The sequence below is a fragment of the Arthrobacter sp. Y3223065 genome (assembly GCF_059090885.1).
The window spans coordinates 1-112870 of record NZ_JBNHGC010000006.1 but is presented as its reverse complement, the minus strand read 5'-3'; the positions used below and the strand labels follow the sequence as shown (position 1 = coordinate 112870).

At 67.3% G+C, this 112870-nt stretch carries 108 protein-coding genes and 1 tRNA gene (1 of these 109 cut by a window edge); 59 read left to right on the top strand and 50 right to left on the bottom strand.

The annotated features are described in order from the left end of the window. Together purN and AC5RUK_RS15525 are read left to right on the top strand one after the other, a co-directional pair. A protein-coding gene (gene purN / locus AC5RUK_RS15530; RefSeq protein WP_494152707.1) for a phosphoribosylglycinamide formyltransferase crosses the window boundary here: on the top strand, positions 1-523 show its 3' portion. The gene continues 35 nt to the left of window position 1, outside the view; 523 of the gene's 558 nt are visible here — the last part of the coding sequence; its start codon lies off the left edge, out of view; it ends in the stop codon at positions 521-523. A gap of 208 nt (positions 524-731) precedes the next feature. Continuing rightward, entirely contained in the window at positions 732-1403 is a 672-nt protein-coding gene (locus AC5RUK_RS15525; protein WP_494152706.1) for a DUF6318 family protein, read from the top strand. Positions 1404-1497: 94 nt separating this feature from the next. Here AC5RUK_RS15525 and AC5RUK_RS15520 read toward each other — a convergent pair whose 3' ends face one another. Next, positions 1498-1986 carry a hypothetical protein gene (locus tag AC5RUK_RS15520; protein ID WP_494152705.1) on the bottom strand — a complete coding sequence of 163 codons (489 nt, stop codon included), beginning with the start codon at positions 1984-1986 and terminating at the stop codon, positions 1498-1500. Between the two features lie 467 nt (positions 1987-2453). On the opposite strand from AC5RUK_RS15520, the gene AC5RUK_RS15515 reads away from it, so the two are divergent. Then, the gene (locus AC5RUK_RS15515) at positions 2454-3047 is read left to right on the top strand and encodes a DUF6318 family protein (protein ID WP_494152704.1); all 594 of its coding nucleotides are present in this window, start codon (positions 2454-2456) and stop codon (positions 3045-3047) included. Positions 3048-3138: 91 nt separating this feature from the next. Here the strand turns inward: AC5RUK_RS15515 and AC5RUK_RS15510 are convergent, their stop codons facing one another. Beyond that, entirely contained in the window at positions 3139-4491 is a 1353-nt protein-coding gene (locus AC5RUK_RS15510; RefSeq protein ID WP_494152703.1) for an MFS transporter, read from the bottom strand. Between the two features lie 142 nt (positions 4492-4633). On the opposite strand from AC5RUK_RS15510, the gene AC5RUK_RS15505 reads away from it, so the two are divergent. Next, on the top strand, positions 4634-5011 hold the full coding sequence (locus tag AC5RUK_RS15505) for a hypothetical protein (protein ID WP_493987849.1): 378 nt from the start codon (positions 4634-4636) through the stop codon (positions 5009-5011). A 99-nt stretch (positions 5012-5110) separates the two neighbouring features. Here AC5RUK_RS15505 and AC5RUK_RS15500 read toward each other — a convergent pair whose 3' ends face one another. From AC5RUK_RS15500 to AC5RUK_RS15470, 7 genes are all read right to left on the bottom strand, one after another. Continuing rightward, positions 5111-5944, bottom strand: coding sequence for a ComEA family DNA-binding protein (locus AC5RUK_RS15500; protein ID WP_494152702.1), 834 nt, complete (start codon positions 5942-5944; stop codon positions 5111-5113). Next, on the bottom strand, positions 5944-6768 hold the full coding sequence (locus AC5RUK_RS15495) for a ComEA family DNA-binding protein (RefSeq protein ID WP_494152701.1): 825 nt from the start codon (positions 6766-6768) through the stop codon (positions 5944-5946). Before AC5RUK_RS15495 ends, AC5RUK_RS15500 begins: the two co-directional genes overlap by 1 nt. After that, positions 6755-7237 carry a hypothetical protein gene (locus tag AC5RUK_RS15490; protein ID WP_494108133.1) on the bottom strand — a complete coding sequence of 161 codons (483 nt, stop codon included), beginning with the start codon at positions 7235-7237 and terminating at the stop codon, positions 6755-6757. Before AC5RUK_RS15490 ends, AC5RUK_RS15495 begins: the two co-directional genes overlap by 14 nt. Next, positions 7234-8043: a 4Fe-4S single cluster domain-containing protein gene (locus AC5RUK_RS15485; protein WP_494152700.1), complete on the bottom strand. Its 810-nt coding sequence runs from the start codon at positions 8041-8043 to the stop codon at positions 7234-7236. The genes AC5RUK_RS15490 and AC5RUK_RS15485 overlap by 4 nt, the downstream gene beginning before the upstream one ends. Next, positions 8024-8236, bottom strand: a complete 213-nt coding sequence (locus AC5RUK_RS15480) for a DUF2997 domain-containing protein (RefSeq protein WP_493987854.1) — start codon at positions 8234-8236, stop codon at positions 8024-8026. The genes AC5RUK_RS15485 and AC5RUK_RS15480 overlap by 20 nt, the downstream gene beginning before the upstream one ends. A gap of 29 nt (positions 8237-8265) precedes the next feature. Further along, positions 8266-9912, bottom strand: coding sequence for an AAA family ATPase (locus AC5RUK_RS15475; RefSeq protein WP_493987855.1), 1647 nt, complete (start codon positions 9910-9912; stop codon positions 8266-8268). A 96-nt stretch (positions 9913-10008) separates the two neighbouring features. Further along, positions 10009-10815 (bottom strand): hypothetical protein, encoded by an 807-nt coding sequence (locus AC5RUK_RS15470; protein WP_494108131.1) that lies wholly within the window; start codon positions 10813-10815, stop codon positions 10009-10011. A gap of 131 nt (positions 10816-10946) precedes the next feature. Here AC5RUK_RS15470 and purH point away from each other — a divergent pair, with 131 nt between their 5' ends. The 3 genes from purH (at position 10947) to AC5RUK_RS15455 (ending at position 15351) form a co-directional block, all read left to right on the top strand. After that, positions 10947-12623, top strand: coding sequence for a bifunctional phosphoribosylaminoimidazolecarboxamide formyltransferase/IMP cyclohydrolase (purH, locus tag AC5RUK_RS15465; protein WP_494108130.1), 1677 nt, complete (start codon positions 10947-10949; stop codon positions 12621-12623). 118 nt (positions 12624-12741) lie between these two features. Beyond that, a complete protein-coding gene (locus AC5RUK_RS15460; RefSeq protein ID WP_494108129.1) occupies positions 12742-13005 on the top strand; it encodes a hypothetical protein in 264 nt (87 codons plus the stop codon). Between the two features lie 117 nt (positions 13006-13122). Further along, a complete protein-coding gene (locus AC5RUK_RS15455; RefSeq protein WP_494108128.1) occupies positions 13123-15351 on the top strand; it encodes an NADP-dependent isocitrate dehydrogenase in 2229 nt (742 codons plus the stop codon). A 107-nt stretch (positions 15352-15458) separates the two neighbouring features. Here the strand turns inward: AC5RUK_RS15455 and AC5RUK_RS15450 are convergent, their stop codons facing one another. Further along, entirely contained in the window at positions 15459-16550 is a 1092-nt protein-coding gene (locus AC5RUK_RS15450) for a Gfo/Idh/MocA family protein (protein WP_494108127.1), read from the bottom strand. Between the two features lie 161 nt (positions 16551-16711). On the opposite strand from AC5RUK_RS15450, the gene AC5RUK_RS15445 reads away from it, so the two are divergent. Continuing rightward, positions 16712-17281, top strand: a complete 570-nt coding sequence (locus tag AC5RUK_RS15445) for a hypothetical protein (RefSeq protein WP_494152699.1) — start codon at positions 16712-16714, stop codon at positions 17279-17281. A 70-nt stretch (positions 17282-17351) separates the two neighbouring features. Here the strand turns inward: AC5RUK_RS15445 and AC5RUK_RS15440 are convergent, their stop codons facing one another. From AC5RUK_RS15440 to AC5RUK_RS15405, 8 genes are all read right to left on the bottom strand, one after another. Next, positions 17352-18236, bottom strand: coding sequence for a carbohydrate ABC transporter permease (locus AC5RUK_RS15440; protein ID WP_494108125.1), 885 nt, complete (start codon positions 18234-18236; stop codon positions 17352-17354). Then, positions 18236-19141: a carbohydrate ABC transporter permease gene (locus tag AC5RUK_RS15435; RefSeq protein WP_493987862.1), complete on the bottom strand. Its 906-nt coding sequence runs from the start codon at positions 19139-19141 to the stop codon at positions 18236-18238. The genes AC5RUK_RS15440 and AC5RUK_RS15435 overlap by 1 nt, the downstream gene beginning before the upstream one ends. Positions 19142-19229: 88 nt before the next feature. Next, positions 19230-20510, bottom strand: coding sequence for an ABC transporter substrate-binding protein (locus tag AC5RUK_RS15430; RefSeq protein ID WP_494152698.1), 1281 nt, complete (start codon positions 20508-20510; stop codon positions 19230-19232). 147 nt (positions 20511-20657) lie between these two features. Further along, positions 20658-21878 (bottom strand): ROK family transcriptional regulator, encoded by a 1221-nt coding sequence (locus AC5RUK_RS15425; protein ID WP_494152697.1) that lies wholly within the window; start codon positions 21876-21878, stop codon positions 20658-20660. Between the two features lie 189 nt (positions 21879-22067). Continuing rightward, on the bottom strand, positions 22068-22601 hold the full coding sequence (locus AC5RUK_RS15420; protein ID WP_494108123.1) for a gamma carbonic anhydrase family protein: 534 nt from the start codon (positions 22599-22601) through the stop codon (positions 22068-22070). Positions 22602-22672: 71 nt separating this feature from the next. Further along, positions 22673-23284, bottom strand: coding sequence for a class I SAM-dependent methyltransferase (locus AC5RUK_RS15415; protein WP_494108122.1), 612 nt, complete (start codon positions 23282-23284; stop codon positions 22673-22675). Positions 23285-23487: 203 nt separating this feature from the next. Beyond that, on the bottom strand, positions 23488-24348 hold the full coding sequence (gene purU / locus AC5RUK_RS15410; RefSeq protein ID WP_493987867.1) for a formyltetrahydrofolate deformylase: 861 nt from the start codon (positions 24346-24348) through the stop codon (positions 23488-23490). A 5-nt stretch (positions 24349-24353) separates the two neighbouring features. Continuing rightward, positions 24354-25463 carry an FAD-dependent oxidoreductase gene (locus tag AC5RUK_RS15405; RefSeq protein ID WP_494152696.1) on the bottom strand — a complete coding sequence of 370 codons (1110 nt, stop codon included), beginning with the start codon at positions 25461-25463 and terminating at the stop codon, positions 24354-24356. Between the two features lie 184 nt (positions 25464-25647). Here AC5RUK_RS15405 and AC5RUK_RS15400 point away from each other — a divergent pair, with 184 nt between their 5' ends. The 4 genes from AC5RUK_RS15400 to AC5RUK_RS15385 all read left to right on the top strand — a co-directional run bounded on the left by AC5RUK_RS15400 (position 25648) and on the right by AC5RUK_RS15385 (position 30520). Further along, the gene (locus tag AC5RUK_RS15400; protein WP_494152695.1) at positions 25648-26748 is read left to right on the top strand and encodes a S1C family serine protease; all 1101 of its coding nucleotides are present in this window, start codon (positions 25648-25650) and stop codon (positions 26746-26748) included. Positions 26749-26995: 247 nt separating this feature from the next. After that, positions 26996-28276 carry a serine hydroxymethyltransferase gene (glyA, locus tag AC5RUK_RS15395; protein ID WP_494108119.1) on the top strand — a complete coding sequence of 427 codons (1281 nt, stop codon included), beginning with the start codon at positions 26996-26998 and terminating at the stop codon, positions 28274-28276. A gap of 1 nt (position 28277) precedes the next feature. Beyond that, the gene (locus AC5RUK_RS15390; RefSeq protein WP_493987871.1) at positions 28278-29177 is read left to right on the top strand and encodes a bifunctional methylenetetrahydrofolate dehydrogenase/methenyltetrahydrofolate cyclohydrolase; all 900 of its coding nucleotides are present in this window, start codon (positions 28278-28280) and stop codon (positions 29175-29177) included. 362 nt (positions 29178-29539) lie between these two features. Beyond that, on the top strand, positions 29540-30520 hold the full coding sequence (locus tag AC5RUK_RS15385) for a putative endonuclease domain-containing protein (protein WP_494152694.1): 981 nt from the start codon (positions 29540-29542) through the stop codon (positions 30518-30520). 275 nt (positions 30521-30795) lie between these two features. On the opposite strand, the gene AC5RUK_RS15380 is transcribed toward AC5RUK_RS15385, so the two are convergent. Then, positions 30796-32190 (bottom strand): MFS transporter, encoded by a 1395-nt coding sequence (locus AC5RUK_RS15380; RefSeq protein ID WP_493987873.1) that lies wholly within the window; start codon positions 32188-32190, stop codon positions 30796-30798. A gap of 267 nt (positions 32191-32457) precedes the next feature. Between AC5RUK_RS15380 and AC5RUK_RS15375 the strand changes: the two genes are divergently transcribed. Continuing rightward, the gene (locus AC5RUK_RS15375) at positions 32458-33411 is read left to right on the top strand and encodes a LysR substrate-binding domain-containing protein (RefSeq protein ID WP_494108117.1); all 954 of its coding nucleotides are present in this window, start codon (positions 32458-32460) and stop codon (positions 33409-33411) included. Here AC5RUK_RS15375 and AC5RUK_RS15370 read toward each other — a convergent pair. From AC5RUK_RS15370 to AC5RUK_RS15355, 4 genes are all read right to left on the bottom strand, one after another. Further along, complete coding sequence (locus AC5RUK_RS15370) at positions 33406-34653, bottom strand: NAD(P)/FAD-dependent oxidoreductase (RefSeq protein ID WP_494152693.1); 1248 nt, start codon at positions 34651-34653, stop codon at positions 33406-33408. The genes AC5RUK_RS15375 and AC5RUK_RS15370 overlap by 6 nt on opposite strands. Before the next feature lie 47 nt (positions 34654-34700). Then, a complete protein-coding gene (locus tag AC5RUK_RS15365; RefSeq protein WP_493987876.1) occupies positions 34701-35027 on the bottom strand; it encodes a 2Fe-2S iron-sulfur cluster-binding protein in 327 nt (108 codons plus the stop codon). 168 nt (positions 35028-35195) lie between these two features. Beyond that, positions 35196-35522 (bottom strand): 2Fe-2S iron-sulfur cluster-binding protein, encoded by a 327-nt coding sequence (locus tag AC5RUK_RS15360; protein WP_494152692.1) that lies wholly within the window; start codon positions 35520-35522, stop codon positions 35196-35198. 69 nt (positions 35523-35591) lie between these two features. After that, entirely contained in the window at positions 35592-36782 is a 1191-nt protein-coding gene (locus AC5RUK_RS15355) for a cytochrome P450 (RefSeq protein ID WP_494152691.1), read from the bottom strand. Between the two features lie 190 nt (positions 36783-36972). On the opposite strand from AC5RUK_RS15355, the gene AC5RUK_RS15350 reads away from it, so the two are divergent. The 10 genes from AC5RUK_RS15350 (at position 36973) to AC5RUK_RS15305 (ending at position 45540) form a co-directional block, all read left to right on the top strand. Next, positions 36973-37950, top strand: a complete 978-nt coding sequence (locus AC5RUK_RS15350; protein ID WP_494152690.1) for a LysR substrate-binding domain-containing protein — start codon at positions 36973-36975, stop codon at positions 37948-37950. A gap of 14 nt (positions 37951-37964) precedes the next feature. After that, a complete protein-coding gene (locus AC5RUK_RS15345) occupies positions 37965-38930 on the top strand; it encodes an ABC transporter ATP-binding protein (RefSeq protein ID WP_493987880.1) in 966 nt (321 codons plus the stop codon). Beyond that, positions 38923-39981, top strand: a complete 1059-nt coding sequence (locus AC5RUK_RS15340) for an ABC transporter permease (RefSeq protein ID WP_494152689.1) — start codon at positions 38923-38925, stop codon at positions 39979-39981. Before AC5RUK_RS15345 ends, AC5RUK_RS15340 begins: the two co-directional genes overlap by 8 nt. Further along, positions 39978-40811 carry an ABC transporter permease gene (locus tag AC5RUK_RS15335; RefSeq protein WP_494152688.1) on the top strand — a complete coding sequence of 278 codons (834 nt, stop codon included), beginning with the start codon at positions 39978-39980 and terminating at the stop codon, positions 40809-40811. The genes AC5RUK_RS15340 and AC5RUK_RS15335 overlap by 4 nt, the downstream gene beginning before the upstream one ends. Positions 40812-40931: 120 nt before the next feature. Further along, positions 40932-41291 (top strand): VOC family protein, encoded by a 360-nt coding sequence (locus AC5RUK_RS15330; protein WP_493987883.1) that lies wholly within the window; start codon positions 40932-40934, stop codon positions 41289-41291. Positions 41292-41351: 60 nt separating this feature from the next. Next, entirely contained in the window at positions 41352-41882 is a 531-nt protein-coding gene (locus tag AC5RUK_RS15325; protein WP_494152687.1) for a hypothetical protein, read from the top strand. Between the two features lie 83 nt (positions 41883-41965). After that, positions 41966-42790, top strand: coding sequence for an exodeoxyribonuclease III (locus tag AC5RUK_RS15320; protein WP_494152799.1), 825 nt, complete (start codon positions 41966-41968; stop codon positions 42788-42790). 47 nt (positions 42791-42837) lie between these two features. Further along, entirely contained in the window at positions 42838-43884 is a 1047-nt protein-coding gene (gene trpS, locus AC5RUK_RS15315; protein ID WP_494152798.1) for a tryptophan--tRNA ligase, read from the top strand. Between the two features lie 2 nt (positions 43885-43886). Further along, positions 43887-44486 (top strand): 2'-5' RNA ligase family protein, encoded by a 600-nt coding sequence (locus AC5RUK_RS15310; protein ID WP_494152686.1) that lies wholly within the window; start codon positions 43887-43889, stop codon positions 44484-44486. Next, a complete protein-coding gene (locus AC5RUK_RS15305; RefSeq protein WP_494152685.1) occupies positions 44458-45540 on the top strand; it encodes a YihY/virulence factor BrkB family protein in 1083 nt (360 codons plus the stop codon). Before AC5RUK_RS15310 ends, AC5RUK_RS15305 begins: the two co-directional genes overlap by 29 nt. Positions 45541-45615: 75 nt before the next feature. Here the strand turns inward: AC5RUK_RS15305 and AC5RUK_RS15300 are convergent, their stop codons facing one another. The 4 genes from AC5RUK_RS15300 to sdhC form a co-directional block, all read right to left on the bottom strand. After that, entirely contained in the window at positions 45616-46404 is a 789-nt protein-coding gene (locus AC5RUK_RS15300; protein ID WP_494113120.1) for a succinate dehydrogenase iron-sulfur subunit, read from the bottom strand. Beyond that, entirely contained in the window at positions 46404-48191 is a 1788-nt protein-coding gene (sdhA, locus tag AC5RUK_RS15295) for a succinate dehydrogenase flavoprotein subunit (protein WP_493978599.1), read from the bottom strand. Before sdhA ends, AC5RUK_RS15300 begins: the two co-directional genes overlap by 1 nt. Positions 48192-48280: 89 nt before the next feature. Continuing rightward, positions 48281-48751 (bottom strand): succinate dehydrogenase hydrophobic membrane anchor subunit, encoded by a 471-nt coding sequence (locus AC5RUK_RS15290; protein ID WP_493987888.1) that lies wholly within the window; start codon positions 48749-48751, stop codon positions 48281-48283. 3 nt (positions 48752-48754) lie between these two features. Next, a complete protein-coding gene (gene sdhC / locus AC5RUK_RS15285) occupies positions 48755-49138 on the bottom strand; it encodes a succinate dehydrogenase, cytochrome b556 subunit (RefSeq protein ID WP_493987889.1) in 384 nt (127 codons plus the stop codon). 325 nt (positions 49139-49463) lie between these two features. On the opposite strand from sdhC, the gene AC5RUK_RS15280 reads away from it, so the two are divergent. The 20 genes from AC5RUK_RS15280 to AC5RUK_RS15185 all read left to right on the top strand — a co-directional run bounded on the left by AC5RUK_RS15280 (position 49464) and on the right by AC5RUK_RS15185 (position 71651). Further along, positions 49464-50609 carry a mannose-1-phosphate guanylyltransferase gene (locus tag AC5RUK_RS15280; protein WP_493987890.1) on the top strand — a complete coding sequence of 382 codons (1146 nt, stop codon included), beginning with the start codon at positions 49464-49466 and terminating at the stop codon, positions 50607-50609. Between the two features lie 101 nt (positions 50610-50710). After that, complete coding sequence (locus AC5RUK_RS15275; RefSeq protein ID WP_493987891.1) at positions 50711-51940, top strand: amidohydrolase; 1230 nt, start codon at positions 50711-50713, stop codon at positions 51938-51940. Between the two features lie 191 nt (positions 51941-52131). Further along, positions 52132-53250, top strand: coding sequence for a BMP family lipoprotein (locus tag AC5RUK_RS15270; protein ID WP_493987892.1), 1119 nt, complete (start codon positions 52132-52134; stop codon positions 53248-53250). A 177-nt stretch (positions 53251-53427) separates the two neighbouring features. Beyond that, entirely contained in the window at positions 53428-54993 is a 1566-nt protein-coding gene (locus tag AC5RUK_RS15265) for an ABC transporter ATP-binding protein (RefSeq protein ID WP_493988240.1), read from the top strand. Next, positions 54990-56351: an ABC transporter permease gene (locus AC5RUK_RS15260; protein ID WP_493987893.1), complete on the top strand. Its 1362-nt coding sequence runs from the start codon at positions 54990-54992 to the stop codon at positions 56349-56351. Before AC5RUK_RS15265 ends, AC5RUK_RS15260 begins: the two co-directional genes overlap by 4 nt. After that, positions 56348-57637 carry an ABC transporter permease gene (locus AC5RUK_RS15255; RefSeq protein ID WP_493987894.1) on the top strand — a complete coding sequence of 430 codons (1290 nt, stop codon included), beginning with the start codon at positions 56348-56350 and terminating at the stop codon, positions 57635-57637. Before AC5RUK_RS15260 ends, AC5RUK_RS15255 begins: the two co-directional genes overlap by 4 nt. 2 nt (positions 57638-57639) lie before the next feature. Next, positions 57640-58044 (top strand): cytidine deaminase, encoded by a 405-nt coding sequence (locus AC5RUK_RS15250; protein ID WP_494152684.1) that lies wholly within the window; start codon positions 57640-57642, stop codon positions 58042-58044. Positions 58045-58075: 31 nt separating this feature from the next. After that, positions 58076-59362: a thymidine phosphorylase gene (locus AC5RUK_RS15245; RefSeq protein WP_494152683.1), complete on the top strand. Its 1287-nt coding sequence runs from the start codon at positions 58076-58078 to the stop codon at positions 59360-59362. 244 nt (positions 59363-59606) lie between these two features. Further along, positions 59607-60458 carry a DedA family protein gene (locus AC5RUK_RS15240; protein WP_494152682.1) on the top strand — a complete coding sequence of 284 codons (852 nt, stop codon included), beginning with the start codon at positions 59607-59609 and terminating at the stop codon, positions 60456-60458. Between the two features lie 54 nt (positions 60459-60512). After that, the gene (locus AC5RUK_RS15235; RefSeq protein WP_493987898.1) at positions 60513-61658 is read left to right on the top strand and encodes an adenosine deaminase; all 1146 of its coding nucleotides are present in this window, start codon (positions 60513-60515) and stop codon (positions 61656-61658) included. 8 nt (positions 61659-61666) lie between these two features. Further along, positions 61667-62428 carry a MazG nucleotide pyrophosphohydrolase domain-containing protein gene (locus AC5RUK_RS15230; protein WP_494152681.1) on the top strand — a complete coding sequence of 254 codons (762 nt, stop codon included), beginning with the start codon at positions 61667-61669 and terminating at the stop codon, positions 62426-62428. Positions 62429-62519: 91 nt separating this feature from the next. Beyond that, on the top strand, positions 62520-63800 hold the full coding sequence (gene eno, locus AC5RUK_RS15225) for a phosphopyruvate hydratase (protein WP_493987900.1): 1281 nt from the start codon (positions 62520-62522) through the stop codon (positions 63798-63800). Between the two features lie 89 nt (positions 63801-63889). Beyond that, positions 63890-64645, top strand: a complete 756-nt coding sequence (locus tag AC5RUK_RS15220) for an FtsB family cell division protein (RefSeq protein ID WP_494108104.1) — start codon at positions 63890-63892, stop codon at positions 64643-64645. 68 nt (positions 64646-64713) lie between these two features. Next, positions 64714-65421, top strand: coding sequence for a DUF501 domain-containing protein (locus AC5RUK_RS15215; protein WP_493987902.1), 708 nt, complete (start codon positions 64714-64716; stop codon positions 65419-65421). Next, positions 65421-66371 (top strand): Ppx/GppA phosphatase family protein, encoded by a 951-nt coding sequence (locus AC5RUK_RS15210; RefSeq protein WP_493987903.1) that lies wholly within the window; start codon positions 65421-65423, stop codon positions 66369-66371. Before AC5RUK_RS15215 ends, AC5RUK_RS15210 begins: the two co-directional genes overlap by 1 nt. 49 nt (positions 66372-66420) lie before the next feature. Next, entirely contained in the window at positions 66421-67857 is a 1437-nt protein-coding gene (locus AC5RUK_RS15205; RefSeq protein ID WP_494152680.1) for a S8 family serine peptidase, read from the top strand. A 77-nt stretch (positions 67858-67934) separates the two neighbouring features. Next, positions 67935-69383 carry an NAD(P)/FAD-dependent oxidoreductase gene (locus AC5RUK_RS15200; protein WP_493987905.1) on the top strand — a complete coding sequence of 483 codons (1449 nt, stop codon included), beginning with the start codon at positions 67935-67937 and terminating at the stop codon, positions 69381-69383. A gap of 99 nt (positions 69384-69482) precedes the next feature. Then, positions 69483-69992, top strand: coding sequence for a GNAT family N-acetyltransferase (locus tag AC5RUK_RS15195; RefSeq protein WP_494152679.1), 510 nt, complete (start codon positions 69483-69485; stop codon positions 69990-69992). Positions 69993-70039: 47 nt separating this feature from the next. Next, positions 70040-70112: transfer RNA gene (locus AC5RUK_RS15190), tRNA-Leu, on the top strand. 144 nt (positions 70113-70256) lie between these two features. Next, entirely contained in the window at positions 70257-71651 is a 1395-nt protein-coding gene (locus AC5RUK_RS15185) for an ABC transporter substrate-binding protein (RefSeq protein WP_494152678.1), read from the top strand. A gap of 318 nt (positions 71652-71969) precedes the next feature. On the opposite strand, the gene AC5RUK_RS15180 is transcribed toward AC5RUK_RS15185, so the two are convergent. The 5 genes from AC5RUK_RS15180 to AC5RUK_RS15160 all read right to left on the bottom strand — a co-directional run bounded on the left by AC5RUK_RS15180 (position 71970) and on the right by AC5RUK_RS15160 (position 76699). Next, entirely contained in the window at positions 71970-72740 is a 771-nt protein-coding gene (locus AC5RUK_RS15180) for an ABC transporter ATP-binding protein (RefSeq protein WP_493987908.1), read from the bottom strand. Then, complete coding sequence (locus AC5RUK_RS15175; RefSeq protein ID WP_493988241.1) at positions 72737-73732, bottom strand: ABC transporter ATP-binding protein; 996 nt, start codon at positions 73730-73732, stop codon at positions 72737-72739. Before AC5RUK_RS15175 ends, AC5RUK_RS15180 begins: the two co-directional genes overlap by 4 nt. A gap of 74 nt (positions 73733-73806) precedes the next feature. Next, positions 73807-74787, bottom strand: a complete 981-nt coding sequence (locus tag AC5RUK_RS15170; RefSeq protein ID WP_493987909.1) for a branched-chain amino acid ABC transporter permease — start codon at positions 74785-74787, stop codon at positions 73807-73809. A gap of 11 nt (positions 74788-74798) precedes the next feature. Continuing rightward, positions 74799-76121, bottom strand: a complete 1323-nt coding sequence (locus AC5RUK_RS15165) for a branched-chain amino acid ABC transporter permease (RefSeq protein WP_493987910.1) — start codon at positions 76119-76121, stop codon at positions 74799-74801. A 281-nt stretch (positions 76122-76402) separates the two neighbouring features. After that, positions 76403-76699: a GroES family chaperonin gene (locus AC5RUK_RS15160; protein WP_493978707.1), complete on the bottom strand. Its 297-nt coding sequence runs from the start codon at positions 76697-76699 to the stop codon at positions 76403-76405. A gap of 222 nt (positions 76700-76921) precedes the next feature. Here AC5RUK_RS15160 and AC5RUK_RS15155 point away from each other — a divergent pair, with 222 nt between their 5' ends. The 5 genes from AC5RUK_RS15155 to AC5RUK_RS15135 all read left to right on the top strand — a co-directional run bounded on the left by AC5RUK_RS15155 (position 76922) and on the right by AC5RUK_RS15135 (position 81900). Next, a complete protein-coding gene (locus AC5RUK_RS15155) occupies positions 76922-77764 on the top strand; it encodes a Bax inhibitor-1/YccA family protein (RefSeq protein ID WP_493987911.1) in 843 nt (280 codons plus the stop codon). 78 nt (positions 77765-77842) lie between these two features. Next, entirely contained in the window at positions 77843-78769 is a 927-nt protein-coding gene (locus AC5RUK_RS15150) for an aldose 1-epimerase family protein (protein ID WP_494108098.1), read from the top strand. A gap of 37 nt (positions 78770-78806) precedes the next feature. After that, a complete protein-coding gene (locus AC5RUK_RS15145; protein WP_493987913.1) occupies positions 78807-80084 on the top strand; it encodes an AI-2E family transporter in 1278 nt (425 codons plus the stop codon). After that, positions 80081-81319 carry a threonine ammonia-lyase gene (gene ilvA, locus AC5RUK_RS15140; RefSeq protein WP_493987914.1) on the top strand — a complete coding sequence of 413 codons (1239 nt, stop codon included), beginning with the start codon at positions 80081-80083 and terminating at the stop codon, positions 81317-81319. Before AC5RUK_RS15145 ends, ilvA begins: the two co-directional genes overlap by 4 nt. Positions 81320-81321: 2 nt before the next feature. After that, a complete protein-coding gene (locus AC5RUK_RS15135) occupies positions 81322-81900 on the top strand; it encodes a rhomboid family intramembrane serine protease (protein WP_493987915.1) in 579 nt (192 codons plus the stop codon). 98 nt (positions 81901-81998) lie between these two features. On the opposite strand, the gene greA is transcribed toward AC5RUK_RS15135, so the two are convergent. Then, positions 81999-82490 (bottom strand): transcription elongation factor GreA, encoded by a 492-nt coding sequence (gene greA, locus AC5RUK_RS15130; protein ID WP_493987916.1) that lies wholly within the window; start codon positions 82488-82490, stop codon positions 81999-82001. 270 nt (positions 82491-82760) lie between these two features. After that, on the bottom strand, positions 82761-83210 hold the full coding sequence (locus AC5RUK_RS15125) for a DUF4307 domain-containing protein (protein WP_493987917.1): 450 nt from the start codon (positions 83208-83210) through the stop codon (positions 82761-82763). A gap of 54 nt (positions 83211-83264) precedes the next feature. Between AC5RUK_RS15125 and mca the strand changes: the two genes are divergently transcribed. From mca to AC5RUK_RS15110, 3 genes are all read left to right on the top strand, one after another. Beyond that, positions 83265-84179: a mycothiol conjugate amidase Mca gene (gene mca / locus AC5RUK_RS15120; protein WP_493987918.1), complete on the top strand. Its 915-nt coding sequence runs from the start codon at positions 83265-83267 to the stop codon at positions 84177-84179. A 64-nt stretch (positions 84180-84243) separates the two neighbouring features. Then, a complete protein-coding gene (locus AC5RUK_RS15115; RefSeq protein WP_494126488.1) occupies positions 84244-84594 on the top strand; it encodes a hypothetical protein in 351 nt (116 codons plus the stop codon). Positions 84595-84596: 2 nt separating this feature from the next. Next, positions 84597-86756 (top strand): thioredoxin domain-containing protein, encoded by a 2160-nt coding sequence (locus AC5RUK_RS15110; protein WP_493987920.1) that lies wholly within the window; start codon positions 84597-84599, stop codon positions 86754-86756. A 33-nt stretch (positions 86757-86789) separates the two neighbouring features. Here AC5RUK_RS15110 and trhA read toward each other — a convergent pair whose 3' ends face one another. Continuing rightward, the gene (gene trhA, locus AC5RUK_RS15105) at positions 86790-87551 is read right to left on the bottom strand and encodes a PAQR family membrane homeostasis protein TrhA (RefSeq protein WP_493987921.1); all 762 of its coding nucleotides are present in this window, start codon (positions 87549-87551) and stop codon (positions 86790-86792) included. A gap of 124 nt (positions 87552-87675) precedes the next feature. On the opposite strand from trhA, the gene AC5RUK_RS15100 reads away from it, so the two are divergent. Continuing rightward, positions 87676-88437, top strand: coding sequence for an isoprenyl transferase (locus AC5RUK_RS15100; RefSeq protein WP_493987922.1), 762 nt, complete (start codon positions 87676-87678; stop codon positions 88435-88437). A gap of 268 nt (positions 88438-88705) precedes the next feature. Then, positions 88706-90103, top strand: a complete 1398-nt coding sequence (gene phoH2 / locus AC5RUK_RS15095) for an RNA 5'-3' helicase PhoH2 (protein ID WP_494108094.1) — start codon at positions 88706-88708, stop codon at positions 90101-90103. A gap of 139 nt (positions 90104-90242) precedes the next feature. On the opposite strand, the gene AC5RUK_RS15090 is transcribed toward phoH2, so the two are convergent. The 4 genes from AC5RUK_RS15090 to AC5RUK_RS15075 form a co-directional block, all read right to left on the bottom strand. Then, complete coding sequence (locus AC5RUK_RS15090; RefSeq protein ID WP_494152677.1) at positions 90243-91592, bottom strand: sensor histidine kinase; 1350 nt, start codon at positions 91590-91592, stop codon at positions 90243-90245. Next, complete coding sequence (locus AC5RUK_RS15085; protein ID WP_494108092.1) at positions 91582-92244, bottom strand: response regulator transcription factor; 663 nt, start codon at positions 92242-92244, stop codon at positions 91582-91584. Before AC5RUK_RS15085 ends, AC5RUK_RS15090 begins: the two co-directional genes overlap by 11 nt. A 101-nt stretch (positions 92245-92345) precedes the next feature. Next, positions 92346-93257 (bottom strand): AfsR/SARP family transcriptional regulator, encoded by a 912-nt coding sequence (locus AC5RUK_RS15080; protein WP_494152676.1) that lies wholly within the window; start codon positions 93255-93257, stop codon positions 92346-92348. 353 nt (positions 93258-93610) lie between these two features. Beyond that, positions 93611-94399 carry a hypothetical protein gene (locus AC5RUK_RS15075; protein ID WP_494108091.1) on the bottom strand — a complete coding sequence of 263 codons (789 nt, stop codon included), beginning with the start codon at positions 94397-94399 and terminating at the stop codon, positions 93611-93613. A 56-nt stretch (positions 94400-94455) separates the two neighbouring features. Between AC5RUK_RS15075 and AC5RUK_RS15070 the strand changes: the two genes are divergently transcribed. Continuing rightward, complete coding sequence (locus AC5RUK_RS15070; protein WP_494108090.1) at positions 94456-94962, top strand: prepilin peptidase; 507 nt, start codon at positions 94456-94458, stop codon at positions 94960-94962. A 120-nt stretch (positions 94963-95082) separates the two neighbouring features. Here the strand turns inward: AC5RUK_RS15070 and AC5RUK_RS15065 are convergent, their stop codons facing one another. The 5 genes from AC5RUK_RS15065 to AC5RUK_RS15045 form a co-directional block, all read right to left on the bottom strand. Continuing rightward, positions 95083-95313, bottom strand: a complete 231-nt coding sequence (locus tag AC5RUK_RS15065; protein ID WP_494108089.1) for a hypothetical protein — start codon at positions 95311-95313, stop codon at positions 95083-95085. A gap of 43 nt (positions 95314-95356) precedes the next feature. Continuing rightward, the gene (locus tag AC5RUK_RS15060) at positions 95357-96667 is read right to left on the bottom strand and encodes a S8 family serine peptidase (protein WP_493987930.1); all 1311 of its coding nucleotides are present in this window, start codon (positions 96665-96667) and stop codon (positions 95357-95359) included. 292 nt (positions 96668-96959) lie between these two features. After that, positions 96960-98387: a class II fumarate hydratase gene (locus tag AC5RUK_RS15055; protein WP_493987931.1), complete on the bottom strand. Its 1428-nt coding sequence runs from the start codon at positions 98385-98387 to the stop codon at positions 96960-96962. 125 nt (positions 98388-98512) lie between these two features. Beyond that, entirely contained in the window at positions 98513-99127 is a 615-nt protein-coding gene (locus tag AC5RUK_RS15050; protein ID WP_493987932.1) for a carbonic anhydrase, read from the bottom strand. Between the two features lie 61 nt (positions 99128-99188). Next, positions 99189-99782 carry a DUF4245 domain-containing protein gene (locus AC5RUK_RS15045; RefSeq protein ID WP_494108087.1) on the bottom strand — a complete coding sequence of 198 codons (594 nt, stop codon included), beginning with the start codon at positions 99780-99782 and terminating at the stop codon, positions 99189-99191. A gap of 243 nt (positions 99783-100025) precedes the next feature. On the opposite strand from AC5RUK_RS15045, the gene glpX reads away from it, so the two are divergent. Further along, the gene (gene glpX, locus AC5RUK_RS15040; RefSeq protein WP_493988242.1) at positions 100026-101015 is read left to right on the top strand and encodes a class II fructose-bisphosphatase; all 990 of its coding nucleotides are present in this window, start codon (positions 100026-100028) and stop codon (positions 101013-101015) included. An 85-nt stretch (positions 101016-101100) separates the two neighbouring features. Here glpX and AC5RUK_RS15035 read toward each other — a convergent pair whose 3' ends face one another. From AC5RUK_RS15035 to AC5RUK_RS15015, 5 genes are all read right to left on the bottom strand, one after another. Next, complete coding sequence (locus tag AC5RUK_RS15035) at positions 101101-102138, bottom strand: lipid II:glycine glycyltransferase FemX (RefSeq protein WP_494152675.1); 1038 nt, start codon at positions 102136-102138, stop codon at positions 101101-101103. Then, positions 102135-103412 (bottom strand): mannose-6-phosphate isomerase, class I, encoded by a 1278-nt coding sequence (gene manA, locus AC5RUK_RS15030; protein ID WP_494152674.1) that lies wholly within the window; start codon positions 103410-103412, stop codon positions 102135-102137. Before manA ends, AC5RUK_RS15035 begins: the two co-directional genes overlap by 4 nt. A 234-nt stretch (positions 103413-103646) precedes the next feature. After that, positions 103647-105236, bottom strand: a complete 1590-nt coding sequence (locus AC5RUK_RS15025) for an LCP family protein (RefSeq protein WP_494152673.1) — start codon at positions 105234-105236, stop codon at positions 103647-103649. A 52-nt stretch (positions 105237-105288) separates the two neighbouring features. Continuing rightward, positions 105289-105816 carry a 5-(carboxyamino)imidazole ribonucleotide mutase gene (gene purE, locus AC5RUK_RS15020; protein WP_493987937.1) on the bottom strand — a complete coding sequence of 176 codons (528 nt, stop codon included), beginning with the start codon at positions 105814-105816 and terminating at the stop codon, positions 105289-105291. Next, positions 105813-106985 carry a 5-(carboxyamino)imidazole ribonucleotide synthase gene (locus AC5RUK_RS15015; protein WP_494152672.1) on the bottom strand — a complete coding sequence of 391 codons (1173 nt, stop codon included), beginning with the start codon at positions 106983-106985 and terminating at the stop codon, positions 105813-105815. Before AC5RUK_RS15015 ends, purE begins: the two co-directional genes overlap by 4 nt. 148 nt (positions 106986-107133) lie before the next feature. Here AC5RUK_RS15015 and AC5RUK_RS15010 point away from each other — a divergent pair, with 148 nt between their 5' ends. Then, entirely contained in the window at positions 107134-107709 is a 576-nt protein-coding gene (locus AC5RUK_RS15010) for a GtrA family protein (RefSeq protein ID WP_493987939.1), read from the top strand. Positions 107710-107734: 25 nt separating this feature from the next. Here AC5RUK_RS15010 and AC5RUK_RS15005 read toward each other — a convergent pair whose 3' ends face one another. Further along, positions 107735-108430, bottom strand: coding sequence for a TIGR03089 family protein (locus tag AC5RUK_RS15005; protein ID WP_494152671.1), 696 nt, complete (start codon positions 108428-108430; stop codon positions 107735-107737). 272 nt (positions 108431-108702) lie between these two features. Between AC5RUK_RS15005 and AC5RUK_RS15000 the strand changes: the two genes are divergently transcribed. The 3 genes from AC5RUK_RS15000 to AC5RUK_RS14990 form a co-directional block, all read left to right on the top strand. Next, positions 108703-109251: a WhiB family transcriptional regulator gene (locus AC5RUK_RS15000; RefSeq protein WP_494152670.1), complete on the top strand. Its 549-nt coding sequence runs from the start codon at positions 108703-108705 to the stop codon at positions 109249-109251. Beyond that, on the top strand, positions 109137-112664 hold the full coding sequence (locus AC5RUK_RS14995; RefSeq protein WP_494152669.1) for a glycosyltransferase: 3528 nt from the start codon (positions 109137-109139) through the stop codon (positions 112662-112664). The genes AC5RUK_RS15000 and AC5RUK_RS14995 overlap by 115 nt, the downstream gene beginning before the upstream one ends. Further along, positions 112661-112870, top strand: a 210-nt coding sequence (locus tag AC5RUK_RS14990) for a hypothetical protein (RefSeq protein ID WP_494152668.1), incomplete at its 3' end; no start/stop codon positions are given. The genes AC5RUK_RS14995 and AC5RUK_RS14990, both read left to right, overlap by 4 nt.

Here is a 112870-nt window from a genome sequence, read left to right as displayed (position 1 = left end):
CAATCTTCAGGCCGTTATCGACGCTATCGGCGACGGCCGCCTGGATGCCGAAATCATTGCAGTGGGCAGCGACGTGCCCGGCTGCCGTGGCCTGGAACGTGCCGCCGCGGCGGGCATTGAGACGTTCACCGTGGCTCCCGCAGACTTCGCCACCCGGCCGGAATGGAACCGCGCCTTGGAAAAAGTCGCAGCGGCCTTTAATCCGGACGTGGTGCTGCTGGCAGGGTTTATGCGGATCCTCGACGCCGGATTCGTCGCCCGCTTCGAGGGCCGGCTGGTCAATACCCACCCGGCGCTGTTGCCCTCGTTCCCCGGCGCCCACGGCGTGCGCGATGCACTGGCCCACGGCGTCAAGATCACCGGCGTGACGGTGCATTTGGTCGATTCCGGTGTCGACACCGGACCCATCCTCGCCCAGGCGGCAGTGCCGGTGCTCGACGACGACACCGAAGAATCCCTCCACGAGCGGATCAAGGTGGAGGAACGCCAACTTCTGGTGCAGACCCTCGCCAAGCTGGCCTAGCCTCAGCTGAACAACGACGCCGCTGCCCCGCCGCGGCGCGCGGGCTCGCTTTTCCCTTGCACACCGCCGCATGGGCGTGGCGCTGTCAAGGAAGCCGGAAGTTTTGACCTGCTGCAGACCAAACCTGTGGAAAACCTCCGCATCCGCTGAGGCGTCTGGTTAGACTGGCTCGCACCTAGCGTCTAGCCCGACCAGCACGGGGGTCTGAGTGAGCCAGCAGCTACCACTCTCAGTAACAACGCGCGCCGCCAGAATCATCGCCCCGCTCATCGCAGCGGCGGCCCTAGCCCTATCAGGCTGCACCGGCTCTGCCGGAGCCGAGCCCTCCGGCTCGCCTCAACCCGATACTTCTACGGCATCCAGCGAGACCCCGACGCCGGCTCCAACGCCGTCAGCCGCGCTGACATACAAACCGGCAACTGAGGAAGGCCCCGCGGAAAATGTGCCCGTTCCTGAGCTCCCGAAAGCCGCTCGCGAGGGGACTGAGGAGGGCGTGAAGGCGTTCGCCGCCTATTGGTACGACTTGCTGAGTTATGCCTACGAGTCCGGTGATACCGAAGAAATCCGACGAATCACATCGAACAAATGTTCGCGGTGTGAGAAAGCCATGAGAGTGATCGACGACTGGCACGAGGATGGTAGGTGGCTTGTTGGAGGTGCAGTGCAAGCGACTGGCTTCGGAGATGAGATAGCGATCGATCCGAACGCGGTCTATCAATTGCCGGTTCAAGTCGATTACGACCGATTATCCTATTACTCTTCGGGTCAGCTCCACACAAGTGATCCAGCGTCGAGCGGCTCGATTGATTTGTTCATGGCCACCTTCGAAGATGGTGCATGGACTGTCGTTGATGTCGGCGTCATCGAGCCAGCTGCATAGATAGATTCGGATCTGTCTCATGAAGCTTCACGGTTGGCTCCTCGTGCCACTGTCGATAGTGCTATTTCTTCTCAGTGCTCCGCCTGCAACGGCTTCAGACGTTCCAGGCACCGGCAGGTTCGACGACAAAGGAATTGCCGTAGGCGTCTATCAGAAGTTGCCGGGAACGGACTTGTGGGGCATTTACCCGGCGGTTGGTGAACCATCGAAGGAGTTTCGGTTCGAGCTTGCTTGCCATGAAGGCGATGACATCGATAGAGGCTGCTTGCCGGGTGTTCCCTCTTGCGAGAACGGCGAGGACGGCACAGCCGTCGTATGGTCGTGGCGGAGCCTTGTTGCTCCTTCGCTCGGATGGACGAACTTGCCAGAGTTTGGATGCATCTATTCCTCTAACCCGGATGACGTTCTCGAACAAATCGCCAGCAGGATAGTTGAGCGGTTTCGCAACCTCCCGGTGGATGCTGGACAAATAATCATTCAACCGAGTCCTCATACATTGGTTGGTGCACACACTAACGTTTACGCGACTGCGAACGAGCAGCATCATCGCATCGTCTTGTTGGGACAAGAAGTAGCTATTCATGCAGTTCCAATTGAGTTCACCTGGGACTATGGTGACGGCGTTCGTCTTGGTCCAACTTCAAGTCCAGGAGGCCCCTTGCCGAAGGAGCAGTGGGGCGGAGAGACGTCTACTAGCCACACTTACCGTGAGACGGGCGATTTCCTGGTTTCTTTGACCACAACTTTCCGGGGCACGTACAGCGTGAACAGCGGGCCAGCCATCCCAATTCCCGAAACTGGCTCCTTTACGGCTCCTGCTGAAGTAATCAGCGTCTGGCGCTCAGTGGTCAATAACTACGCAGATAATTGCCTCGAGAATCCAGCGGGTGCGGGCTGCTAGCCAGGAGCCGTTTAAATGCTGTGAGCTGCAACACCTGAAGCACTTTTTTCAGATTTTCGGGCCGACCCGGCGATAGGGTATGTGACGGTGCTGACGCCGCCGAGACGCGCAGCAGTCGGCACCATCACACCGTAATCCCAGGGGAGACCATGAAGAAGTTGATGATGTCGGGTGCTGTCTTGGCCGCGGCAGCAATTGCACTTGTCGGCTGCGGCAGCGAAGCCGGCGCTGACAAGCCAGCCGATAGCAACAAGCCGGTGGCGGCTACCGCCGAAGCGCCGGCGCAGAACGTGCGGACTCCGGAAAAGAACGATCGGATGGCCGAGGACACCGCCGAAGGCCTGGCGTCCTTCACGTACTACTACTTTGACGCCAAGAATTACGCGGTCCAGACCGGTGAAGCAGACCTGATGCGTGAAGTTGCCGCGGATTGCGCAAGCTGCATGGCCGAGGCTGACGCCCTCGAGGCCGTTTACGCGGGCGGTGGCTGGATTGCCGGCGGGCAGCCGAAGGCGCTGAACGTCGTGGCGTTGGATGAGGCCAAGGACGAGGCGGGCAACCTGAGCGCCGTGGTTCCGTTTATGGAAGATGCCCGCACCACCTTGGACAAGGACGGCCAGACCGTCGAGACCAAGAAATGGGACTCGGACGGAACCACTCTGACGGTGACTGCCAACTACGCCGACGGCGCGTGGTCGATGGTGTCGGTCGAAGAGACGCCGGACGCCGAGATCCCCGAGTAAACACCCGGACACGTCCAATGCGCGTGCGCCCTTCCGCCTGCTGACGGGAGGGCGCTTTGCGTCTGCGGCACTGGGTCGGCAAACGTCGGCACTAAAGAAGCTCGGCGCCCTTGGTCTCGGGGGAGAAGCGCGCCATCCACAACACGGCGAGCAGCACCAGGACTCCGGCGATGGCGAACGACCAGGCCAGCCCCAGATAGGGCCACATGACCGAGGCGAAGATGAGCGGGCCGAAGCCCGCGCCAACGCGGGAGAACGTCGACGCCCAGCCGAAGCCTGACCCGCGCAGCTCGGTGGGGTAGAGCTCGGAGACGTAGGTATACAGCACGGGGATAGCAACCTGCACGATCATGCCGTAGGCCAGCAGCAGCGTAACGACCGCCGGGGGGACATCGATCATGAGTGCGACGACGACCAGCGTCAGTGCGGACAACGGCCCGGTGATGGCGAGGATCCACTTCCGCCCGGTCTTCTCGACGAAGTAGGCGGCGATGACGACGCCCACCAGACCGACCGCGGCCATGCCGGCCGTAGTTAGGAACGCCCGCGCCGCTGCGAATCCGGCGTCGATCAGGATGACCGGCATCCAGGTCAGGGCAAGGTAGTAGACGAGCAGGATGCTGAAGAACAAGGCCCAAGCCGCCGTCGTAATTTTCCAGTTGAATTTCCAGACTGCGCGGAACTGCGCCAAGACGTTGACGGCAGACAACCGCGGCGCTTCGCTCGGTTCGGGCAGCCGCCATTCACGAACTGTCGCGCCGGTTCGCTGGATCATGCTGTTGATGACCTGCTCGGCCTCCGCCGTTCGGCCCCGGCTTACCAGATAGAGCGGGGATTCAGGCACCGACCGGCGGACCCAGAAGACGAGCAGCGCAGGCAAAACCATGATCAGCATGGTGAAGCGCCAATCGGCCACGGTGGCCATGATGAGGGCCGAGACGACACCGCAGAGTGCAGCCCCGACCGGCCACCAGCCGTCCATAGCTGTGAGGACGCGCCCGCGAAGGCGCCGCGGTGTGAATTCGCCGACCAGCGCATAGTCCACGGGAACGCAACCCCCAAGTCCGAACCCCGCAATGAACCGGAAAACGCAGAACCAGATAATGTCCGGGGCGAAGGCTCCGAGGACCGTGAAGATTGAGAAGACCAGCAACGTGGCAGCAAACGCCGTTTTCCGGCCGATGATGTCCGCAATCGATCCCCAGATGAAGGCGCCCAGGGCCATGCCGATCAGGTTGGCGGTGCCGATCCAGGCGGCCTGGGCGGGAACGAGGTCCCAATGGTCGGACAGCAGCGGGATCAGGACGCCGTTAAGCGTGACGTCCCACGCGTCGAACATGAAGCCGAGGCCGCCAAGCAGGAAGATCTTGCCCTGCACCCGCCAGCGCCAGGGGAGTTCCTGCACGATCTGGTCGCCGGTGGGCAGGTGAGCGGTCTGCGTCATTCGTGGCCTTCCTGGGGAGTTGCTATGGATACTTTAGTCGCGCGGCAGATGAGAACGTTCTCATTGAGTTCTCCTGAACCTCTCACGTTGGACGTGCATTGTTGAGTCATCAGCACCCCACCGCACGATGGAAGGCAGCAACATGAACAAGCGCACTCTGTGGATCGCAACCGGAACTCTGGGCGTCATGGCAATCGGTGCCGGCGCCGCCGTCGCGGACTCCGGCTTCGGGAGCCAGGATCTGGGACCGGGCATCGTCCAGGCCGCGCAAGCACCGGCTGTTGCCCCCGTCGTGAATACCAGTGTGTCCCCGGCGGCGGTGAATCTGGACCAGCAGGATGTGAAGACCGCGGCGTCGGCCGTTACGGCCCAGAGCCCGGCCAGTCCGGTGTCGGCCCAGAGCGCGCCGTCACCGGTATCCGCCCAGTCAGCCGCCAGCCCGGTCTCGGCCCATAGCGCTCCCTCACCCGTGTCGGCGCAGTCCGCAGCTTCGGCCCCGAGCGCTCAAAGTGCCGACTGACCGGCCAGCCGGCAGCCCGCCGGGTCCTCGTGTTTCCCAAGCATCGGGTCCTGGCGCAGCAAGCCGCACGTACCAGGGCCGTGAGGTGGCTCGCCGGCCTCAGTAATCCACCACCCGCCCGAACGACGGCGGTGCCTGCGGCAGGCGTCCGCAGGCGATGCGGCTGCGCAGCCGCTGGAACACATGCGGTGGCAGATCCAGGGCGGCGGCGAAATCCTGTTCCGAGGTGAACCCGCCGCGCTCCTCCCTGACCTGGACGGCGTGTCTAGCAAGCGCACGCGAGAACCCGGGCAGCGTTTCGAACTCGCGGGCGGTGGCCGCGTTAACGTCAACCGGTTCGAGCGCGGCATCGGCCTTCGGCTGTGATGCAACCGCCGGAGCCGCAGCCTGTGGGGCTGGTGCTCCGGCAGGGGCTGTCGGGCCCCGGCGGGCCGCACGGGATTCCCCGGAAGTTCCAGCTCCGGGGGCCGGGGCGCCGTTGCGGGAACCGGCACCGGTACGGGGCACCGACCTCTGGCTGCCCGGGCCGGACCGGCTGCGCGACCGTCCGCGGGAGTTAAGTTGGCTACCGGAGCGCGACCGTGTGGTTGCCCCCGTGGTGCGGGCAGGACGGGCCGCGCCGCGGTCGCGGTCCCACTTGAACCGCAGGTACTCGGGATTGATGGCCACGGCGAAGCTGCTGCCGGCCAGCCAGCATGTCAGGAGCAGCCACGTTGCGATTTCTTCCTGCACTCCGGTGCCGTCGACCAGGGCCATGGCCACCCCCGTGAGGGTCAGGTGGACCAGGCCGAGGATCCACCACAGCGGCCGCCCCGCCCGTGAACCGACCACCAGCAGGGCAGCCCCGCCCAGGAAGCCGAAGGTTCCCAAGGGGACCAGCAGCCAGAGGCTCTGGCGCAGATTCCACTTCAGACTCGGTTCGGGCGATGACATCAGTAATCCACCGACCTTCCGAAAGGAACCGGTTTGGCCGGCGGAAGTTTGCAGACCACCAGCCGGCTCAGCCTTGCCTGCTCTGGTCTGGGCACGTCCAGCGCGGCGGCGAAGTCCGCCACGGTTCGGAAGGGGCCGCGCTCCTGGCGCAACCGCACGGCCTTGCGCGCCTTGTGCCTGCTGATCCCGGGCAGCTTCTGCAGGGCTGCCGCCGGCGCAGTGTTTACGTCCACGGGCTCGGCCGACGGCGCGGAAAACGTACCGGCTCCCGAATTGCTGGTGTCCGCGTAATAACTGGCGGCGTCGAGCCGGGGATCGTTGAGGAGTTCGGCGGCGGCACCCACAGGGGCGGGGGTTGTTCCTGCAGGGAGCGGCGCGGCGGTGCGGGGTCGACGGCGGAACAGTGCCCGGGCGGTGGGCATCGCCGTCGTGCTGTCCATGGCGCTGTCGGCTGGGGTCCGGCGGATGAGGGCAGTCCACGCGCTGCCGGAAGAGCGGGACGCCTGGGCCCAGCGGTTGCGCAGCCAGGCCGGATTGATGCCCAGCGCATGCAGCGAGCTGATGGCCCAGAGCAGGAGGCGGGCCGTGGGGCCGGCTTCTTCGTTCATGAACAGCGAAACCAGCAGCGCGACCAGATAGAGGCCGCCGGCGGACATCCAGGCAGCGCGGCGCGCCAGCAGGCCGATGATCAAGAACCCGGCCCAACCCATGACCCCGACGCCGAACAGCGGCAGCAGCAGCCACAGGCTGGCGACGCCCAGCCAGAGGACCGGTGGCGTTCCGGTCCGGCCCCTGAGCGCGGCGGGACGCTCAGCGGCGGACATTCAGGACCATGGTGACGCTCTGGTCTTCCTCGACCGTCTCCGACGCGAGTTGCAAACCGGCGGTGTGCGCGCGCTCCCTCAGCTTCTCCACGACCGCCTGCTGGACCCGCCGGGCGTAGGCCGCGTCGATGGCCTGGACAATCTCGGCCGCGCGGCGCCGGTCGATGTCCTCGCCGCTGAAGTGGACCTGCCAGATGCCGTCGGCGTCGCGTTCGAAGACCGCCGCCACGTCTGCCCAGGCGGCGTCGATGGAAACCTCGGTGACACGCGCGACCTTGGCCTGCGTATCTTCCAGGGCGGCCTGCAGCAGGTTTAGGTCCCGCATCCGGGTGCCCACCTGGACCTGGGGCACGGCTTCGACCTCCGGCATTGTGTCCGAGGCGCGGCTCTTGGCCCTGCCCTCGAAGGCGGCATTGACCGTGGCGACGGCGGCGATGGCCGCGGGGATGAGCAGAACGGAAACACTCATGGGGTTTCTCCTGGTTGAGCGCCGGCCGGAACCGGACGGGGCATGGTGGCGGGGGCGAGCGGGCGGCGGTCGGCACCCGGGCGGTCGGCCCGGGCGCCGAGGTCCGCCAGCAGGGCGTCCAGTTGGTCGTCGGTGGCCCAGCCGTTCAGTCCGACGGTGCCGTCGGCCGCGACCCGGATCTCGATCCGGTCCGGTTGGGCCGCGATGTCCTCCAGCAGGTCGCGGTAGCGTTCGGTCAGCGCGGTCAGGCCCTGGTTGGTGGAACCGATCCAGGGCCGGTGCAGTTCCGGCCGGTCCCGCAGGTACGGTCCGTCGGCCAGCAGGTCGGTGGCAGCCAGCAGGCCGGCGATGTCTTCGCGGTCCGTGGCCCAGCGCCGCAGGTCACGGTGCAGGTAGCCCGTGAACGTCATCACGGACAGGCCGGCCGCTTGGAAGGCGCGCGCGACGACGGCGCTGGCCGCCGCCTGTTCGAAGGGTTCGCCTCCCAGCAGGGTCAGGCCTTCGGCGCCCGCGGCCACCGCCTGCTCGACGAGGTCGGCGGCGAATTGCCGGGTCGGGACGAGCTCGGCGCCGCGGGCGGCCCAGAGGTGGGGATTGAAGCACCCGGGGCACCGGATGGAACAGCCTTGCAGCCAGAGCGCGGCGCGCCGGCCCGGTCCCTCGGCCTCGGTGGCCGGGAGGAACCGCGCGTGACGGATGAGTCCGGCATCGGCCGGCGCCGGAGCGGAGCCGTTGTTAAGGCGGGGCTCCAGGACCGGGCCGCCCGGCTGCCCGGGCGCTCCGGGGCTACCGCTCGGCTGACTCATTGTGGACGTAGTCGCTGGTGGTGGCGGCGGTGCGGTTAAAGTCCTCGGTGTAGGAACTGGAGACGCTCTCGGCCTCCAGGAGATCCTCCAAAACCGTGATGTAGTCCAGGCACTCGGCGCCGAAGATGTTGCGCGTCTCGGCCGATACCGCGCCATCGGGCCTGACCGTGACAATCAGTTGTTGCTGGTCCATAGCTTTTCCTTCGAGGAGTCGGGTGTTGTCTAGAAGTCCACGGTGCGGCCGCCGCGTGCCGGGTGCCCGGAGGCCGCGGCGGGCACGGCTCCGGCGGTTTGCGCCGGACCGACCGGCTGTCCGGAGCCGGCGTCCAGATCCTCGCTGCCGGTGGCACCGACGGCCCGCAAGGCAGCCCACTGCCGGATGGCACCGACTTCCTCTGCCTGCGTGATGGCCAACGGAATCATGTTGGAGACGGCCCGCTGCAGGTCGTCCAGGCGGATTGGGCGGTCTTCGGCGTAGGCGTCGAAGAGTGCGGCGACGACAGCCTGTTCGATCTCTGCGCCGGAATAGTTTTCCGAGGCAGCGGTGAGGAGCTCGACGGCGGCCGGATCGTTGGCGACGGCGCCCAGCTGGTTGGCGGCGGTGCTCTTACCGGCCATCTGGATCTGCCAAATCACCCGGCGTTCGGCGTCGCTGGGCAGATCGACGAAAAAGATTTCGTCGAAACGGCCCTTGCGCATGAACTCCGGGGGCAGCCGGTCGATGTTGTTGGCGGTGGCGACCACAAAGACCGGATGGCGCTTCTCCTGCATCCAGGTCAGGAACGAGGCGAAGACGCGTGCGGAGGTTCCCGAATCACCCTCGCCGCTGGTGCCGGAGAAACCCTTTTCGATTTCGTCGATCCACAGGATCGCCGGCGAGATGGCTTCGGCGGTGGCGATGGCGTTGCGCATGTTCTGTTCGCTGGATCCGACCAGGCCGGAGAAGACCCGGCCGATATCCATCCGCAGCAACGGCAGCCCCCAGGCCGACGCCATCGCCTTGGCCGTCAGGGACTTGCCGCAGCCGGGCACGCCGGTGATCAGCACGCCCTTGGGCGCGGGGAGGCCAAAGTCGGCAGCGGCATCCAGCCACGACCCCTGGCGCTTGGCCAGCCACCGCTTAAGGTTGTTCAGCCCGCCGACCTCGTCCAGGCTGATGTTCACGTCCACATAGTCCAGCAGTCCGGACTTGCGGATGGTCTGGCGCTTCTCGTCCAGCACCACGTGGACGTCGTGCGCGGTCAGTTCGCCGTCGTCGACCATGGCGCGCGCGAAGGCGTTCTCGGCTTCGGCCATGGTCAGGCCAAGTGCCGCCTGGACCATGTTCTCCTGGTCGGCTTCGCTCAGCGTGACCTTGATCCGTCCGCCGTCGGAATTCTGGCTGATCATGTGCGCCAGCATGGCCTTGATCTCGTCATGGCTGGGCAGCGGAAAGTCGACCAGCGTGACGGCCTTGTCCAGCTCGGGCGGAATACGCAGCACCGGGGCGACGATGATCAGCACCCGTCCGGTGCTGCCTTGCCGGAAGGCGGCAGAGACCTCGCGGACTTTCCGGACCACCTCGGGGTCGGCCGGGCGCTGGTCGGTGCCGAAGTAGGCGTGCAGGTCGAAGAAGATGAAGACGCCGGGATCGTGCGCGCCGAGCACCCGGTCCAGGGCGCGTGCCGGGGCCGTGGTGTTGGACTGCTGGCCGTCGCTGGGGGAGAGGAGCCCGCTGCTGGCGTTCCACGTCCAGACGGGGCGCGGCGTGCGCAGCGCGGCGGCGCACTTGAGCACCTCGGCGTGCACGCGTGCTTCTTCATGGCTTTCGACGTACAGCACGGGGATGCGGGCCTTGAACGCTTGGTCAAGCGTTTCAGCAAAAGACATGGGTCTCGCCCCCTAAGGAACAGAATCGGGATCTGGCTCTACTTTAGGCATAGTAGGAGGCACCTGAGCGCTTTGGCCGCAGGTTCGTTGCAGTCCTCAGCGGCCGACGTCCAAACTCCAGCGGCCCTCGCTGGTGTCCACCAGGAAATACGTCACCGGGTACGGCTGCCAGGAGAACCTCGTGGTGCTGCTGCCGATCTTGTTGACCACCAGGTTCCGACGTGACTCCTGCCAGGTGTAGACGGCGACGTTGGCCTCACCGGTGTAGGTGAATTCGGCCAGTACCTCGTCGCCTGCATAGCGCACCAGGGCAGGGCCGGAGCCGGCGACCGTACCGTCTTCCGGTTCGGCGTAGGCGACCGGGCGGACCTCAAGCTGCCAGTCGCCGTCCGCCTCGACATGCAGCCTGAATTCTTCCCGCGCGGTGGCCAGGAGCCCGGCTGAGGGTTCGTTCCGGTCGCCGGAGTTGAAGAGGAAGTGAACCGGCCAGTCGGGGTTCTCCGGGTCGTCCACCGCTACGCTGGCGTCGGCGCCGCTGTCGATGACGATTTCGAACGGACCGGCGTAGCCGGCCGGGCGCTGGTAGCCGATGACCGCGTTGCGGGATCCTGCGTAACTGCCGGGGCCGCCGGATTCCGCCACGGTTCCCTCCCCGGCCGCCGTCGAGCCCGTGCCGGTCGCTTCCCCGGCGCCGGGTGCCGGATCCGCACCGGTCCCTGCTGCGGGTTCGGCCGCCGGACCGGGGTCGGCACCCGTGGCCGCCGCGGCGGTGAAAAGGTGCGGCAGCAGCCGGGGGACGGCGAAGCCGAGGGCGCCGCCCAGAACCAGGAGACCCAGCAACCAGACCGCGAGCGAAAAACGGCCGATCCGCAGGGCCGCGTCCTCAGTCATCGGTGCCGACATGTCGTGCTGTTCTCCTTTGCCTGTCCCCATGAGGTTACCCACACCGCGGATCCGCTTCACACTCGGTGGCCGGCATAAGCCCGACGCTAGACTTGGACCATCCCCGAATCCATTCTTCCTTGGAGATTTGTGTGAGCCTGAAGCAGCTTGACCGTGTTCCCATCCGCCGTGCGTTGATCTCGGTGTACGACAAGACCGGGCTGGAGGAGCTGGCGCAGGGCCTGCACGCCGCCGGGGTCGGCATCGTTTCCACCGGCTCGACGGCGAAGAAGATTGCCGCAGCGGGCGTTCCGGTCACCGAGGTCTCCGAGGTCACCGGTTTCCCCGAATGCCTGGACGGCCGGGTCAAGACCCTGCATCCGCGCGTTCACGCCGGCATCCTGGCCGACCGCCGGCTGGACGACCACGTTCGGCAGCTCCAGGAACTCGACGTCGAGCCGTTCGACCTGGTAGTGGTCAACCTCTACCCGTTCGTGAAGACCGTGAAGTCCGGCGCCAGCCAGGACGACGTCGTCGAACAAATCGACATCGGCGGACCCTCGATGGTGCGGGCCGCCGCGAAGAACCACCCGTCCGTGGCGGTCGTGGTGGATCCCGCCAAGTACGGGGACGTGGTGGAGGCGGCTAACTCCGGCGGATTCGACCTGAAGACCCGCCGCCGGCTGGCGTCCTTGGCCTTCGCCCACACGGCAGCCTATGACACCGCCGTGGCCAAATGGACCGCCGAGCAGTTCGGCGATGACGCCGAAGCCGTCGAGGCGGCGCCGAAGTTCCCGCCGTACGCCGGCCTGGCACTGGAGCGCTCCGAGCCGCTGCGCTACGGCGAGAACCCGCACCAGGCCGCTGCGCTGTATGTGGAAACCGGCGCCGAGCCGGGCATCGCGCAGGCCGAGCAGTTGCACGGCAAGGCCATGAGCTTCAACAACTACGTCGACGCCGACGCAGCCGTGCGCGCGGCCTTCGACTTCGCCGAGCCCGCCGTCGCGGTGGTCAAGCACGCGAATCCCTGCGGCATCGCCGTCGCCTCCCCGGGCGCCGCGGATCCGATCGCGGATGCGCATGCCAAGGCCCATGCGACCGACCCCGTGTCCGCGTTCGGCGGTGTCATCGCCGCGAACCGAACGGTAACTGCAGGGATGGCCGACACCGTCAAGGACATCTTCACCGAGGTAGTTGTCGCCCCGGGCTTCGAACCGGAGGCCGTCGAGATTCTGTCGAAGAAGAAGAACATCCGGCTGCTGGTCCTGCCTGACGGCTTTGCCCGGGACACGGTCGAGTACAAGCAGGTCTCCGGCGGCATGCTGCTGCAGGCCTCGGACCGGGTTGACGCCGACGGCGACGACCCGGCCAACTGGACGCTGGCCGCCGGCGAGGCCGCCGACGAGGCGACACTGGCGGATCTGGCCTTCGCTTGGCGTGCTGTGCGGGCGGCGAAGTCCAACGCCATCCTGGTCGCGGCCAATCGCGCTGCGGTGGGCATCGGCATGGGCCAGGTCAACCGGCTGGATTCCTGCCGCCTGGCCGTAGAGCGGGCTAATACGCTCGGCGTGGCGGTCGACGGCGGGGCCGACGCGGCCGGGGGAGCGGCCAATGTGCAGGGCTCCGGGGCGCCCGAGCGCGCCCGCGGGGCCGTGGCGGCATCGGACGCGTTCTTTCCGTTCGCCGACGGCCTGCAGATCCTTATCGACGCCGGCGTGCGCGCGGTGGTACAGCCCGGCGGTTCGGTCCGGGATGAAGAAGTAGTGGCAGCGGCCGACGCCGCCGGCATCACCATGTACGTCACGGGAGCGCGCCACTTCTTCCACTGACAGCTCCTCACGCTGGGCAGCGGAGACCGTTATCGGGCGAATCCTTGCCAGCAGGGTGCCGGGCACATAGGTTCAAGGGAACCGGTGCGCCCGGCACCGTCGATTAAAGGAAGCAGCCATGCTGGCGATGCAGGTTACCCCGGCGTCGGGAACGGCCGACATCTGGCTGGGCGTGCTGATCGTTGCGGTGATCGTGGCCGGTGCAGTGGCGTACTTTGTAGCCTCCCGGCTACGCAAGACCCGGTCCTATGAAGCCGCCGAACGGCATGCTGCGGCCCGCGAAGCCGAGGCCGCCCGGCCCGGCGGCCTGAAGGACACGCACCTGGAACAGGGCAACGCGGCCCATCGCTCGCAGGTTTTCGGCCCCGGCACCGGCCTCTAGGGCGCGCCAGCCAGTGCAGCGTGGGCGTCTTCAACCGGCGCCCTGCGGCCCTCCTCGGGTAAATTGGAGGAGTTGAGTAACCAAAGAGACCCACTTTTGCAGGGAGACGCCTCACCCATGGCCAAGATTATCTATACCCACACCGACGAAGCGCCGATGCTGGCCACCTATTCGTTCTTGCCGATCGTTGAGGCCTACGCCTCCACGGCTGGTGTGGAAGTGGAAACCCGCGACATCTCGCTCGCCGGCCGTATCATCGCCGTCTTCGGCGACTACCTCACCCCTGAGCAGCGCATCGGCGACGCCTTGGCCGAGCTGGGCGAGCTGGCCAAGCAGCCGGAAGCCAACATCATCAAACTGCCGAACATCAGCGCCTCAGTACCGCAGCTGAAGGCTGCCATCAAGGAGCTGCAGGGCCACGGCTACGCACTGCCGGACTACCCGGACGATCCGTCCTCCGACGAGGAGAAGGACATCCGCGCCCGCTATGACAAGATCAAGGGCTCCGCGGTCAACCCGGTGCTGCGCGAGGGCAACTCGGACCGCCGCGCGCCCCTGTCGGTGAAGAACTACGCGCGCCAGAACCCGCACAGCATGGGCGCCTGGACGGCCGACTCCAAGACGAACGTGGCCACCATGGGCGCCGACGACTTCCGCTCCAACGAGAAGTCGGTGGTCATGCCGGCCGACGACAAGATCAAGATCCAGCTGGTGGCCGAGGACGGTACCGTCACAATCCTGAAGGACGCCTTCCCGGTGCTGGCCGGCGAGGTCATCGACGGCACCGTCATGCGCGCCGCTGCCCTGGACGAATTCCTGGCCGCCCAGGTGGCACGGGCCAAGGAAGAAGGCGTGCTCTTCTCCGCGCACCTGAAGGCCACCATGATGAAGGTCTCCGACCCGATCATCTTCGGCCACGTGGTCAAGGCCTACTTCTCCGAGCTGTTCGCTGCCTACGGCGACAAGCTGGCCGCTGCCGGCCTCAGCCCGAACAACGGCCTGGCCGCCATCCTGAACGGACTGGCGGCGCTGGACGCCGAAGACCGCAAGGGCGTCCAGGAGCTGATCGACAAGGGCCTGGACGAGGGCCCGGCCATCGCCATGGTGGACTCCGACAAGGGCATCACCAACCTCCACGTCCCCTCCGACGTGATCGTGGACGCCTCGATGCCGGCCATGATCCGCAGCTCCGGCCACATGTGGGGGCCGGACGGCCAGGAAGCGGACACGCTGGCCGTGCTGCCGGACAGCTCCTACGCCGGGATCTACCAGGTGGTCATCGACGACTGCCGCGCCAACGGCGCCTACGACCCGACCACCATGGGCACCGTCCCCAACGTCGGCCTGATGGCCCAGGCGGCGGAAGAATACGGCAGCCACGACAAGACGTTCGAGATCCAGACCGCCGGCACCGTGCAGGTGGTGGACGGGGCCGGCAGCGTGCTGATCGAGCACCAGGTGTTCCCGAACGATATCTGGCGCGCCTGCCAGACCAAGGACCTGCCGATCCGCGACTGGGTGAAACTGGCCGTGACCCGCGCCCGCGCCAGCCAGACCCCGGCCGTGTTCTGGCTGGACGAAACCCGCGCCCACGACGCCAACCTGATCGCCAAGGTGAACGAGTACCTCAAGGACCACGACACCGAAGGCCTGCAGATTGAGATCATGGCCCCGGAGAAGGCCACCGCCTTCACCCTGGAGCGCCTCCGCAAGGGCGAGGACACCATCTCGGTGACCGGCAACGTGCTCCGCGACTACCTGACGGACCTGTTCCCGATCCTGGAGCTCGGCACCAGCGCCAAGATGCTCTCGATCGTCCCGCTGATCAACGGCGGCGGCCTGTTCGAGACCGGTGCCGGCGGCTCCGCTCCGAAGCACGTCCAGCAGCTGCTGGCCGAGAACCACCTGCGCTGGGATTCGCTCGGCGAGTTCCTGGCCCTGGCCGTGTCCTTCGAGCACCTGGCCACCAGCACGGGCAACGCCCGCGCCCAGATCCTGGCCGACACGCTGGACGCCGCCACGGGCACGTTCCTGCTGGAAAACAAGTCGCCCAAGCGCAAGGCCGGCGAGCTGGACAACCGCGGCAGCCACTTCTACCTGTCCCTGTACTGGGCGCAGGAACTGGCCAACCAGCGCGAGGACGCCCAGCTTGCTGCGGCCTTCTCCGGTGTCGCCTCCGAGCTGGCCAAGAACGAAGACGCCATCGTGGGCGAGCTCAACGCCGTGCAGGGGTCCCCGGTCGACCTGGGCGGCTACTACCGGCCGGACGCCGCCAAGGCAGCCGAGGTCATGCGCCCCTCGGCCACGCTGAACCGCGTCGTGGCCACCCTGACCGAAGAGAAGTAGGCGGCGGCGGGCACCCGTCCGGCAGCAGCCACGCCCGGTTGCGACGGCGACGGCGGCCGGCGCACCTCCTGCGGGAAGGTGCGCCGGCCGCCGTCGTGCTGTCCGGGTCAGTCCGTCACCGGCACTGCACGGTCATTGGCGTAGCTGACGCCCAGCTGGGCGCGGACCCCGTCGAACAACCGCATGGTGTCCACAGTGTCCGCCCAGGGCATGGTGGGACTCTGCTGCAGGCCGGACTGGACGCAGCGGGTGACTTCGCGCAGCTCGAAGACGTAGCCGTGGCCGACCTTCGGGAAGGTTTCCACCCGCGGCTGTCCCAAATGCGGCTCGACCGCCAGTTCGGTGGGGTGGTGCAGCGGCGCGTTGCTCCTGAGCCAGCCGCCGGTGCAGGCCACCGTGGCAGTGCGGGGCGAGGCGGCCTGCAGGGAACACGCCAGCTGCGCCTGGGCGCCCGAGCCATAGCTGAGCGTCATGGCGTTCTGGGCGTCCACGCCATCGTCGTTGACGAAGCCAGTGGCCGAGACCGTCTGCGGGAAGCCCAGCGCCCCGAGCGCCCAGGTCAGGGGATAGACCGCCAGATCCAACAGGGCACCACCGCCGGCCGCCGGATTCCAAAGCCGGGCGGCCGGATCGTAGAGGGCCGGGAACCCCACGTCGGCCTGCACCCACCGCACCTCGCCGAGTTCGCCGGACGCGAGGATCTCCCACGCACGGTTGATGATCGGCAAAAAGCGCGTCCACACCGCCTCCATCAGGAACAGCCCCCGCGCGGCCGCCAGTTCCGTCAGCTCCAGGGCTTCCCGGGCGTTGATGGTCAGGGACTTTTCGCACAGCACATGCTTGCCGGCCCGCAGCGCGCGTCCCGCGATCTCGTAGTGCTGGCCGTGCGGGGTGGCCACGTAGACCACATCGACATCCGGGTCGGCGAAAAGCTGGTCGTAGCCCTTGCCTGCACCGCCGTCGAAATAGGCAGTGCCGAAGCCGAAACGCCGCTGGAAGGCGACCGCATTGGCCTGGTTGCGGGAACTGACCGCCTGCAGCACGGCATCCTCCAGCCGGGCGATGTCCTCGGTCACGCGGGTGGCGACGGCCCCGGTGGAAACCACGCCCCAGCGCAGCGTCCGCCCGGTGGCTTCGAGCGGATCCGGCGCGCCGGGCCGGGCGCAGGGTGGGGTCACGATCCACGGCAGTTGGGCCATGGCTCCATCTTGGCCGCCGGCGGCTGGAACGTCCATGGGAACCGATTGCCCTTTGTCTCATCCCTCCCGCATGGGTCCGGCGGCCCTACCGGTGCGGACCTATCAATGGTACAAAGTAAGCAGGCTCAGTAATTTCGCAACAACGAGGAGGAGCCCGCACCATGGATACAGGCACGATCGTCGGAATCGTCATCGCGATAGTTGTACTCCTGATCATCATCGGAGTCATTGTCTTCTTTGCGCAGAAGCGGAACACCAAGCGGAAGTTCGAGAAGCAGGAAGAGAACCGCAGGGAGGCAGCGGAGTTGCGGCAAGGAGCGCAGGTGTCCTCGGTGGAGGCGCGGGAGCGCCAGGCGGACGCCACCCAGGCGCAGGCCGAAGCCCAGCGGGCGGACATCGAAGCCGAGCGGGCCAAGATTGAAGCCGACCGCCTTCGCCAGGCTGCCGACCGGCGGCAGGCCGACGCGCAGGGAATCCAGCAGGAGAGCGAAGAGCAGCTGCGCCGCGCCGATGACTTGGACCCGGACGTCAACACCAAGGACCGGGACTCCCGGAAGGACCGCAAGCACGACGGCGGTGCCCACGGCGGCGACTCCGTCCCCGACCGCGGTTCGGACACCGCTGCGTCGTACGGAGACGAGGGCGGCCGGCATGCCGATGACGCCCGGAATGACGGCGCACGGACTGCCGACGACCCCCGCCGCGGCGAGGGCGGCAGCCACAACATCTAAACGGACCACAACAGCGGCGGCGCCTGCTTCCCCACTGGGAAGCGGGCGCCGCTGTTGTGTGGGAGCCGGGTCAGCCCTTAACCGAACCGCTCATGAGGCCGCCGACGAAGTACTTGCCCAGGATGATGTAGACCAGCAGCGTGGGCAGCGAGGCGATCAGTGCGCCGGCCATCGACGCGGCGTAATCGGTCAGCTGCCCGCCGGCGAGGAAGCTCAGCGCGATGGTGACCGGGCCGTTGGAGCCGGAGGAGAAGAACGCCGCGAAGAGGTAGTCGTTCCAGGCCGAGGTGAACTGCCAGATGAGCACCACCACGAAGCCCGGGGCGGAGACCGGCAGGATCACCGAGGCGTAGGTCCGCAGCAGGCCGGCTCCGTCCATGCGTGCCGCTTCGATCAGCTCGGACGGCACGGATTCGTAGTAGTTGCGGAAGATCAGCGTGCAGATGGGCAGGCCGTAGACGATGTGCAGGACCAGCAGCGAGGGGATTCCGTTGGGCACCTCGAGACCCTGCATCAGCTGGGTCAGCGGGATCATCACGGCCTGGTACGGGATGAACATGCCGAACAGGATGAGGGTGAAGACCACGTTGGCGTAGGGGAAGCGCCAGCGCGAGAGCACGAACCCGTTCATCGATCCGAGCAGGGCGGAGATGATCGACGCCGGGATCACCATGGCGAAGGTGCGGCCCAGCGCGGGGCCCAGGCTGTCCCACGCCTTGGCCCAGCCCGCGGTTTCCCACGTTGTCGGGAAGAGCCACGCGTTGGAGGGATCGGCGTCGGTGGGGCCCTTGAAGCTGGTAATGAACAGGACGTAGGCCGGAATCAGCACCACGATCATGAACACCAACAGCATGGCGTACTTGAGCGTGCGGTTCATCTTCTGCCGGCCGGTGCGGGGAGCCGCGGGCCGGGGTCGGGCAACCTCGACGGGCGGCGGCACGGTTGCAGTGGCCATCAGCGCTTCTCCTGCCGCGAGGTGTAGACGAGGTACGGGACGACCACCAGCGCGACCAGCACCAGCATGATGGTGCCGATGGCGGCCGAGTCGGCGTAGTCGCTGCCGATGTACTTGACCCACATCATGGTCGCCGGGACCTGGATGTCGTAGGTATTGGCGTCGGGAACGATCGCCCGGATCAGGTCGAACAGCTTCAAGGACATGTGGCCGATGATGATGACCGCCGAGAGCATCACCGGGCTCAGCTGCGGAAAGATCACGTGACGATAGAGCTTCCATTCGCTGCAGCCGTCGATCCGCGCGGCTTCACGCAGTTCTTCCGGGATGCCGCGGAATCCGGCCAGGAACAGGGCCATCACGTAGCCGGAGAGCTGCCAGATGGCCGGCACGGCGATGGCGGCAATGCCCCAGTTGGGATCGGACCACCAGCTGTTCTGCAGGAAGCCGAGCCCCACGCTGTCCAGTAGCCGGTTCAGGCCGGTGGCACGATCACCGCCGGGCTCGTTGGTCTGCAGGCTCGAGAGCAGCCAGCGCCAGACCACGCCCGAGGCGATGAAGGACACCGCCATCGGGAAGAGGTAGACCGAGCGGAACAGCCCCTCGCCGGCGCCGGGCCGCTCCAGTATCCAGGCCCAGAGGAAGCCGAAGATCAGCGTGCCGGCCAGGAACACCACCGTCAGCAGGAGCAGGTTGCGCAGTGCGTGCTGGAAATCCGCGTCCCCGAACAACCGGAGGTAGTTCTCCACGCCGACGAATTCGGACGACGGTCGGGCCGTGTGCTGGTTGGTCATCGAGATGCGGACGTTTTCCGCGATCAACGCATAGACGAAGACTGCCAGCAGGATGAGGGTAGGGGCGATAAGGGCCAGCCCCGGTCCCCAGGTCTTCACTTTCTTGAACATGGACTTCTCCTAGTGCAGCCGTGCACGCCGGTGTGACATGGAAGGGCGGGCGCGGTGGTGCCGCGCCCGCCCTTCCGGGCCTCCTGGCTTACTGCATGAACTTCTCGGCGATGGACGCCAAGGATTCCTGCAGGGCAGCCACGTCCTGCGGGCCGCCGAACTTGCTGACGGCGGTGCTCAGTTCGTTCAGCCAGGCCACCGGGACGGCGGCACCGTGGGCCAGCGAGGACACGATGGTGTCGGACGAGAAGTCCTCGATGGCGCTCTGCTGGTATTCGCCGAACTCGTCGGACGGCACGTCCGTGCGGGCCGGGATGGAGCCCTTCGCCGCGTTGAATGCCTGCTGGCCCTCAACGCTGGAGATGGTGGTCAGCCAGGCCTCGGAACCGGCCGGATTGGGAGCACCCTTGGGCAGCGTGAACGAATCGGCCAGGAAGTCGAAGATGCCGTCGGTGCCCGGGGTGGGGAAGTAGACGTAGTCCTCACCGGGCTTCTTGCCGTCCTGCGCGAACTTGGCTTCGGCCCAGTCGCCCATCACGTTGTAGGCGGCGGCGCCGTCCTCCACCAACTGGGTGGCCGGACCCCAGTCGCTGAGGGTGTCGCGGTCGGAGTTGGTGTAGCTGAGGGTCTTCTTGTAGTTCTCGATGGCTTCGATCACGTCGGGGCCGGACCAATCGGTGGTGCCGTCCCAGAGCCCGTTGTAGCCCTCGGCGCCGAGGGTGGCGAGCAGGATGTTCTCGAACAGCTGTACCTGGGTCCAGGTGCCGGCCACGGCCAGCGGGGTCTTCCCCGTCTCCTTGATCTTGTCCATGTCCGCAAACCAGGCGTCGAGATCGGCTGGCGGACTGTTCGGATCCAGGCCGGCTTCCTCCAGCACGTCCACGTTGGCCCACACCACGTTTGCCCGATGGATATTCGACGGGACGGAGTAGATCTTGCCGTCAACGGTCAGCCGGTCCAGCAGGTCCTGGGGAAACGCCTCGTTGAGCTGCGCGTCCTCGTAGAAGGAGGTGAGGTCCTCGAGCTGGTCGGCGGCGATGTAGTCCTGCAGCTCGGCTCCGGCATGCGCTTGGAACGAGTCCGGCGGATTGCCCGACTTCAGGTTGGCCGCCAGCACGCTCTTGGCCTGGCTGCCGGCACCGCCGGCGACGGCAAGGTTGTCGAACTTTAGTTCCGGATACTGTTCGGTGAAGATCTCCACCAGCGCATCCAGCCCGACCTTCTCGGAACCGTCCGCCCACCAGGTGAAGACTCCTACCGAACCCGACGCTTCCTCAGGGTTTGCTTCTTCCACCGCGCTTCCGCCGCCGCACGCGGACAGGAGCAAACCTGCGGCCGCAACGCCGGCGAGCAAAGATTTGCGTCGCATAAAGCCTCCATCAATCAGCAGTCTGTGGCCACGGGGTCAGCAAGACCCGCACACGGATGTGTGGCTTAGTACGGAAGTTAACTCCGTCACACCGCTTGTCGTCAAGAGTTGAACGCAAAGACGCTCCCCGGGCAGCCCTGGCGGTGCTCAGGCGACGGGGAGTTCGGCTTGCTGAAGCACCAGCGTCGCGGCGCCCAACGCCTCCGCGCGGCTGCCCAAGGTGGACATCGCCAGGTCCGTGGATTCGCCCACGACCGGCACCGCATGGCGCAGCAGCCCGCGACGTACCGGGTCCAGCAGGATGCTGCCGAGGCCCGTCAGCGGGCCGCCCACCACGATGACTTCGGGATTGAGCAGGTTGCAGACGTTGGCGAGGGCACGTCCCACCGCAAGGCCGGCATCATCTATCACGCGCAAGACGGCCGGGTCACCCTCCAGGGCGATCCGGACGATGTCCTCGGTTCCGATCGGCTCGCCCCGGCCGCGGCTGAGCAGGTCGATCATGGTGGAGGTGGAGGCGACCGTCTCCAGGCACCCCCGGTTGCCGCAGCGGCAGATGATGCCGTGCTCGGCGACCGTGGCATGGCCGACCTCGCCCGTGACGCCGACATGGCCGTAATAGAGCTTGCCGTTGAGGACCAGGCCGGCCCCGATGCCGGATCCGATCTTCAGGAAGACCAGGTTCTGCGCGTGCTGGTAAGGGCCCCAGCTCACTTGCGCCAGCGCGCCCAAATTTGCGTCGTTGTCCACGAAGACGTCGGTGCCGAACCTTTCCTGCAGCCTGGCCAGCAGATTGATGCCCACCCATTCGGGCAGGATGGCACCGTGGATCACGGTGCCGGTCCGCCGGTCGATCGGGCCGGGTATGCCGGCGCCCACGCCGATCACGGCCCGGGGAAGGACCGAGTTTTCATCCAACAACCGCTGCGCCAGCCGGGCGGCGGTGTCGATGCCCTGCTCGGCCCCGTGGCCTAGCGGCAATTCGACGGCACCTTCGGCAAGCACCTGGTGGTCGAGGCTGACCAGTACAACGTGCACGTGCCGGCGGCCGAAATCCACTCCGACGGCAACGGCGCCTCGGCCGTCGATCATGACCGACAGGGCGCGGCGGCCGGAACTCGTGGTCGGCGCGGTGCTGACCAGTCCGTCGTCGGCCATGGCCTTGACGATGTTGGAGACCGTGGCGGTGGACAGCCCCGTTTGCCGGGACAGCTCGGCCTGCGTGAGCGGGCCGCGGGACATCAGCGCCTGCAGGACCCGTTGGCTGTTCCGCCGCCGCAAGGCGCTCTGGGACCCCGGCCGGTTCTGGGCACCGCGCGGCGCGGGCCGCTGCGGGGCCTCGAGGGTGGACGGCGGATCGGCTGGCATACACAAAAGCGTGCGGCAGCGCCGAGTTGTAGTCAAGAAGTTAACGCAAACTCCCGCAATGCGTCGGCCGGTGGGCGGGGTGGCATGGATCCGTGCGGGCGTCGCGAGCGTAGGCTGGGCACCCGCCCCGGCCGGAACCGGCTGCGCCGCGGCCACGGCACCCACCCCGGACGGCACCACCCCGGCCGGCTACGCCTCGGCGGCGTCGTCGATCGCGTCGCGGTGCACGGCGGCGAATTCCACGTAGCGGGCGGCATTGTCCAGCACCGACTGGTACTCGTCCTCGCTCAGCTCGCGGCGGACCTTGGCGGGGACGCCGGCGACGAGCGAACGAGGGGGAATGCGCGTGCCCTCCAGGACGACGGCGCCGGCTGCGACCAGCGAACCTTCACCGACCACTGCACCGTTCATGATCGTGGCGCTCATGCCGATCAGGCAGTTGTCCTCGACCGTGCACCCGTGAATCACGGCGGCGTGGCCGACGCTGACGCCGGCACCGACGGTGCAGGGGAAGCCTGGGTCTGCGTGCAGGACCACGTTGTCCTGCAGGTTGCTGCGCTCGCCGACGCGGATGGGAGCGGTGTCGCCGCGGACGCTGACGCCGTAGAAGGCGCTGGAATCGGCTGCCAGCGCCACGTCCCCGCTGAGCGTCGCCGTGGGGGCGACGAAGGCGGACGGATCGACGGCGGGCAGCATGCCGGAGATGGTGATGATGTGGGCCATCCCATCAGCCTAGCCATACCGGACGTGCTGCAGGAGCTTCGTGGCGGACGTGCCGCCCTGGATCCGGCCGGTCACGGTTTGGTCAGGATGAAGAACTGGTAGTGCCGGCCGAACTCGGGCCGCTCCCACGTGGTGAAACCCGAGATCAGGCCGTGCTCGGCGAAGAGCCGGCGGACGGTTGCGTCGCTGCGGCGGCTGTAGAAGCGGTGCGGTTCAAAGTCGTCGTCGGCAACGATGCCCTCCTCGTCATCGCCGGACCAGAGCCCGACCGCCAGCGGAGCGCCTGAGACGAGCACCCGCATGGTCTCGGCGAGAACATCCGGCAGGTCCTGGTCGGGTACGTGCAGCAGCGTGCTCATGGTCCAGCCGGCCGAAAACGTCCCCCCGGCAAACGGCAACTCCCGGGCCGAGCCGACCACCGCCTCCAGGTGCTTCGCCCGGGCCAGCCGGACGTTTTCCTCGGAGAGATCGACGCCGGTGTAATGGATGCCCGCGGCCTTGAACGCGAGCCCGTCCGTACCGGTGCCACAGCCGATCTCCAACACGCTGTGCCGCCGGGCGGCGACCAGGGAGGCAATGAATTCCTGCCGGGCTGCGTCCCTCTGGGGATCCGTCCCGCGCCGGTCGCGGTCGGGCGCCTGCCGGTCGTAGAACGCCTTTATCTCAGGCTCATGGTTGCCCATCCGACGAGAGTACGCCTTGAGTCCGGCGGGGCACAGGGGCGGACACTCCGCCGTCGCGATGGACGACGGACCGGGCGTGCGGCGCAGCCGAACCGCGCCGGCGAGGGGAGGTGGGGCCGGCGCTGGTTGAAGGCGACCGACGGGTCGACGACGGGCGTCCGACTAGTGAAGGCGACGTCCGGCGAGCCGACGACGGCCTCCGATTAGTTAAAGACGACGGTGCGGGCGCCGTCGAGCAGCACGCGGTGTTCGGCGTGCCACTGCACGGCGCGGGCCAGGGTGCGCGCCTCCCCGTCGCGGCCCAGCGCCACGAACTGCTCGGCCGTGTGGGCATGACGGACCGGAATGACTTCCTGGTCGATGATCGGGCCCTCGTCCAGGTCCCCGGTGACGTAGTGCGCCGTGGCGCCGATCAGCTTCACCCCGCGGGCGTGCGCCTGGTGGTACGGCCTGGCGCCCTTGAAGCTGGGCAGGAAGGAGTGGTGGATGTTGATGGCCTTGCCGGCCAGTTCGGTGCAGAGTTCGTTGCTGAGCACCTGCATGTAGCGGGCCAGCACCACCAGTTCCACGTCGTGCTGCGCGGCCAGGTCCAGCAGGGCTTGTTCGGCCTGCGGTTTGGTGTCCGGGGTGACGGGGATGTGGTGGAAGGGGATGCCGTAGAACGCGGCAAGGTCGGCCAGGTCCTGATGGTTGGAGACGATGGCGGGAATCTCGACCGGCAGCGTGCCGGAGCGCTGCAGGAACAGCAGGTGGTTCAGGCAGTGCGCCGACTTGGAGGCCATCAGCAGGGTGCGCATCTTCACGCCCTCGCGGCGCAGCTTCCAGTCCATGCCGAACTCCTGCGCGACCGGCTGCAACCGGTCGTGGAGTTCGGTGTAGGACTGGTCCGTGGCGACGGCCACCCGCATGAAGAACCGGCCGGACTGCGGGCTGCCGTACTGCTGCGAGTCGGTGATGTTTCCGCCGGCCCCGGCCAGGGCGCCGGCGACGGCATGCACGATGCCGGGGCGGTCCGGGCAGGAGAGAGTGAGGGTGTAGGCGGTGGCGGCGGGAGCTTCAGTCACGAGTCCTAGGGTACCGGCTGGGGTTCGGCTTCTGCGGCAAGGTACTTGACGGCGGCCACGGCGGCCGCCCGGCCGGCGCGGGTGGCCCCGACCGTGGATGCGGATGCGCCGTATCCGACCAGGAACAGGCGCGGCTCCTTCACGACCGTAACGCCGTCTTCACCCATCATGATCCCGCCGCCCGGTTCACGCAGCCGCAGCGGCACCAGGTGGTCCAGCGATGGCCGGAATCCGGTGGCCCAGAGGATGACGTCCACGTCTTCGGCCGAGCCGTCGACGAATTCGACGCCGTGCTCGGTGATGCGGGCCAGCTTTCCGCGCGAGACGAGCACGCCGTCGTCGATGCCCTTCCGGTACGTCTCGGTCAGCGGCAGCCCCGTGGCGGCGACCACGCTGAGGGTCGGCAGGCCAGCGCGGGTGCGCTCGCTGACCCGGCGCTCCACGTCGACGCCCCATTCCATGTCGAACGGGGCAGAGGTGAAGTCGGGGTCGCGGCGGGTGGACCAGACCGTGTCCGCGCCGGCCGCGTCCAGCTGGAGCAGGAACTGCAGCGCGGACGTCCCGCCGCCGACCACCAGGACCCGCTGCCCGCGGAAGTCGTCGGCGGACCAGAAGTCCCGGGTGTGCAACTGGCGGCCGCGGAAGGTCTCCCGGCCGGGGTAGTGCGGCCAGTGCGGTTTGTCCCAGGTGCCGGTGCCGCTGATGACGGTCCGGGCCAACCACTCGCCGCCGGTGTCGCTGCGCACCCGCAGGAAGGCACCGTCGTCGTCCACCGAGGTTACGCGCACGGGACGGTGCACAGGGAGGAGGAACCGCTGCTCGTAGTCACCGTAATAACGGCGGACGACGGCGGAGGACGGCTCCCCCGGGTCCGGAACCCCGAGCGGCAGGCCGGGAAGGTCGTGCAGTCCGTGTGCGGCGTCGAAGGTCAGCGAGGGCCAGCGGTGGCGCCAGGCGCCGCCCGGGCCGTCGTTGGCGTCGAGGACCACGAAGTCCCGGTCGGGGGCCAGGCCGCGGCGGGCCAGCTGGTAGGCGGCGCTCAGCCCGGCCTGGCCTGCGCCGATCACCACCGCCTGAAACGGCCGTTGCCCGGTGCCGATTGCCTGGTCCGTCACGATGCTCCCTCCGATTGTTGACGCTTCAACATCTGTCGGGTGCAACGATGGCCGGGAGCCGGGTATTCCGCGGCCTGCCGGGGAGAGAGGGTTGCGGACCGGATCCATCCGATTGCCGCGGAAGCGTTTTCTGCGGATCCCGATGGGTCTAGGGTGGCAGCAGCGACGACGGAAGGTCCGGGCCATGACGCATCTGGAACGGGAGAAAACCCTGCGGGGTGCCGGGCGCGTGTTGCTCGCAGCCGCGCTTCTGGCGGGCCTGGCCGGCTGCACCGGCGAGGGCGGCGGGGAGCCGGCCGGGACCGGCGACGCGGAGCCGACCGCGACCGGCGGTGGGACCACGCAGGCGCAGGGCGGCGCGGTAGTACAGCCCGGGGGAGCGCAGCCTACAGGGGGCATTCCGGAGATCGTGGAGAACGTGCAGCCGTCCGTGGTGACGGTTTTTACCGACAGCGGCCTGGGCAGCGGCGTGGTTTATTCCGAAGACGGACTGATCCTGACCAACGAACATGTGGTCGTCGCAAGCACCAACGTGGAGGTTGGCTTCGCCGACGGGCAACGCAGCCCCGGGAAGGTTCTGGCGACGGATCCCGTGTCCGACCTGGCGTTGGTGCAGACCGAGCGCGACGGGCTCCCGGCCGCCGAATTCAACACCTCGTTGCCGACGATCGGCGAACTTGCCGTGGTGATCGGTTCCCCGTTGGGCTTCGAGAATACTGCCACGGCAGGCATTATCTCCGGTTTGCACCGTTCCATCCCGGGCTCCGCCTCGTCGAGCCTGGCGCTGGTGGACCTGATCCAGACCGACGCGCCGATCAGCCCCGGCAACTCGGGCGGCGCCGTCGTCAATGCGCGGAGCCAGGTGGTGGGCATCAGCGAGGCCTACATCCCGCCGGAGGCTGGCGGGGTGTCGCTCGGTTTCGCCATCCCCGCCGCCACTGCCCGGGAAGTCGCCGAGGAACTGCTGGAAGACGGAACCGCCGACCACGCTTTTATGGGTCTGACTCCCGCCAGCATCACGGCGGCGATCGCCGAGCAGCTTGGAGTGCCCCAGGCGGAGGGCGTCCTGGCGCTGTCCGTGGGCGACGGCGGCCCGGCCGACCAGGCGGGAATCCGTGCCGGGGATGTGCTGCTGAGCGTGGACGGCGAGGCGCTGGCGGCGGCCGAAGACCTGCTGGCCGCCGTCCGCCAGCATAATCCGGGCGATACGGTCAGCGTGGAAGTGCGGCGCGACGGCGAAACCCGGAGCGTGCAGGTCGCGCTCTCGGACCGGCCGGCGAGGTGACCGGCTGCTAGTATTGGCTCGCCGCGACTGGCGTTAGGTGGGACACCACCAGGAAGTGGCAGCAGGACCGGGGACCGTTGGTTACCGCTCCTGCATGTACCGACCACGGTTCGCACGCCTGGGACGTGAGGTCACCTTCGGGCCGGAGTGTGTCCGGGGCAGGTCATGCGCCATGCGTGCGGGTGCCTGCAGCCGGTAATCTGGCCTGTAGCAGTGAGATAAGCCCCACCACCCAGGAGATTCTCCCTTGACTTCTACGCCCTCCGTGACCGATCTGCCGTTGTCCCAGGTGGATCCTGAAATCGCCGCCGTGATCGACGCCGAACTCGGCCGCCAGCGCGACACCCTCGAAATGATCGCCTCAGAGAACTTCGCGCCGCGTTCGGTGCTCGAAGTCCAGGGCTCGGTCCTGACCAACAAATATGCCGAGGGGTACCCGGGACGCCGCTACTACGGCGGCTGCGAGCACGTAGACGTCGCCGAGAACCTGGCCATCGAGCGGGCCAAGTCGCTTTTCGGCGCGGAATTCGCCAACGTGCAGCCGCACGCCGGCGCCCAGGCCAACGCGGCCGCCCTCTCCGCACTGATCCAGCCGGGCGACAAGCTGATGGGCCTGTCCCTGGCGCACGGCGGCCACCTCACGCACGGCATGAAGCTGAACTTTTCCGGCAAGCTCTACCAGGTCGCCGCCTACGAGGTCGACCCGAAGACCTTCCGGGTGGACATGGACAAGGTCCGCGAGCAGGCGCTGGCCGAGCGCCCGAACGTGCTGGTGGCCGGCTGGTCCGCGTACCCCCGCCAGCTGGACTTCGAGGCGTTCCGTTCCATCGCCGACGAGGTCGGGGCCTACCTTTGGACCGACATGGCACACTTCGCCGGGCTGGTTGCCGCCGGCCTGCATCCGAACCCGGTGCCGCACTCGGACATTGTCACCTCCACGGTCCACAAGACCCTCTCCGGCCCTCGCTCCGGCGTGATCCTGGGCAAGGAAGCCTTCGCCAAGAAGGTCAACTCGGCCGTGTTCCCGGGCCAGCAGGGCGGGCCGCTGATGCATGTGGTTGCTGCCAAGGCCGTAGCCTTCAAGATTGCCGCAGGCGAGGAGTTCAAGCAGCGCCAGGAGCGCGTGCTCGAAGGCGCCCGGATCCTGGCCGAGCGTTTGGCCGCCGCCGATGTGGCCGAGGCCGGCGTGTCCGTGCTGACCGGCGGCACCGACGTCCACCTGGTCCTGGTGGACCTGCGCAATTCCGAGCTGGACGGCAAGCAGGCCGAAGACCTGCTCCACGAGGCAGGTATTACGGTCAACCGCAACGCCGTGCCGTTCGACCCGCGCCCGCCGATGGTCACGTCGGGGCTGCGCATCGGCACTCCGGCGCTGGCCACCCGCGGTTTCGGGGCTGCCGAATTCACCGAGGTTGCAGACATCATCGCCACCGCGCTCAAGGGCGGCGCCGATACTGCCGCCTTGCGGGCCCGCGTGAAGAAGCTCGCCGACGACTTCCCGCTCTACCCCGGCCACGAGGAGTGGTGACATGACCCTCAACTCGACCCCGCCGGCCGCCCGCGTTTTGGACGGCACGGCCACCGCGGCGCAGATCAAGACCGAGCTCACGGAACGGGTATCGGCGCTCAAGGCCAGGGGCATCGTGCCCGGCCTGGGTACCGTGCTGGTCGGTGAGGACCCGGGCAGTAAATGGTACGTCGGCGGCAAGCACAAAGACTGCGCCGAAGTGGGCATAGAGTCGATCCGTCGCGACCTGCCTGATTCCGTCTCGCAGGAGGAACTCGAAGCGGTCCTCGATGAGCTCAACGCCGACCCAACCTGCACCGGTTACATTGTGCAGCTGCCGCTGCCCAAGCACATCGACACGAACCGCATCCTGGAGAAGATCGACCCGGCCAAGGACGCCGACGGCCTGCACCCGATGAACCTGGGCCGGCTGGTGCTCAACGTGGGCGAGCCGCTGGACTCGCCGCTGCCCTGCACCCCGCACGGCTGTGTGGAGCTGCTGCTGCGCCACGACATCGAGCTGGCGGGCAAACGCGTGCTCGTCGTCGGCCGTGGCGTCACCGTAGGGCGGCCCCTGGGCCTGCTGCTGACGCGCAAGGAGATCAACGCCACCGTGACCCTTGCCCACACCGGAACGTTGGACCTCGCAGCGGAACTGCGCGAGGCCGACGTCGTGATTGCCGCCGCGGGGATGCCGCACATGATTAAGGCATCCGACCTCAAGCCGGGCGCCGTCGTGCTGGACGTTGGCGTCAGCCGCGTCGAGGACGAGGACGGCAAGGCCCGGGTGACCGGCGACGTGGAGCCTGAGGCCCGCAACGTGGCGAGCTGGCTCTCGCCCAATCCCGGCGGCGTCGGTCCGATGACGCGTGCCATGCTGCTGGCCAACGTCGTGGGAGCCGCCGAGCGCCAGGCCGGCTGAACCCTGTGCTGAGCGTCAAGAGGGCGGTGTCTGGATCCCGGACGCCGCCCTCTCGTCGTTTCCGGCCACGTTGCTTGGTTCCGGCTGGCCTTGTCCTCACCTCGTAAGGCCTGCGGCCGGGGGCTGGGCCTCACGCGCGGCCCGCCGGGCTGATCCCTACCAACTCGCGAGCGGCCGCCGGGCTGATCCGCTAGCCAAATCCTGGGCCGCCACCGAAACCGAGCCTGCGACAACTTTGGTGACAATGGACTGGCGAAAAGGTGCAGCGACACGCCGACGTTCGCTGCACCTTTTCTCCACTCGATAACCCTGCCTGTGAATAACTTCCGCCCGCCATTGCGCCGGCTGTAGATAATGTCCGAATGAACCCAGCACGTCGACCGGGACCCGAACAGCGCCTGCCACGGCTGCGGCCGCTGCCGCCACACCTGCAGGCCTCCGCCTTCACCATCGAGGACGGCTTGAAATCGGGACTGAGCAAGAGCCAGTTGCGTCATCGCCGCTTCATCCGGATAAGCCGCGGCATCTGCGCCGTCCAGCCGGCAGGCCTCGATCTCGCAGCCCGCGTGCGGCCGTTCACGCGGGTCAGCGATTCCAGCGCTGCCTCACATGACACCGCGGCACGCCTGTGGGGCTTTCCCGAACCTGCAGCCCCCGGCTTCGATCGGCGACTTCATATCTCGCGCCCAAGCACCGGCGCACGGATGCAACGACCCGGCGTGGTGGGTCATCGATCCGGGCTCGTTCCGGATGAAGTGGTTTACGTGGATGGACTGCGCATCACGACGCGCACGCGGACGTGGCTGGACCTGGCCGAGGCCCTCGAACTGGCTGACTTGGTGGTGATAGCCGACTACCTCCTCCGCCTTCCGCGGCCGGAGTTCGAAGGGCGCTTGGCCCCATTCAGCACCCGGGAGGAACTTGGGGCCATGCTGAGCCGCCACCCGGGAAAGCGGGGGCTGCGCAAGGCTCGTGCAGCCTTGGCTTTGGCCCGGGTCGGAGCCGACTCTCCGCCCGAAACCAAGCTCCGGCTGGCCATGCTGAGCGCGGGATTGCCGGAACCCGAGGTGAACAAGCCGATCAGGGACGACGACGGCGCCATGCTGCACAGCCCGGACCTGTCCCTGCCTGAATACCGGATCGCCATTGAATACGAGGGCGGAGGCCACGGTGCAGCGGAGCAAATCGCGCGAGACATTGAGCGTGCGGAACGGGCCCGGTCAGCGGACTGGGACGAGGTCCGGATCTCCAGACGGCACATGGCCAACGGCGCAGAGCGTGCGATCGAAAAAATCACCGCGGCACTGCAGCGGCGTGGTTGGTCCGCGGAGCAAGCTGCCTGAGCTCACAACCGGCCCTCCCGCAGGATGTTCTGGTCGCACCAGTACGACGCCGGTTGTGCCACCGAGGGCATTCTGCACGAGGATTCGCACGTGGCGACATGTGACCGCGTTGCGGCAACGGCTGCAAGTCTTTAGGCAGCGAACCCGATGGAGAGGCCGACGAAACAGGCGACGAGGCACGACGCACGAGGCGGGTGTCCTGCCGGAATTGCTCCGGCAGGACACCCGCCTCGGTATTGAGTCAGCTGGCGTTACTACAGCACAGCCTGGCTGGTTTAGACGCCGACCTTGACTGCGTCATCGGTGGAGACACCGCGCCGCTTGTCGAAGACAGTAGCCCCGACTTCCTGTTCGGCCTGGTTGTTGATCGACAGATCGATCCCCGGGCGGTCGCGCAGGATCAGCACGGCGATGATGGAGATGATCGTCATGCCGAACAAGTACGCCGAGACGGAGCTGCTGGTGCCGGTGGAATTGATCAGTGCCTGGGCGATGGTCGGAGCGAACGCGCCGCCAAGAATCGCGCCCAGTGCGTAGGCGATCGAGACACCCGAGTAGCGCACCGAGGCCGGGAAGATCTCGCTGTACCAGGCCGCCTGCGGGCCATAGCTCAAGCCCAGGCCGACGCTGAAGATTGCCAGTGCGAAGTACAGCATCCCCAGCGAGCCGGTGTCGATCAGCCAGAACAGCGGGAAGACCGTCAGCAGCTGCGCGCCGAAACCAATCAGGTAGGTGCGCTTGCGGCCAATCTTGTCGGCCAGTATGCCAGCCAGGCCGGTGAAGATGAACCACATGGCCGAGGCGAACGTGATGGCCAGCAGCACGTCAGTGCGCTCCATGCCTACCGCTTCGCTGGTGGCGTAGCTGGGGATGAACCCGCCGGTGGCCATGTAGCCGGCGGCGTTGTTGCCGGCGAAGACCAGTGCGGCCAGGATGACCAGCAGCCAGTGCTTGCGGAACAGTTCGACGATGGGGACCTTCTGCTGCTGTTTCTTGTCGGCGATTTCCTTGAACACCGGGGACTCGTCCACCGAGCGGCGAACCATGTAGCCGACGGCGATCAACACGACGCTGAGCAGGAACGGAACGCGCCAGCCCCATTCAAGGAAGGCCTCGCCGGGGGAGATTACGCCGGTCATCAAAGTCATGACGCCCGAAGCGAGCAGCATGCCCAGCGGAACACCCAGCTGGGGGAAGGAACCTGCGCGGCCGCGGCGGTCACGCGGGGCGTGCTCCACGGCCATCAGGACGGCTCCGCCCCATTCACCGCCGGCGGAGATGCCCTGCAGGATGCGCAGCGAGAGCAGCAGCACCGGGGCCAGGATTCCGGCCGTCTCATAGGTGGGCAGGACGCCGATCAGCGTCGTCGCTGCACCCATCATCATCAACGTGATGACCAGCATGGCGCGGCGGCCGAGCTTGTCGCCGTAGTGGCCGGCCAGGAAGGCGCCCAGCGGCCGGAACAGGAAGCTGATGCCAACGGAGGCGAAGGCAAGAAGCAGCCCGATGGATTCGCCGGCCGGCTCGAAGAACAGGTGCGCGAAGACCAGGCCCGCGGCCGTGGCGTAGATGAAGAAGTCGTACCACTCGATGGTGGTGCCGATGATGGTGGCAAACGCGACGCGACGCTGGTTCGCGGCGGACGATTGCCCGGAAACTGTAGTGCTCATAGTTGTCCTCTTGGGTCGGTCACGTCGAGGAGACCGGCGTGACCAGATGGGTGGAGCTAAGGCGGGCGGGAACGACGAGGCCGGGTTGTTCGGCCCGGGTCGTGTGGTTCCGCCACCGGGTCTGCTCAGCAGCCCGGCGATGCCCGCCGGTTGGGATCAGCCACCGTTCGGGGCAGAACGTTGAACGTGACAACCATTGTGACACGCCTCGCAATCGTCGGTAAACTTCAGATAACCGGCGAACTTCTTTGATTGGACTGAAGTACTGTGGTCGATTTCACCTTGCGCCAGCTTCAACTCTTCGCTGCCCTCCCGGACCATCCGACCTTGAGCTCGGCTGCCGCCAGCCTGAACATCTCGGAATCCGCGCTGTCGCAGGCAATCACGGCTTTGGAACGGGCCGCGGGTGAGCAGCTCTGCGTGCGGCGAAAGGCGCGCGGCCTCCAACTAACCCCGTCGGGCCAGTTCTTCGCGCAACGGGCTCGACTGCTGTTGCGCGATGCGGAAGCGCTGATCAACGACCTGTCAGGCGCAGCCGGCGAGCTCAAGGGACCCGTGCGGTTGGGGTGCTTTGCGAGCTTTGCCAGCACCGTCCTGCCCTCCGTGCTCGATCGCCTGCCCGAACAGTATCCGGGTATCAGCGTGGACGTCACGGTCGGTTCCCACGACGACCTGCTGCCCGCACTGGACGCCGGGCTGCTGGACCTGGCCATGGTTTACGACATGGAACTCCCGGCCGGGTACAGCCAGCGCACCATCTATCAGACCGAGTTGCAGGCGGTGCTGCCGCCGGAACATCCGTTGGCCGCGCAGCCAACGGTGGACTTGGCCGATCTCGCCGCCGAACCCCTGATCATGTACGAGTCGAGTCCGAGCACGGCCAACACGTATCGCGTCTTTGAGGAACGCGGCCTGCGCCCGTACATTGCCACGTCCATGCCGCAGGTCGTGCTGGTGCAGGCCTTGGTCGGGCGGGGGCTGGGGTACGCGCTGCTGATGTCCCGGCCGGCTGCCCCCGCCGTGACAGTCGAAGGCCTTCCGGTCGCGGTGCGGCCGTTGTCGCCGCCCGTGTCGCAGACCACGATGTGTGCGATCTGGCCGGACACCATGGTGCTCAGTCCCAGGGCCGAGGCGGTGCTGGGACATGCAGTGCAGGCACTGGGCAGCGGCGAAGGAACATTACCCCGCCGCCGCCTGCCTCATCCGGCGGCGATGCTATAGCGCTGCCGGCTGCAGTTTGGAGTAGCCCTTGAAGTCGAAACCGGGGTCGGCGGCCTGTTCGGGGGTGAGGGTGCCGCCGGCGGCGAGGAGGCGGCGGGCGGCCATGTGGTCGGCGGGCTGGTTGACGGATTCGACTGCGGCGAGGGTGCCATTGCGGAAGCAGAACACGGAGAACCTTTCGTCGGCGGGGTCGCCGCGGAGCACGAGGTCGTCGCCGGGAGCAACCAGGCCGGCGATCTGCAGGCGCAGCGGCCCCTGGTTGGACCAGAACCAGGGCAGATCGGCGTAGCCGCCGGGCTCGGCGCCGAGGATGGCGCGGGCGGCATGCCGGGCCTGGTCGGTGGCGTTCTGCACGGATTCGAGCCGGGTGCGGGCGCCGGCGTGGGCGTTGGGGAAGGACGCGCAGTCGCCGATGGCGTAGATGTCCGGGTCGGAGGTGCACAGGGTGGCGTCCACGGTGATGCCGTTATCCACCGCGAGTCCGGCGGCCGAAGCGAGCTCGGTGCGCGGGACGACGCCGACACCGACCAGGACCAGGTCGGCGGGGTAGCGTTCGCCGGTGGTGCTGACCGCCGCGGTGACGTGCCCGTCGTCGGCTTCGAAGGAGGCGATGCCTTCGCCCAGGCGCAGGTCCGCGCCGAGGCGCTGGTGGGCCGCGGCGAAGAACGCGCTCATCGTGGGGGTCAGGGCACGGCCCATGGGCCGGTCGGCGTACTCGAGGACGGTGACGTCCAGCCCGCGGGCGCGCGCGGCGGCGGCGAACTCCAGGCCGATAAAACCGGCACCGATGACGACGACGGAGCCCACCGTGTCGAGGCGGACTTGCAGGGCCTGGGCGTCGGTGAGGGTGCGCAGGCCGTGGATGCCTCGCAGGCCGGCACCGGGCACGCTCAGTTCGCGGTTGGCTGCCCCGGTGGCGAGCACCAGCTTCGTATATGGCAGGGTGGTGCCGTCATCGAGGGTGACGGTCCTGGCCGCCCGGTCGATCGAGGTGGCGAGCACGCCCAGGCGGGAATCGACGTCGTTGGTGGTGAAGAATTTCTCCGGGCGAAGCGGGAGCGGGGCCGGGGTCTTCCCGGCGGCCAGGTAGTCCTTGGACAGCGGGGGCCGCTGGTAGGGGTGGTGCCGCTCGTCGCCGAGCAGGGTGATGGCACCGGTGTAGCCTTCCTTGCGCAGCGAATCCACCAGCTGGATGCCGGCCTGGCCGTTGCCAACGATGACGATGTTTTCCGGGCTGTTCATGGAGGGCCTTTCGGTAGGGGACGCGCAGCCGGGCGCAAACGGCCCGGTCAAGCCTGCTCGTCGGGGAGGTCGACCTCGAGTTCGTCGAAGTGGTCGCCGGCGGTGAGTTGGCAGCCCAGGCGGCTGCGGGCCGCGTCGCGGGGAGACGCGGTGGTTTCGAGCATTTCTTCTTCGGCGGAGCCGATCTCCGGCAGCCCGTCCGCGTATTCGGGCCGGACATAGACGTGGCAGGTGGCGCAGATTGCCTGGCCGCCGCACTCGCCAATGATGCCGTCCACACCGTTGATCACCGCCGCCATCATGACCGTCATGCCGGGTTCGGCGTCCAGCCTGTCGACGTTGCCATCGGAGTGGTGATAGCTGATTTTCGCCAAGGTTCGTCTCCTCGATTCGGGCCTGAACCTTGATCGTAGGGCAGCAGCCCGGCCCAGCGGCCGGAATGCGCAGTGGCGGCTTCGGTCAGCATTGATTGCGGTTCGCTCAGACCGGCCGCCGGCCGCACCCCACTGACGTCGCTGCAGCGCCACCGCCTGCGTGAACGCTCAGATCTGGTCGTCGGGGACGTCGACCTCGATTTGCTCGAGGCCTTCGCCGACGGTGATCTGGCAGCCGAGACGGCTGCGGGTTTCGTCGCGTGGGCCGGCGGTGCAGTCGAGCATTTCGTCTTCGTCGTCGCCGATTTCGGGCAGCCCGTCCAGGTATTCGGGGCGAACGTAGACGTGGCAGGTGGCGCACATGGCCTGGCCGCCGCATTCGCCGACGATGCCGTCGACGCCGTTGGTGACGGCGGCGCGCATCAGTGAGGTGCCGGGCTCGACGTCGAGCACGTCAACGTTGCCGTCGGAGTGGTGGAAGCTGATCTTTGCCATGGGGGAATCGTCCTTGCTGTAGGCGTTGGTTTGAGGGAGTCGCGGGAGAGGCGCCCTGCGGGCCGGCCCTTATCCCCAGAGCACCGGGAATTTAGTCATGCCGCGGAAGACCCAGCCGGCGTCGACCGGAGGGTTGTCCGGATCCAGGCGGAGGTTGGGCAGTTCGCGGAAAACCTGCGGCATGGCGATCTGCGCCACCGACGCGCGTGCCACCCAGGCGCCGGCGCAGAAGTGGTTGCCGCCGCCGAAAGCCAGATGCGGTTTCTTCTCCCGGTTGATGTTGAAGGATTCGGGGTCCTCGAACACCTCCGGGTCACGGTTGGCTGCGCCGACGACGATGCCCAGCCGGGCGCCGGCCGGCAGTTGCATGCCCTCCACCACGGTGTCACGGGTGACCTCCCGCGGGTACATTCCGATGGGTGCCACCCAGCGCACGGATTCCTCGAAGGCGCGCGCGTAAAGGGACTCGTCCGCCAGCACCTGGGCCAACTGGTCCGGATTGGCCAGCAGCGCCCACACGGTGGTGCCCAGGACGTCGCGCGGTTCGTTCAGGCCGCCGCCGATGGTCATCTTCATGTTCGCCCGGATGGCCTCAAGCGGGATCGGCATGGAGGTCAGGCCGGACAGCAGGCTGGAATCCGGATTCTTGCGCAGGTAGGGCAAAATTTCATCGATCGCGTCGTCGACTTCGTTGTACGACTTTTCCGACTTGCTCCAGACGTCCGGGTCGTCGGCGTAGTTGCCGGTGCCGTCGATCATCGTCTGCGACCAACGCTGCAGGTCTTCCTGCGTGGCATTGTGGAAACCCATGATCAGCCGCAGGTTTTCCGCAGCGTAGGGAGCGGCATACTCCCAGATGAAGTCGGCGCCAGGGCCTGCCGCCTTCAGCTGCGCCAGGTACTTGTCGCTGTTGGCCTGGAAAATTGCGTTCCAGTGCTCCTTGATGGCTTTGGGCCGCAGCACGTTCCCGTAGGATTTCCGGTCCACGTCGTGCTCCGGGTCGTCCTTGCGCAGCATCGAGTGGCCCATGGCCCGCTTCATGAGCGAATTGGTCTCGTCGGCGGAAAAACGCTCCTGGTCCTGCTCGATCACATGGCAGGCCTGGTAGCTGGTGACCATGTACCGGTTGACCGAGGGAACCCAATGCACCGGCGCTTCGTCACGCAGCTGTTGATAGATCGGATACGGGTTCCGATAGAGATCCGGGATGGTGACCCAATCCGCGGTGGGGACCGGGCGGGCTTCGGTAGCGGCGGTCATACTCGCTCTCCTCGTGGTGGCTGGTCCGGGGACGGTGTCCCGGATCCTTGCCGGCGGGTTCGCACCCTTACCGGGCGTGAGGTCTGTCTCCTCAAAGTGTGACAGCAGACATATCCGCCGGTAAAGTTCATAAATAGGGGAAATATCCCCCGAAAAATTTTGATTTGATTTCGCAAGGCAGGAGTAGCTCTTGGTCCGGTACACGCTGCGGCAATTGGCGTACTTCGTCGCAGTGGCCGACGCCGGCACTATCGCCGCCGCCGCCGACGAACTGCATGTCTCGCAGACTGCAGTGGCTGCGGCCGTGAAGGAACTGGAACGTATTTTTGGCACGCAGCTGACGGTCCGCCGTAAGGCGCACGGTGTCAGCCTGACGCCGGCCGGTCGGCAACTGCATGCCCGTGCGGCGGCCTTCCTGCGCGAAGCCGAGGAGCTGGAGCTAAGCACCAGCAGCGGCGGGGGAGAGCTGGCCGGTCCGCTTGTGGTGGGCTGCTACCTGACCCTGGCGCCGACCGTCCTGCCCGAGCTGCTGGAGCGCTTTGCCGCCGAGCATCCGAAGGTACAGCTGGACTTCGTCGAAGGCACCCAGGATGCCGTGCAGGACAAGCTGTTCGCAGGGGACCTGGACCTGGCCATCGTCTACGACATGGATCTGCGGCCCGGGCTGGAGTCGGTGCAGATCGACGCCATGCATGCCTACGCACTGTTGCCGGCCGGCCATCGGCTGGCCGGCCAGGAAGCCGTAAGCCTGGCCGAGTTGGCCGAGGAGCCGATGATCCTGCTTGATGCCCCGCCGAGCAGCCATCACACGATGTCGGTGTTCCGCGACGCTTCCGTGGTGCCGAGAATCCGATACCGCACCACCGACTTCGAACTGACCCGCTCGCTGGTCGGGCGCGGCATCGGCTACTCGGTTTTGGTGCAGCGCCCGTCCGGCGATGCCACGTATGAGGGCCGGAGCTTCACCGCGTTGCCGATCGAACCGGCGGTCCGCCCCGTCGGCGTGAAGATCGTCTGGCCCGAAGGGATCAGGCTGACCGACCGGGCCGCCGAGATGGTCCGGTATGCGGTCGAGGCCCATGCGCCCGCCCCGGTGGGTCCGGCCGCTGATGCACCCCGCACCTCAAAAAGGGAGACCCCGATTGGCTTTCCTCAATCGCTGATGTGATCTAGGCTATAGCAGTGCCTCAAACATCCCTTTCACACCGGTTGCCTCAGCAAACGTCCGCACCCGTCATTTCCGCCCGGAACGTCGTGAAGACCTACGGCGATTTCAACGCCGTTGACGGCATCTCCTTCGAAGTCCCGGCGGGGGAGTCGTTCGGGCTGCTCGGGCCCAACGGTGCGGGCAAGTCCACGACCATGCGGATGATCGGCGGCGTTTCGCAGCGGACGTCCGGCGATCTGAGCATCATGGGCCTGGACCCGGACCGACACGGGCCGGAGGTGCGGGCCCACCTGGGCGTCGTGCCGCAGCAGGACAACCTGGATGAAGAGCTGAAGGTCCGCGACAACCTGATTGTCTACGGCCGCTACTTCGGCCTGCCGTACTCCTACCTGCGGCCCAAGGCGGACGAGCTGCTGGAGTTCGCGCAGCTGACGGACAAGGCCAAGGCCAAGGTCGACGCCCTTTCGGGCGGCATGAAACGGCGGCTGACCATCGCCCGTTCGCTGATGAACGACCCGAAGGTGCTGCTGCTCGACGAGCCCACCACCGGGCTCGATCCGCAGGCGCGCCACATCCTGTGGGACCGGCTCTTCCGGCTCAAGGAAGCGGGGGTGACCCTGATCCTGACCACGCACTACATGGACGAGGCCGAGCAGCTGTGCGACCGCCTGATCGTGGTGGACAAGGGCAAGATCATGGCGGAAGGGTCGCCGGCCGCCCTGATCCGCGAACATTCCACCCGCGAGGTCCTGGAGCTTCGTTTCGGTTCCGAGCGAAATACCACCGTGGCGCCGGAACTGGCCGGCATCGGGGAGCGGCTTGAAACGCTGCCGGACCGTGTCCTGGTCTATGCCGACGACGGCGAGGCGGCGCTCGAGCAGGTGTCCAACCGCGGCCTGCGCCCGATCACCTCCCTGGTACGGCGCTCCAGCCTGGAGGACGTCTTCCTCCGGCTGACCGGCAGGAGCCTCATTGACTGAGCAACAGCCCACGCAGGTGCCGGGCGGGCAGGACAAGGAGATCACCGCGCGCCCCGCCGAAGTACCACCGGCGCCGGCCCAGGAGTCCGGGGGAGCCGGAGCCGCTCCGGCCGCCGCGCCGGACGCCGCGGCCCCCTCGGGCGCGGTCGATACGCGCGCCCCGGAGGAGTTGTCGCTACGCGAAGTCGATGCCCTGACACGGCCCGTCACCGGCCTGCGCTCGCCGCTGACCCCGCTGCAGTCGGCCGAACGCGCCCGGAACTTCGGCTCGGTCTACTTTCTGGAGCATTGGCTGCGGCAGTTGCGCGGCTACGGCTGGACGGTCCTGATGACGGCGGTCGGCACGCCGCTGGTTTACCTGTTTGCCATGGGCGTCGGGCTGGCCACGTTGGTGGACGCCAACACCAACGCCTCGCTCGACGCCGGAAACGGCCAGTCCGTACCGTACCTGGTCTTCGTGGCGCCTGCCCTCCTGGCGACCGCCGCGATCATGGTGGCCAGCGAAGAGAACACGTACTCGGTGATGTCGGGGTTCAGATGGCGCAAGACCTACTACGGCCCCAACGCCTCGCCCCTGCAGAGCCACCAACTGGTCAACGGGCACTCGATGGGCGTGCTGGCCCGGCTGCTGCTGACCACCGGATTGTATTTCCTCTGCCTGGTCATCTTCGGCGCGGTGACCGAGGCCAGCGCCTGGCTGATGGTCATCACAGCGGCCCTGGGTGGGATGGCCTTCGGACTGCCGCTGATGGCGTACTCGGCCAGCATCGAAGAAGACCGCGGGCAATTCGCGCTGGTGCAGCGGTTCATCGTGATGCCGCTGTTCCTCTTCTCCGGCACGTTCTTCCCGCTGGAGGCCATGCCGCTGCTGGTCCGCTGGATCGGCTGGATCTCGCCCCTGTGGCATTCGACGGAACTGGGCAGGGTGCTCAGCTACGGCTATGTTGAACCGGCATGGCTGACCGTGCTGCATGTCGCCTACATGGCCGTCCTCTGCGCGGCCGGCTGGCTCCTCGCGCGCCGAATCTATATCAGGAGGCTGGGCAAATGAGCCAGCACGTTCTCCCGCATCCGCCTCGGCTCGAGCCGGTGCGCCGCCCGTTAGGCTCCCTCTATGCCGGCAACGTCCGCGCGGTCTTCGCACGCGGCGTCAAGGCCACCTGGGGAACCAACTGGGCGATCATGGTCAGCGGCTTCGTCGAGCCGGTCCTCTACCTGGTGGCCATGGGCATCGGTTTGGGCTCGCTGATCGGCACCATCAGCGGGCCCGGCGGAACCGAAATCGGCTATGCGAACTACATAGCGCCGGCGCTGCTGGCCGTCTCGGCGATGAACGGCGCGGTGTACGACTCCACCTGGAACGTCTTCTTCAAACTGAACTTCGCCAAGCTCTACGAAGGCATGTTGTACACGTCCCTGGGACCGCTGGACGTGGCGCTCGGCGAAATCCTGCTGGCGCTGATGCGGGGAGCGCTCTACGCCACCGGCTTCACCGCCGTGATGGGCGCCATGGGGCTGATCACCTCGCCCTGGGCGCTGCTGATGATCCCCGCAGCCGTGGTGGTCGCCTTCGGCTTCGCATCGTTCGGCATGGCGATCACCAGCTACATGAAGACGTTCCAGCAGATGGACTGGATCAACTTCATCATGCTGCCGATGTTCCTTTTCTCCGCGACTTTCTACCCGCTCAGCGTCTACCCGGAGCCGATCCAGTGGCTGATCCAAGCCTTTCCGCTCTGGCACGGCGTGGAACTGCTGCGCCAGCTCAGCGTCGGCGCCTTCACTGCCGCCACGTGGATCCACATCCTGTACTCCCTGGTCATGATTGTGCTCGGGCTGATCTTGACCACCGGCAGGCTGCGCAAGCTCTTCCTGAACTGATCGCGGGCCACGTGTGCCGGGCCGGGCGCCGCCTTGTCCTGCCGGGGTTGCCACACGCTTAGGTGGCGTCAATGATGGAACGACCGTCCAAAGGCCTTGAACCAACGAAGGAGCTGGCACATGATCGGCAAGTGGCAGGCACTGGTGATCGATTGTCCGGACAGCGATGCACTGGCCACTTTTTACGAGGAGCTGCTGGGCATGATCCGGGTCCAACAGGACGACGACGGCTGGATCAGCATCGGGGACGCCCCGGACCGGCCGGCCATCGCCTTTCAACAGGTCCAGGATTACGAACCACCCCAGTGGCCGGGCCAGGAGCATCCGCAGCAGATGCATGTGGACGTCAGGGTCAGGGATTTGGACATCGCCGAGGAGCTGGTGCTCCAGCTTGGAGCCACCAGCATGGACTCGGGCAGCGAGACCTTCAGGGTGTACCTCGACCCGGCCGGACACCCATTCTGCCTGGTGCAGTGGTAGCCCGCTGAGCCGTGGGCGGACACGGCGCGCGGGAGCGCATGGATTTGAGAGAATAGGCCCATGCGATCAATTGGTCCCGAGTCTGCTTCCGTTTCGTCCGCCGCCCGCCAGCTGCCGTTCAAGGCCGGCAACATCAGTCTGGCCGTGCTGGTGCTTGTCTTCCTGGTCGCGGTGATCTTTGCCGCCAATGAGAACGACGTCATCGGCTGGATCGTCGTCGCGGTGTCGCTGGCATGGCTGGCCTTGGCCGCCTTCGTGGTGTTCAGCGTCCGCGGTGCCACCCGCAAGGCGAAGGAGAAGCTGGCCAATGTGCAGGCCGATTACGCCGGGCGGGCCAACCCCGCGCCCGGCGGCGGCACCGCCGTCGTCGAGGAAGAGATTTCCAGGGCGAACGCCGTGCGGGACGAAAAGCTGGACCACAGCTTCAAGATCATCCAGGTGCAGGCCAAAGTGATCCGCGACTACCGCGGCAAAGACGAGGGCATGGTTGACCGGGCGCTGGAGACGGTAGAGATCACCGCCCACAACGGCCGCGGCATGATCCGGAAGGAAGACGGCGGCGAAACCGTCAGCGGCACGGTTGTTGGCTGAACTGAAGGGTTGGGTAAGGTAGTCGGGTGACTTTGGCAACCGTTTCCCCCGCACCGACCACCTCCCGCGACGCAGCAGGCGGACTGATCCAGGCAGGCAAGACACTGCGGATCGCCAGCGTCAACGTCAACGGCATCCGCGCCGCCTACAAGCGCGGCATGGCCGAGTGGCTGGCGGTCCGGGACGTGGACATCCTGTGCCTGCAGGAGGTGCGGGCGCCGGACGCTGTCGTACGTGAGCTGCTGGGCAGCGACTGGCACATCCTCCATGCCGAAGCGGAGGCCAAGGGCCGCGCCGGTGTTGCCATCGCTTCCCGTGTTGAGCCCACCGCCACCCGCAGCCATATAGGCGATGAATACTTCCTCTCCGCTGGCCGCTGGGCGGAGGCCGACTTTGCGGTGGACGGCGCTGACGGCGAAAAAACCCTGACCGTGGTGAGCGCGTACGTCCATTCAGGCGAGGTCGACACGCCCAAGCAGGTGGACAAGTACCGTTTCCTGGATGCCATGTGCCGCCGGCTGCCGCAGTTGAGGGCCGAGCGGGACTACGCGCTGGTCGTCGGCGACCTAAACGTGGGCCACACCGAGCTGGACATCAAGAACTGGAAGGGCAACGTCAAGCGCGCCGGCTTCCTGCCCGAGGAACGGGCCTACTTCGACCGCTTCTTTGGCGAGGAGATCGGTTGGCGGGATGTGCACCGGTCACTGGCCGGGGACGTCAGCGGGCCCTACACGTGGTGGTCCTGGCGCGGCCAGGCCTTCGACAACGACTCCGGCTGGCGGATCGATTATCAGGTGGCCACCCCGTCACTGGCCGATCTGGCGACGGCCGCGGCGGTCGACCGTGCCGCCACCTACGACGCCCGATTCTCCGACCACGCACCGCTGGTCGTCGACTACCAGTTCTAGGAAGCACACCGATGAGCACAGGAACCACAGAACCCACAGAAACCGCCATGCCGGCCGCCGGGCAGACGGGCCGGCCGCAGGCCGAGCGTCCCAGGCTTCTCTCCGGCATGCAGCCCTCCGCCGACTCGCTGCATCTGGGCAACTACCTGGGCGCACTCGTCAATTGGGTCAAGCTGCAGGACGAGTACGAAGCGTTCTACTTCATCCCCGACCTGCACGCCATCACCGTGGACTACGATCCGAAGGATCTGGCCCAGCGCACCAGGGTCACCTGCGCGCAGTACATCGCCGGCGGCATCGACGTCGACCGGACCGCGCTTTTCGTCCAGTCCCACGTGCCGGAGCACGCCGAGCTGGCCTGGGTCCTGAACTGCGTGACCGGCTTCGGCGAGGCATCCCGGATGACCCAGTTCAAGGACAAGACGCAGAAGAACGGCACCGACGCGGCAACCGTGGGGCTGTTCGCCTATCCGGTGCTGATGGCCGCGGACATTCTGCTGTACCGCCCCTACGGAGTGCCCGTGGGCGAGGACCAGCGCCAGCACCTGGAGCTGGCGCGGAACCTGGCACAGCGGTTTAACCACCGGTTTGGCGAAACCTTCGTGGTTCCCGAAGCCGTGATCCCCAAGGAGGGGGCGAAGATCTACGATCTCCAGCACCCCACCGCGAAAATGTCCAAGTCGGCCGAGTCGACTGCCGGCCTGATCAACATTCTCGACAACCCGAAGCAGGCTGCCAAGAAGATCAAGTCGGCAGTCACCGACGACGGTACGGAGATCCGCTTCGACCGCGAGGCCAAGCCGGGCATTTCCAATCTGCTCACCATCTACTCCACGCTCACGGGCAAGACCGTCGCGCAGCTGGAGCAGGAGTACCAGGGCAAGATGTACGGTCATCTGAAGGTCGATCTGGCCGAGGTCGTCGTCGAGACGCTCGCCCCGGTCCAAGCGCGCGCCCAGGAGCTGCTGGACGATCCGGCCGAACTGGACCGGCTGCTGGCCCGCGGAGCCCACAAGGCCCGTTCAATCGCATCGGCTACACTCGCTGATGTGTACTCCAAGGTAGGGTTTTTGTCCGCCGGAGGCGGACGCTAGCCATGCACCAGCAGCACCAGGACAGCATCGCCCGTGTGGAACACGACGGCGATGCCGGCCGGGCTGCCCGGACGGCGGTCGGTTGCGTCGGCGTGGTCATCGGGGTCCCGGAGCCCATGGCCAGTGAGCTGGAAGGCTGGCGGGCGTCGTTCGGTGACCCGTTGGCCTCGGTGATACCGCCGCACATCACCCTGGTCACCACCACGCCGGTGCCGGACTGGGACGAAGCCGTCCATCACGTCCGCGCCGTGGCCCGTTCGCAGTCCCCGTTCACCCTCTCGCTGCGCGGCACGGGCAGTTTTCGCCCGGTTTCGCCCGTGGTCTACCTGAGCATCGACGAGGGCTTTGACGAGTGCGTCGAGCTGCACCGGAAACTCCAGTCCGGGCCGCTGGAACGCGAACTTGAGTTCGGCTTCCACCCGCACGTGACCGTGGCCCACGACGTCAGCGAAGCCAGCATGGACTCGGCCGAAACCAAGCTCGCGGATTATGACGCCGCATTCCGGGTCAGTAGCATGGGGCTATACGAGCACGACGAGACCGGTGTGTGGATACTACGGGAAGAGTTGACCTTTGGCGCCGGACCCGCAGGAGCACACTGAGGCAGCGCCGGATCCGCTGGAACGGCAGCAACTGTTACTCGCCGCGCTAAGACAGCGCCGGGAGGCTGGCCGCGCCAAGCGCGAAGAAGGAACCCTGAAAAGCCTGATGGCCGCGGCCAAGTACAGGCTCGCGAAAATCAACTCCTGGCGCCTGATGCGGGTCATGAATCTCTACGCCCTGAGGCATGGGCCGTTGCTGGCGGCCGGGTGTGCCTACAAAATGTTCTTCTCCGTAGCGGCGATGCTGGTGGCCGGTTTCTCCATCCTCGGCTTGGTGGCCGCCGGCAACCGCGACCTGCAAATGGCCATCATTCGGGTGGTAAACGATTTCGTCCCGGGGCTGATCAACACCGGGGACGGAGGCCTGGCCACCCCCCAAGAGCTCTTCTCCCAGGGCCAGGCTTTCGGCATCAGCCTGATCATCTCCACCGCCGTCATGATCTGGACCTCGTTGGGCTGGATAGCCGGGCTGCGCACGGGGATGCGGGGCATCTTTGACCTGCCGCCGCTGGACACGAACATCGTCTTGGTCAAGCTCAAGGACAGCGGCACGCTGCTGATCGTGGCCGTGGCCTTGATCGTGACAACGCTCGTCGCGGCCATAGCCAATACCGCGCTGGACCTGATCGTGGAATTGCTCCGTATCGAAGGCGATCTCGTGGTTCCGCTGACCCGGATCGCCGGCATCGTGGTCATGCTGTTGCTGGATACGGCGGTTGCCGTGGTCCTTTTCCGCGTGGCGTCAGGGATCCGGATGCCACGCTTGGTGATGCTCCAGTCCGCCTTGCTCGCCGGTGTCGGCAGTACCGTGCTCAGGTACTTCTCTTCGACACTCGTGGGCAACGTGGGCAGCAACCCGCTGCTGGCTCCTTTCGCCGTCATCCTGGGCCTGTTCGTGTGGTTCTACCTGCTCAGCCAGGTCTACCTGGTCGCCACCGCCTGGGGAGCGGTCGGCAAGGCGGACGCGCTGGCCAGGCAGGCGGCCGGGGGAGGCCGATCGCTGCGGCAGCGGGCATGGGGGCTGCGCCGGCGGAGGACCCTGCAGGAACCTTAAACGCCGGTGGCGCCGACTCCCGGAGGGAATCGGCGCCACCGGCCGGCGCAGTCCTCAAAGGACCGCCCGGGTTGGCTAGACGGAGCGCTGCAGGATGGCCTGGCGGACCTCGGTGATCGCCTTGGTCACCTGGATGCCGCGGGGGCAGGCCTCGGTGCAGTTGAAGGTAGTGCGGCAGCGCCACACGCCTTCCTTGTCGTTAAGGACCTCCAGGCGCATGTCGCCGGCATCGTCGCGGGAGTCGAAGATGAAGCGGTGCGCGTTCACGATCGCTGCCGGTCCGAAGTACTGGCCGTCGGTCCAGAACACCGGGCAGGAGGAGGTGCAGGCGGCGCAGAGGATGCACTTGGTGGTGTCGTCGAACCGTTCGCGGTCCTCCTGCGACTGGAGCCGCTCGCGGGTCGGCGCGTGGCCGCTGTTGATCAGGAACGGCATGATCTCGCGGTAGGACTGGAAGAACGGCTCCATGTCCACGATCAGGTCCTTCTCCACCGGCAGGCCCTTGATCGGCTCCACCGTGATGGGCTTGGCCGTGTCCAGGTCTTTCAGCAGCGTCTTGCAGGCCAGGCGGTTGCGGCCGTTGATGCGCATCGCATCTGAGCCGCAGACGCCGTGGGCGCAGGACCGGCGGAAGGATACGGAACCGTCATGCTCCCACTTGACCTTGTGCAGGGCATCCAGCACACGGTCCGTGCCGTACATGGTGAGCTTGAACTCGTCCCAGCGGGCCTCCTCGGAGACTTCCGGATCGTAGCGGCGAACCTTCAGCGTGATGTCGAAGCTGGGGATTTCGCCGCCGCCGCCGACCCCGGGAGCCAGCTCGACCTTGGACGGTCCTTCGGGAATTTCGGTCGCGGTGCTCATTAGTACTTCCTCACCATCGGTTCGTAGCGCGTGAATACTACGGGTTTGGTATCCATGCGGATGCCGGCCGTCTGATCGGTCACGGCGTCGACGTCCAGGTAGCACATCGAGTGCTTCATGAAGTTCTCGTCGTCGCGGTCCGGGTAGTCCTCGCGGAAGTGTCCGCCGCGGGACTCCGTGCGGTGCAGGGCCGCCACGGTCATCACCTGGGCCATGTCCAGCAGGAAGCCGAGTTCCACGGCCTCCAGCAGGTCCAGGTTGAAGCGCTTGCCCTTGTCCTGGACGCTGATGTTCTTGTAGCGCTCGCGCAGCGAAGCGATCACGTTCAGCGCCTCGGTCAGGGACTTCTCGTCGCGGAACACCTGCACGTTGGCATCCATGATGTCCTGCAGTTCCTTGCGGATCTGGGCGACCCGCTCGGTACCGGTGCCGCCGCGCACCGTCTCGAGCAGCTCCATCGTGTACAGCTCCGGGTTCTCCGGCAGCTCGACAAAGTCCGCGGTCTTGGCGTACTCGGCGGCGTTGATGCCGGAGCGCTTGCCGAAGACGTTGATGTCCAGCAGGGAGTTGGTGCCCAGCCGGTTGGAGCCGTGGACGGAGACGCAGGCTACCTCGCCGGCGGCGTACAGGCCCGGCACAACGGTGTCGTTGTCCTGCAGCACCTCGGCCTTGATGTTGGTGGGGATGCCACCCATGGCGTAGTGGGCGGTGGGGAACACGGGCACCGGCTCGGTGTAGGGCTCGACGCCGAGGTAGGTGCGCGCAAACTCCGTGATGTCCGGCAGCTTCGCGTCGATGTGCGCCGGCTCCAGGTGGGTCAGGTCCAGCAGCACGTAGTCCTTGTTCGGACCGCAGCCGCGGCCTTCACGGACCTCAAGGGCCATGGAGCGGGCCACAATGTCGCGCGGCGCCAGGTCCTTGATGGTGGGGGCGTAGCGCTCCATGAAGCGCTCACCGTCGGCGTTGCGGAGGATTCCGCCTTCGCCGCGGGCGGCCTCGGAGAGCAGGATGCCCAGCCCGGCCAGGCCGGTCGGGTGGAACTGGACGAACTCCATGTCTTCCAGCGGGAGGCCGCGGCGGAACGCGATGCCCATGCCGTCGCCGGTAAGGGTGTGTGCGTTGGAGGTGGTCTTGAAGACCTTGCCCACGCCGCCCGAGGCGAAGATGACGGACTTGGCCTGGAAGACGTGGAGCTCGCCGGAGGCCAGGTCATAGCTGACGACGCCGGCGACGCGCTTCTGCTTGTAGGGGGTTCCGTCGGCGCGGGTGGCGTCTTCCTCGACCAGCAGCAGGTCCAGCACGTAGTACTCGTTGTAGAACTCGACGTTGTGCTTGACGCAGTTTTGGTAGAGGGTCTGCAGGATCATGTGTCCGGTGCGGTCGGCGGCGTAGCAGGCGCGGCGAACCGGGGCCTTGCCGTGGTCGCGGGTGTGCCCGCCGAAGCGGCGCTGGTCGATCTTGCCCTCGGGCGTCCGGTTGAACGGCAGGCCCATCTTTTCCAGGTCCAGCACCGCGTCGATGGCTTCCTTGGCCATCACTTCGGCGGCATCCTGGTCAACCAGGTAGTCGCCGCCCTTGATCGTGTCAAAGGTGTGCCATTCCCAGTTGTCCTCTTCGACGTTCGCCAGTGCGGCGCACATGCCGCCCTGGGCCGCGCCTGTGTGGGAACGGGTGGGGTACAGCTTGGTCAGTACTGCGGTGTGCGCGCGCTGGCCTGATTCGATCGCGGCGCGCATACCGGCGCCACCGGCACCGACAATGACGACGTCGTACTTATGGACCTGCATACTGGATGCTCTTTCTGTTGAAACTGGGATTTCTTCGCCGCGTGGGGTTCACGACGGGGCAACGGCGCCGCGGTCTGTCGCGGGGACGGTTAGGGTGCCGGGCAGAACGACGGCAGCAGCTCGGCGGTGGCGTTGGCCGGGCACGGATCGAAGGTGAAGATCACCAGGGTGCCGAGCACGATGATGACGGCAGAGGCGACGTAGAGGACCATCTTGAACCAGAAGCGGGTACTGTCCTTTTCCGCGTAGTCCTCAATGATGGTGCGCACGCCGTTGGTGCCGTGCAGCATGGCCAGCCACAGCATGGCCAGGTCCCAGATCTGCCAGAACGGATCGGCCCACTTGCCGGCCACGAAGCCGAAGTTGATGCCGTGGACGCCTTCGCCCACCATCAGGTTGACGAAGAGGTGGCCAAAGACCAGCACGACCAGAATGAGGCCGGAGAGCCGCATGAACAGCCATGCGTACAGTTCGAAGTTGCCCTTGCGGCCCTTGTTGCGCAGGTACTCGGGAGCGATGCGGGCGCTGCGGGGAGCCTGGATTTCAGAGTTGACCGACATGAGTTAGTGACCCCCGGTGAAAGCGAGCGTGAGGTGGCGGATGAGGAACGGAACCATGACGACGACCCACAGGCCGACGACGCCCCACAGAAGCTTGGCCTGGTACTTGGGCCCCTTCTTCCAGAAGTCGATGAGGATGACGCGAAGCCCGTTAAAGGCGTGGTAGACGATGGCCGCTACCAGGCCGGCTTCCAAGATGGCCATGATCGGGTTCTTGTACGTTGCCATGACTGCGTCATAGGCGCCGGGGGATACCCGGACCAGTGCGGTATCCAGCACGTGTACCAAGAGAAAGAAAAAGATTGCGACGCCCGTGATGCGGTGTCCTACCCAAGACCACATGCCTTCACGGCCGCGGTATAAGGTCCCAGCTGGTGTCTTCGACACTGAATTACCCTCCCTGCATCGCAGAGGCGCAGCGTGGCTTCCACGCAAGAGTTGACGCCGGTGCGAGAGCGCTCTATAGCTCAAGACTAATCTAGGCTTCGCTGAGGGCTTATTCAATTTAGGTACAGCAGGGTGTGACCTTCTTAACAGCCCGGGCACATCGGTCGCCGCGGGGCGGATTGCGCGGGCCCGCAGCCACACAGGCTGCTGGACCGTGACCCCGCGGCAGATTTCGGTGTTCCGGCACCGGCAAACCACCCCCGGCTGCAAAAATCGGCCTGCAGGATGGAGGCGCCACCCGCGTTGCTGGATTACCGTGGAGAGCGTGAACACTCAAGCAGCAGGCCGGGACGCGGCCGACGATGACGCCGTGCTGGACCGTTTTCATGCCGTGATTCCGGCGGGCGGGACCGGGACGCGGTTGTGGCCGTTGTCCCGTGCTGCGGCGCCGAAGTTCCTGCACGACCTGACCGGTTCCGGGTCCACGTTGATCCGCGCCACTTACGCCCGCCTGGAGCCGTTGTGCCAGGGGCGGACCCTGGTGGTAACCGGCAAGGTGCACCGACAGGCGGTCTGCGCACAGTTGCCCGAGCTGCAGGATGCGAACCTGGTGCTGGAGCCGGAGCCGAAGGACTCGGCCGCGGCGATCGGTCTGGCCGCGGCGATCCTGTACCGGCGGGACCCGCGGATCATCATGGGCTCCTTCGCCGCTGACCAGGTGATCACCCCCGTGGAGGACTTCCAGCAGGCGGTCCGCGAGGCGGTGCACACCGCGGCCGAAGGCTACATCGTCACGATCGGGATCACGCCGACCCATCCGGCCACCGGGTTCGGGTACATCCGCTCCGCCGGGGCGCTGCAAATCCCCGGGGCGCCCTCCGCGCAGGCGGTGGCCGAGTTCGTGGAGAAACCTGACGAGGAGGTGGCCCGCGGGTACCTGGAGACGGGGGAGTATTCCTGGAACGCCGGCATGTTCGTGGCGCCGGTGGACCTGCTGCTGAAGCACCTGGAGACCAACGAACCCGAACTCTTTGCCGGACTCACCGAGATCGCCGAGGCCTGGGACACCCCGGCCCGCGGAGCGGTGATGCGCAGGATCTGGCCGGACCTGCCCAAGACGGCGATCGACTACGCGGTGGCCGAACCCGCGGCGGCCGCCGGTGACGTGGCGATGATCCCCGGTTCCTTCTCCTGGGACGACGTTGGCGACTTCGCCGCCATCGGACGGCTGAACACCGCCAGCGAAACCTCCGGGCTCACGGTGCTCGGCGAAGGGGCGAGGGTCTTCGCGGAGTCGGCCACCGGCGTCGTGGTCTCCGACACCAAGCGCGTGATCGCGCTGATCGGCATCGACGACGTCGTCGTGGTCGACACCCCGGACGCGCTGCTGGTGACCACCAAGGAACACGCGCAGAAGGTGAAGTCCACCGTCGAACACCTCAGGGCCAGCGGCGACACCGACGTCCTCTGAGGCGCACCGTACCCGGCGGGGCCGCCGGCGGAACCCCGGCGCTGCGCAACCGCCGGCGACCGTCCTCGGTGGGCCGCCGCTCAAGTCGATAGAGTGCAAGTGTGCAGAAGATTTCAGAAACACCGCTGGCCAACCTCAATATCGGCGTCTGGGCATCGCCACTGCTGGACGAGCTGCGGCGGTTCCGGCAGGACCTGCACCAGCATCCCGAGCTGTCGCACAAGGAATTCCTCACCACCCGGAAGCTGGCCGAGCGGCTGTCGGCCGCAGGACTGGAACCGCAGCTACTGGACGGCACCGGGCTGTTCGTCGACATTGGGGAGGGCCCGCTGGCCATCGGCCTGCGCGCCGACATCGACGCCTTGCCGATCATGGAAGAAACCGGCCTCGACTACGCTTCGGTCAACACCGGCATCAGCCATGCCTGCGGACACGACATCCACACCACGGTGATGCTCGGCGTCGCGCTGGTCCTGCGCAAACTGGATCTGGAGGGCGAACTGTCCGCCCGCGTGCGGGTCATCTTCCAGCCGGCCGAGGAAACCATGCCCGGCGGCGCGCTGGCCGTCATCGAGCAGGGCGTGCTGGAAGGGCTGCCGCGGATCCTGGCCCTGCACTGCGATCCGCGGATCGACGTCGGACTGGTCGGCACGCGGATCGGAGCCATAACCTCCGCCTCGGACACCATACGTATTGAACTGCGCGGGCGCGGCGGGCACACTTCGCGCCCGCACCTGACGGAGGACCTGGTGTTCGCGCTGGCCGAAATTGCCGTCAGTGTCCCGGCCGTCATCAACCGGCGGATCGATGTCCGCAGCGCCGTCTCCCTCGTGTGGGGGCAAATCCAGGCGGGCGCCGCCCCCAATGCCATCCCGGCTGTCGGTTACATGGCCGGAACCATGCGCTGCCTGGACGGGGAAGCCTGGCAGGCCGCCGGTGAGCTGGTGGACGAGGTCGTCAACCAGGTGGCCGCGCCGTTCGGCGTGGACGTCAAACTCGAACACATCCGCGGCGTGCCTCCTGTCATCAACACCGAACGGGAAACCACGCTGCTCGAAGCGGCGGCCCGGAGCGAGTTGGGGGAGGACGCGGTGACCCTGACACCGCAGTCGATGGGCGGGGAAGACTTCGCCTGGATGACCCAGGAGGTGCCCGGCGCCATGATGCGGCTGGGCACCCGGACCCCGGGCGGCGAAACCTTCGATCTGCACCGCGGAGACTACGTTCCGGACGAGCACGCCATCGGCGTGGGCGTGCGCGTCATGGCCAAGGCGGCCCTGCTGGCCGCCCGGCGTCACCGGGACACGGCAGCGGTTGCTACCGAAAAGTAACAACTTTTCAACAATCTTCGCGCGCGTGTCGCGATTGCTTCGCCGGTGGGGCGCGCGGGAACTACTGTAGGGTCATCAACTGTGCACCTGCAGGACAGGTGCTGTGCCACGCGGAGTACAAGCCAACGCCGCACTTCCTGTGAAGCGACCATTGAACTGTGGCGGGGCAGACATTCTTTTATGGAGGAACATTGAAGACTTCACTGCGCAAGATTAAGCGCGGCACCGGCCTCTCCGCCGCGGTGCTGGGCGCGTCCGCACTGGTTCTGGCCGGTTGCGGCGCTCCGCCGGCCCAAGAGGGCGGTGCCACCGGCAGCCCGGCAGCGGAAGGCACCGACTACCTGGGCTGCATCGTCTCCGACTCCGGTGGATTCGACGACCGTTCGTTCAACCAGTCGAGCTACGAAGGCCTGAAGATGGCCGAAGAAGAGCTGGGCATCAAGATCCGCGAGGCCGAGTCCCAGGCCGAGACCGACTTCGGTCCCAACGTGGATGCCATGGTGCAGGCCAACTGCGACATGGTCCTCACGGTCGGCTTCCTGCTGGGCGACGTGACCAAGGAAGCAGCGGCGAACAATCCCGAGACCAACTTCGCGATCGTCGACTACAACGACCCAGAGTTCACCGACAACGTCAAGCCGATCATCTACGACACGGCGCAGGCGGCGTTCCTGGCCGGCTACGTTGCGGCCGCAACCAGCGAGACCGGCAAGGTGGCCACCTACGGCGGCATGAACATCCCCACCGTCACCATCTTCATGGACGGCTTCGCCGACGGCGTGGACTACTACAATGAGCAGAAGGACGCCAACGTCGAACTGCTGGGCTGGAACAAGGAAGCCCAGAACGGCACCTTTGTGGGCAACTTCGAGGATCAGGGCAAGGGCAAGACCAACACCCTGAACTTCATCAATGAGGGCGCCGACATCATCATGCCGGTGGCCGGCCCGGTGGGCCTGGGCACGTTGGACGCCGTGCTCGAAGCCAACGCCGACGGCAAGGATGCCAAGGTTGTCTGGGTTGACTCCGACGGCTACGAGACCGCCGGCAAGGCTGAGGAATTCATCCTCACCTCGGTGATGAAGCTGATGGGCAACGCGGTCGAGGAAGTCGTCAGGACCGACGCCGAGGGCAACTTCGACAGCACCCCGTACGTCGGAACCCTGGAGAACGGCGGCGTGGCACTGGCCCCGTTCCACGACCTCGACGCAGCGGTTTCCGATGAGACCAAGGCCGAGCTGGAAACCATCAAGGAGTCGATCATCTCGGGCGAGATCAAGGTCGAATCCAAGGCCAGCCCGCAGCAGTAAGCACGCAGCGGACCGCCGCTCTCCGTACCGGACCCCGGTGCCGAGGGTGGCGGTTCGCGCTGTAAGCGGCCGAACCGGTTTAGGCTAGGCACAGCGTCCGGGCAGCGACACCGTCCGGCACCGCGCCGCTGGATGAGGACCGTCGTACCTACGGACAAAGAACAGGTGGGTTGGGGTTTGAAACTCGAGCTCAAGGGAATCACCAAGCGATTCGGCTCCCTGATCGCCAACGACCACATTGACCTGGTGGTGCAGCCGGGACAGGTGCACAGCCTGCTGGGTGAAAACGGCGCCGGGAAATCGACGCTGATGAACGTCCTCTACGGGCTGTATGAGCCGAGCGAAGGCCAGATCCTGGTTGACGACAAGCCCGTGATGTTCAACGGCCCCGGGGACGCCATGGCGGCCGGCATCGGCATGGTGCACCAGCACTTCATGCTCGTCCCGGTGTTCACCGTGGCAGAGAATGTGGCGCTGGGCAATGAAGCGACCAAGGCCGGCGGCCAACTCAACCTGGATGAGACCCGGGCGCGGATCAGGGAGATCTCCGACCAGTACGGCTTCGAAGTGGATCCCGATGCGGTGGTCGAGGACCTGCCGGTCGGGGTGCAGCAGCGCGTCGAGATCATCAAGGCCTTGGTCCGTGACGCCCAGGTGCTGATCCTGGACGAGCCGACTGCTGTCCTGACGCCCAAGGAAACGGATGAGCTGCTGGGCATCATGGGCCAGCTCAAGGCCGACGGCAAGGCCATCGTGTTCATCTCGCACAAGCTGCGCGAAGTCAAGGCAGTTTCCGACATCATCACCGTCATTCGCCGTGGCAAGGTCATCGGCGACGCACCGCCCTCGGCCTCCACGACCGAATTGGCCGAAATGATGGTGGGCCGCGCCGTCAGCCTGACCCTGGACAAGGAACCTGCCCGGCCGGGTGAGGAAACATTCGTCGTCGAGAACCTCACGGTGCGTTCGGCGACGGGCCAGCGCGTGGTGGACGGCATCAGTTTCGCCATCGCGCGCGGCGAGATCCTTGCGGTGGCCGGCGTCCAGGGCAACGGGCAGACGGAACTGACCGAGGCGATCCTGGGGCTGCAGGACCATGTGTCCGGCTCCATCAGGCTCGAAGGCCGCGAACTGGTGGGGCGCAAGGTCAAGGACATCATCGAGGCCGGCGTCGGCTTCGTGCCGGAGGACCGCAGCGTCGAGGGCCTGGTGGGGACCTTCTCCGTGGCCGAAAACCTTATCCTCAACCGCTACGACCAGCCGCCCTTTGCCCGCGGCCTGGCCATGAAGCCCGCCTTGGTCGCCCAGAACGCCGAGCAATACATCTCGGAGTTCGACGTCCGCACCCAGTCTGCGGCGGCGGCGGCCGGTACGCTCTCCGGCGGGAACCAGCAAAAGGTGGTCATGGCCCGAGAGCTGTCCAGGCCGTTGAAGCTCTTCATAGCTTCGCAGCCGACCCGCGGGGTGGACGTAGGCTCCATCGAATTCCTGCACAAGCGGATCGTCGCCGAGCGCGACGTCGGCACGCCGGTGATGATCGTTTCCACCGAACTGGACGAGGTGCTGGAACTTGCCGACCGGATTGCCGTGCTCTATCAGGGCCGGCTGATGGGCATCGTCCCCGCCGGTACCTCGCGCGGCGAGCTGGGCCTGATGATGGCCGGCATGAGCGCCGAGGAAGCGCTGGCACACCGGACGGACGCCGAAGTACAGCAGACAGACGCCGAAGGAGGCGAGGAATGAGCGCGGACGAGTCCGGCAAGCACGGGAAGCGGTCGAAACACGCGGGCAAGCCCGCGGCGGAGGGCGACGAGCAGCGGCTCGAGGCGGCTGCCGCCCTCGGCGACGGCACCCAGGCGCCGCCGGCCGTCCTGCCCACGGGGGAGAGCCTGCACCCCGAGTTGCGCGCGCATCAGACCATCATGCAGCGGATCGTCTCCGGAAACGCGCTGGTGGCTGTCCTGGCCATTGTGCTGTCCCTGATTGCCGGCGGCATCCTGATCGCGTTGACGAATGAGGAAGTGGCCCGGACCTCCAGCTACTTCTTCGCCCGGCCGCAGGACATGCTGACCGCCGGCTGGACGGCCGCCGCCAACGCCTACGCCGCGCTGTTCCAGGGCTCGATCTTCAACTTCGAGGGCTCCACGTTCTCCCGGATGATCTACCCGCTGACCCAGACGCTGACCGTGGCAACGCCGCTCATCTGCGCCGGCCTGGGCGTAGCGCTGGCGTTCCGCGCGGGACTGTTCAACATCGGCGCGCAGGGCCAGATCATCATCGGCGCCACCTTGGCCGCCTGGGTCGGTTTCAGCTGGCACCTTCCGGTGGGCCTGCACCTGCTCCTGGTCATCCTGGCCGGCATCCTCGGCGGCGCCTTGTGGGGCGGCCTCGTCGGCCTGCTGAAGGCCAAGACCGGTGCCCACGAAGTGATCCTGTCGATCATGCTCAACTACGTGGCCATCAACCTGGTGCTGTACCTGCTGACCATGCCCGCGTTCCAGCGTCCCGGCTCCACCAACCCGATCAGCCCCCAGCTGGACGCCACGGCCATGTACCCGCCGCTCTTCGGCGACAGCTTCCGGCTGCACTGGGGCTTCGTGGTAGCCATCCTCGCCACCGTTTTTTGCTGGTGGCTGCTCAACCGCTCCACCATCGGCTTCGAGCTGCGCGCGGTCGGCTCCAATCCGCACGCCGCCCGCACCGCCGGCATCAGCGTCACCAAGGGCTACGTCGTGGTGATGGTGCTGGCCGGCGCACTGGCGGGCCTGGCCGGCGTCGCGCAGGTGGCCGGCACCGAACGCGTGCTGACCTCGGGCGTCGCGGCCAGTTTCGGGTTCGACGCCATCACCGTGGCACTGCTGGGACGTTCGACGCCGTGGGGCACGTTTGCGGCCGGCCTGCTGTTTGGCGCCTTCCGCGCCGGCGGGGTGACCATGCAGACCAACACCGGCACCGGCATCGACATTGTCCTGGTGGTCCAGTCCATGATCGTGCTGTTCATCGCGGCTCCGCCGCTCGTGCGCGCGATCTTCCGGCTCCCCGAGCCCGGCAAACTGACGGCAAAGCCCCGTAAGACCGCAAGCACCGGAGGTGCAGCATGAGCACGGCTACCGCCACCGCCCCGCAGCAAAGCCCCACCGCTGCGGACACCGTGCGGAACTGGAAGACGCCGGTCATCCTGGCCGTCCTGGCTTTCGCGTCCGTCCTGGTTTTCGCGATCGGGGCGCCGGACAACTCGGTGACCTTCCGGCTGTCGGATCCCAACGACCCGGTGGTGCTGCCCTCGGTGGTGCTCTCGGCGGTCGTCACCGGCTGGGTCACCGCCGTCCTGATGCTGGCCGGCGCCGTCTGGTCGTTCATGCTGGTCCGGTCCGGGCGAAAGGTCCCCGGCTGGCTGGTGGCCGTCTTTGCCGTGCTGTTCGTGGTTGGATTCCTGACCTGGGTGGTGGGCAGCGCCCGGACCCCCAACGTGGCCCTCTACGGCCTGCTGGCCGGTTCGGTCACGCTGGCCGTGCCGCTGATCTTCGGTTCCCTCTCCGGCGTGCTGTGCGAACGCTCCGGCGTCGTCAACATCGCCATCGAAGGGCAGCTGCTGTTCGGTGCGTTCTCCGCCGCGGTCGCCGGATCGCTCTCCGGCAACGCGTTCATCGGCCTGGCCGCCGCGGCCGTCGGCGGCGTGCTGGTCTCGGCAGTCCTGGCGGTGTTCAGCATCAAGTACATCGTCAACCAGGTGATCGTCGGGGTGGTGCTCAACGTGCTGGTTTCCGGCCTGACCGGTTTCCTGTTCTCCACCGTCCTCTCGGCCGACTCGGCCACCTGGAACTCTCCGCCGCGGCTGCCGATCATCAGCATTCCGGTGCTGTCCGACATCCCGATCATCGGCCCCATCCTGTTCGAGCAGTCGGTGGTCGGCTACCTGATGTACGTCGCGGTGGCGGTGATCTACTTCGGCCTGTTCCACACCAAGTGGGGCCTGCGCACCCGTGCCGTCGGGGAACACCCCAAGGCGGCGGACACCCTGGGCGTGAAGGTCAACCGGATGCGGTTCATGAACGTGCTGCTGGCCGGCGTCGTCGCCGGTTTCGGCGGCGCCTTCTTCACCCTGGTCAGCGTCTCCAGCTTCGGCCGCGACATGACCGCCGGCCAGGGCTACATCGCCCTGGCGGCGCTGATCTTCGGCCGCTGGAACCCGCTGTACGCGTTCTTCGCGGCGCTGCTCTTCGGGTTCGCGACCAACCTCCAGTACGTGCTCAGCGCCCTGGGCTCCACGGTGCCGAACCAGTTCCTCGCCATGCTGCCCTACGTGGTGACCATCTTCGCCGTCGCCGGCCTGGTGGGCCGCGCCCGACCCCCGGCCGCCAGCGGCGTGCCGTACATTAAGGGCTGACCGTGGAAGCAGCGAAGGCCCAAGCCGTGGACTGGCACGCCCTCCAGCAGGCGGCGGAGGCCGCCATGCGGCTGGCCTACGTACCGTATTCGGGCTTCCCGGTCGGCGCCGCCGCTCTCACCGACGACGGCCGGATCGTCTCCGGCTGCAACGTGGAAAACGCCTCCTACGGCCTGACCCTGTGCGCCGAATGTTCGCTGGTGAGCCAGCTGAACATGACGGGCGGGGGGAAACTGGCCGCGTTCAGCTGCGTGGACGGGGAAGGCAACGCCCTGATGCCGTGCGGCCGGTGCCGGCAGCTGCTGTACGAGTTCCGCGCCCCCGGCATGCTGCTGATGACGCCGGCCGGCCTCAAGACCATGGACGAGGTCCTGCCGGACGCCTTCGGCCCGCAGCACCTGGCCTGAGGGCCGGAACGCAACACGTAAGGAGCAGGACATGACCGAAACATTCGACGCCGTCGACATCATCCGGACCAAGCGGGACAGGGGAACGCTCAGCCCGGAGCAGATCGCCTGGACCATCGACGCCTACACCCGCGGGGCCATCGCCGACGAGCAAATGTCCGCGCTGAACATGGCCATCCTGCTCAACGGCATGGACCGGGAGGAGATCGCGCACTGGACGACGGCGATGATCGCCTCCGGCGAGCGGATGGACTTCTCCTCGCTCGGCAAGCCGACCGCGGACAAGCACTCCACCGGCGGCGTGGGGGACAAGATCACCCTCCCGCTGGCCCCGCTGGTGGCCGTCTTCGGTGTGGCGGTGCCGCAGCTCTCCGGCCGCGGCCTGGGCCACACCGGCGGCACCCTGGACAAGCTCGAGTCGATTCCGGGCTGGCGTGCCCTGCTCAGCAATGACGAGATGATGAGCCAGTTGGCCGACGTCGGCGCCGTCATCTGCGCGGCCGGGGCAGGTTTGGCTCCTGCGGACAAGAAGCTCTACGCGCTGCGCGATGTGACCGGCACCGTGGAAGCGATCCCGCTGATTGCCTCCTCGATCATGAGCAAGAAGATCGCCGAAGGCACCGGCTCGCTGGTGCTGGACGTGAAGGTCGGCAGCGGGGCCTTCATGAAGGACGAGCGCAACGCCCGGGAACTGGCCGAAACCATGGTGGCCCTGGGCCAGGACGCAGGCGTGAACACGGTGGCGCTGCTGACCGATATGAGCACGCCGCTCGGGCTGACCGCCGGCAACGCCATCGAGGTCGAAGAATCGGTGGAGGTGCTGGCCGGCGGCGGCCCCGAGGATGTCGTGGAGCTGACGGTGAAGCTGGCCGAGGAGATGCTGCAGGCAGCCGGCGTGAGGGACGCCGAGCCCGCGGCCGCGCTGCGGGACGGCCGCGCCATGGACGTCTGGAAATCCATGATCCGCGCCCAGGGCGGGGATCCCGACGCCAAGCTGCCGGTGGCCAGGGAGTCCGAAATTGTCTACGCCGAGGCCGACGGCGTGCTGATGCAGCTGGACGCCTTGGCTGTCGGGGTCGCCGCCTGGCGGCTGGGTGCCGGACGTGCCCGCAAGGAAGACGCCGTGCAGGCCGGGGCCGGCGTGCGGATGCATGCCAAGCCCGGGGCGGTGGTCCGCGCAGGCGAGCCGCTGATGACGCTGTTGACCGATACCCCCGAAAGGTTCGACCGCGCCAGGGAGGCGCTGCGCGACGCCGTCGTCATTGCGCCGGAGGGCAGCCGGCCCGCCCGGCGGCTGGTCATCGACCGGGTGGCGTAACGCACGGAAGACCCCAGCTGTAAACAACTGGGGCAGCACGGATATATATCCCCGGATCAACCTCTTCCCGCCGTTCCTGCGGCCCCGCTACGATGATGTGGTGCGGCCGGAGCGGGGGAGGCCCCGGCGCACCGCGGGGTCTGCGGTGTTGACCGATGGGGGCCCGGTCAGGGATCTACCCGATAGCGGCACAAAACGCGGCATGGCATCGTTGGACTAGATATCCAGCGGACAGGAACACTTCGTGCAGACTTTTATGGACGCGCTCAGCGTCTTCATCATCGACGCGGCAGCGCAATGGTGGATATACCCACTGCTCCTGGCTCTCTGCCTGATCGACGGGATTTTCCCGCCGGTGCCCAGCGAATCGGTGGTCGTGGCCTTGGCCGCCATCGCAGTATCCGCCGGAGCTCCAAATCTCTGGCTGGTGGCCGCAGTTGCTGCAGCGGGCGCGATAGCGGGGGACAACATCGCGTATCTGATCGGGCGCCGCATCGGTGCAGACCGCTTCCGCTGGATGCAGCGCCCCCGGGTTGCCGCCGCCTTCGCCTGGGCCCGCCGGGAACTGGACCGGCGCGGCGCCCTGCTGATCCTGAGCGCACGCTACATTCCGGTAGGCCGCGTGGCCGTCAACATGACCGCCGGCGCAACCGGATACAACCACCGCAAGTTCGTCCTGTTTTCCGTGGTCGCCGGCATCTCCTGGTCCTTGTACTCGGTCGGCATCGGGGCACTGGCCGGGCGCTGGTTCCATGACAACACCCTCCTGGCCGCGGGACTGGCGATCGTGCTGGCGCTGCTGCTGGGCCTCGTGCTGGACCACGGCATGAAACTGGCCAATCGGCGCCGCGCGGCGCGGCTGCGGGCCGCCGCCCCGTCCGGGCACGGCGGCCCGGAGCCGGCAACCGAGGCCGGGCCGACGGCGGCAGGCAACGGCGGCGCGGCCGCCGCCGAGAGCCCGGACACGGCAGCGGCTGCACGCCGCGATCCCGCCGACCAGCTGCCGCCTACCGGTTCGCGGACGGTCCGCTTCGAACCGTACGTCCCGCTGACAGTGTCCTCCCGCAACCACTCCACCGCGGGCCTCGACGACTGAACCTGGCGCCGGCCTCCGCGCCTGCCGCCCGGGTGCTCGCGTAAGGTGGTGCCTGTGACTGAGCCTGAATACTCCGAGAACACCGCAGCCGACCTGGACATCGACATCCGCAGCCTGCCGAAGGTTTCGCTGCACGACCACCTCGACGGCGGACTGCGTCCCGCCACGATCATCGAGCTGGCCGCGGCCGAGGGCCACGAGCTGCCCTCCACCGACCCGGTGGCGCTCGGGGAGTGGTTCCGGGAGTCGGCGGATTCCGGCTCGCTGGTCCGCTACCTGGAAACCTTTGACCACACCGTCGCCGTGATGCAAACCACGGAAGGCCTGTTCCGCGTGGCCCAGGAATTCGTGGAGGACCTGGCCGACGACGGCGTGGTCTACGGCGAGGTCCGGTGGGCGCCGGAACAGCACCTGTCCAAGGGACTGACCTTGGACGAGGCGGTCGAAGCCGTCCAGGCAGGCCTGGAAGCCGGCGTGACCGCCGTGGAAGCCAGCGGCCGCCCCATCCAGGTGGGCCAACTGATCACCGCAATGCGGCATGCCGACCGCTCGCAGGAGATCGCTGAACTCGCCGTCCGCCACCGGGACCGGGGCGTCGTCGGATTCGACATTGCCGGAGCGGAGGACGGCTTCCCGCCCTCGCGCTTCAAGGACGCCTTCACCTACCTGGCCGAACAGCAGTTCCCGGTAACGGTCCACGCCGGCGAGGCAGCCGGAGTGGACAGCATCGTGGATGCGCTGGTCAGCGGCCGTGCGCTGCGGCTGGGCCACGGCGTGCGGATCGCCGAGGACATCCAGGTGGACTTCGGCCCGGACGGCGACGACGGCGACGAGGTTGGCATGGTCACCCTCGGCCGGGTTGCCGCGTGGGTCCGCGACCGCGGCATCCCGCTCGAGTGCAGCCCCTCATCCAACCTGCAGACCGGCGCAATCGCCGTCTTCGGCGAAGGCATCCACTCACACCCGTTCGACCTGCTCTACCAGACCGGTTTCAAGGTCACGATCAACACGGACAACCGGCTGATGAGCGGGGTGACGCTCTCCGACGAATACGAGTTGCTGGTGGAAACCTTCGACTACGACCTGGATGACCTGCTGGAGATCACGCTCAACGCAGCCGAAGCCGCTTTCCTGCCGCTGGAAGAGCGTGAGGCGCTCATCGAGTTCATCGGCGAGGCCTTTAACAGCCAGCCGGGCTGACGGCGGCCATGCCCCACGCCGGACACTCCTTCGAACCGGGGCGGCTCCCGGACGCCGCAACGGCGGAGCCCGACCGAGGCCGGGCCGTTGCCAGGCTGCTGGACGTCGTGGCTCAACTGCGCGAGCACTGCTTGTGGACGGCCGCGCTGACCCACGAGTCGCTGGTCGAGTACCTGGTGGAGGAAGCCCACGAACTGGCCGAAGCCATCGAAACCGGCCACACCGGCCGGGCCGACGTGGCCGAACTCAAGGGCGAACTGGCCGATGTGCTCTACCAGGTGGTGCTGCATGCCCGTTTGCAGGAAGAACGGGGACACTTTGATTTCGACGCCGTGGCCGCCGAACTGACAGCCAAGCTCATCCGGCGGAACCGGCATGTCTTCCGGCCGGACGGGTCCCTGCAGGAGAAGTTTCCGGACACCATCGCAGAGATCGTGGCCGGTTACGACGCGGTCAAGGCGGCGGAGAAACCGGAGCGGACCACGCCGTTCGACGGCCTGCCGCACTCGCTGCCGGCCCTGACGTTGGCGGCGAAATCTTTGGACCGCGCCCGCCGGGCCGGCAGCCCGTCGGCGGCGGTCCTAAGCCAGGACGGCACGGCCGGGAGCACTGCGGCCGGCGGTGCAGGCCGGGCGGAAGACGACGTCGGCGAGGAACTGTTCGCCGTCGTCCGCCGCGCAGTGGAGGCCGGCGTGGATCCCGAGCAGGCGCTGCGGACCGCCGTCCGCAGATTCCAGCAGCGCGTAACGGAAGAAAACCGCAGCGGGTGATCTCGATTAGTCTTAAGCCGGACCTTGCAGCCGGCTCCGGCCTCGCCTGCAGACATTCCAACTTTTCGTTCCAACGAACAGGAGCTACTCCATGGCGCTGATCGATGCCATCCACGCGCGCGAAATCCTTGATTCCCGCGGCAACCCCACCGTTGAAGTTGAGGTGCTGCTGTCCGACGGCTCGATGGGCCGGGCCGCGGTTCCGTCCGGTGCCTCCACCGGGGCCTTCGAGGCCGTGGAACGCCGCGACGGCGAGCAGGACCGCTACCTGGGCAAGGGCGTCGGCCAGGCCGTGGCCGCCGTGGTGGACACCATCCAGCCGGCGCTGGCCGGCCTCGACGCCACCGACCAGCGGCTGATCGACCAGACCATGCTGGACCTGGACGGCACCTCCAATAAATCCGACCTCGGCGCCAACGCCATCCTCGGCGTTTCGCTGGCCGTGGCCTCGGCCGCCGCAGAATCCGCCAACCTCCCGCTGTACAAGTACCTGGGCGGCCCGAATGCCCACGTGCTGCCGGTCCCGCTGATGAATATCCTCAATGGCGGCTCGCACGCCGATTCCGACGTGGACATCCAGGAGTTCATGGTGGTGCCGCTGGGCGCCGCCACGTTCTCCGAGGGGCTGCGCTGGGGCGTGGAGGTCTACCACAGCCTCAAGGCCGTGCTGAAGGAGAAGGGCCTCTCCACCGGCCTGGGCGACGAGGGCGGCTTCGCCCCGAACCTGCCCAGCAACCGGGCGGCGCTGGATTTGATCACCGAGGCGATCACCCGTGCCGGCTACACCCCGGGCAAGGACATTGCCTTGGCCCTGGACGTGGCGTCCTCCGAGTTCTACCAGGACGGCGCCTACCTGTTCGAGGGCAAGTCCCTGACGGCGGCGGAGATGAGCGCCTACTACGCCCAGCTGGTCGCCGACTTCCCGCTGGTCTCCATCGAGGATCCGCTGGACGAATCCGACTGGGAGGGCTGGGCCGCCCTGACGGCCGAGTTGGGCGACAAGGTGCAGCTGGTGGGCGACGACCTGTTCGTCACCAACCCCGAGCGGCTGCAGCAGGGCATCGATGCCAAGACCGCCAACTCCCTGTTGGTCAAGGTCAACCAGATCGGTTCCCTGACCGAAACCCTGGAGGCCGTGGCGCTGGCCCAGCGCAACGGCTACACCACGATCACCTCGCACCGCTCCGGCGAAACCGAGGACACCACCATCGCCGACATCGCCGTGGCCACCAACGCCGGCCAGATCAAGACCGGCGCCCCGGCCCGTTCGGAGCGCGTGGCCAAGTACAACCAACTGCTGCGCATCGAAGAGGAGCTCGACGACGCGGCCCGCTACGCCGGTCGCGCCGCCTTCCCGCGTTTCACGGCGTAGTTCGGCCCGACCCTCGGTAATGTCTTAAGCGGGGCCCGGCGGCAAAGCCGATGCCGGGCCCCGCACGACTTCCACGGTGAGGAGCCTGAATGTCCACCCGACGCCCCAACATGCCGCGGGCCGGCCGCCCGCCCGGCAGCGGGCCTGCGTCGGGCGGCGTGGACGGGAAGGACACCGACGCTCGGGAACCGGAGACCGGACAGGTGATTCGCGCCGACTTCGGCCGGACGCCGTCCGGCTCGGCTCCCCAGCCGGATGCCCGCACCCGCCGCGTGCCGGACGCAGGCCACGCGCGAAAGCCGAAGCCGCCGGTGAAACCCAAGCCCTCGCCGTCGGAAGTCCGCGCGGCGGAACGCCGGCAGCTGTCCGAGGCCATCAGGCAGCCGGCCGCACCGGCTGCGGATCCAAGGCCCCGGCCACCGGCCAGGGAAACCCCGGCCGACGCCGTGCCGGTCCCGGCCAAAGCGTTCTCCGGCCGCCTGCTGGCGCTGGCCGTGGTGCTGGTATCGATCACCGTACTGCTGGCCCCGTCGGTACGGATTTTCATTGAACAGCGGGCGGAACTCTCCGCGCTTCAGGCGGACATCGCCGCCAAGAAAGACTCCAACGAACAGTTGACCAAGGAACTGGCCCGCTGGGACGATCCCGCCTACATCAAGCAGCAGGCCCGGGATCGCATATTCTATGTAATGCCGGGGGAGAAGCGGTACATGGTCACCGGCGCGGAAGGACTGCGCGAGTCCAACAAACATGCCTCCGCCACCGCACCCGAGGACCTGCCGTGGGTCGACGCCCTGTGGAACTCGGTGACCCGCGCGGCAACAGACCCGCCCGCAGCGGACTGACCTCCCGGCAGCCTGCCGGATTACACGGCCCTGCCCCACGGGCCGCAGCACCAGGAAAGGACTGAGCCGTGAACGACGCTCAGCGCACCCCCACCCCCGACGATCTCGACACCCTGAGCCGCCAGCTCGGCAGGCCGGTGCGCGATGTCGTGGAAATCGGTGCACGGTGCGTGTGCGGAAATCCGCTGGTCGCCACCACGGCGCCGCGGCTCGGGAATGGAATCCCCTTCCCGACCACGTACTACCTGACCCACCCGGTCATCACGTCCGCGGTCTCCCGGCTGGAAGCGGCAGGGGTCATGACGGAGATGACCGAACGGCTGGAGGGGGATCAGGAATTGGCCGCGGCCTACCGCCGCGCCCACGAGGAGTACCTGGCGGCCCGCGACGAGGTCGGCCGCCGGGCCGGTATCGGCGACGTGCCCGAGATCGCGGGAGTCTCGGCCGGCGGAATGCCCACGCGGGTCAAATGCCTGCACGTCCTGGTGGGCCATTCGCTGGCCGCAGGTCCGGGCGTGAATCCGCTGGGCGACGAAGCGCTTGAGCGGATCGCGGAATGGTGGACCGTGGACCGCTGCTACTGCTCCGGAGCCTGGGATGTTGACGGCACCGCTCCGGCCCGGGACCTGAGCCGCCATACCCGGACCCAGGGGCTGACGGCCGAAGAGCTGGCGGCGAAGAAGGCCCGGCGTGCCGGCGGCAAGGATGCGGCGGACGACGACGGCGGCACCGTCAGCGGTTCCGCCTCCGGCCACGCCGACGGAGGGAAGTCCTAGTGGCACGCGTCGGAGCCATCGACTGCGGGACCAACTCGATCCGCCTGCTGATTGCCGATGTCCGGGACGGCGGGCTCACCGACGTAGTCCGCGAGATGAAGGTCGTGCGGCTGGGGCAGGGCGTCGACGCAACCGGGGCGCTGGCGCCGGAAGCGTTGGACCGGACCTTCGCGGCGGCGGAGGAATATGCGGGCCAGCTGCGCAGCCAAGGCGCCGAGACCCTGCGGTTTGTCGCCACCTCCGCCACCCGCGACGCCGCCAACCGCCAGGTCTTCGTCGATGGCATCCGCGAGCGCCTCGGCGTGGAACCGGAAGTGATCAGCGGCCGGGAAGAGGCCGAGCTGTCCTTCACCGGTGCCGCCAGCGTCCTGGCGCCGGAGCCGGGGGAGAAAGTGCTGGTGGTGGACCTGGGCGGTGGCAGCACGGAGTTCGTGCTGGGAACCGCCGACGGGGTGCTGGCTGCCCTCAGCACCGACATGGGCTGCGTCCGCTTTACCGAGCGGCACCTGCTCTCGGATCCGCCGACCGCCGCCGAGGTTGCCCACGCCGTGGCGGACGCCGAGGAACATCTGGCACGGGTGCTCGCCGAGGTGCCGCTGGCCGACGTCGACCGGTTGGTCGGAGTCGCGGGTTCCGTCACCACCGTTACGGCCCACGCCCTGCAACTGGCACGGTATCGTCCGGAAGCCATCCACGGGGCGCACCTGGACGGTGCCCGGTTGGATTCAGCCTGCACCTCCCTTCTGGAGATGACGCGGCACCAGCGGGCTGCGTTGCCCTACATGCATCCGGGACGGGTGGATGTCATTGGCGCCGGCGCACTCATCTGGCGGACCGTTTCCCGACGGCTGGCCGCACTGACCGGTGGCCGCGTGAACGGCGCGACCGCCAGCGAACACGATATTCTTGACGGAATCGCCCTGAGTGCGGCCACCCGGCTGCCGCACTGAGCTTCCCGGGTTCGGGGATCAGACCGCTTTGCCAACCGAAGGGACATCCATGCGCCAGCGCGACAGTGAACGGCCGGCCGGACGCGCGGGCGCGTCGAAAGTCTTCGCGCTGGGTTCGGCGATCGCGGTACTCGCCTCGCTGGTGCTCGCCGGCCCGGCCCAGGCAGACGACACCCGCGGCAAGGAATACTGGCTGGACGCCTACGGGATCCGGGCCGCCTGGGACGAGTCGCAGGGCGAGGGCGTCAAGGTAGCAGTGATCGACAGCGGCGTAGACGCAACGCACCCCGACCTCAAGGGGGCCGTGGTTGGCGGTACGGACGTCTCCGGCTCCGGGGACCCCGACGGCCAGCGCGGCATCGGGCAAACACCTGAGCACGGAACTCTGGTTGCGACCCTGCTGGCCGGACGCGGGCATGCACCCGAAAAAGACAAGAAGGACGACAAAAAGAAAAACGACAAAGAGTCCAAGTCGAAGCTTAAGGACGAGGGCATCGGCGCCGGCACGGACGGCGTGATAGGGGTGGCGCCCAAGGCACAGATCCTGACGGCCTCAACGTGGCTCGGGACACCCAACCCCTCGGGCATCGGCGTCGACGAGCAGATCCCGGCGGCCGTCCGCTGGGCCGTGGACAATGGCGCACAGGTCATCAACATGTCACTGACCAGCTCCAGCACCTCCTGGCCGGAGAGCTGGGACGCGGCGTTCCTCTACGCCGAACAGCATGACGTGGTGGTCGTGGCCGCCGCGGGCAACCGCGCCGGCGGCACCGAACAGTCCGGCGCCCCGGCCACCATCCCCGGCGTGCTGACCGTGGCCGGATTGAACCGCGATGGCGAGGCCAGCCAGGAGGCCTCGGCCCAGAGCATCGTCATCGGTGTTGCGGCCCCGGCCGAGAACCTCGTCGGCGGACTGCCCGGCGGCCTCTATGCCGACTGGTCCGGCACATCGGGGGCCACGCCGCTGGTCTCGGGCGTGGCGGCGTTGATCCGCTCCAAATACCCGGACATGAGCGCGGCCCAGGTCATCAACCGCATCATCAGCACGGCCAAGGAAGCCGGTGTCCCGGGCCATGATCCGATTTACGGCTACGGCGTACTCGACGCGGAGGCAGCCGTGAACGCCGACGTGCCGGAGGTCGCCGCCAACCCGCTCGGCTCCATCGCGCAATGGATTACGGTGCACCGCCGCGGTGAAGTCGCTGCGCCCCAGTCACAGGCTCCGGTGCAGTCCAAGGCCGAGGCGCCGGATATTCCGGAACCGACTACACCAGTGGCGGTTCCCCCGCGCAGCGAAAACTCCGTGCTGCCGGCCATCCTCGTGTTTTCGTTCGGCGGGCTGATCGCCGCCGTCCTGGTGTTGGGCGCGGTCCAGACCATGCGGGCGCGCAAGGCCGTGCAGCAGGGCACGGCCGCGGTCGAGGAAGCGGACACGGACTTCATGCCGCCGATTCGGGAAGAGATCCGGAAGCCGGCCAAGCGCTGATTCTGCGGGATCTTCGCGGCCACCCCGGGCGCCCGGGACTTCGTGAAAATTTTCACAAAAGTGGCTATACTGGGGGCATGGCACTCACTCCTGCTCTGTCCGATCGTCCGCGCGTCCTGGTGGTCGGCGGCGGCTACGTTGGTCTTTACGTCGCGCTGAAGCTCCAGAAGAAGGTTAAGGGGCACGGCGGCATCGTTACCCTGGTGGATCCGCTGCCCTACATGACGTACCAGCCGTTCCTGCCCGAGGTGGCTTCCGGCAGCATCGAAGCCCGCCATGCCGTGGTCAACCACCGGCAGCACCTGCAGGACACCGAACTCATCACCGGCAAGGTGACTTCGATCGACCACGCGGCGAAGAAGGCCGTGATCACTCCCGCCGTCGGCGACGCCTTCGAGCTGGACTACCGCGACGTCGTCGTTGCCGCCGGTGCCGTGACCCGCACCTTCCCGATCCCGGGGCTGGCCGAGGCAGGGATCGGCTTGAAGACCATTGAAGAAGCCGTGGAACTGCGCAACAAGGTGCTCGAGCGAATCGAAACCGGTTCGTTGCTCCCTGAGGGGCCGGAGCGGACGCGCGCGCTGACCTTTGTCGGCGTCGGCGGAGGCTTCGCCGGCATCGAGGCCATGACCGAGATCGAGGACCTGGCCCGCTCCGCCGTCAAGAAGAACGGGCGGCTGCGCCAGGAAGAGCTGCGCTTCGTGCTGGTCGAGGCGATGGGCCGGATCATGCCCGAGGTCACCGAAGACCAGGCCAAGTGGGTCGTAGAGCACATGCGTTCGCGCGGCATCGAGGTCATGCTCAACACCTCGCTCGCCAAGGCAGAGGGCGGCGTGCTGGAGCTGATCAACATGCCGGACAAGACTCCCGCCGAAACCTTCGAGGCCGATACGCTGCTGTGGACCGCCGGCGTGCAGGCGAACCCGGTGGCACGCAACTTCGGCTTCCCGCAGGACGAGCGCGGCCGGATCAAGGCCAACGCAACGCTCCAGATCATCGACGAGAACGGCCCGATCGAGGGTGCCTGGACCGCCGGCGACGTCGCCGCCGTGCCGGACCTGACCGGCGGCGGCGTGGGTGGCTTCTGCGTCCCCAACGCCCAGCACGCCATCCGCCAGGCGAAGCGTCTTGCCAAGAACATCTACGCCGCCCGCTGGGGCGTGGGCACCGTCACCGAGTACAAGCACAAGAACCTCGGCGCCGTCGCCGGCTTCGGCCTCAATAAAGGCGTGGCCAAGATTATGGGCATCAAGCTCAAGGGCTGGCCGGCATGGATGGCCCACCGCGGCTACCACGGATTGGCCATGCCGACGGTGGAGCGCAAGATCCGCGTGATCTCGAACTGGTTCTGGGCAATTTTCCTGGGCCGCGACACTACGCGCCTTGCCGACCTGCAGACCCCGTACCGCCAGTTCCGCGAGGCGGCAGCCCCCAAGCCTCGGCCGCAGGCTGCCGACGCTCCCAAACCGGCAGGGGATGCCAAGGGCACCGAGGCGGACAAGGAACTCGCCTCCACCGGCCGCTAGGCCCAACTCAGCAGCATGCCCGGGTACCGCATCGGCGGGGCCCGGGCCTTACTGCATTCCCGGGGAGATTTCCCTGGAGGGGCTGCCTAGAATGCTGTGGTGAGGATCAGGACAGAACAACGTGAAGACCGGCCCGCCGTCCTCCGGCTGGTGGCACGCGCCTTCGACACCGACGACGGCGGTGAGCCGGTGGAAGCCCGACTGCTGGCCGAGTTGTACGACTGCGACGGCTTCCTGCCGGAGTTTTCACTCGTCGCGGAGGAAGGGGGCGCCGTCGTCGGCCATGTCATCAGCACCCGCGGCTGGATTGGCATCGAGCCCGCGCTGGGACTGGGGCCCATCGCCGTGGAGCCGGACCGTCAGCGTTCAGGCATCGGGGCTGCCCTGCTGAACGAAACACGGCGTCGCGCCGAGGACGCCGGGGAGAGCGTGATCCTGCTGCTGGGGAGCACCGGATACTATCCGCGATTTGGTTATCGGCCGGCCAGCGAAGTCGGCATCGGTGCCCCGGATCCAAGCTGGGGCGCCAACTTCATGGCCCTTCCGCTCGCCGGCCGCCCGCTGCCCGCCGGTGTGTTCCGCTACGCCGAACCCTTCGGGCGGCTGTGAGCAGGAGCAGGCCCATCAAGTACCCTAGATAGGTGCAGGAGTGCCCAGCCCCCGTAGTCCAATGGCAGAGACAACCGACTTAAAATCGGTCCAGTGTGGGTTCGAGTCCCACCGGGGGTACGGATTGAATGTGACGAGCGTTACAAGGATGTAACCCAAAACGCTTATTTTCACCGACAAATTGGACTAGTTTTCTCTGTAATCAGGAATACCTGGTGATCGCATCAAAGGTTCGCGGACCTTTCGATCGAGGAGAAAACATACATGACTGCAACACGCAACGCAGTGCTCTTCGGCACCGGCGGCAATTCCGCACGCGCGGGACGGGTGGCCGCGCTCGGATTGGGAATCGCTTTGTTTGCCTCGGCGTGCGGCGGGGGGACGACGACGCCTGCGGAGACCGGCGGGGGAGCAGGGACATCGGCACCGGCGGGCGCATCCGGTTTGGTGTGTCCCGAAGCAGGAGAGGGCGGGGGCCCCACTGCAGGCGCGACGGGCGACCCGTCCGCTGTTCCCGAGACCAAGGGCTCCACCGAGGCCCCGCTGAAGATCGGCACGCTGCTGCCTGCCACCGGCTCGCTGGCCTTCTTGGGCCCGCCGGAAGTTGCAGGCGTCAAGCTGGCCGTTGAACGGATCAACGAGGCCGGCGGCGTACTGGGCAAAGACGTGGAAACCATCCAGCGCGACTCTGGTGACACCACCACCGACATCGCGACCCAGTCCGTGACCGAACTGCTGAGCGAGGACGTCAGCGCCGTCGTAGGAGCAGCGTCCTCGGGCGTATCCAAGACCGTAATCAACCAGATCACCGGCGCAGGGGTGCTGCAGATTTCCCCGGCGAACACGTCGCCGGATTTCACCACTTGGGATGACAAGAACCTGTACTGGCGCACCGCTCCGTCGGATGTGCTGCAGGGCCGCACGCTGGGCAGCTACATGGTGTCCTGTGGCGCCCAGACGCTGGGCATGATCGTTCTGAACGACGCCTATGGCACCGGCTTGGCGGACAACGTCAAGCAGTCCTTTGAAGGCGCCGGCGGCCAGGTGGTGGCCACCGAAATGTTCAACGAGGGCGACTCCCAGTTCAGCTCGCAGGTGGACGCCGTCGTCAACGCCAAGCCCGACGCCATCGCGTTGATCACCTTCGACCAGATCAAGTCGATCGCACCGCTGCTGTTGTCCAAGGGAGTCACGCCCGACCAGATGTTCCTGGTGGACGGCAACACCTCGGACCTGAGCGCGGACCTCGATCCGGGCGCCATGGCCGGTGCACAGGGCACGATCCCCGGAACGTTCGCCAAGGAAGACTTCCAGGCGGCGCTGGCGGAAATCGACGACAACCTCAATTCCTACTCCTATGCAGGTGAGTCCTACGACGCTGTGAACCTGGTGGCCTTGGCAGCCGAAGCCGCCGGAAGCACCAAGGGCGAGGACATCGCCAAGGAAATGCAGGGCGTGTCCGCGGACGGTGAAAAGTGCTTCGACTTTGCCGGCTGTGTCACGCTGCTGCGCAACGGTGAAGATATCGACTACGACGGCATCTCCGGCCCGATCTCGTTCGACGAGAACGGTGACCCGACCGAGGCCTACATCGGCATCTACGAGTACGACGACACCAACGTACCGCAGCCGAAGCGCGAGGAGTTCGGCCAGCTGTAAGGCCGCTCCAGCACCACGGGTAATCACGACAGAGGGTCCCGGCCGCCGGCCGGGACCCTCTGTCGTGCTCCCGGGCGGGCTGCCGGCGGAGGGGCGGGCGGTGGGCGGCCGGCGGGCGGCCTGAGAAGGCCGCCCGGGACCGAAGGGGCCTCGGCGACCGCACGCGGCGGGAATGCCCGCCCGCGGGGGTGCTCAACCGGCAGTGGAGTGCCTGTGGGGGTGCTCAACCGGCGGCGGCACTTGTCCGAGTGCCCAAACGACGACGGCGCCCGCCCCGGAGGACGAGCGCCGCCGTCGAGGTGGCTGGCTGCGGTGGACTCAGGCGGTGTCCGCTAGGGTGCCAAGGTAGAGCTGGATGACCTTCGGATCCTTCAGCAGCTCGCGGCCGGTTCCGGTGTAGGCGTCCTTGCCCTGGTCCAGGACGTAACCGCGGTCGCAGATCTGCAGGCAGCGGCGCGCGTTCTGTTCCACCATGATGACCGAAACACCTGCCCGGTTGATTTCATGCACCCGCAGGAACGTCTCGTCCTGTTTGACCGGCGAGAGGCCGGCAGAAGGCTCGTCCAGGAGCAGCACCGCCGGATCCATCATCAGGGCTCGTCCCATCGCCACCATCTGGCGTTCACCGCCGGAGAGCGAGCCGGCCCGCTGCGCGCGCCGCTTGGCCAGGTCCGGGAAGATGCCCGCCACGAAATCGAAGCGCTTCCTGAAGTCCTTGGGCCGCTGGAACATGCCCATTTCCATGTTTTCTTCGATGGTCAGCGTCGAGAAGACGTTGTTGTTCTGGGGGACGAACCCGATGCCGCGGCTGACGAGCTTGTTCGCCTTCAGCCCGGTCAGGTCCTGGCCGCGGACCACCACGGTGCCGGAGTGGACCTTGACCAGGCCGAACATCGCCTTGAGCAGGGTCGATTTGCCGGCACCGTTGGGGCCGATGATGCCAATCAATTCGCCCTGGCGGGCTTCGATGCTGCAGCCGTTAAGGATATTGACGCCGGGCAAGTAGCCGGCCACCAAATCCGTCACGGTGACCACCGGTTCCCCCGGTGCCACGGCTGCCGGGGTCGATTCGATGCGGCGCGCATTCATGGCTGGTCCTTCCTTCTCGGGCTTCGGTGGGTGTCGTCGGCTTCGTCTGCGCTGGAATCACGCTCGCTGATGTGGCGGCCCAGAACGCCCTCGCTGGCCGTTCCCACGACCGACTCTGCGTCCTGTGCCAACTCTTCCTCCAGCGCCTCGACGCCTTCGGCGTCGCCCAGGTCGACGTCGTGGTGGGCGCCCAGATAGGCGTCAATCACTGCCTGATCCTTCATGACGATGGCCGGCGGACCTTCTGCCACGATCCTCCCTTCGGCCATGACCACCACCCAGTCAGCGATGTGGCGGACCATTTGCATGTCGTGTTCGACGAACAACACGGTCATGCCCTCGGCCTTCAGGTTTTTGACATGCTCCAGCAGCGACTGCGTCAGGGCGGGGTTGACGCCGGCCATCGGCTCATCGAGCATGACCAGCTTGGGCCGGACCATCAAGGCGCGCGCCATTTCCAGCAGTTTGCGCTGGCCACCGGAGAGCGATGCTGCGTAGTCGTCCCGTTTGGAGTCCAGTTTGAATTTGGTCAGCAGGACGTCGGCCTGCTTGGTGATCTCCCGTTCCTTGGGCCCCCAGATGTTCTTGAAGAGGGCCTTGAACAGGTTCTCGCCGGACTGGCCGGTGGCACCCAGACGCATGTTCTCCATGACGGAGAGCTTTCCCATGACCTTGGTCAGCTGGAACGTCCGCACCATGCCCATGCGCGCCACCTTGTAGGACGGCACGCCGGCGAGCGAATGCCCCTCGAAGGACCACTCGCCGCTCTGGGGGACGTCGAAGCCGGTCAGCAAATTGAACAGCGTGGTCTTGCCCGCCCCGTTGGGTCCGATCAGCGCCGTGATCTGGTGCCGTGGGATCTCGAGGTATTCCACGTCCACGGCGTTGACGCCGCCGAACTGCCGGGTGACGTTTTTGGCGACGAGGATGGGATCCCGCTTCCGGCACCCCGGGCCCGGTTCGTCGGCGGCGATGGGACGGGTATCCGTCATGTAATCGTTGGCCTGCTGGTCCGCCTCGTCCGGGACAGCGGTTGCTCCGACAGCCGTGGTGCGGTCTTGTTCGCTCATGTGAATGCCAGTTCTTTCTTATTGCCCAGCACACCTTGAGGCCTGAAGATCATCAGCAGCATCAAGGCGATGCCAACCAGGATGTAGCGGAGCTGTCCGGCCTGTGTGGTTGTCAGGAAGGTGATGTAGTCCGCCTCGATGGCGCCGTAGAGCAATCCCTGGGTCAGCGAGAGCACTACCCAGAAGATCATGGCGCCGATAACAGGGCCAAGGACGGTGGCCATGCCGCCCAGCAGCACGCAGGTCCAGAGGAAGAAGGTCAGCTCCGTCTGGTAGTTGGCCGGCTGTACCGCTCCGCGGGGGAGGGTGAAGACCATGCCGGCCATCGTTCCGAACAGGCCGCCGATAATGAGGGCCTGCATCTTGTACGAGTACACGTTCTTACCCAAGGACCGCACCGCGTTCTCGTCCTCGCGAATGCCCTTCAGGATACGGCCCCACGGGCTGCGCATCAGCAGGAACACCAGCAGGCAGCAGAGTGCCACCAGGCCCCAGCCAACTACGCGGATCCAGAGGCCGCGCTCACTCAAGCTCACCAGGCCGAAATTGTAGACGCCCTCCGGGAACGGGTTCAGGGCGAAGAATCCGCCTTCGAAGGCAGCCAGACCGTTGGCCGAACCGGTGATGTCCGTCAGGTCGTTGGTGGTGACCACGTACCGGATGATCTCCGCGGCGGCGATCGTGACGATGGCCAAATAGTCCGCCCGGAGGCGCAGTGTGGGGACGCCCAGCAGCAGCGCAAAGATCACCGAACCGATCAGGGCTATCAAGACGCCGACAAAGAACGGCACGCCCCACTCGAGCGTGGGAATGGCGAAGCCGTAGGCGCCGATAGCCATGAAACCGGCTTGGCCAAAGTTCAGCAGGCCGGTATAGCCGAAGTGGACGGCCAGACCGAGTGCGGCGAGGGCGTAGGCGGCCGTAGTCGGGCTGATGATTTCGCCCAGTGCGTTGGTGAATATATTCAGGAAATCCATGGTGTTGCCTCCTAACCCACGCGCTCTCGACGGCCCAGGATGCCCTGTGGCCGGAACAGCAGGACGACGATCATGATCAGCAGGGCGCCGACGTACTTCAGGTCTGCTTCCAGCCAGAGTGTCGACAGTTCGACGAACAGGCCGACGATGACGGAACCGACCAGGGCGCCGAACACGGTGCCCAGGCCGCCGAGGATGACGCCGGCAAAGACGAGCAGCAGGATCTGCTGCCCCATGTTAAAGGTGACCCCGGGGCGGTAATAGGCCCACAGGATGCCGCCCAGCGCGGCCAGCACCCCGCCGACCGTCCAGACGATGCGGATCACGCCGTCAACATCGATGCCGGAGGCCGCCGCCAGCGCGGGATTATCGGCGACGGCCCGGGTTGCCTTGCCCAGGCGGGTCTTCAGCAGCAGCATGGCAATCAGGATGATCACTATCAGGCTGACAATCAGGGAGAGCAGCGTATTGCGGCTGATCGAAATGTTGCCCAGTTCCAGGATGGGGCTCCTTGCCTGCGGCAGCTGCTGCGTGGCGCCGCCGAAGTTGAACTGGATGACATAGCGGGCAGCCAGGGCCAGGCCGATGCTGATGATCATCATGGGGATCAGCCCGGTACCCCGATGACGTAGGGGCTTCCACAGCCAGGCGTCCTGGGCCCAGCCGAACGCACCGCCCAGGACAATGGCCAACAGCATCGCCAGCCACACCGGAATGCCGAGAAGTGCGAAGCCGAACATCAGCACCGCGCCGGCGGTGACCATCTCGCCGTGGGCGAAGTTGGTCAGGCCGGTCGTGCCGTAGATGAGGGACAACCCCACCGAGGCCAGGGCCAGCAGCAGGCCGAAGCTCAGGCCTGCAATAAGACGCTCGACGAAGATCTCGCCGAAACCGGCGCCTTGGAGCACAATGCCTTCACCGAGCGGGAAGATGGCCGCGGCGTTGGACGTGTTGCTGAAGGTGACTTCCCGTGGATTGGGTGTGCCTTCGGCCAGCTCCACTCCCTCCGGGAGGGTCGAGACGTCCACTTCGACTTGATAGGTTCCCCGGACGGGAACACCGATCGACCAGGACCCGTTTTCGCCGGTGATTGCTTCGCCGCTGAATCCTTCGCCCGTGGCCGTGATCCGCACTCCCACGACGGGGCCTTCGGCATTGCGCAGGACGCCGCTGATCGTGTCGCGGAACGGCTCCGCCGGCGCGGTCGTCGTCGTAGCAGGGGTCGGCTCAGGTGACGTGGTCGAAGCCAGTGAGGGGGGAGCGGACAAGAGGATCCCCGTGATGATCGCCAGCAAGGCGAGTAGTGTCCCCAATGGCCGAACAAGCTTCGGCATCGCGATCAAGATATGAACCTCCACAGTGGGGGGTGTGGTCCGCCGGATTGCCGGCAGGCGCTGACAGCGTCTGTGAGGGAAATCACCGACGTGTCGTTTATGTTACCTGCGTCACGGGTGACGGGAGCGCGCGTTCTGTCGCGATCAGGTAACAACTGTGAAGCCGTCGTTTAGCAACGGTGAAACGTAAAGGCACCGAGGGGCAGCCTGACTACCGGATGCCGGCCGTGCCGCACGGGAGCGGCCGGATTCGCCGGGGTGGCTACGGGTAGGGCGGGGAACTACAGGTAGAGCCCCGTGCCGCTGTCCGCTTCCTCCGGCTGGGAGACGGCATGAACGTCGCGCTCGCGGAGCAGTGTGTAGTCGGCGGCGTTGACTTCAACTTCCGCCCGGTCTTCGGGGTCGAAGAGCACCCGGTCGCCGACCGCCACCTGGCGCACGTGCGGGCCCGCGGCGACTACCTCTGCCCACGCCAGGCGCTTACCCATGACGGCGGTGGCAGGAATGACGATTCCCGAGGACGAACGGCGCTCGCTGCTGTCTTGGTCCGGGGCCACGAGGATGCGGTCATGGAGCATTCGCAGGGGCAGTTTGGCCCGGGCGGAGGAACGGGGCGGGTTGGAAGGACTGCGGGAAGTCACTGGAGCATTCTACCCGGGGCAGGCGCAGCGGGCCGCCGGGAGGGCGGCGGCGCTGCCCGATGAGGGTTCACCGGCCCGTCATGGAATTTTCTGCCGTGTTATTCGTTGGGATTGGTAGTCTAAGCATTAGCTCGCCCCCTGACGATGGAGGACAACAAGATGGCAATCGGAGGAAATCCGGTTTTCAACAACCCGAAGGCGTTCCGCGGTTCACCCGCGGGACCTGCCGGAGCCGGCTCTGCGGTGCTGGCTGGCCAGACCCAGCTTTCCAGCCAGCAGTTGCAGGATCTGTACAACCAGCCGTCGGCGGGCCCCGCCCAGACCGGCCGGATGACCTATGACGACGTCATCCTCAAGACCCTGGCCTGCCTGTCCCTGGTGGTCGTCGGCGGTGCCATCGGCTGGATGTTCCCGATCCTGCTGATTCCGGGCATGATCGCCGGCCTGGTCCTCGGCCTGGTCAACGCCTTCAAGCGGGAACCGTCCAAGGGCCTCATCCTGGCTTACGCCGCCGCCGAAGGCCTGTTCGTCGGCGCCCTGTCCATGGTCATCGATGCGATGTACCCAGGCGTGGCCCCGCAGGCCGTGCTGGGCACGGTGTGCGTCTTCGCCGTCACGCTGGCCCTGTTCAAGAGCGGCAAGGTCCGCGCCACGCCCAAGGCCATGCGCTTCTTCATGATCGCACTGATCGGCTACGCGCTCTTCTCCCTGGTTAACCTGGGCCTGATGTGGTTCGGCGTGCTGGACAACCAGTGGGGCATGCGCGGCATGGAGATCAACATCATGGGCATCGGCATCCCGCTGGGCGTGATCATCGGCCTGCTGGCCATCGGCCTGGCCGCGTTCTCCCTGATCGTCGACTTCACCTCGATCGAGCAGGGCGTCAGGCAGGGCGTGGACCGCAAGTACTCGTGGACGGCCGCCTTTGGCCTGACCGTGACGCTGGTCTGGCTCTACGTGGAGATCTTGCGCCTGCTCGCAATCCTCCGCGGCGACGAGTAATCCGCCGTATTTTCACCCACCGACCCCGGCCCGGCGCCGGGGTCGGCTGTTTAAGCGGCGGCCCGGTACGGTGGAACCATGACGGGCCAGCGCGGCCGGGCAGCGACCGGCGAGCAGTTTGAACTGCTGCGCGCCGGATCGCGGGCCGTGATCACCGAACTGGCGGGCTGCCTCCGGCTCTTTGAAAAACAGGGCGTGCAGCTAACTGAGACATTCGACGATGACCGAATCCCGCCCTCGGCCTCGGGGATCCTGCTGGCACCCTGGCCCAATCGGGTGGACGGAGGACGGTGGGAGCTCGACGGCGCCGTCCAGCAACTGGACATCACGGAACCGGGCCGCGGCCATGCCATCCACGGGCTGCTGCGCAACACCGGCTACCGGCTGATCGACCGCAGCGGCTCCGCGATGGTGCTGCAGGCTGAGATTTTCCCCCAACACGGCTACCCCTTCCGGCTCAGCCATGCCGCCGAGTACTCCCTGGACCAGGCCGGCGACCTGACGGTCCGGCAAGAACTGCTGAACCTGTCCGCAACGGCGGCCCCGGTCGCACTGGGCGCGCATCCGTTCATCCGACTGGGAGACGAACCCGCCGACCGGCTGACCCTGACCGTGCCGGCCGCGCGGTTCTTTCCGGCGGACCGGCACACCAAGATTCCGACAGCGGAAGCCCCGGTCAACGACCAGACCGACCTGCGCAGTGGAGCCTTGGTGGCGGGCCTCGACATCGACCGCGGCTATACCGGACTGTCTGCCGGACCCGGCGGGCGCGTCGTGACCACACTCGCCTCGGAGGGCGGTTCGGTGGTCGGGCTGTGGCAGGAAGAACCGTTCCGCTACGTCCATGTCTTTGTGACCACCAAATATCCGGGCCGCGACCGCGCCGTTGCGGTGGAACCAATGACGGCGCCCGCAAACAGCCTCAATTCCGGCCTGGGGCTTCAATGGCTGGAACCCGGTGCAACGTTCGGCGGAAGCTGGGGCATTACGGCGCAGCTTCACTGAACGCACGGCTGGGTCACAATATGAAACTATTGGGTGTATGAACCGGTCCTTCCCCGAAAACCGTGCGCTGCCGGCCGGACGCTTGGCCGGAGCCGACGGTCAACACCACGTCCGCGAGGACGTGCCCTATGCGCTGCGGATCAGTGCGGCCTGGGCGTGGCGGGTGGGCCTGATCCTGGTCGTCGGCGGACTGCTGGTCTGGCTGCTCAGTTTCGTCTCGCTGCTGATCATTCCGCTGATGGTCGCGGCGTTGATTGCCGCCTTGATTTCCCCCGTTGTCCGGTTCCTGCGCAAGGCCAAGGTTCCCAAGAGCCTGGCGGTGGTCATCACCATCCTGGGCTTCCTGGGGCTGATTGGCGGGGCTCTCTCCCTGGTCGGCCGGCAGCTCTACATCGGCTTCAGCGAGCTGTGGGACCAGGTGCTGCAAGGCATCGGCCAGGTCCAGGGCTGGTTGACGAACGGACCGCTCCGCCTGACCAACGAACAACTCAACGACTACCTGAACGAAGGCCTGGACCAGCTGCAGAACAACAGCAGCGCTATCTTCTCCAGCGCCCTCAGCGTCGGGTCCACCGCCGGACACCTGGTCACCGGCCTGCTGCTGACCATCTTCGCGCTGATTTTCTTCCTGTACGACGGTGACCGGATCTGGCGTTTCATGGTCGGGCTGCTGCCCAAGAAGGCGCGGGCGGCAGGCAATGGCGCCGGCCGCAAGGGGTGGACCTCCATGGTCCACTACATCCGGGTCCAGATGTTCGTTGCCTTCGTTGACGCCGTCGGCATCGGCGCCGGCGCGGCCATTATCGGGGTGCCGTTGGCACTGCCGCTCGGCGTCCTGGTATTCCTTGGCTCCTTCGTCCCGATCGTTGGCGCCCTGCTCACCGGGTTCGTCGCCGTCCTCTTGGCGCTGGTGGCCAACGGCTGGGTCAATGCGCTGATCATGCTCGCCATCGTGCTGGGTGTGCAGCAGTTGGAGGGCCACGTGCTCCAGCCGGTGATTATGGGCAAGGCTGTCTCGTTGCATCCGTTGGCCGTCGTGCTGGCCGTCGCCGGCGGCTCCATGGTCGCGGGAATCGCCGGTGCGCTGTTTGCCGTCCCCTTGCTCGCGATACTCAATGCGGTCGTGAAGTACATTGCCGCCCGCGGATGGGAAACGGATCCGGCCTTGGGTGCGCCGCCACCGGTGGAAGAGCCATACCGGGCGCCGGAACCGGCGTTGGCTTCGCCGGGTCCCGGAAATCCGCCCGAGCCCTCAGACCGGGAACCCTCCCGCAGACGCCGCGTCCTGCTGCACAGAAAAGAGACCGACAAGTGACAGTCACCGCCCAGCTTCCCGTCACGCTCGACGACATCCAGGCCGCCCGGATAACCCTTGACGGCATCATCGCCAAGACGCCGATCGAACAATCCCGCGCACTGGGCCGGATGGTCGGCTCCGATGTGTTCTTCAAGTGCGAGAACCTGCAGCGGGCCGGGTCGTTCAAAGTCCGGGGGGCGTACGTGCGGATGGCCGGGCTGTCCGATGAGGAGAAGGCACGCGGCGTCGTGGCTGCCTCCGCCGGAAACCACGCGCAGGGCGTGGCAGTGGCGGCGGCCCGCCTGGGCATCAAAGCCCGTATCTTCATGCCGCTCGGCGTTGCCTTGCCGAAGCTCGCAGCCACCCGTGGCCATGGTGCCGAAGTGGTGCTGCACGGCCACAACGTGGACGAAGCCCTCGCCGAGGCCCAGCGCTATGCGGACGAAACCGGCGCGGTCTTCGTGCATCCGTTCGACAACCCGGACATCATCGCCGGCCAGGGCACCCTGGGGCTCGAGATCCTGGAGCAGGTCCCCAACGTCGAGACCATCGTCATGGGCGTCGGCGGCGGGGGACTGCTGGCCGGGGTCGCCACGGCGGTCAAGGCCAAGGCCAAGGAGATGGGCCGCGAGATCAAGGTCATCGGCGTGCAGGCGGAGAATGCGGCAGCATACCCTCCCTCCCTGGCCGCCGATGCGCTGGTGCCGCTGCAGAAGGTCTCCACCATGGCCGACGGTATCGCCGTCGGCCGCCCCGGGCAGCTGCCGTTCTCCATCATCCGGGAGCTGGTCGACGACGTGGTCACGGTCAGCGAAGATGCCCTGGCCCGCGCCCTGATCTTCCTGGTTGAACGGTCCAAGCTGGTGGTCGAACCTGCCGGCGCCGTCGGCGTCGCCGCGCTCATGGAAGGTGTCATCCCGGACCCGGGCACCACGGCGGTGATTCTCTCCGGCGGAAACATAGATCCCATGTTGATGCTGAAAGTGATCCAGCGGGGTCTGTATGCCTCCGGCCGGTTCATGTCCGTGCGGATCATGCTCGACGATCGTCCCGGTTCGCTGGCCACGATTTCGCGGATCATCGCCGAATCGGATGCCAATGTCACCCGCGTGGACCATACCCGCATCGGCGGGTCCATCAGCATGGGCGACGTTGCCATCACCATCGACATCGAGACAAAAGGCCACGAGCACTGCGAACTGGTGCTCGGCAGCCTCCGCGGCGCGGGCTTCCAGCCCGTCGTCGTCCACTGACCGTGGCGGCCGGAAGCCGTGGACTGCGCCCCGCCCCGGCGCTGGCCGGAGCCGGCGCATTCGCGGCACTGCTCTGGGTGGTCTTCCTGGTCAACATCTTTGCCGGCGGGTACTTCAGCCTGCTGCTGGGCATCGCCCCACGGCGGCTCGAGGGGCTAGACGGCGTGGTGTTCGCGCCGCTGCTGCACGCCGATACCAGCCATCTGTTGAGCAACACTGTCCCGCTGCTGGTGCTCGCGTTCCTGACGCTGCTGGAAGGAATCCGGCGGTTTTGCGTGGTGCTCGCCTGCAGCTGGCTGGCCTCCGGGCTGGGGGTCTGGCTGACCGGTGCGGGCCTGACAATCGGCGCCTCGGGCCTGGTCTTCGGGCTGTTGGCCTACCTGTTGGTGCGCGGCTTCTACAATCACAGCTGGCGCCAGATCCTGCTGGCCGTGGTCATCTTTCTTTTCTACGGCTCGGTGTTGTGGGGCGTCCTGCCGACGGCGCTGCCCGGGATTTCCTGGCAGGCGCACCTTTTCGGGGCGGCCGGGGGAGTCGCTGCCGCGGTGCTGCTGCGCCGCCGCAGACGGGGCCTCCGCTGAACCCGTTCCCCAGCGATCGGAAACGCCCAACGCCTGCTCCCGCCTACGCGAAAGGGCGGGCTCCCGCAGGAGCCCGCCCTTTATAATGGGGTGCGTGATCAGCCGGCGTAGGGCTTGGCCGAGATGATCTCCACGGCGATCTGCTTGCCGTTAGGCGCGGCGTAGGTGGTGGTATCTCCCGCGCGCAATCCGTGGATGGCCGCGCCGAGCGGGGACTTTTCGCTGTACACGTCCAGTTCGGAATCTCCGGCGACCTCGCGGCTGCCGAGCAGGAAGCGCTCGGTGTCGCCGGCGATCTTCGCTTCGATGACCATGCCCGGCTCTACGATTCCGTCGTCAGCGGGTGCTTCGCCCACGTGGGCGTTGCGCAGCAACTCGGTGAGCTGACGGATCCGGGCTTCGGCCTTGCCCTGTTCTTCCTTGGCGGCGTGGTATCCGCCGTTTTCCTTGAGATCCCCCTCGGAGCGGGCCTGTTCGATGCGGTCGACAATCTCTGCCCGGCCGGGGCCCGAAAGGTGATCCAGTTCAGCCTTCAGGCGGTCGTAGGCTTCCTGAGTGAGCCAGGCGACGGGTGCGCTGGAAGTGGACACGTAGTTCTCCTTAGTTGCTGCCGGTGCCGCTGGACGCGGGGCCGGCACGGTGGCTCTTTGCACAAAAGGCCGCCAAGTTGGCGGCCACTCCATGCAAAGACCCCGCCATGAAGGTGAATCATTCGTTCTGGGAGTTCCCAGTTCACCGGAGGCGGGGCGGAATGTATTTGCTCAATTGTAGTCAGCCCCCGCCGGTTTTCCCAATAACACGGTGGCAAAAGATGCGCCGCACCCTGGAAAGCAGGGCTCCGGGCGCGCCCACCGGGTGCGTCAGCCGCTGGCGTCGGCGGCCCAGCAACTGTCCACGCCGCCGGAGACGGCCAGGGATTCGGTCCTCAGCTGAACGCGGTGTGCCGTGGTCTCGGCCGTATCCCCCTCGGCGGCGGGCCCGATCGTGGCGACCTTCCAGCCGACGACGGCGTAGTTCTCGCTCAGGGCCTGTACGGCGCAGTGGACCGTAGCCTCGGGATCCTTGGTGACTTGGAAGTCCACGGTGATGTGGCCGGCGTCGGCCACCGAAAAGCCAACGTCCTTGCTCTCAACCTGCGGCCCGTCCTGGCCCAGGGCGAAGAAACCGGCGCCGATGACGGCCACGCCCAGTGCCCCGCCCGCCATTGCCAGCTTGCTGCGGCGCGACAGCGTCCGCCGCGGCGTGCCGTAACGTTCGGAAACCGTTAAGCTGGGGGGAGTCTGAGGAGTTCGGGGGCCGGAGGTGCTCACGCCCTCAAGTTTAGCTTCCCACCCACCCATGCAAGATTTTCCAGGAGCAGCCACGTGAGCTTCGATGCAGCCCGGCCGGCGCAGAGTGAGGGACTGCGCCTGCTGGCGGTCCACGCCCATCCGGACGACGAATCCAGCAAGGGCGCCGCGTCCATGGCGCGTTACGCCGCCGAAGGCGTCCAGGTGCTCGTCGCCACCTGCACCGGCGGTGAACGCGGAGACATCCTCAACGCGGAGGCTGCCTCCGATCCGCAGGCGCACCGGGACCTGGCCGGGATGCGGCGGGTGGAGATGGCCCGGGCGGCAGCGGAGCTGGGCGTACAGCATCGCTGGCTGGGGTTCGCGGATTCGGGCCTTCCGGAGGGGGATCCGCTCCCGCCGCTGCCGTTCGGCAGCTTCGCCACCCTGCCCCTGGAACGGGCTGCAGCCCCGCTGGTTAAGCTGGTCCGCGAGTTCCGCCCGCATGTGGTGATCAGCTACGACGAGAACGGCGGCTACCCGCACCCGGACCACATCATGGCGCACAAAGTGGCGGTGGAGGCGTACCACGCCGCCGGCGACCCGGAGCGCTACCCGGAGGCGGGCAGCCCCTGGGAGCCGCTCAAGCTTTACTATGACCGTGCGTTCAACCCGGAACGGTTCCGCGCACTGCACTACGCCCTGGAGGAAGCCGGGCTGCAGTCGCCCTACGCCGCACGCCTCGCGGCATGGCTGGAGGCCGACGCCGAGGGGCACCAGCCGCCCATGCCCAACCACCGGACCACCACGCAGATCGACTGCGGCGACTTTTTCCGCCACCGCGACCGCGCGCTGCTGTCGCACCGAACCCAAGTGGAGCCCACCGGGTTCTTCTTCGCGGTCTCGGAGGAAATGCAGCGGACCGTCTGGCCGTGGGAGGATTTCTCGCTGATCCACGCCCGGGTGGAGACCAGCGTGCCCGAAACGGATTTTTTCGCGGGCATAAGATAGACCTTGCAGCCAACCAGCGCCGGAACCGAAGTTTTCCGGGACGCAGCGAGAAAGAGATTAAAACTTGCCCCTGATCCAGATCCTTGCCGCCGTCGCCGCCGGTGCCGGCGAACCCACTCTCCGGCCCGGCCTGGACGCTGACCAGGTTTCGCCCGGGCCCTGGGGCTTCTTCTTCACCTTTGCCCTGGCGGCCGTGGTGGTTTTCCTGATCTGGGATATGTCCCGGCGCATCCGGCGGGTGCGCTACCGCTCCCAGGTGGAGGAGAGCGGCGGCCACGATGCGCGGGAGGCGGGCCCCGAAGCGTCCGGGCAGGCAGGCGGGGGCACGCGCGGGCACACGGACGGCGGCGGCACCGAAACGGGGAGCACGAACGAACACAGCGGCGGCTCGGGCCGCCCGGACCGCAGGGAGTGACCATGGCCGGCAGACTGCGCTCAGAGGCTTCGGCCTACTTGCGGCAGCATGCCGGGAACCCGGTGGACTGGTGGCCGTTCGGTGACCAGGCCTTTGAACAGGCACGTCTGCGCGACGTGCCTGTTTTCGTTTCGATCGGCTACGCGGCATGCCACTGGTGCCACGTGATGGCCGGTGAATCCTTCGAGGACGAGGCCACGGCCCGCTACCTGAACGAGCACTTCGTTCCGGTCAAAGTGGACCGGGAGGAACGTCCGGACGTGGACAACGTCTACATGGGGGCCACACAGCTGATGACCGGCCAGGGCGGCTGGCCGATGAGCGTCTTCGCCCTGCCCGACGGCCGGGCCTTCTATGCCGGCACCTACTTCCCGCCGCGGCCGCTGCCCGGCCAGCCATCCTTCCGCCAGGTGCTTCAGGCGGTCCATGAAGCCTGGGAGCAGCGCCGCGGCGCCGTTGAAACCACTGCCGCCTCGCTGGCCCAGGCCCTCGCAGAGGCCGGGGAAGCCAACCGCGAACTCCTCGGGGACCTCACCCCGGGGCCCGACGACGGCGCGGCGGACCGGTCCCACGATCCGGGGCCGGGACCGGTGCAGGTGTCCGCCAGCGGCTGGGGTGCGGGCCGCCCGGTCCTCGAACAGGCCGTCGAGGTCCTGGCGCGCCAGGAGGACACCGTCTTCGGCGGGTTTGGCGCGGCCCCCAAATTTCCGCCGTCGGCCGTGCTGCACTTCCTGCTCCGGCATGCTGCGGCCTCGCGGTCCGACACTGCCGGGCAGGCCGCCGGATTATCTTCCCGTACGCTGTCCGCCATGGCCGGGTCCGCGTTGTACGACCAAGTGGAGGGCGGCTTTGCCCGCTACGCGGTGGACCGTCAGTGGTCCGTGCCGCACTTCGAAAAAATGCTCTACGACAATGTCCAGTTGCTGCGCGTGTATGCCCAATGGGCCCTCCAGTCTTCGGTCGAGGCCGAGAGGAACCTGGGGCGGGCGGTCACGGCCGGTACGGCGGACTGGATGCTGGACCGGCTGCAGTTGGCGCACGGCGGGTTGGCGTCCTCGCTCGACGCCGACACCGTCGTCGACGGCGTCCACCATGAAGGCGCAACCTACCTGTGGTCGCCGGCAGAGCTGCGGGAGGCGCTCGGCGACGACGACGGCGGCTGGGTCGCGTCCGTGATGGGTGTGGGCGAGCGGGGCAACGTCAGCGCCACCGGGTCGACGTTGCACCCGGGACGGGTGCTGGGGCCGGACGAGCGGCAGCGCTGGGAAGGGCTGCGTCCGGTACTGCTGGCGGCACGCCGGAAACGGCCGCAGCCGGAGCGGGATGAAAAAGTCGTTGCCGGTTGGAACGGGCTGGCCGTGGCCGGGCTGGCCGAAGCCGGCGAGCTGCTCGAACGGCCCGACCTTACCGCCGCCGCCGTGGCCGTGGCGGACTACCTGCTGGCCGTGCACCTGGACGGCTCCGGCCGGCTTGCCCGGGTTTCCCACAACGGTTCTGCCCAGCACTTCGAAGGTTTGCTGGAGGACTACGCCGGCTGTGCGGAAGGACTGTTCTCGCTCTATGCGGCCACCGGGGAGCCCCGCTGGTTTGCCGCCGCGGAAGCGCTGGTGCTGCGCGCGGAGGAGGTGTTCCTGGGTGAGGGACAGCTCAACGACCAGGCGGCCCCTGCCGCCCAGGTGGCTGCCGCCGCCGGATCCGTTCCGCCCGCGGATCCGCTGGAGAGCGCCACCCCCAGCGGCACCAGCCTGTTTGCCGGCGCGCTGGCCACCTATGCGGCCTACAGCGGCTCCGTCCGGCACCGGGATCTGGCCGGCCGGCTGCTCGGCTATCTGGAGCGGATTGCCGTGCGGGCACCGCGTGCTGCCGGGTGGGGCCTCGCCGCTGCGCAGGCACTGGCGGCCGGGCCGGTGGAGCTGGCCGTCACGGGGGCACCGGGCGCAGCCGCCGCGCTCATAGCCGCGGCGCGCGCAACCGGCAGCCCGGGCATGGTCATCGCCCGTTCCTCAGAGGCGCGGCCGCCGGAGGGGGCGGCCCCGCTGCTGGCCGATAAGCCAGCCCCGGCGGAAGGTGCGCTGGCGTACGTGTGCCGCGGAATGGTCTGCCGGCGGCCGGTGGCCACCGTCAATGACCTGCTGGCCGAGCTCGGCCCGGGAGCAAGCTGAGTCCGGCACCCTTCCCGAAGCCCTTGGCGACCGTCAACCGGAGCGGCCCAGAACCGCGATGATGATGGCGGTGTAATGGCAGACGAAGGCCACCACGGTGAAGGCATGGAACAACTCGTGGAAGCCGAACCAGGTGACAGAGAAATTCGGCCGCCTGATCCCGTAGACCACCGCACCGCCAATGTAGAAAACACCTCCCGCGCAGATCAGGACCGACGCGGGGACGCTGGCAGCGAAAAAGTCGGGCAGGTAGAACAGGGCGGCCAGCCCGAGAGCGCAATAGACCGGGACATAGAGCCAACGCGGGGCATGGGGCCACAACACCCGGAACCCGACGCCGGCGATGGCTCCTGCCCAGATCAGCCACAGCAGCAGCGTGGCCTTCGCCGGTTCCAGCAGTGACCAGGCCAGCGGCGTGTACGTTCCGGCGATGACCAGCATGATGTTGGTGTGGTCCAGGCGCTTGAGCACCAGCTTGACGTTGGGGCTCCAGTTGCCGCGGTGATAGACGGCGCTGACGCCGAAGAGCAGCAAGCCCGTGGCCGCGTAGACCGCGCACGCCCATTTGGCCGCTGCGGTGGGTGCCAGCGCCACGAGGACAATTCCGGCCACCAGGGCCAGCGGGGTGGCCCCCGCATGCAGCCAGCCACGGAACCTCGGCTTGATATTGAGTGCGTCGGCGACCTGCTCCACGGTCCGTTCGATGGGGCCGTCCGTCGCCTCCCGGCGGGCAGCGGAATCCTCGCGACCGCCCCGGTAGCCGGATGGCCCGGTGACGGCGCCGTGTTCACTCATGCGGATAATTCTAGCGGCCGGGGCCGCCTTGGTTACCGGCCGGTAACTACGTGTGGCGCGGAACCGGGCGAACGGGGGGATAGAATTCTAAGTCGTGAACGGGCGATCAGGAAGGCGGGGTGCTGTGTCTCTTCCCGGCGTCCTGTACCGCCTGTATGAGCGGCGCCTGCAGCGTTCGCTGGCGCCTGACCGGATCCCGGGCCACATCGGCGTGGTGGTTGACGGCAATCGGCGCTGGGCCAAACTGGCCGGGGCTCCCACGCGGGAAGGACACCAGGCGGGAGCCGACAAGATCCTGGAGTTCCTGGGCTGGTGCGGCGACCTGGGCATCAAGGTGGTCACGCTCTACATGTTGTCCACGGACAACATGGGCCGTTCGGAAGAGGAACTGCGCGAACTGCTCGGTGTCATTGGCAATACCTTGGACCGGTTGGGCGAGGGCAAGAACGTGCGCGTCCATCCCGTCGGTGCGCTGGAGACGCTCCCGGCCGACCTCGCCGCGAAACTCAGCGATCTGGGGGAGCAGACCGCGTGTGTCAACGGCGTCCACGTGAACGTGGCCGTGGGCTACGGCGGCCGCCGGGAAATCGTTGACGCGGTCAAGGGCCTGCTCCGCCATGCCGACACCGAAGGCAAGAGCCTGGCGGACGTTGCCGATGCGCTGGGCGTCGAGGACATCTCCCGCTACCTGTACACCAGCGGCCAGCCGGACCCGGACCTGGTCATCAGGACCTCCGGCGAACAGCGGCTCTCCGGCTTCCTGATGTGGCAAAGCGCCTACAGCGAATATTACTTCTGCGAGGCCCTGTGGCCGGATTTCCGGCGCTTGGACTTCCTGCGCGCTCTCCGCGACTACGCCAGCCGGCAGCGCCGTTTCGGCGCCTGAGGCAGGCCGGCAGAGCGGGCGGGCCACCGGCGTCGTTACCGTTCGCGCAGAATTCATTGAAACGATTTCTCCCGGGCTCTTGTCCTAGTGAATTACATCCGCGTAATTTGGGACTATCAGTCAGCAAACCGCAGATTGATCGGGAGGCCACCAGTTTGATGCGCACAGCGAAAGCCGCATCGGGGGAGGCCGGTTCCGGCCTGGTGGCCCTACCGTCCACGCCCCGCTTCAATCAGTCGGAGCCGTCGCGCTCCGGACGGGAGCAAGCATGACCGCCACCAAGAATCCGCACCTTGCCGCCACGACCGGACCCGGGAAGCAGCCCGCCGCTGCCACCTCGTCCGGTCGTTCTGTTTCCGCCGGGGAACCGGAAACAGCGCGGGCGTCGTTTGTCCTGGACACCTCTGTGCTGCTGTCCGATCCCCGGGCACTGCTGCGCTTCGCCGAGCACGAGGTCATCCTGCCGGTGGTGGTGATCACGGAGCTGGAAGGCAAACGGCACGACCCGGAGCTGGGCTACTTCGCCCGCCAGGCACTGCGCCTGCTGGACGACCTGCGCGTGCAGCACGGCGGCCTGAACCAGGCCATACCGCTGGGTGCGGAGGGCGGCACACTCCGTGTGGAGCTCAACCATATTTCCCCCGAAGTGCTGCCGGCCGGATTCCGCGGCGGCGGCAACGACAGCAGGATTTTGGCCGTGGCCAAAAACCTGGCCGTCGAGGGCCGCAACGTCACCGTGGTCTCCAAGGACCTGCCCATGCGGGTGAAAGCGTCTGCGCTGGGGCTGCGTGCGGACGAGTACCGCAACGAACTGGTCAAGGACTCCGGCTGGACCGGCGTGGCCGAGCTGGATGTTCTCGACGACGACGTGAACGCGCTGTATGGACACGAGCCGGTGTTCATCCCGGAGGCAGCGGAACTGCCCGCCAACACCGGCCTGGTGCTGCTCTCCAACCGCGGATCGGCGCTCGGCCGGGTGGGAGCCGACAAGCAGGTCCGCCTGGTCAAGGGCGACCGTGACGTGTTCGGTTTGCACGGCCGCTCCGCGGAGCAGCGGCTGGCCATCGACCTGCTGATGGACCCGGAGGTCGGAATAGTCTCCCTCGGCGGACGGGCCGGTACCGGCAAGTCCGCCCTGGCGCTGTGTGCCGGGCTGGAAGCGGTGCTGGAGCGGCGCGAGCACCGGAAGGTGGTGGTGTTCCGGCCGCTGTACGCCGTCGGCGGCCAGGAGCTCGGGTACCTGCCGGGCTCCGAATCGGAAAAGATGAATCCGTGGGCCCAGGCGGTGTTCGACACGCTCGGCGCCCTGGTCTCGAACGAAGTGGTCGAGGAAGTCATGGACCGCGGCATGCTTGAGGTGCTGCCGCTGACCCACATCCGCGGCCGCTCCCTGCACGATTCGTTCGTGGTGGTGGATGAAGCGCAATCCCTGGAGAAGAACGTGCTGCTGACGGTGATGAGCCGGATCGGCCAGAACTCCAAGATTGTCCTCACCCACGATGTGGCACAGCGTGACAACCTGCGCGTCGGGCGCCACGACGGCATCGCCGCCGTCGTGGAAACGCTCAAGGGGCACCCGCTCTTCGGCCATGTGACGCTGACGCGGTCGGAGCGCTCGCCCATTGCCGCCCTGGTCACGGAGCTGCTGGAGGGCGCCGAGATCTAGCCGGCGGCATTCCCCGGCCTACTGGAGGGAAGCGGGCTGCCGAAGCGCGGCCCGCTTCCCGCCGACTACAGCCGGTCAATTGCCGCCGTTATCGTACCCGGGCTACCGCCGGTGGTGCCCTGGTCAGGCGCGGTGGAGACTACTTCCCGGAAGGAAAGGCGATGACGATCCGGGTGCCGGCACCGGGGGCCGATTCAACCTGCAGCGTACCGTCGGCTTCCCGGACGGTGTCGCGGATGATTCGGAGGCCGATGTGGTCCGCTCGCCTGGCAGCGTCAGGAGTAAAGCCGACGCCGTCGTCGACAACCTCCAGCACCACTGCATTGCTCCATTGCCGCAGCGAGACCCTGACCAGCTGGGCGCAGGCGTGCTTGGATGCATTGGTGACGGCTTCACGCGCTGCGCGGTAGAGCAGCTCGGGGGAGCCGAGAGCGGTGGGCTCCGGGAAGTCAATATCCAATTGCCAGTCGGCTCCGCGTTGGCGGACCAGAACACCCAATCCGTCGAGCGCAGCCGGCAAGCCCTCAGCCGACAGGTCCGGCGGATACAGTGTCAGCGTGATGTGGCGCAAGTTACGGATGCTGCCCTGCACAACATTCTGCGCCAGCGCATGAAAGGTGCTGTCCGAACCAGCCTGCTGCTGTCCGCGTGATTCCAGACTGTAGGCCAGCCCGGCCAGCTCTTGGATGACGTCGTCATGAAGGGTCCGGGCCAGACGCCGGCGTTCTTGTTCGGATGCCGCCATTGATTGCTGCAGCAGTCCTCGCCGGATTTCACTATTTTTCCGCATGCGGCGCGCCATTCGGATTGCGGGTCCAAGCTGGAGCATCTGCAGCACGGCCAACGCGATCAAGATGACAGGCAGGATGCCCAGCATCTCGTCCTGCATGCGGTTGATTTCGTCCGCCGGGTAGGACAACTCGAAGATGTAGTCATCTCCGTTGCCGGCCTGTGCACGCACATAAACGTTAACCAGCTGGGCCTGGCCCGTCTCGAAGATTTTGTCGGCGTCCGCCGGATCTTCCACGACGCTGACAGGTGCATCCCCCTGCAGCTGCACCAGGAGATGGGCCGGCAGGTCGAACTGCTGCCCGATGAGTTCATCGACGTCCGAATACACAATCGTGCCGTCGAAGTCCCAGACCTTGACCCGCAAAATGTGGCCGTCGTCAATCATCGGGTCGACTTCGCTGTCCAACTCGGCAAGGGCCTCTGGGTTGCCCGCGAGCACGCCTTCCGTGACGTCCTGCGCGAATTCGTGGTCGACGACTTGTTCCGTGTGTTCGGCGGTGTGGAGGAGTGCCTGGTCGGCAGCCAGCGAGCGGGCGACCATGATCACCGGCACCGTGACGATGATCAGAGCCGCCAGTCCGGACAACGCGAAGCGGCGCAGGGCCGCCTGCATTTCCGAGGGCTTCCGGCGGCGGGGCTCGGAGCGTGATTCAGCGAGGATGCTGCGCCGGACCCGCGCGGCGAACTCAACGACCATGCGCGCCGCCCAGCAGTTCCAGCCGCTGGGCGGTGGCGACGGCTTCCAGCTGGGTATGAGCGCCGAGCTTGGCCAAAATCGACTTCACGTATCCCCGGCACGTGTGCGGGGAAATGCCCAGCCTCCGGGAATTCGTGCGGACATCGTAGCCTGCTGCCATGAGAGCCAGTACCTGATGCTCGCGTTTGGTCAGCGCCGGTCTGTCCGCTGCCTGGGCCGGCGGAGCGGTGGCACATCGGGTGAGCGCGGACGGATGGACCGCCATGCTGCCGCTCCTGGCGTGCCGGATTGTTTCGAGCAGTGTCGAGAGGGAGCCGTCTTTGGGCAGGAAACCGCAAAGACCCGATGCGGCGGCGCGCGCGAGTACATTCAGCGACGGGTTACCGGTCAACAAGATGATCCGCGTCTCCGGGGCAGCCTGCAGGATCTGCTCCGCGGCGCTGAGTCCATCTCCGTCGGGCAAATGGTAATCCATGATCACCACGTCGGGCCGGGTCCGGCGGCACAGGGCAACCGCCTCCGTCACGCCGGTGGCGCTGCCCACGTTGATCAGATCCGATTCCCGATCCAGGGCATCAGACAGCAACTCCGCGAAAGTCGTGTGGTCATCTACGACGGCGATGCGTAGTTCTTGCTCCCCCAAAGAGCTCATACTCCAGTTCCCCAACTCAAGACACGAAGGACTTGACCCCACCTAGAGTATGCATGGTGCGCACCTGGAAGTACATACCGGGCCAGCGCGGTCCCGCGGTCTCAGCTGGCCGTCAGCGCCTTGCGCAAGAAAGAGCTGACGATGTCCCCGGCCGCCATATAGCGCGGTTCCGCCGTAACATCAGCTGTGAATTGTTCCTTCCGGTACGTCGCTGCGGGCATGTCCAGCCGTTCGTTGAGCACCAGTAGTGCCGCCAGGACTTCCGACAGGCCGGACTGCGCGTCGGCGGTGGCCTTCAGCAGCCGCACGTAGATCTCCTGAAGGGCCGGGCCGGGTGCACATCCGAGGTCGCTGCCGAACAATTGCCGGCATCGTTCGTAGGCCTGCAACCCGTCCGCATGCCGTCCGCAAAGCTCCAGGCCTCCGATCAGGGCTGTCCACGCCGCCTCATTGAGCGGAGAAGCAGCAACGCAGCGCTGCGCCCAGAGCACCGCTTCATCGGGCCGCTGCAGGGCCAGCGCGGCCTCTGCAGCCAACTGTTGGGCGTGCTGCACCATTTCGGCATGCCTCGACCGGGCCTCTTCTGCCCAATCGGGAGTCAATTCGTCGCCCAGCAGCGGTTCAGCGGCGAGCGACAGAGCCTCGGCCAGCAGAGGGTACGCCCTCCACGGATCGGAAAACTCGGCGGCCCGCACCAGGGCTTGGAACCGGTGCAGGTCGACGTCGACCATGTCCCGGTCGATCAGGTAACCGCCGTTGGCGGTGCGCAGCGGTCCCGTCTTTGCGCAGCCAGGCTGCAGGTTGCGCCGCAGAATGCTGACATAGCTCTCCAAGGTGGCCAGCGCTTCGCCCGGCGCCCGGCCGCCCCACAACATGTGCACCAGCCGGTCCTTCGACATGGGCGAACCAACGTGCAATAACAATATCTCCAGCACCTGACGCGGCTTTGGGCCGCCCAGCTTGTCGGCTGTTAACACGTCCTCGCCGCGACGAATCCGCAAGTTTCCGATCATTTGCACAGCCACGGGCATGGCCCGTCCACTCAATTGCTCCACGATTCCCCCTCGTAGCACGCACCCCCCCATGAGTGCACCACCATCGTGCGTTGCCTACGTGACGGCCGGACAGCCTCGCGTGGGGGAGCCAGCACCCCTAATTTGAGGGGGTGCCGGGACAGCACCGGGTTTTTCCAAGGAGGAATGGAGACTCTGGACTCGTGATCCCGAGGTCTCCGGCTCAGCGAGGCAGGCCGGCCGGGCGCACGCCGCCGGGCCCTGGCGTCACCCCTCAACGCCAGGGCCCGGTCGCGCGTCCCGCCCCGGCCGGACGGCCGGACCTGTCGGCGCCGGTGCGCGGCGCCGGCCCCTCAGGCGGGGTGCGGGCGTAGGGGCCAGGGAATGTGCTCCCGCACATCGGTGAGGTTCATGCTGACCTCCAGGAATAGGTCGTCGAGCATGTATTCGTCCACCCCGAGGATGGTCAAAGAGTGGCCGCCGCCCTGCTGAGGCCCGTCCATTGCTACCGCGGAGACACAAACCCCGGTCCGCCAGTCGACCCGCACCTCGGTGCGGCCCTCGGGAAGAAGCGGATGGCCGGCGTCGTACGGCGCGTACGTTTGGTTGGGCGAGACGACGGCCTCCAGCGCCCGACGGCCCTGGTGCTCGACCTCGCGCAGTTCATGGATCTCCACAGGGTTGGCGAAGGGCGCCTCATAGGCCACCGGCGCGCTGCCGGCCAGCTCAACCGGATCCAGCATGGCGGACCAGCGCCCGTTGCCGAAGACCGGCTCTCCGTAGGCGGCCTCGGGCCGGCGGCGCACCAAGTGGATGTCGTTGAACACCGGCGTGACCAGATGCGGCGGCAACAGCCACGACTTGCGTGTCGCGCTGACGTAGAAACCGTCCCGGGAGTCGTTGATGCCGGTGGTACTGTACAGCAGCCGGCCGTCGGCCGACTCGACCCGCAGCGCGCCGGGGCGCCGGGTCCACGCACGCAGCATGCCGCCGGAAGCGTCCGGCTCCGGTGCATCGGCCTGGACGGCGCGGAGCTCGAACCGCAGCGATTCCCACTTCCAGGGAGAAGAGCGGCAGAGGCACCTGAAGATCTCCGCGTTGCCGGCGGCGTCGCCGGTTTTGAGCACGCTCCCGCCGTTCATATCCACAGTGTAGCCGTCGGCTCCCGGGGATCAGGCGGGTGCAGTAGGTTGGGTCCATGGTCGAGCAACTGGCGCTGCTGTGGCCCGGCCGCGCATTCGCGTTCTGGATGCTCTTGGCCGCCGGCGGCTATCTGCTCGTGATCGGAGCCCGGTTGAGCTGGATCGACCTGCGCACGCACCGACTGCCGAACCGCATCATTTTTCCGGCCTACGCGGTGTCCGGGGTGCTGCTGATTGCCGCCTCCCTGGGAGGCTACGATGCCGGCATGTTCTGGCGGGTGCCGGCTGGCGGCGCACTGCTCTGGGTCTTCTATTTCGCCGTCCGGTTCATTTATCCAGCCGGCATGGGGTTCGGCGACGTGAAACTGGCCGGAGTGCTGGGGATGTACCTGGGTTACCTGGGGTTTGAACAGGTGCTGTTGGGGACGTTCGCGGCGTTCCTGCTGGGCGGGGCGTACAGTGTGCTGCTGGTGGTCCTGCGGCGCGGATCGCTGCGCAGCGACATTCCGTTCGGGCCGTTCATGATTGCCGGTGCGTGGGTGACGCTGTTGCTGCCGACGTAGCCCGGGGGAGCAGCCTGCCGCCGGGCGTGGTGCGCGGGGTCTTGGAAGAAGCAGGCGTCGTTGCCGAGGCCGAGCACCTGGCCGAGGTCCACGCGGGCGGTCCGATGGAGTTCGCTGAGCCTACTGGATGTCGGAGTCGGGAGGCGGTAGGACGAACCGCCGGTCTTCGTCCACGGACTCCACGCCCTCGATTCCGGCAACAGCCGCACGCTGTCCCTCCGGGAGTGAACCGGTAATCATGCCCAAGGTGGACAACACGTTCTCCACCTGCATGCCGCCGGCTGCCAACTGCTCGGCGATCCGCCCGGTATCGGAGAGGTAGTCGTGGCGCACCGTCACGGTGATCTGCATACCCCCATGATAGGTCCGCGGCCCCCTCCCGGGGGAAGGCCGGTCACTGCGGGGAAAGCACCAGCCCTGCCCCGACATCGACGGAGGGCACGGGCAACCGCTCCGCCTCCTGGACCAGGGTGGCCCACAGTTCCAGGCCACGCCGGCCGGTAGCCTCTGCCCACAGGGCCGCCACGCCGGCGGCGTGGGGTGTTGCCATGCTGGTCCCGCTGATGGTGTTGTACCGCTTCGGCATCGGCCAGGACGAATACACCTGGAATCCGGGGCCGGCGCAGTCCACCTGCCCGCCGCGCAGCGGAAGGCTTCGGGCGGAAAAGAACGCGACCTCCAGGGCCTGGTCCAGCGCGGCTACCCCCATGATGAACGGGCTGTTCGCCGGGGCACCGACGAACCCGAACTCGCCCTTCCGGCGGTCGGCGTTGTTTCCCGCGGCGGCGATGATCAGGGAACCCTGTTCCAGCGCCCGGCTCCCGGCCGCCGTGTAGGGCGGGTGGATTTGCGCCACGTCGGCCCCCAACGACATGGAGATGACGGCACAACCGTTGCCCACGGCCCAGTCGATCCCGGCGAGGATGCCGGCGTCGGTCCCGGAACCTGCGTTGCTGAGCACCTTCCCGGCGAAGATTTCCGCTTCGTGGGCCACACCGTAGCGCGGACCGTTGCCGGGGGCCTTGGGGCCGCACGCGGTCCCGATGCAGTGCGTGCCGTGGCCGTGTCCGTCGTGGGGCGGCTCGCCGGCAATGAAGGAGGCGCTGGTGATGCTGCGTCCGGCGAAATCGGGATGCGCTTCATCGAAGCCCGTGTCCAGCACGGCGACGCGCACGCCTTGCCCGGAATAGGGCGACGAGACGGCCCTGGTGGCCTGCTGCCCCCACGTGAAATTGTTGTTGTCGGCGAAACCCGCCGGCGCGGGACCCGCTTCGCGGCGTTCGTGCCGGCCCGCGGCGAGCCGGCCGGACAGGTCGGTCACGCCGTCGCGGTAGCCGGCAGCATAGTCCTCGACCGGGCCCAGCACATCGTGGATGAGTTCCGGCGAGACCGAGAGGACACGGTGCCGGGCGGCGGAACTGACTTGGAGCGAACTGATCTGGTCCGGGCCGGCAGCGACGACGGCGATGCCCAGGTTTGCGAAGACCGTTGCCTCGGCGCCGGAGGCCGAGTCCGGATCCACTCCCCGGGTGCCGAAATCGCGGCTGTCCGCGACATTCGACAGACCGGCGGCGTCGGCCAGGATCCCGGCACATTCATCGGCCGGGCCGTAGAAGACGACGATATAGCGTCCGGTGGTCTTCGGATGCCCGGGCAGGGAATAGTCGGCTGTCGCCAGGGACGGGGGCTGCGAATCGCCAATCACGGAGACCTCCTGGACACTCTTCCGCATAGGTCCCCGATGGGCCGGGCGGCGGCCCGGGAGGGGCCGTTCACCCGCCGTCCGCGGGGACGTGTGCGCATCATCCTAGCCCCGGGGGCCGACGGTTCAACCTGTAGGCAATCGTTTCAGCCCGTCGGGGGCAAAAATAGCGGGCGGGCCCGGTCCTGCCGCAGGTCCCGCGCCGGTGCACCGGGCCGGCGGCGGGCCTGCCGCGCACCGAAGGGCGCCCCTGCTGAAGCAAGAGCGCCCTTCTAAATCCGCGGGGACCGGTCTGCTATTTGGCCTGCGGCGGAACGGTCATGGAGAGCACATCCAGCGCAGAATCCAGCTGCTCTTCCGTCAGTTCGCCGCGCTCCAGGAAGCCAAGGGCGACGACGGACTCGCGCACGGTCAGGCCTTCCTGGACCGAGTGCTTGGCAATCTTGGCGGCGTTTTCGTAGCCGATGTACTTGTTCAGCGGAGTCACGATCGAGGGGGAGGCCTCGGCCAGGAAGCGGGCACGCTCCACGTTGGCGGTCAGCCCGTCGATCATCTTGTCCGCCATCACGCGCGAGGTGTTGGCCAGCAGGCGGATGGACTCAAGCAGGTTGGCGGCCATCACCGGAATGCCGACGTTCAGCTCAAAGGCGCCGTTGGTGGAGGACAAGGCGATGGTGGTGTCGTTGCCGACGACCTGGGCGGCCACCATGATCGCTGCCTCGCAGATCACCGGGTTGACCTTGCCGGGCATGATCGAGGAGCCCGGCTGCAGGTCGGGGATGGCGATCTCGCCCAGGCCGGTGTTCGGGCCCGAACCCATCCAGCGCAGGTCGTTGTTGATCTTCATGAACGCGTAGGCAATGTTGCGCAGCTGCCCGGAGGCTTCGATCAGGCCGTCGCGATTGGCCTGGGCCTCGAAGTGGTTGCGGGCCTCCGTCAGCGGCAAGCCGGTGTCGGCGGCCAGCAGCTCGATGACGCGCTGCGGGAACCCGGCCGGGGTGTTGATGCCGGTGCCGACGGCGGTGCCGCCCAGCGGAACCTCGGCCACGCGCGGCAGCGATGCCTCGATGCGTTCGATGCCGTAGCGCACCTGCGCGGCGTAGCCGCCGAACTCCTGTCCGAGGGTGACCGGCGTCGCGTCCATCAGGTGGGTGCGGCCGGACTTCACCACATCCTTGAACTCCTCGGCCTTGCGCTCCAGCGAAGCGGCCAGGTAGTCCAGCGCGGGGATCAGCTCGTTGATCAGGGCCGAGGTGGCGGCCACGTGCACCGACGTCGGGAAGACGTCATTGGAGGACTGCGAGGCGTTGACGTGGTCGTTCGGGTGGACCGTCTTGTCGCTGCCGGCGGCCTTCAGCGCGCGGGTGGCCAGCTCCGCCAGGACCTCGTTGGTGTTCATGTTCGACGAGGTGCCGGAACCGGTCTGGAAAACGTCGATCGGGAAGTCGCCGTCGTACTTGCCCGTGGCTACTTCGTCGGCTGCCGCGGCGATGGCCTTGGCCAGCTCGCCGTCCAGCACGCCCAGTTCGGCGTTGGCGGTGGCGGCAGCCTTCTTGATCCGGGCCAGGGCCTCGATGTGGGCGCGCTCCAGCGTCTTGCCGGAGATCGGGAAGTTCTCGACGGCGCGCTGGGTCTGCGCACGGTAGAGGGCGTTGACCGGAACGCGGACCTCGCCCATGGTGTCGTGTTCGATGCGGTATTCAGCAGAATCAGCAGAAGTCATGGCTCCAAGCTTATGCCCGCCGCGCACCGGTTCCGAATTGTGTTGCGGCCCGGCGGCGGCCCACCCGACGGTGCGGCGACGGCGCCTGCAGCCACCGGGCAGGACCTGTCCTGCCCGGTGCGCGGCTAGAGCGCTCCGTGCCCTGCAACGAGCTCGGCGCGGCCGTCCGCCAGCCGGTAGGCGACGCCGACGACGGCCGTGCGGCCGGCCTCGACCGCCTCCGAGATGGCCCGCGAACTGTCCAGCAGGCGTTCGGAGGATTGCCGCACGTTTTCGATCACCATGTCGTTGAGGTCGTCGAGGCCGGCACGCCGGGCTGCCAACACCGACGGCGTGATCCGCTCCACGAGGTCGCGCAGGCCGCCGCGCGGCATTTCGCCGGTGTCTATCGTGTTCTTTGCCGCCGTCACGGCGCCGCAGCTGTCGTGGCCCAGGATGACAATCAGAGGAACGTTGAGCACATCCACGCCGTACTCGAGCGAACCGATCACTGCGTCACCGAGGACATGGCCGGCGGTGCGGACCACGAAGGCATCGCCCAGTCCCAGGTCGAAAATGATTTCGGCAGCCAGCCGCGAGTCGGAACAGCCGAAGATGATGGCGAACGGATGCTGTTCGTTGACCAGTGAACTGCGCCGGGCGGCGTCCTGGTTCGGGTGGACGGACGTGCCTGCCACGAAGCGGGCGTTGCCGTCGATGAGTTTTTGCCAGGCCTGGGCGGGAGTCAGTGAGGTGGGCACGAAGCAACCTTACTGCTTCGCGGGGCCCGTCCCGCGCACCCGTAACCGTGTCGGGGCGGGGTTACTTGCTGTCCAGTTCTTCGACGACGGCGGTGGCCAGGACGTCGAATTCGTCCAGCTCCGCCGTGCCGGTGAGAATGACGGTGAAGCCGCCGTGCTCCAGCACGAGGCTGCGCTCGCCCGCGCCGGCGTCGCGCAGTTCCCAGGTGGCACCCGCGTCGCGGTCGCCGGTGACCGGCGCGTTGCCGGTCGCCTGGCCTATCCAGGTGGGGTTGGCCTTGTCGGTCTGGATGAGCCCGATGTACTGCTCGCCGGGGGTGATGTAGCCGACTTCCCAGGCTGCCACCTGGGCGGTGCCCCCGGTATTCCACCGGGCGTAGTTGGACGTCCAGCCCGCCGGGAGGTCAACGGCGAGCGGCAGGTAACCCGCCGTGGATTCGGCCTGCAGGGCCACCCCGGGCACGTCAATATTACGTTCGTAGACTCCGGGCTTGCTGCCCGGATTCAAAAACATCACCGGAAGCAGCACGGCCAGGGAGAGCCCCACGGCCATCAGCATGCCGACCACCGGCGCCTTCGCACGGTTGGCCTGCTTCGCCGTCAACACCGGCTTGACAGGCAACTCGGACGATTCTTCGGGACGCGCTTCACTCACTGTTCCATGATCTCAGATCCCCGCCGTTGTGCGCACACGCCCCCGCACGAGCGGGCGGGCGGAGCGGCCCGCACGCTGGCTCCCGGCGTGCTGACGACTATGATCGAAAGCAATGGAAGTGTCCGCACCGCGGACGCATCCGTCACGGCACCGCAGCCGGTGCTGTCTGAAGAGCTACTCGAAGATGAGGTCGAAGTGTCCCAAGAAGCCCAGGCTGACCCCTTTTCCAACTTCCCGCCGTCGATGCGTGTCGGCGACAACGAGCCGGACCGAAACCTGGCGCTGGAACTGGTGCGCGTCACCGAAGCCGCGGCGATCGCCGGCGGCCACTGGGTCGGCTACGGGGACAAGAACGCCGCCGACGGCGCGGCTGTGGACGCCATGCGCGCGTTCCTGTCCACCGTCAGCTTCAACGGTGTGGTCGTGATCGGCGAGGGCGAAAAGGACGAGGCCCCGATGCTGTTCAACGGCGAAAAGGTCGGCGACGGCACCGGCGCCGAGTGCGACGTCGCCGTGGATCCGATCGACGGCACCCGGCTGACGGCGCTGGGCATCAACAACGCGCTCTCCGTCCTGGCCGTCTCCGAGCGCGGCACCATGTTCGACCCCTCGGCCGTGTTCTACATGGAGAAGCTGGTCACCGGCCCCGAAGCCGCGGACCTGGTGGACCTGCGGCTGCCCATCAAGCAGAACCTGCACCTGATCGCGAAGGCCAAGAACAAGAAGATCAACCAGATCAACGTGATGATCCTGGACCGCGACCGGCACAAGCCGTACGTCGAGGAGATCCGCGCCGCCGGCGCGCGCACCAAGTTCATCATGGACGGCGACGTTGCCGGCGGTATCGCGGCCGCCCGCGAAGGCACCGACGTCGACGTTCTGATGGGCATCGGCGGCACCCCGGAGGGCATCGTGACGGCCTGTGCCATCAAGTCCCTGGGCGGCGTGATCCAGGGCCGGCTCTGGCCCACCACCGACGAGGAAAAGCAGAAGGCCATCGACGCCGGCCACGACCTGGACCGGGTGCTGACCACCGATGACCTGGTCACCAGCGACAACTGCTTCTTCGTGGCCACAGGAATCACTGACGGCGACCTGCTGCGCGGTGTCCGCTACAAGAACCACAAGGTCCTGACCCAGTCGATCGTGATGCGCTCCAAGTCCGGCACGATCCGCTTCGTCGAGGGCGAGCACCAGGAATACAAGTGGGACCGCTTCGAGCGGAAGCTCTAGCCACCCGCAAGGACAGGAAAACCCCGCACCGGCCTGCGCCGGCGCGGGGTTTTCGTCTCTTGGTTCCCGACCGACCCGTGGGCGGTCAGCGGCGGAGCTTGCCGCGCAGTTTCCGCAAGGCCGGCACGACGGCGGTGCGCGCCTTGCCGGCCGCCGGCAGCACCGCCGAGCGGACCTTGTGCACGGCGGGGGTGACAGCCTCGCGGGCCGTGCGCGAGAGCAGGTAAGCCCGGTACATGAGCTGGTTGACGGGCAGGTCCCAGCTGCCCGGATAGCTGACCTCGTAGCCGCCGAAGGAACGCTTGAACCGGGAGAAACCGGCCCACGGGTGGTCGTGCTCGTCCTCGGGACTGACGCCCCACATGTCGAAGTGGCGGATGCCGGCGGCGCGGGCGTCCATCATCATGGTCACCACCAGCGGAATCCCGGCGTTGAGCTTGCGGTGGGCGTCGTCCGCGGCGGCGTGCGCATACACCCGTGTGGTCTCCGTGTCGTAGGACAGCGCGGCCGCGATGGGCTGCCCGTCCAACCGGGCGATGAAAAGTTTGGCCGCGCCGGCCGGCACCAGGGTCCGGGCGGCGTGCCGCAGGTAGTCGTCGGACTGGGCCTTGAAATCCGCGCGCTCGGAGACGTCGTGCAGGAAACCCAGCAGGATGCCGATGTCGTCCGGGTCGGCGGAGACATCGAACGTGACGCCCTTCTTGTGGATATTGCGGTACAGGTTACGGCTGGTGCTGCGCATGCCGGCCAGCAGGTCCTCTTCCGGCTGGTCCAGGTCCAGCATCCAGGTCAGTTTCGGCTGGACGTCCACCGGTGCCTTGACCAGGCCCAGCGACTGCAGCGCCGACTGCGGCCGCTGGCCGAGGTCCGTGCCGACCGGTTCGATCCGCACGTAGTGGGCGCGCTGTTCCGCCGCCAGGGAGCGCAGGGCGGCCAGCGCGCGGATCAGGGCGGCGTTGTCGTCCGCCGCCGGGCCGTACGGAACGTACAGGAACCGGCCCAACGGCGTCTTTTCCGCGATGGCCAGGAAGGCCCAACCGTCACCGCTGCGTTCGAAAACCTGTTTGCCCAGGCTGCGTTGAAAGTCGGCCCACGGCGCGGACTGCAGGATCGAAGCGGTCAAAGTGTTGCTCCCGTTCGTTGTTGGTCGAATTCATGCGTGCTGCCCGAGGCGGTCACCGCGAACAACACGGCACCCGTTCCGGTGTCTCCGGCCGGATGAACGTTCACCGGTTGTTCGATGTCCGGGATGAACGCAGCTTCGCCGCGGCCAAGGGTCAGGTCGGACTTCGGGGAGTCCAGCAGGACGCTCCCGGACACCGCCAGCACGATCGCGGGACCGTGCTGGGCCAGCGGCACCGGGCTGCCGCCGTCGGCCAGTTCGATGCGCTGGAGCTGGAACTCGGCAAAGGGCGGGCAGTAGAGTTCCTGGCCGGCATCCGTCACGGTCCGTTGCACCAGGGGCGGGGCAATCGGGCGGAAGTCGGTGATCTTCACCAGTTCGGGCACGTTGATGTACTTCGGAGTGAGGCCGCCGCGCAGCACGTTGTCCGAGGTCGCCATGACCTCCACCCCGACACCCTGCAGGTAGGCGTGGATGTTTCCGGCCGGCAGGCACAGGGCCTGGCCGGGGGAGAGGACCACCAGGTTCAGCAGCAGCGAGATCAACGCGCCGGGATCGCCGGGATAGAGTTCTCCCAGGCGGGCGACTGCTGCGTATTCGCTGCCCAGGCTGCCGGCCGGCGCGGCCGCCAGGATGCGGGCCGTGTCCGCGGCGAGCCGGGCGGAGCGCTCTCCGCCGTCGAGCAGCGCCACGAAGGCACCGCGCAGGGCCGTTTCCTCGTCGCCGCCGTCCAGCAGTTCCAGCACCTCGTCCAACAGGTCCAGGGCCGCGCCGGCGTCTGCCAGCCGTGGTCTCAGCCCGGCCAGCAGCCGCGCCGCATCGCGCGGGGGACGGAAGCCGCACAGCGCCTGGAAGTCGCTGAGCGCGAAGATCATCTCCGGCTTGTGGTTGTCGTCCCGGTAGCTGCGCTGCGGGTCGTTGAAGGAGATGCCGGCGGCGTTCTCCGCGGCAAACCCCAGGCGCGCCTGCTCAAGCGTGGGATGGACCTGAAGCGACAACGCGGAATCGGCGGCCAGGACCTTGGTCAGGAACGGCAGCGTGGCACCGAACATGCCCAGGACCGTCTCGCCCAGGGCGGCGCCGGGATTCTCCTTGATGAACTCGTCGAGCGGCCGTTCACCGCCGACCAGCTGCACCATTGACGGGGAGTCGGGGTGCGCGCCGATCCAGAGTTCGGCTTCCGGCCCGCCGGACGGTTCCCGCCCGAACAGCTCGGCAATCGCCGTCGTCGAACCCCAGGCATAGGGACGCAGTACATTCGTCAACCGATACATGTGAAGCCTCTTCCTCGTCCTTGTTCCAACGATCCTCTCAGACCCCGCGCCGAAGCAGCATGCCGCCCGTCCGCACCGGACCGGGCGGACGCCGCCGGACCAGCGCAACATCGGGTCGGAGCAAAGCGTCCGGGCGCGGCCAACCGGACCCGGCAGCGGCGCGGCGCCCGGGCGCTTGAGCCGCGGGACCGGGTTCGGCAGCACCCGCGGGACCCGGGTCCGGCAGCACCGGGATCAGGGGACCGAGCACTTGCCGTTGTTGGCCACCAGGGCACCGAGCGTAGCCGTATCGCCAATCTCGGCCAGCTGCTGGAGGTACTCCGCGGTGATCTGTGGCTCCGCCGGCGCCTCCGGGGCGTCGGCTGGTTCCGGTGCCGACTCGTCCGCCGGGCCGGCCCCGCCCTCGCCGGTGCCGGTTTCTCCGCCGCCGGCACCCGGGCCGCCGGTGCCGCCGTCGTCGTCCTTGGGATCTTTCTGCCCAGTCTGCTCTTCCTGGGTGAACATCTCCTGAACACGGGGATGGATCACGGAGAAGTCCGGGTAGGTGACGAAGTTCTCCGCCGCGGTGCCGAAGTCCGGCGGTCCGATGGTCAGGCGCTTCACCTTCTGGTCTTTGGCCTTCAGCGCCAGCGAGACGAAGCTGCCCAGCTGGGAACTGGGAATGTCCGTTTCGACGACCTGTTCGCCGGCTTCGGCCAGTTGCTGGAAGCGGGTCAGCACCGTTGCCGGGTCCAGCTGCTTGACCATCGCGGACATCACGCACTGCTGGCGCTGGACGCGGTCATAGTCGGTGGCGAATTCGCGGGAGCGGGCGTACCAGAGGGCGTGGTAGCCGTCGAGCTCCTGGACGCCCGGGGCGATCCAGCCCTTCGGCGGGTAGTGCTGGTTGGTGCCGGGGATGGTCCTGTTGGAGATAGGCACCCAGCCGCCGCCGTTCACCGTGATGCCGCCCATCGCGTCCACCAGGGCTTCGAAGCCGTCCATGTCCACGAGGGCATACGCCTGGATCTCGATGCCCAGGATCCCGCTCACGGCGTCCTTCATGGCTTCCGCGCCCGGGTTCTTGGCCTCCGGGTAACGGTCGGCGTGGTTTTGCTCCACGTCGACGTAGAGGGCGTTGATGATGCACTCGTCACCGCAGCTGAAGCCTTCCGGATAGACCTCGCGCATCGGCGAGTCTGCCGGGAACGGGGCGTTTTGGAAGTTGCGCGGGATGCCGAACATGACGGTCTGGCCGGTCTTCGCGTCGACGCTGACCACCTGGATGCTGTCCGGGCGCAGCCCGACCCGTCCGGCACCGGCGTCGCCGCCCATCAGCAGGAAATTGTAGCGGCCGTCCACCGGGTCGAAGGCGGGCCGGGTTTCGAAGATGGTGCTGAAGGCGTTGCGGCTCACGTTGAGCAGGTAGGCGGCGTAGCCCAGGCTGCCGCTGGTGAGCACCATGAGGGCAACCAGCGTCACCGCCACGGCCGGCTTGGCTCCCGGGGCCAGCAGGTTTGGCCTGATGATGCGCAGGGTGTTCAAAAACAGGAAGGCCCAGAACAGCGCCAGCGCCGCCAGCACCACAATCAGCGCCAGCGAACCCCACCGGTCGGTGGCCAGGTTCACCAGCAGCGGCCAGTTGACCAGGGCCATGACGGCCGCGGCCAGGATGGCGGCCCAGGCCAGCAGCGTCACCGCCAGGGCGCGACGGCCCAGCCTTCGGTCCCCGGCCACGATTTGGGCGCTGCCCGGGACGAGCAGGGTCAGCAGCAGCAGGACGAAGGCGCGCTTCGTGCGCACCGGTGCCGGAGCGTGCTGCGGGTAGCGGACCGGATCGGTCACCCCGCGCGCCGAAGACCCCGACGTCCGCCTGGGCGGCTGGGGACCCACGTTGCTAGGCCCCGCCGGAGCCGGCTACGCGTCCACGCAGCGCGGCTCCCTTGTCGTAGGCGGCCTGGCGCAGGCCGGAAGCGAAGTCCAGCAGGGCCGGCTGCAGCCGTGCGGCCAATTCGTCACCGCCGGCTGCCAGCATCCGCACGGCCAGCAGCCCGGCATTGCGGGCTCCGCCGATGGACACGGTGGCCACCGGTACGCCGGCGGGCATCTGCACGATGGAGAGCAGGGAGTCCATGCCGTCCAGGTACTTCAGGGGCACCGGCACCCCGATCACCGGCAGCGGGGTCACGGAGGCGAGCATGCCGGGCAGATGCGCGGCACCGCCGGCGCCGGCGATTATGATCCGCAGTCCCCGGGAGTGCGCGTCGCGGCCGTAGCTGATCATGTCTTCGGGCATGCGGTGCGCGGAGACGACGTCGGCCTCGTAGGGGACGCCGAATTCCTCCAGCGCCTGTGCGGCGGCTTCCATGACGGGCCAGTCGGAATCCGACCCCATCACGACCCCGACTACCGGCTTGTTGCTCATGGTTTGCCTTCCTGGGGGTCCACGCCGTCACGGACAATCGCCGCCACACGGTTTGCGCGCCGCCGCAGTTCCTCGACCTGGGACGCATCGCGGCCCACCACATTGACATGGCCGATCTTCCGGCCGGGACGGACCGACTTGCCGTAGCCGTGCAGCTTGACGGACGGCTCGGCCGCCAGCGCGCGCGGGTAGGCCGAGAACAGATCCGTATTTGCGCCGCCCAGGTAGTTCTTCATGACGACGACGCCGCCGAGCAGGGACGTATCGCCCAGCGGCAGATCCAGGACCGCCCGCAGGTGCTGCTCGAACTGGCTGGTGACCGACCCGTCCTGGGTCCAATGGCCCGTGTTGTGCGGACGCATGGCCAGTTCGTTGATCACGAAGCCTGCTCCGCGTCCCGGAGTGGCGAACAACTCGGCGGCCATCACGCCGGTCACGCCCAGCTCGTCGGCCAGCCGAAGCGCCGCCTGCCGGGCAGCCTCGGCGACGTCCTCCGGCAGCTCCTGCGCCGGCGCGATCACTTCGTCACAGACGCCGTTTACCTGGATGGTGTGCACCACCGGCCAGGCCCGCGCTTCGCCGGAGGGAGTCCTGGCTACCAGCGCCGAGAGCTCCCGGCTGAACTCGACTTTTTCTTCCACCAGCAGCGCGCCGCCGGTGAACCAGTCGGCCGCGTCGACGGCTGCGGCCGCATCGGCGATGATCCGCACCCCCTTGCCGTCGTAGCCTCCCCGCGGCGTTTTCAGCACCACCGGCCAGCCGATCCTGTCGCCGAAGGCCACCAGCTCGTCGACTCCGGAGACGGACGCCCATGCCGGGTTTGGCAGCCCCAGCCTGTCCACCACCGTGCGCATGACCAGCTTGTCCTGCGCATGGATCAGCGCATCCGGCTGCGGCTGCACGTTGACGCCTTCCGCAATCAAGGCCTGCAGATGTTCGGCGGGGACGTGCTCATGGTCGAAGGTCATCACGTCCAGGCCCTGCGCGAATTCGCGCAGCGCCTGCAGGTCGCGGTAGTCGCCCACCGGTGCGGTGGCCACCGCCGGGACCGCAGAAACATCGGCGGCCTCGGCCAGAACACGCAGTTCAAAGCCGAGCTCTACCGCACACGGTGCCATCATTCGGGCAAGCTGGCCGCCGCCCACTACGCCGATCACTGGAAAACTCACCTAGTCAGGGTACCGAACAGGCCCCGGACGAGCGGCATTGCGCTTCCCGCGGCGGGGACGTCCTAGGTAACGCGCAGACTGGAGCAATACAATAGTGCGTCGGCCGGCACTGCTCCGGCATCCGAGCGAAAGGGATCCACCTTCGATCATGAATCGAACTATTTCCGAGCGCCTGCGCGCCATCGTTTCCCTTTTTTGGCGGGAAGTGGCGAAGTTCGGCACGGTCGGCGGGATCGCCTTCATCGTGGACAACGGCGTGTACTGGTGGCTGATCAACGGGCCCATGGACGACAGCGTGGTGAAGGCGCGGTTCGTCTCCGCCTCCGTGGCGACCCTGTTTTCCTGGGTAGCCAACCGCTATTGGACGTTCCGTCATCGCCGCCAGGCGAACGTGCTGCGCGAACTCGTGCTGTTCATCGTCATCAACGTGATCGGCATGGTGGTCTCCGCCGGCTGCGTGTGGATAGCCCGCTACCCGCTGGAGGTGACGGACCGGACCATGCTGCTGTTCGCGGGGATCGTCGGCACGGTCCTGGCCACCGTCATGCGCTTCTTCGCCTACCGGTTCCTGGTGTTCAACGTTGAGCTGGACGCCGAGCCGGAGTTCGCTGCCGACCGCAAGATCTTCGAACGCCACCACGAGGAGCAGGCCGCCCCCCAGCCTGCCGCGGACGCTGCACCGGAGGTCGACGGCCCCCAATCGTCGGGCACGGCGCGCGGCTAGGCACGGCCGGGGCCGGAACGTCGGTTCACAGTTGCTCGGTGACCCGCTCGCTGTCCAACAACCGTTGGGTTATCCCTACCTCCGGGTGCACCAGCACGACCGTGCCGCCGCCCTGCCACGTCGCCAAGGCTTCGCGGAGCACCTCCGGCCAGGGGGTTTGCGCCGGCACCAGCAGGGTCCTGCCGGCTGCCGGCCGGCCAAGCAGCTCGGCGAAGGTGAGGGATCCGCCGTCGTACTCCAGGGCCAAGCCGTTTGCCGCCAAGGAATCGATCCCCAGGTAGTCGTCCGCGTAGGACCGGACTTCCGCAGCGTAATCCAAGACGCCGTCGGGCAATTCCCCGGGCCAGCGCAACTGGAGCGCCCCCAGGGCGACCACGACCTGATGCGCGCCGCCCTCCTGCACCAGGAGGGCGGGATCGGCCGCCACGACCACATCCGCGGTCCGGGCGCCCTCGTCCAGCCGGACCGCGGCACCGGCCCGCCACGCGGCCAGCGCCCAGACCAACGACCGCCAGTGCGGCTCCATCCGAAGACCCACGCTCGTTCCCTCGGCGGCGTCCAGCTCCTCGGCCAGCAGGTTCGCCGTCTTGGCCACCCAGTTGTCCAGCACGCGGCCGGACAGCTCGACGCGTTCTTCCTCCGGCCCGTACCAGACCAGGCAGGGGGAGGAGTCCGGGCGCAGCCGGGCAAGCAGGTCGGTGATCGTGGCGGAGGTGCTCACGGTGCTCCTTAGGGTCGGGTTCCGGGCCCGGCCGGATGCGGGCTGACGCCGGCACGGGTAGATTGTGACGTACATCACGGAGACAAGCCCTCGCGTGGCGTACGCGGATTTCGCTGCCGGGTCTCTAAGATTCCCGCCGGCGCTTGACTTGAACGTATTACACCCATGTAATTAGTTATTAAACGTGTAACAGCATGCTTGTGTCCGGCGCTGAGATCCAGCGCTGGACACGAATCTAGCACCACGCTGGTACAGGAACTCCGGGAGGGCTGATGGGGCAGGCAGAACGTAGTGCGCACCGGCGGGAGCTTGAAGCGCAGGCTTCGGCATCGCACGGATCGCGCGGCGTACCGGCAGATTGGTATGTGGATCCGGCCGATCCGGCGGCGGCAGAGCGCTTCCGCGAAACCAGCCAAGAGACACTCGAGGACGCGGCCACCGCCTTCCTCGCGGCGCACGAAGCGTTGGCGGAGGGACCCGGTGCCGAGGTGCTGGAGCTGGCTGCTCCTCGCCTGCTCCGGGAACCGACCGAGGCCGATCAGACACCGAAACCGCTGTGGATCGGGCTGCCGGGCTTCGGCGCCGGCTATGAGGACGAGGGTGAACTCGGCTGGCAGGCCGATGCCCTGTGCGCCCAGACGGACCCGGAAGCGTTCTTCCCGGAGAAGGGCGGCTCAACCCGCGACGCGAAGAAGGTCTGCGGCGCGTGCACGGTGCGCTCGCAGTGCCTGGAGTATGCGCTGGCCAACGACGAGCGTTTCGGCATTTGGGGAGGGCTGTCGGAGCGCGAGCGCCGCCGGCTACGGAAAAGAGCACTCTAATTCAGCAGCAAGTTCGCGTCACCGCCGTTGTGGTAGCCCATAACGGCGCTTCCTACCTGCCCCAAACCCTGGCCGCCCTGGCACGGCAGACGAGACCGGCCGATGTCCACATCGGGGTCGATACCGGGTCGTCCGATGAGTCTGCTGACCTGCTGCGCGCGCAGCTGCCCGCCGGAAGCCCGGTGGCCGCGGCTTCCACCCGCGCCGGCTTCGGCGCCGCGGTGCGGGTGGGGCTGGCCGAGCTGCCCAAGCACGCCGTTGACGACAATCCGGTCCAGGAATGGCTGTGGCTGCTGCACGACGATTCCGCGCCGGACCCCGATGCGCTCGAGGAACTGCTGCTTGCCGTGGAAACGGCACCGTCGGTGACTATCGCCGGCTGCAAGCAGGTGGACTGGGACAACCCGCGCCGGCTGGTCGACGTGGGCCTGACCGTGAGCCGCTGGGCCGAGCGGTTGACCATGATCGACGTCGATGAGATGGACCAGGGCCAGTACAACGGCCGGAGCGACTTCTTCGCAGTCAATTCCGCCGGCATGCTGGTGCGCCGGGACGTCTTCGACGAGCTGGGTGGGTTTGATCCAGCCCTGCCCGGTACCGGTGATGACGTGGATTTGTGCTGGCGGAACCGGCTGGCCGGCCACCGCGTGGTGGTTGTGCCTACCGCGAGGGTTCGCCATGCCACCCGCGCCGGCGGCCACGGCACCGCACGGGAAGCCCGTAAGGCGCAGATCCACCTGCGGCTAAAGCATGCGGCGTGGTGGCAAGTTCCGTTCCTGTGGATCGGAGCCCTGCTCGGCGGGGTGTACAGCTTCCTGGCCTCGGTGGTGGCCAAGGACCCGATGCACGGCCTGCGGCAACTCGGTGCCACCCTGGCCGCCTTGTTCCGTCCCGCGGGCTTCTTTGCGTCTCGGCGGCAGGCGGCCAAGACCCGCAGGACCTCGCGGGGGATAGTGCGCCCGCTGATGGTCCCGCGGCGCGAGGTCTGGGCCTATCGGCGCTCACTCGCCGAGGCGCTGCGGCCCGAGCTCGCCGTCGGCGTAGTGGGCGACGGCTCCGGTTCGGACGCCGGCGGCAGCGACCAGCCCACCGGCGGATCCGACGACTTTGCCTCCCTCGCCGCGCCCGCCCGGACCTGGGTCGGTACGGGCCTGGTGGCCGCCGCCGTCGTGCTGGCCCTCGTGTCCACGGTGGGCATGTTTGACTTCTTCGGGGCACCGGCGCTGGTGGGCGGCGGACTGTTGCCGGTCTCGGCCACCGTGGCGGAAATCTGGCACAACGCGTCCAGCTGGTGGGTTTCGCTTGGTTCCGGCGTTCCCGGGCACGGGGACCCCTTCGGTTACGTCCTGGCCGTCCTGGCCGTGCTGGGTTTGGGGAATGGCTCTGCCGCCGTCCTGACGCTGGTGCTGCTGGCCATGCCGTTGGCCGCCGCCGGCGCATGGTTCGCCGCCGGGGCCCTCACGCAGCGGCGCGGCCTGCGCTTCTGGGCCGCGATGTTCTGGGCGAGCGTTCCGGCGTTCCAGGTCGCGTTGGGCACGGGCCGGCTGGGCGCACTGATGGCCCACCTGCTGATCCCGTGGGCCGTTCTCGGCCTGCTGCGCGCCACCGGTTCCGCCGTTCAACGCGCCGACGCCAACCGGCCGCTGCTGCCGCACGAAGCCGTGCACAAGCCCGGCATTAACGGCAACCCCTCGTGGACCGCCGCGGCAGCGGCCGGGCTCTGCCTGGCCGGCATCACGGCGTCGGCACCGGCGCTGCTGCCCGTGGTTGTCGTCTTTATTGCCGTCCTGATGCTGGCCTTGCGCCGCCGGGCCAAAACCGTCTGGTGGGCGCTCATCCCGCCGCTGGCACTCGCCCTGCCGATGTTCGCCGCCGGGCTGGACGAGCCGCGCGCGCTTTTGGGCGATCCCGGCCTGCCGCTGGCCTTCCACGCCGCCCCGCTGTGGCAGCAGCTGATGGGCTTCCCGCTCGCCTTCAACCCCGCCGACGGGCTGGCCGGAGCCGGCTTGCTGGAGGAACTGGCCCAGGGGCCGTGGGCGCTCCTCTACGCGCTCATCGTCGCCGTGCCGATGCTGGCGCTGGCCGTGGCCGGGGCGGTCATGGGCAGGGGGGCCGGCCGCGCACGGCTGCTCTGGCTCGGCGCGTTCCTGACCCTCGCGGCCTCCTTTGGATCGTCGATGCTGGCCACCGCCGTCGCACCGGGAGCCGTGGTCACTCCGTTCACCGGTCCCTTTGTCTCGCTCACCCTGTTCCTGCTCCTGGGCGCGGCACTCATCGCCGGGGACCGACTGCGGCACGACCTGGCCGCTTCGGGGCGCCCGGCGTCGGGCCTGCGGCGCACCGTGGCGGTGGCCGCCGCCGTCCTCATGGCCTTGGGCCCGGTGGCGAGCCTGGCACACTGGCTGGTGCCCCAGTTCACCGGCTACACACCGTCCAGCGAGACGCGGACGCTGACGGATTTCGGCACGCACATGGCGGTGGCGCCCGGGGCCGACCGGACGCTGCCGGCCACCTCTGCTGACAGCGGGACCGGGCCGGAGCAGGCACGTGCGCTCGTGTTGACGGCGGGAACCGGCGGTGCGGTGACGGCGGCCGTGATGCACGGCAGCGGCACCACCCTGGACCAGCTGTCGGCGATCTATTCGGCGCGTGCCCTGGCCGGTCCGCTGACCGAAGCCGAGGTCCGCTCCGACGACGACGCCGACGCCGAACTGCGGAACACGGTCGCTGTCATCGTGGCGGGCACCGGCGTGGATCCGCGGCCCTCCCTGGTGCGGCTCGGCGTGGACTTCGTGGTGCTGCAGGAATCCGACACGGCAGCCGAACTGCTGGCCGGCCGCATCGACGCCGTGCCGGGACTGACCTCGGTGGGACGCACCGACTCCGGTTGGCTCTGGCGGGTCGTCGGAACGACCGGCAAAGACGGCACCGCGGCGGGCCAACTGACCGCCCGGGTACGCCTGGTCGATGCCAACGGCGACTTGCTGCAAACGGTGCCGTCCGGCTGGACCGCGGCGGGTGGCGAGATTCCCGCCGGCGAGCCCGGGCGACGGCTGATCCTGGCCGAGCGGACCGACCCGGGCTGGACGGCTACCTTGAACGGCCAGCGGCTGGAATCGTCGCAGGACGGCTGGGCCCAGGCGTTTGAAGTGCCGGCAGCAGCGGGTACCGTGAAGATCGGCTATTCAAGCCCCTGGTCGCCGTGGATCGGAATTCTCCAGGTGCTCGCCATCGGTCTGACCGTCCTGCTCGCCATACCGATCCCGGCGCGCCGGCGGTTCGTGCCGCGCAGGGTCGACCACATCAAGACCACGGGGGCGGATGCCAGCACCGCTGAACTGCGCAGGGCAGCATTCGAGGACCCGGCCGACGGCGCCGCAGTTGCCTTGGCCGGAAAAGGACAGCAACGATGACCGAGACGGGTGGCCGCGGCGAGGAGCCGCGGGCGACAGACGCAGACACCGGTGCAACCGCCGCTGCCGGATCCGCACAGGACGGCGGCCAGCCGCACCGGGAAGGCGTGGCCGAGCCGGATCAGCCGGTTGACCGCAAGGCCGAGCCGGATCAGCCGGTTGACCGCAAGGCCGAGCCGGATCAGCCGGTTGACCGCAAGGCCGAG

Bases quoted from the DNA above. Each gene is read 5' to 3' on its own strand.
- AC5RUK_RS15415 (WP_494108122.1), bottom strand. From the start codon at position 23,284: ATGGGCAACCATGAGCCTGAGATAAAGGCGTTCTACGACCGGCAGGCG.
- AC5RUK_RS15175 (WP_493988241.1), bottom strand. From the start codon at position 73,732: ATGACGGATACCCGTCCCATCGCCGCCGACGAACCGGGCCCGGGGTGC.
- AC5RUK_RS15495 (WP_494152701.1), bottom strand. From the start codon at position 6,768: ATGTCCGCCGCTGAGCGTCCCGCCGCGCTCAGGGGCCGGACCGGAACG.
- AC5RUK_RS15080 (WP_494152676.1), bottom strand. From the start codon at position 93,257: ATGATCGGAAACTTGCGGATTCGTCGCGGCGAGGACGTGTTAACAGCC.
- phoH2 (WP_494108094.1), top strand. From the start codon at position 88,706: ATGACCGCCACCAAGAATCCGCACCTTGCCGCCACGACCGGACCCGGG.
- AC5RUK_RS15185 (WP_494152678.1), top strand. From the start codon at position 70,257: ATGACTGCAACACGCAACGCAGTGCTCTTCGGCACCGGCGGCAATTCC.
- AC5RUK_RS15010 (WP_493987939.1), top strand. From the start codon at position 107,134: ATGAATCGAACTATTTCCGAGCGCCTGCGCGCCATCGTTTCCCTTTTT.
- sdhA (WP_493978599.1), bottom strand. From the start codon at position 48,191: ATGCAGGTCCATAAGTACGACGTCGTCATTGTCGGTGCCGGTGGCGCC.
- AC5RUK_RS15400 (WP_494152695.1), top strand. From the start codon at position 25,648: ATGACGCATCTGGAACGGGAGAAAACCCTGCGGGGTGCCGGGCGCGTG.
- AC5RUK_RS15110 (WP_493987920.1), top strand. From the start codon at position 84,597: ATGGCCGGCAGACTGCGCTCAGAGGCTTCGGCCTACTTGCGGCAGCAT.
- manA (WP_494152674.1), bottom strand. From the start codon at position 103,412: ATGTATCGGTTGACGAATGTACTGCGTCCCTATGCCTGGGGTTCGACG.
- AC5RUK_RS15480 (WP_493987854.1), bottom strand. From the start codon at position 8,236: ATGGACCAGCAACAACTGATTGTCACGGTCAGGCCCGATGGCGCGGTA.
- eno (WP_493987900.1), top strand. From the start codon at position 62,520: ATGGCGCTGATCGATGCCATCCACGCGCGCGAAATCCTTGATTCCCGC.
- AC5RUK_RS15355 (WP_494152691.1), bottom strand. From the start codon at position 36,782: ATGACCGCCGCTACCGAAGCCCGCCCGGTCCCCACCGCGGATTGGGTC.
- AC5RUK_RS15065 (WP_494108089.1), bottom strand. From the start codon at position 95,313: ATGCAGATCACCGTGACGGTGCGCCACGACTACCTCTCCGATACCGGG.
- AC5RUK_RS15290 (WP_493987888.1), bottom strand. From the start codon at position 48,751: ATGTCGGTCAACTCTGAAATCCAGGCTCCCCGCAGCGCCCGCATCGCT.
- AC5RUK_RS15245 (WP_494152683.1), top strand. From the start codon at position 58,076: ATGACCGAAACATTCGACGCCGTCGACATCATCCGGACCAAGCGGGAC.
- AC5RUK_RS15145 (WP_493987913.1), top strand. From the start codon at position 78,807: ATGAACCGGTCCTTCCCCGAAAACCGTGCGCTGCCGGCCGGACGCTTG.
- AC5RUK_RS15390 (WP_493987871.1), top strand. From the start codon at position 28,278: ATGACCCTCAACTCGACCCCGCCGGCCGCCCGCGTTTTGGACGGCACG.
- AC5RUK_RS15255 (WP_493987894.1), top strand. From the start codon at position 56,348: ATGAGCACGGCTACCGCCACCGCCCCGCAGCAAAGCCCCACCGCTGCG.
- AC5RUK_RS15260 (WP_493987893.1), top strand. From the start codon at position 54,990: ATGAGCGCGGACGAGTCCGGCAAGCACGGGAAGCGGTCGAAACACGCG.
- AC5RUK_RS15440 (WP_494108125.1), bottom strand. From the start codon at position 18,236: ATGGCCACTGCAACCGTGCCGCCGCCCGTCGAGGTTGCCCGACCCCGG.
- AC5RUK_RS15485 (WP_494152700.1), bottom strand. From the start codon at position 8,043: ATGAGTCAGCCGAGCGGTAGCCCCGGAGCGCCCGGGCAGCCGGGCGGC.
- AC5RUK_RS15385 (WP_494152694.1), top strand. From the start codon at position 29,540: ATGAACCCAGCACGTCGACCGGGACCCGAACAGCGCCTGCCACGGCTG.
- AC5RUK_RS15500 (WP_494152702.1), bottom strand. From the start codon at position 5,944: ATGTCATCGCCCGAACCGAGTCTGAAGTGGAATCTGCGCCAGAGCCTC.
- AC5RUK_RS15510 (WP_494152703.1), bottom strand. From the start codon at position 4,491: ATGACGCAGACCGCTCACCTGCCCACCGGCGACCAGATCGTGCAGGAA.
- purE (WP_493987937.1), bottom strand. From the start codon at position 105,816: ATGAGCAACAAGCCGGTAGTCGGGGTCGTGATGGGGTCGGATTCCGAC.
- AC5RUK_RS15325 (WP_494152687.1), top strand. From the start codon at position 41,352: ATGCGATCAATTGGTCCCGAGTCTGCTTCCGTTTCGTCCGCCGCCCGC.
- AC5RUK_RS15230 (WP_494152681.1), top strand. From the start codon at position 61,667: ATGCCCCACGCCGGACACTCCTTCGAACCGGGGCGGCTCCCGGACGCC.
- AC5RUK_RS15335 (WP_494152688.1), top strand. From the start codon at position 39,978: ATGAGCCAGCACGTTCTCCCGCATCCGCCTCGGCTCGAGCCGGTGCGC.
- AC5RUK_RS15085 (WP_494108092.1), bottom strand. From the start codon at position 92,244: ATGAGCTCTTTGGGGGAGCAAGAACTACGCATCGCCGTCGTAGATGAC.
- AC5RUK_RS15000 (WP_494152670.1), top strand. From the start codon at position 108,703: ATGGGGCAGGCAGAACGTAGTGCGCACCGGCGGGAGCTTGAAGCGCAG.
- AC5RUK_RS15490 (WP_494108133.1), bottom strand. From the start codon at position 7,237: ATGAGTGTTTCCGTTCTGCTCATCCCCGCGGCCATCGCCGCCGTCGCC.
- trpS (WP_494152798.1), top strand. From the start codon at position 42,838: ATGCCGGCCGCCGGGCAGACGGGCCGGCCGCAGGCCGAGCGTCCCAGG.
- AC5RUK_RS15165 (WP_493987910.1), bottom strand. From the start codon at position 76,121: ATGCCGAAGCTTGTTCGGCCATTGGGGACACTACTCGCCTTGCTGGCG.
- AC5RUK_RS15310 (WP_494152686.1), top strand. From the start codon at position 43,887: ATGCACCAGCAGCACCAGGACAGCATCGCCCGTGTGGAACACGACGGC.
- AC5RUK_RS15205 (WP_494152680.1), top strand. From the start codon at position 66,421: ATGCGCCAGCGCGACAGTGAACGGCCGGCCGGACGCGCGGGCGCGTCG.
- trhA (WP_493987921.1), bottom strand. From the start codon at position 87,551: ATGAGTGAACACGGCGCCGTCACCGGGCCATCCGGCTACCGGGGCGGT.
- AC5RUK_RS15170 (WP_493987909.1), bottom strand. From the start codon at position 74,787: ATGGATTTCCTGAATATATTCACCAACGCACTGGGCGAAATCATCAGC.
- AC5RUK_RS15445 (WP_494152699.1), top strand. From the start codon at position 16,712: ATGGATACAGGCACGATCGTCGGAATCGTCATCGCGATAGTTGTACTC.
- AC5RUK_RS15150 (WP_494108098.1), top strand. From the start codon at position 77,843: ATGACGGGCCAGCGCGGCCGGGCAGCGACCGGCGAGCAGTTTGAACTG.
- AC5RUK_RS15370 (WP_494152693.1), bottom strand. From the start codon at position 34,653: ATGAACAGCCCGGAAAACATCGTCATCGTTGGCAACGGCCAGGCCGGC.
- AC5RUK_RS15300 (WP_494113120.1), bottom strand. From the start codon at position 46,404: ATGAGCACCGCGACCGAAATTCCCGAAGGACCGTCCAAGGTCGAGCTG.
- AC5RUK_RS15460 (WP_494108129.1), top strand. From the start codon at position 12,742: ATGCTGGCGATGCAGGTTACCCCGGCGTCGGGAACGGCCGACATCTGG.
- AC5RUK_RS15505 (WP_493987849.1), top strand. From the start codon at position 4,634: ATGAACAAGCGCACTCTGTGGATCGCAACCGGAACTCTGGGCGTCATG.
- AC5RUK_RS15220 (WP_494108104.1), top strand. From the start codon at position 63,890: ATGTCCACCCGACGCCCCAACATGCCGCGGGCCGGCCGCCCGCCCGGC.
- AC5RUK_RS15055 (WP_493987931.1), bottom strand. From the start codon at position 98,387: ATGACTTCTGCTGATTCTGCTGAATACCGCATCGAACACGACACCATG.
- AC5RUK_RS15070 (WP_494108090.1), top strand. From the start codon at position 94,456: ATGGTCGAGCAACTGGCGCTGCTGTGGCCCGGCCGCGCATTCGCGTTC.
- AC5RUK_RS15470 (WP_494108131.1), bottom strand. From the start codon at position 10,815: ATGTCGGCACCGATGACTGAGGACGCGGCCCTGCGGATCGGCCGTTTT.
- AC5RUK_RS15380 (WP_493987873.1), bottom strand. From the start codon at position 32,190: ATGAGCACTACAGTTTCCGGGCAATCGTCCGCCGCGAACCAGCGTCGC.
- AC5RUK_RS15090 (WP_494152677.1), bottom strand. From the start codon at position 91,592: ATGGTCGTTGAGTTCGCCGCGCGGGTCCGGCGCAGCATCCTCGCTGAA.
- AC5RUK_RS15430 (WP_494152698.1), bottom strand. From the start codon at position 20,510: ATGCGACGCAAATCTTTGCTCGCCGGCGTTGCGGCCGCAGGTTTGCTC.
- AC5RUK_RS15360 (WP_494152692.1), bottom strand. From the start codon at position 35,522: ATGGCAAAGATCAGCTTCCACCACTCCGACGGCAACGTTGACGTGCTC.
- AC5RUK_RS15420 (WP_494108123.1), bottom strand. From the start codon at position 22,601: ATGGCCCACATCATCACCATCTCCGGCATGCTGCCCGCCGTCGATCCG.
- AC5RUK_RS15475 (WP_493987855.1), bottom strand. From the start codon at position 9,912: ATGTCTTTTGCTGAAACGCTTGACCAAGCGTTCAAGGCCCGCATCCCC.
- AC5RUK_RS15515 (WP_494152704.1), top strand. From the start codon at position 2,454: ATGAAGAAGTTGATGATGTCGGGTGCTGTCTTGGCCGCGGCAGCAATT.
- AC5RUK_RS15455 (WP_494108128.1), top strand. From the start codon at position 13,123: ATGGCCAAGATTATCTATACCCACACCGACGAAGCGCCGATGCTGGCC.
- AC5RUK_RS15435 (WP_493987862.1), bottom strand. From the start codon at position 19,141: ATGTTCAAGAAAGTGAAGACCTGGGGACCGGGGCTGGCCCTTATCGCC.
- AC5RUK_RS15200 (WP_493987905.1), top strand. From the start codon at position 67,935: ATGGCACTCACTCCTGCTCTGTCCGATCGTCCGCGCGTCCTGGTGGTC.
- AC5RUK_RS15450 (WP_494108127.1), bottom strand. From the start codon at position 16,550: ATGGCCCAACTGCCGTGGATCGTGACCCCACCCTGCGCCCGGCCCGGC.
- AC5RUK_RS15180 (WP_493987908.1), bottom strand. From the start codon at position 72,740: ATGAATGCGCGCCGCATCGAATCGACCCCGGCAGCCGTGGCACCGGGG.
- AC5RUK_RS15075 (WP_494108091.1), bottom strand. From the start codon at position 94,399: ATGAACGGCGGGAGCGTGCTCAAAACCGGCGACGCCGCCGGCAACGCG.
- AC5RUK_RS15155 (WP_493987911.1), top strand. From the start codon at position 76,922: ATGGCAATCGGAGGAAATCCGGTTTTCAACAACCCGAAGGCGTTCCGC.
- glpX (WP_493988242.1), top strand. From the start codon at position 100,026: ATGCGTGTCGGCGACAACGAGCCGGACCGAAACCTGGCGCTGGAACTG.
- AC5RUK_RS15160 (WP_493978707.1), bottom strand. From the start codon at position 76,699: ATGCTCCATGACCGCATCCTCGTGGCCCCGGACCAAGACAGCAGCGAG.
- AC5RUK_RS15520 (WP_494152705.1), bottom strand. From the start codon at position 1,986: ATGAATAGCTACTTCTTGTCCCAACAAGACGATGCGATGATGCTGCTC.
- AC5RUK_RS15330 (WP_493987883.1), top strand. From the start codon at position 40,932: ATGATCGGCAAGTGGCAGGCACTGGTGATCGATTGTCCGGACAGCGAT.
- AC5RUK_RS15425 (WP_494152697.1), bottom strand. From the start codon at position 21,878: ATGCCAGCCGATCCGCCGTCCACCCTCGAGGCCCCGCAGCGGCCCGCG.